Origin of the sequence: Desulfovibrio oxyclinae DSM 11498 (assembly GCF_000375485.1) — a bacterium.
GTDB lineage: Bacteria > Desulfobacterota > Desulfovibrionia > Desulfovibrionales > Desulfovibrionaceae > Pseudodesulfovibrio > Pseudodesulfovibrio oxyclinae.
Window position 1 is genome coordinate 1 of sequence record NZ_AQXE01000007.1, and the last position, 114632, is coordinate 114632.

A 114632-nucleotide genomic window follows, 5' to 3' on the forward strand; every position below is an offset into this window, starting at 1 on the left:
TCAGCCTCCCGCCAAGCCGCCTATACGCCTCAGCTTTCGGAAAGCCTCGTGCGGCTTGGCAACACAAATGTTTTTGGGAGATTCTTAAGAACCCTTTTGCAAAAGGGTTCTTAAGCCCCCGGAGGGCCCTCGGAGAGCCGCCGGAGGCATATGAAAATGCCGGGAGTGTTGTCTGGAAATGCTGAAGTTACAGCAGTTCCAGTTCTTTCATGGCGAGGTAGAGTTCGCGGCTGACCCACGCGTCGGTGGCTGCGTAGGCGACTTGTGCTCGTGCGAGGTTGTCTTTGGCCCAGTTGGAGCACTGTGCTGTCTTGGATATGCGGAAGCCGAGCAGGTTGGCGGCCATGTTGCGCAGGCCGTGGGTCTGCATGCCGGTGCTGGCTGAGATGTCGGAGAGGTCCACGAAGCCGCCTGGGGTGAAGTCGGTGAGTTTTCGCAGGCCGCAGATATCGTCTCGGACGGCCACACCGGTTTTGATGACGGCGGGGTCGGCGAGCAGTTCAAGGAGCCCGTTGTCCATGGGCAGGAGGTTGAGTTGGAAGAGGTAGACGCATTCCGCCGTGGCGAGTTGAAGGAGGGAGGGCAGGTTCGGTTTGCGGCCTTTTTTGAAGACCGGCCGCGTCTCGGTGTCGAAGCCGAGTAACGGGTCGTTCCTGAGTTCCTTCACTGCCTTGTCGCGCTGGCCCTCGGTCCGGACGATTTCGACGGGACCGTTCCAGCGTTTCAGGGGCAGTGCGTTGATTTCTTCCTTGGTGAACGCTCTGGTGTATTGTTCTGGCAGTTCCACTGTGGGCATGATCAATTGCTGTTGGTCTGTTCGCGCGTGGCGTGGAAAGATATCTCGGGCCAATTCTCGGCGGCATCGTCGAGTCGCCAGCGGCTCGGGGCAAGGTATGTCAGATTGCCGTCGCCGTCCAGTGCCAGATAGCGCTGCATGGAGCGGGTGAAGCGTTTGAGTTCGGAATCGGATCCGCTCACCCAGCGCGCGGTGTAGAGTTCGATCGGCTCGTAGATGGCGTCAACGCCGTATTCGTCGCGCAGGCGGGCCTGAATCACGTCGAACTGGAGCATGCCAACGGCGCCGAGGATGTAGTCGTTGTTGATCATCGGGCGGAAAAGCTGAACCGCGCCTTCTTCTGCCAGCTGAGTCAGGCCTTTGCCGAGCTGTTTGGCTTTCAGGGGCGACTTGAGGATCACGCGGCGGAACATTTCCGGGGCAAAGTTGGGGATGCCGGTGAAGGTCAGGGGTTCCTTGTCGGTGAAGGTGTCGCCGATGCGGATGGTGCCGTGGTTGTGCACGCCGATGATGTCGCCGGGCCATGCTTCTTCGACACCTTCGCGGTCCTGTGCCATGAAGATGGTGGCTTTGGAAACGGTGACGCTCTTGCCGAGGCGGTGGTGCTTGACCTTCATGCCCTTGGTGAAGCGGCCGGAGTTGATGCGCATGAAGGCGATGCGGTCGCGGTGCGCGGGGTCCATGTTTGCCTGAATCTTGAAGCAGACGGCGGAGAAACCGGTTTCTTCCGGGGAAACGTCGCGTTCGACGGCGGGACGTTCGCGCGGGCAGGGGGCGAGATCCACGAAGGTGTCGAGCATTTCCTGCACGCCGAAGTTGTTGATGGCCGAACCGAAGAAGACCGGGGTCTGTTTTCCGGCCAGATAGCGCTGCGGGTCGAAGGGGTAGCCTGCACCTTCGAGCAGTTCCACGTCCTCGCGCAGCTTGTCGGCCTGATCGCCGAGTTCCTCGTCGAGTCTGGGGTCGTTGATGTCCTCGATGACGATGCCTTCCTGAATACCGCCGCCGTGGGTCGGGGAGAACAGGTGCAGCTTCTTCTGATGCAGGGAGTAGACGCCTTTGAAATCCTTGCCCATGCCGATGGGCCATGACATGGGGGCGCATTCGATATTCAGTGTCTCCTCGATGTCGGAGAGCAGTTCGAACGGGTCCCGGCCTTCGCGGTCGAGTTTGTTGATGAAGGTCATGATGGGCGTGTCGCGCAGGCGGCAGACCTCCATGAGCTTGCGGGTCTGGCGTTCGACGCCTTTTGCGGAGTCGATGACCATGAGCGCGGAGTCCACCGCAGTGAGGGTGCGGTAGGTATCTTCGGAAAAGTCCTGGTGACCGGGGGTGTCGAGCAGGTTGATCTCATGATCGTTGTAATTGAACCGCATCACCGAGGTGGTCACGGAAATACCGCGCTGCTGTTCCATGGCCATCCAGTCACTGGTGGCGTGGCGCGCGGCCCGCTTGGCCTTGACGCTTCCGGCGGTCTGAATGGCTCCGCCGAAGAGCAGCAGTTTCTCGGTGAGGGTCGTCTTGCCTGCGTCGGGGTGGCTGATGATGCCGAACGTACGGCGGCGTTCCACCTCTTTCTTGAGTTGCGCTTCCATGGTCTCCTTTTCCTCAAAAAAATCCGGGCCACCTAAGCGGCCCGGATTGCGGTATACCGGGATGTACAAAAAGGTCAAGTTCATTAATCGTCGAGAAGCCTTGGCGGAGCAGGGCACGGGCTCTCGCTGTAGCGCCACCAGAAGCGTCCCGCGCAGTTCTCCGGCGGATTGAGCTGTTCCTGCGGTTTCAGGCTGATGCGGACGTTTCTTTTGTCCTGTTTCCAAAGGGCGTTGCGAACGTGGTCGGCCGCCTGCCTCAGGTTCATGGAACCTTCGTCGAGCCCGGCCAGCGCGGCCTTGATGCCTTCATGCAGAATGAACATGCCGTGTGTGGCGTCCATGGCGGACCACATCCTTACGGCGTCCTCGTGCCTGTCGAGTTCGGCAGCGGAGAGGCCGCCGTAGACGATGGTTTCCAGTGAGCGACCACCAGCCTCGAACAGACCGTCGAAGAGTTCATAGGCGTCCTTGAAACGGCCGGTCCAGTACATGCTCATGCCGGCCTTGAGCCGAGAGGATAAAAACGGCGTCCTGCCGTCCTCGGATCGGCGTGCGAATGCCTTGCTGTAGGCGGTTGCGGCTGCGGCGTATTCGGGCGCGGCCTCTTCGTTCAGACCGGCCAGCCTGAGGTGTCTTGCCTTCTGGAAGTTGCCGTCGGCGACCCTGAGGGTGGGGACGCAGGCGCCGAGCATCCCCACGACGAGCAGTGTCACCAGAAAAAAGGGCATACGTTTCATTACCGGCCTCCGGATATTTTCAGTTCTGTCGATGGGCTGCGGTGTTTGGTGCATATCAGGCTCTTGTCCTTTGTCTGCAAGAAGCGTAGTATTCAGTAACCAGACCTGTTACCCGTTCAATCTTACATCGGAGTTTCCGAGTGTCCACAGCAAAATTGCTCGCAATCCTTTTCGCTGTCGCTGCTGTCGCCTCGCTTTCCCAGCCAGTTGCCGCATGGCTGCTGTCCGGGACGGGCACCACGCTGCTTGCAACGCAGGCGGCTTTGACCCTCGTGGTTGTCATTTGTCTTCTCATCGGCCTGAAAACCGTCCGGGGCGGTTTGACCGGACCGTTGATGCGGCTGGCATCGCTGCTGGAATCGGGGAAGGACGTTCCCGATGAGCAGGGCGGAGCCGCTGAACTGGCTCATGTGCGTCAGGCCGTTTCCGCCGACAGGCAGCGCCTGCTCCGGGATGCGCAGGATGCTCGTCGCGAGGCCGAGGCTGCCCGCGAGAAAGCTGGTCGATTGGAAAACGAGGCGGAGGGTATCCGCAGATCAGAAAAGGAAAGCCGGGAACTCGTGCAGGCGATGCAGAAGGCCGCTTCCCGTGCCGAAGGGCTTTCCGAACAGATTTTCAATGCCATCGGCGAGTTGAGTTCGCAGGTGGACCGCGTCAATTCCGGCGTGGAGGTCCAGCGCGACCGTATGACTGAAACCGCCACGGCCATGGAGGAGATGACGAGCACCGTCATCGAAGTGGCCCGGAATGCGGGCAGTGCGGCCGAAAGCGCCGTCAATTCCAAGGAAAACGCCACCACCGGCGCCGAAGGCGTCCATACCGCAGTGGCTTCCATACAGAATATGCATGGCCGTATAATGCGCCTCAAGGAGTCCATGACGGGACTCGGGCAGGAGGCGGAGAACATCGGCCGCATCATGAACGTAATCACCGACATCGCGGACCAAACGAACCTGTTGGCGCTCAACGCCGCCATCGAGGCGGCCCGTGCGGGCGAGGCCGGGCGCGGTTTTTCCGTTGTAGCGGACGAAGTCCGTAAGCTTGCGGAAAAGACCATGCAGGCCACCAAGGAAGTTGGCAGCACGGTCAAGCAGATTCAGGAGCACGCACGGGAGAACGTGGTGGCCGTGGAAGAGGCCGCCGAAGATATCGACCACAGCACCGAGGCCGCCAACCGTTCCGGCGAATTCATGGAAAGGATCGTGCACATCGTGGACGAGACCGCGCTGCAGGTGCAGTCCATCGCGGCCGCCAGCGAGGAGCAGTCCGCGGCCAGCGAAGAGATCAATCGCGCCGTTTCGGAAGTGAATCAGGTGGCCGGGGAAACCGCGGAAGGCATGGGACATGCCACGGATGCCCTCAACGAGATTTCCGGGCTGGTGGAGAATCTGGACAACATCGTTCACGGTCTTGTCGAGGCTGACCGCGCCGGGCTGCGAGACGACGGTAAATTGTTCGTCTGGGACGACAGTCTTTCCGTGGGCATCAATCAGATCGATGACCAGCACAAGGTTCTCATCGATCTCATCAACGAACTCAACGACGCCATGCGTCAGCGCCGGTCCCAGAAGATCATGATGGAAGTGGTGGACCGTCTGGCGAACTATGCCGTGGAACATTTCGGCACGGAAGAGAAGCTCTTCGACAAGCACGGGTATCCGGAAACGGAAGCCCACAAGGAAGTGCACCGCAAATTCGTGGCAAAGGTCTCGGAATTCGGCGAGGAGCTGCGTTCCGGCAAGGCCTCCGTGACCATGGAGGTCATGCGTTTTCTCAAGGATTGGCTGCTCGGTCACATCAAGGGCACCGACCAGCGTTACAGCAAATATCTCAACGAACGCGGCGTGCACTAAGTTTTACGTCAGATCTGCAAAAAAAGCCCCCGCGCCTGAATCGGTGCGGGGGCTTTTATCTGAAATTCGAAGTGCTACAGATTGCCGACTTCAATGTCGTCCTTGCCGGGATGCCAGAAGATCATCGAACGCTCCAACGTGTTCTTCACCTTCATGGTCTTGCCCCCCATCTTGACGAGGACGCCCGGATGAATCTGCTTGCGGACCTTGATCTTGACGCCGCTGAGCTGGCTGATGCGCTGTTTTGTCATCTCGGCGGCGCGGGCTGCGGTGTCCTCGAAACGTTTCGCCACGTTCATCCGGTGCTTGATGATCTTGGCCACCTGCGGTCGCTTGGCTTCCGGGGTGCGTTGAAGGATGTCCTTGGGATCGGCTCCGCCCAGAGCGTGATCGATCTTCTGCAGCTCCTTCTTGAGTCTGGTGNGTTCTGCGATCAGCTCGGAATCCTTTTCGCTGCCTATGCCGACGGAGATAGTGGTCGGCACGCCCAGTTCTGAGCCGAGCTCGTTCACTTCCATGCCCTTGGTAATGACCAGCACGCCGCCCTGAACCACGCCCTTGCCCTTGGCTGCGAGCAGGTAAGGCGTTTGCACCCGGCAGTTGCTGCACTCGTTCTTGATGACGAGGCTTCTGCCCGCACGGATGGTGGCGTTGGCAGCAAAGCCCGTGACCACCTCGCCTCCGGCGAAGACCGTCCCGCCGTCGGGCTGGAGAATGCCACCCTTGACGGAGACGTCGCCCCCCGCCTTGATGTCCGCGCTTTCCACCGACCCTTCCACGATGACGTGCTTGGGAGCCTCGACCTTGAAGCCGGAAAGGACGTTTCCGGTGACCTTCACGGAGCCTTCGTCGGTGCGGACGTTGCCGGTGCCGAGGTTCACGTCGCCATGGATGACCAGGCACTGGGTTACCGAGACGGTGTTTTTTTCGACGACAAGTATACCCGTGTCCTTGGCCGTGAAGGTGATGCCGTCGGCCGAGACCTCGATGTTCTCGCCCGCGTGCAGGGTGAGCTCGCGGCCCGCATTGGCGGGGATGGTCTTGCCATATACGTCCACGCCCGCTTCGCCCTGCGTCGGGGGATGCAGTCTCGCGACCGTCTGGTCCGGGGTTACCGATGGGTAGAGTCCCCGGTTGCGGTAGTCGATGCGTCCCTGATCGTCCTCTGTGCCAGCTTCCTCGCGGGTGGCAACCAGATACTCCAGCCAGCCGTCGCGCCCGTCGATGGGCCGCTTGCCCTTGATGACCGTCTTGTTCAGACGGGGCTGACGGCTCTTGGCGGCGCGCTCCAGTTCCTTGTCCAGCCAGTCCAGATCGGGCTCAAGACCGATCTCCATGTCGTGAAGGACCTTGACGATGCGGTCTGGGGTAACGGCGAGGCCGCGAAAGTCCTTGTCGTACAGGTCTCCCAGAACCTTTATCTCGTCGGAAGTGACGCGCAGGCAGGGTGCCACGCTGACGCGGCCGCCCTCGATGCGGGCTATGCCGTGGGTGGTGGCGGTGAAGCCGCCGTCGCGCGCGTCGAAATCGCAGTTCTCTCCGGCCTCGGGCTTAATGTCCTCGGCCTTGCGGTTGTCCTTGGGCTTGGTGATGACGCCGTCGATGGTCTCGCCGTTACGTGCCAGTTTGGGGGGAGAGTATTCGGCGAAGCGATCGCCGGGAAAGACCGGTTTGGTCAGGTCGCCCTGTGGTTCGATGGAGGCGTCCTCGGGTTCTTGCACCTCGACGCCGCGAACGAGCGTGATGCCGCTGATCTCGTCGATGCCGCCACCGTTTTGAAGAATGCTTATGATGCGCTTGGCGGCGGCGCGGTCCGGATCGAGCTTGACGCCTGCTTCTGCAATCTGGCGGCAGATACTGTCCACCGTGGCTTCCGCCCCGAGTTTGGACGGGGGCGTATACTGGCTGATCCCCAGCTTCATTTTGTCTTCGGAAAGACAGAAGCGGAATCGCGCGTCGGAAGACCCTTTTGCCTTCTTCTTCATCTTGGCGGTTTCTTCCATAGGGGTGCAGGTCTTGTTATCGTCGGCCATGGCCCACGTACTCCAGTTCTGCTAAGTTCAGCCAGACTCACATGGCACTTCGACCATACATGGCTTTGGAACCAATGTAACCCCCCTTAGATGCAGGCATGAAAGGCCGCTACGGGGTGTCGGAAATACCTCTGGAAAGCAGGAAATACAGGTCTTCGAGCAGTCGCAGCAGTTCTTCGTACAGTCCACCGGGCGCAGGGGGCTTTCCGAAGAGAGCGTTGCGCTGATTGCGCAGGGTTTCCGGTGCAATGGCGTCCGGGCCGGAGTGCAGTACGGTCATGCCCAGACGTTCCGCCAGCAGGTAGCCTGTGACGCCCTTGCGGAACAGGTCAACGAGTTCGCCCGTTCTGCCGCCGTTTTCCAGAAGGTATTGCTCGGCCTCGGCGTTTGGTTCCGAAGCCATGATCTCGTGGATGAGCGCGTACAGAGCGTTGATGCCGGAACCGGGAATGCCGCGCCGCCAGCCGAGCAGCCACGGCGTGCGCCAGAAGAGCAGAAAATGGCGGTTGCCGGTCTCAATGATCTCGTCCATGGCCTGAGCGGCCTGCTCCAATACGGGGTGGTGCCAGCGCACCGGACGCGCAGCCAGATCCCAGGCGGGAAGCGGGGCGCGGTTTGGCTCGATGCCCAGAATGTCGGCCAGCATGCTGCCGAGCCAGTAGTTGGCCTGCGGGGAGGCCGGCGTTTCCAGATGCGCATAGCTCAGGATGACGCGCCCCTGTCCGTATTCATTGGCCGCGATGCCGGGGCGACCCTTGATGAAGTCCGGCCGCAGGCTGATGCCGTAAAGGTTCTCCCAGTCGCCCACGGTACCTTCGGGCAGGGATTTGAGGTGCATGTCGGCCATCCAGACGTCCGGGCCGGGGGTGTCGAACACCGCCAGCGGCTCGGGGCCGGGAGCGCTGTCGTCGAACTGGCCCGGCCACCAGACCGGAATGAGAGCCTCGCCGCCGAGTTCCTTGGGGATCAAAGGGTGGTCGGCAAGCCGGACATGCATGTGCCCGGAAAGAAAATGTTGCAGGCGTTTTTCGAATCGGCGCCGCTTCCACGGGGACAGGCCCAGCCCCTTGCTTTCGGAAAGGGCCAGCCCGGCACCGCCGCAGAATCCGATGTAGGTGCCTCCCTCGTCAACGTAGCGGCGAATGGCATCCATGCCTTCCGGGCCGAGGCGTGCGGCCTTGCCGCGAGCGTAGCCGCCGGGGACCATCAGCGCTGCGGGCTTGCGGTCCAGCGCTCCTTGGGATATTGCCTTTGCGCGCACCAGCCGATGGGGAACACCCCATGCACGCAGCGCGCGGATGAGCAGAAGGCCCCAGAAATGGGATTCATCCCAATATATGTATATGCTTGACATGTAGCGGTCCCTTGACGAGTCTTACCGCACGCTTATCAGGGGGCGTTGCTTTCTGGCAAGCACAACCGATTGAATTTCAAGGACGCCAAGGCGTCCCTTTTCATACGCAAGGAGAAAACCTACCATGAGCAGACCTACGCTTGCCAAGGGCTACGAGCCCTGGGACGTCGAGGACAAGTGGGAGAGCCACTGGGAGAAGGAAAATACCTTCACCCCCCGTGCGGACGCCGAAGGCGACCCGTATTCCATCGTCATCCCGCCCCCGAACGTAACCGGCGTACTGCACATGGGGCACGCCCTGAACCTGACCCTGCAGGACATTCTGTGCCGTTTCCACCGTCAGCAGGGCCGCGACGTACTCTGGGTTCCCGGCACCGACCACGCCGGCATCGCCACCCAGAACGTGGTGGAACGCCAGCTCAAGGAAGAAGGGAAGACCCGCGACGACCTCGGCCGCGAAGCCTTTGTCGAGCGCGTGTGGGAATGGAAGCGCGAGAAGGGCGACCACATCCTGAACCAGATTCGCCGCATGGGCGCATCCGTGGACTGGACCCGCGAGGCCTTCACCTTCGACGATGACCGCGCCAAGGCCGTGCGCGAGGTCTTTGTCGAGCTGTACCACAAGGGGCTGGTCTACAAAGGTGATTACATCATCAACTGGTGCAACCGCTGCCACACCGCCCTTGCCGACGATGAAGTGGAGCACGAGTCCAAGCCCGGCAAGCTGTGGCACATCCGCTATGCCATTGCCGACGGCTCAGGCGAGCTGACCATCGCCACCACCCGCCCCGAAACCATGCTCGGCGACACCGCCATCGCGGTGAACCCCGAGGACGAACGGTTCAGCCACCTCATCGGCAAGAAGGCCATCCTTCCGCTGGTGGGCCGCGAACTGCCCATCATCGGCGACACCTACGTTGACACCGAGTTCGGAACCGGCTGCCTGAAGGTCACTCCGGCTCACGACATGAACGACTGGGAACTCGGCCGCAAGCACGATCTTGAAGTGCTCTCCGTGTTCGACGACGCGGGCTACGTGAACGAGCACGCGCCCGAGAAGTATCAGGGAATTTACAAGGACGACGCCCGCGACGTGATCGTCAAGGACCTCGAAGCCGCAGGCCATCTGGAAAGCATCGAGGACCATGAGCACAAGGTCGGCGTCTGCTACCGCTGCAAATCCGTCATCGAGCCGCACGTATCCACCCAGTGGTTCGTTTCCATGAAGCCGCTGGCGGAAAAGGCCCGTGCAGCCGTTCCGGAACGGACCAGGATCCATCCCGAGAACTGGAGCAAAACCTACTACAACTGGCTGGACGAAATTCGCGACTGGTGCATCTCCCGTCAGATCTGGTGGGGGCACCGCATCCCGGCGTGGACCTGCGGCGACTGCGGCGAACTCATCGTCGCCAAGGAAGACCCCACCACCTGCGTCTGCGGCAGCGAAAATCTCGCGCAGGACGAGGACGTGCTCGACACCTGGTTCTCCTCCGCGCTCTGGCCGTTCTCCACACTCGGCTGGCCGGAACAGACCAGAGATCTGGAAAAGTATTACCCGACCTCCTGCCTCGTCACCGGGTTCGATATCCTCTTCTTCTGGGTTGCCAGAATGATGATGATGGGACTGGAGTTCATGGACAAGGTGCCGTTCCACGACGTCTACATTCATGCGCTGGTCCGTGACGAGAAGGGCAAGAAGATGTCCAAGTCCACCGGCAACGTCATCGACCCGCTGGACATGATCCAGACCTACGGCGCAGACGCCCTGCGCTTCACGCTGACTTCCTTCGCCGCCATGGGCCGCGACATCAAGCTCAGCGAAAAGCGCATCGAAGGCTACAAGCACTTCATGAACAAGATATGGAACGCGGCGCGCTTCAGCCTCATGAACCTGCCCGAGACCATCCCGGCCGTGGAGCTGTCCGAAAGCGACAGCCTCGCCGACAAGTGGATTCTCAGCCGCCTCGAAGAACTCAAGGTCACCGTCAAGGAAGCCACCGAGACCTATCGCTTCAACGAAATCGCCCAGACCCTTTACAAGTTCATCTGGAGCGAATTCTGCGACTGGTATCTCGAAATGGTCAAGCCCGCCCTCTACGGCGAAGACGAGGCCGTCAAGGCCAGAACCCAGCGCGTGCTCTGGACCGTTCTTTCCGAAGTGCTCATCCTGCTGCACCCGGTGACCCCGTTCATCACGCAGGAAATCTGGTCCGTGCTGCCGCGCCCCGAAGGCGATGACCGCAGCGACGACATCGCCACGCTCGCCTATCCGGACATGCGTCCGGAACTGCGCGACGAACAGGCCGAGGCCTGCATGGAACTCTTCATGGGCGTTGTCTCCGGCGTACGCAATATTCGCACCGAGCTTGTCATCGAGCCCGCCAAGAAGCTCGATCTGTTGGTCAAGACCGTGTCCGACGAGGATCGCGAACTGCTCGAAGCCAACATCGAGCTGATCCGCTCCCTCGCACGGCTGGAGAACATCACCATCGGCCCGGACGTCGAGGGCCCCAAGGCCTCCGGCTCCACCGTGGTTCAGGGCAACGAAATCTACGTCCCGCTTGAAGGCGTCGTGGACTTCGACGCCGAACTCGCACGGCTGGACAAGAATATCGCCAAGATCGAAAAGACCAAAGGCGGCGTGTCCAAGAAGCTCTCCAATCCGGGCTTCATCAACAACGCGCCCGCCGAAGTCGTTGAAAAAGAAAAGGAAAAGCTGGCCGAGATGGAAGAAGATCTGGCCAAGCTCGCAGAACTCAAGGAGCGCCTGAGCTCCATCGCAGGATAGCTTGAATCGATGGGGAGCCTCGGAAAGAGGTTCCCCATCGAATTTTCCCTACAGCCCTTGATGCGGGCCAATTGAATGCGCGAAAGTGCATGAAGACCCGTATTTGCGGCTTGTGAAAAGTGGGTTGGACCTGCTAGGAACGGTCGAGTCGTCGGACCGGAGACCGCCGGTGCCTTCGGCGAGCAGGGCGCTGCCCTGCACCCGGCAAAGGGGTGGGCCCCCTTTGCAATCCCTGTCTTGTTTCGGCAAGGCACCCGGTCAGGGCCGTCGCTTTCGCGATCGTCCCTGCCCGTGTACCTTCCCGAAACGGGGTGTGTCAGAGGGATGGTTTGATATTTGTGAGTCCCCGGGCGCCGCCAGGTCGGTATCCGCTTTCCCGGGCGGTGTGCAGCGGCGCAAGATAAGACGTTTTGGGGATTCTCAAGGACCTTTTGGAAAAGGTCCTTGAGCCGCCGGAGGCCGTTTATGCCTTCGGCGAGCAGGGCGCTGCCCTGCACCCGGCAAAGGGGCGGGCCCCCTTTGCAATCCCTGTCTTGTTTCGGCAAGGCACCCGGTCAGGGCCGTCGCTTTCGCGATCGTCTCAGCCCGTGCACCTTCCCGAAACGGGGTGTGTCAGAGGGATGGTTTGATATTTGTGAGTCCCCGTGCGCCGCCAGGTCGATATCCGCTTTCCCGAGCGGTGTGCAGCGGCGCAAGATAAGACGTTTTGGGGATTCTCAAGGACCTTTTGGAAAAGGTCCTTGAGCCGCCGGAGGCCGTTTATGCCCTCGGCGAGCAGGGCGCTGCCCTGCACCCGGCAAAGGGGCGGGTCCCCTTTGCACCCCTGTCTTGTTTCGGCAAGGCATCCGGTCGGGGCTGTCGCTTTCGCGATCGTCCCTGCTCATGCACCTTCCCGAAACGGGGTGTGTCAGAGGGATGGTTTGATATTTGTGAGTCCCCGGGCGCCGCTAGGTCGGTATCCGCTTTCCCGGGCGGTGTGTAGCGGCGCAAGATAAGACGTTTTGGGGATTCTCAAGGACCTTTTGGAAAAGGTCCTTGAGCCGCCGGAGGCATTACCGGCGACGAGAGGGACTGCCGTTGGGAGCTTGCGGCTTGTCCGACTGGTACAAGGCTACAGGCCGGGGTCTTCAGGGAGCCCGGTATTCATCATTTTGGGAGGTGCGTCGTCTCTACTCGCAAGGAGGATGGACGAGGTGTCTTTCGAATATATTCAAGAGCTTTTTTGAAGGGGCTTTCTAGCTCCCGGAGGCAATAAGCGATGTCCACAGTGTATCTTGTCGGTGCCGGACCGGGCGATCCCGGAATGCTGACTCTGAAGGCAAAGGAAGTGATCGAGACGTGCGACGTCATGATCTATGACTACCTTGCCAACGCCGATTTTCTGAAGTGGTGCAAGGAGGATTGCGAGATCCTCTATGTCGGCAAGAAGGGCGGGGATCATACCCTGCCGCAGGATAAGATCAACGAGCTGATCATCGAAAAGGCCCGGACCGGTAAGACCATTTGCCGTCTCAAGGGCGGTGATCCGTACGTTTTCGGCCGCGGCGGCGAGGAAGCCGAGGAGCTGGTCGAGGCCGGTATCGATTTCGAGGTGGTGCCGGGCATCACCGCCGGCGTTGCTGCTCCGGCGTACGCGGGCATCCCCGTGACGCACCGGGACCACACCACCAGCGTATGTTTCATCACCGGACACGAGGACCCCACCAAGGAGAAATCCGGCCATAACTGGTCGGTGTATGGTCAGTCCAACTCCACTCTGGTATTTTACATGGGCGTGAAGAACCTGCCCATGATCGCGGAAAATCTCATGAAGAACGGGCGCGCGGCCGATACGCCGGTGGCGCTGGTTCGTTGGGGCACCCGTTGCGAGCAGACCTCCATGGTTTCCACGCTGGAGAATGTGGCCGAGGATGCCGCCGAGCGCGGATTCAAGGCTCCTTCCATCATTGTGGTGGGCGGCGTCTGCTCCCTGCACGACAAGCTTGGATGGTTCGAGAAGAAGCCGCTTCTGGGACAGGGGGTGGTTGTCACCCGCGCTCGCGAGCAGGCCAGCGGCATGGTCAAGACCATGCGCGACCTGGGCGCCTGCGTGTACGAATTTCCGACCATTTCCATCAATCCGTTGGAGAATGCCGACGAGGTCGAAGAGCACGCGTTGCAGCTCGGTCGCTGGGACTGGGTGATCTTCACTTCGGTCAACGGCGTGAAGCACTTCTGGCAGCACCTGCGTAATGCAGGTCTCGATGCCCGTCAGTTCGGCGGCATCAATGTGGCGGCCATCGGTCCGGCCACGGCCAACGCCCTGCGCGATCGCGGTATCAATCCCGACTTCGTGCCCAAGAAGTACGTTGCCGAGCACGTGGTCAAGGGCCTGCTGGACCTGGACATCGCGGGCAAGAAGGTGCTCATTCCCCGTGCCCGCGTGGCGCGTGAGATTCTGCCCGCCGAGTTGACCCGCGCCAAGTGTGACGTGAAGGTCCTGCCGGTCTACGAGACGACTCTCGCGGAAGAGAGCGGCGCCGAGATCGAAAAGGCGCTTGAAGAGGGCAGGATTCAATATGTCACCTTCACTTCTTCGAGCACGGTGGAAAACTTCTTCCAGCTCGTGAAGGCCGAAAAAGTGCAGGATTGTCCGCACGTCAAGATGGCCTGCATCGGTCCCGTCACAGCGAAAACGCTGCGGGACTACGGGCTGACACCGGACATTCAGCCGGAAGACTACACCATTCCGGGACTGGTACAGTCCATACTTGACGACAAGTAGCCGACTCCGGGCCGGGACGCTCTCCAGCGCTCCGGCCCGTTTCTCTTGATCCTGCGGTTGCGGTCCGCTCCGCATCCAGACGCGTCCACGAGTGGCCCCGGAGCGCTTCAGGAATTATTCCCGAAGGTTCCGGAAATCGGCGCAAAATGGAGCCCGGATGGATTTGGCGTTTGTCAGAGCGCGGTTGCGCGTGTTACCTCTTAGACCATTATAAACCGTTCATGGAAGCTGATGGTAGTTCCTCCTAAACATATCCGCCACGCCCGCAAACGGCTTTTCATAGCGCTCATCAGCGGCGCGTGCTTCGTTGTGTGTCTGCTGCTTGCCGCGCTGTGGGTGGTGCCCTACATCGGGCTGGACAACATTCACCCTTCTGCGAAGTGGATACTCGGAGCGCTCGTGGTGGTGCTGGGCGGCATGGTCTGCGTGGCCTACTGGGGATTGTTCCTCAACATCGTGCTCAAGCGGCCCCTGCCGGGCTCCCGACGCTTCAGGGGGCTGACGGTCAAGCTTTTTCTGCCGCTGATGGTGCTCATAGGCCGTATGCTGGGCATCGAAAAGAAGTCGATCCTGCTGTCCTTCATCAGCGTGAACAACGAACTGGTGCTTGCGGAGGCGGAGCGGTACGATCCGGACCGCGTCCTGCTGCTGATGCCGCACTGCCTGCAGTCCAGCCGCTGCTCGAAACGGCTGACCTACGATGTCAACAACTGCAAACGCTGCGGCGAATGCCCCATTGCCGGGCTGCTGGATATTCACGATCGGTACGGCGTGCATCTCGCCATTGCCACCGGCGGCACCATCGCCCGGCGCATCGTGGTGCAGCTTCGACCCAAGCTGATCATCGCCGTGGCCTGCCAGCGCGATCTGGCCAGTGGGATTCAGGATACGTATCCGCTGCCGGTTTTCGGCGTGCTCAACGAGCGACCGCACGGCCCGTGTCTCGACACCACCGTTGCGCTTGGCCGGGTGGAGGAGGCCTTGCAGCGATTTCTCAATGAGGACGCTCTCGCCGGGGTCGAAGGGCCACGAGGCTCGGCTATCGGGACGGGGCAGGCCGTCAACCTCTGATTGTTTCAAGACGGTCGGCTGCGTGACGCTTTCTCTGAAGCAAGGCGCGCCTGACCATGATATTTGTTTCGCGAGAAATACTTTCAAGGAAAAGGAGATCCGGTGTCCAAAGCCGCTCACAAGTCCAAGGTGAAGAACAGGCCGCTGCCGCCCGCGCGTGCTGCGGCGCTGGAGGCGTTGCAGCGTTGTCTGGGGCAGGGATGCGACATTCAGGCCGCGCTCGACGAAGCCCTGAAGGGCAAGAACCTTGACCCGCGCGATGCGGCGCTGGCCACAGAACTGGCCTATGGCTATCTGCGGCTCAAAGGCCGCGTTGAGTACGTGCTTTCCGGGTTCGTCAAGGAGCTGGACCGGATTCCGGACCGTTTTCTCATGGCTCTGGGCGTTGCGGCGTACGAGATTCTGTACCTTGACCGGGTTCCCTCATACGCTTCCGTTGACTGGGCGGTGGAGTTTGCCAAGAGCAAGCCGGGCGCGAGGCTCTCGGGGTTGTTCAATGCCGTGTTGCGCCGCGTTTCGGAGTTGGGCGCGGACGTGCATGAAGTTTCCTATTATGACGACGGTTCCGAGCTCGTTGAAGTCTGGAGTCGCTATTATTCCTGCCCGACATGGATCGTGCGGATGTGGCTTGATGCCTATGGCGAGAAGAAGGCGCAGAAATATCTCGCGGCGCAGGTGCAGCCACCGGCGCTCGGGGTCACCCTCTGGGGACGCGAGGACGCGGATGAGTTGTTCGGGGTGCTCGCGGGACGTGAGGACCTTCTGGACATTGAAGGCTACTCTTTCGCCTTCCGTCCGGGCGTGTCCCTGCAGAAAATTTCGCCGCCGCTGGAACGTCGCAGCTTCGCCTCGCGTCAGGCGCTGGAAGCCTTGTATCCCGAACAGTGGCCCACGCCCGTGTGGGATGCCTGCTCCGGGCGCGGCGGCAAGACTCGTGTGTTGCTGGAGAAGGGAATCGGCCCGCTGTACGCCAGTGACGTGCACATGGGACGGCTCAAGGCCTTGCGCGAGGGAATGCCTGAAGTGGGCGCGTTTCGCGCCAGAGCCGATGCGGGGGCGCCGCTCAGGGACATGGGCACCGTGCTGCTCGACCTTCCGTGCTCAGGACTCGGCGTGCTCTCGCGGCGGCCGGACGCCAAGTGGCGGCGCAGCCAGAAGGACATCGCTTCGCTCATCAAGCTGCAGACGGACATCATGGATGCCGCGGCCGAGGCGCTTCGTCCCGGTGGAAAGCTGGCCGTCATCACCTGCACGCTCAATCCCGACGAGAACGAGAAGCTCATCGAAGGCTTTCTTGAAAGAAATCCCGGCGCAAGCGAGACAGTACGCTGGACCACCCCGCTTAATGCCGGACTGGGCGAATTCTTCTTTGCTTCACTGATCGAAAAATAGGGCAAACGGGGCGGCTAGCCGGCCGCCTCTGCTTTAGCTGATTCGCTCGATATCCAGAAATTCCGTGGTCGCCGTGTGAACCTTGAATCGGTGGCCGTTGATTTCGATCAGCGGTGCTCCAAGGGGCACGGTAACCTTCTCACGGCTCATGACCTTGGGCCGGCTTCCGCCCTTGAGTTTTCTCACCTCGAAAAGAATGCTCATGCCCTGTTTACCCTCGAAACGAATGACGTAATGCCGTTCCGAAGAGGGGATAACCCGGGTACGGATCACGTCCTGGAACCGGACATTGACCGGGTGAATCTCAGCGGGTTGGTTGCGGAAGACACCGGGCGTGCCGGTGGGTTGATGGAAGGTGCGTGAGAGAGTGCCATTGCCGTCCACAGCCACGATATAGGAGTCGAGCAGCAAGACGTCGGTGCCGTGCGATGTCTTGAGCTTTTCGTAGGAAACGTTGGAATAGCCCTGAAGGGTTCGCTCAGCTCCGTCAGGCGATCCACCCGGCAGCTTTACGGTGAAGTCTCGGGAGGCCTGCATCTTCGGCAGTGTCAGCACTTCTTCATCGTATTTGAGAATGCGCAGGATGTCGGTCCCGGCCGGGAAGGATTTGCGGGTGTCTGTGGCGAGGCTCTCGGAGCGCACCTTGCGCACCTTGCGACGGGAAATGTTTTCCAGAAAGCCCACCGTCATGCGTACTTCGCCCGGCGCGAGCGGGGATTCTTGTTCCACTTGCGCGGGGGGCTCGTCAGGCGGTTGCACGTCGGAAGCCTGCCGTACGCAGCCGGTAAGCGCCAACAGGGACGCCGTCAGGACCGTCAGCGTCATCAGCAGGCATCTAGGACGCAAATGCTTCCATTGCATAGTCAATCCGTTGTTCTTCCGTTTCGAGAGATTGGTGAACCGCGTCCACGCTGTCCAGCCGGTGTCGCAATCCAGCGCGGTTGGCAACCTGAATCGCCAGCCCCGGACGCGCGTTGAGTTCCAGTATGAGCGGTCCCTGCGTTTTGTCCAGCACGATGTCCACCCCGAGATAGCCTAGACCGGTGACGGTGTAGCCGAGCGCCGCCTGTTTCAGCAGCTCCCGCCAGTCCGGTATGGCGACGCCGCCGATCGGATTGAGCGTGTCAGGGTGCGTGTCACAGCCTGCGTTCTTCCACACGGCGGTAGTGGTCATCCCGGTGTGCATGTCGATGCCGCAGCCCATGGCGCCCTGATGCAGGTTGGCTTTTCCGTCCGACTCGCGGGTGGGCAGCCGAAGCATGGCCATGACCGGAACACCCTTGTAAACGATGATCCGAATGTCCGGCACGCCTTGATAAGCGATGTCCCGGAAAACCGGGGAGAACTGCACGCAGTATTCAACCATGGCGCGGTCCGGCATCCCGCCGAGACTGTACATCCCGCTGAGGATGTTGAGGATGTGAAATGAAATGGACTCGGCGGAGACCAGCGAATCGTCGGGTTTTCGGAAGCTGTGGCCCAGCTTGCCGGTGATGACCATGATGCCGTTTCCGCCAGCGCCCCGTGCGGGTTTGACCACGAACGAGTCGTGCCGCTCCAGCAGTTCGGGCAGCCTCTTGAGCTCGTGCTGAGAGCGGAATATCCCGTACAGTTCCGGCACGTTCAGCCCGGCGGATTCGGTCAGCCGTTTCGTGGTGATCTTGTCGTCCACGAGCGGATAGAGCGGCCGGGGATTGTGGGGCAACACATATCCGGCATTGCGGGAGTTGAGGCCGACCACGCCGAGCGAGCGGAGTTTTCTGAACCAGCCGAGCATGATCCTACCTCTTGAGCAGCGCCCGGAAGCGGATGAGTTCGAGCAGCCGGAAGCCGGTGTAGCGTCCGGTCATCATGGTCAGCGCCAGCAGCACGAGGAACAGCTCCGGGAAGACGAAGGTGAGATGCTCTATGTACTGATTGCTCATGGCCAGATAAGCCAGCACGGCCACGGCCATGGTGCCGATGATCTGCTGGATGGCCTTGCCTGCGCCCATCTCGTCCCACATGACGGAGACGCGCTCGATGGTCATGCTCAAAATAACCATGGGGAAGAGGCTGACGGAGATGCCGCGGGGAAAGCCCAGCTTGAAGCTGACGACGCTGATGCCTGCCATGAGCAGCACCACCACGATGAGCACGCAGGCGAGCCTTGGCACGAGCAGCAGCTTGAGGTGCTCCAGATAGAGGCGGACCGAAAGCCCGAGGATGATCACGATGGAAAAGAGGCAGACACCCCAAAGCAGCTCGGTTTCCCTGAACGAGAGCGCGATGAGCGCGGGCATGAAGGTGCCGAAGGTGGAAAAGCCGATGACGTTGCGCAGGAAGACCAACAGCAGTGCCCCGATGGGGATGAGCAGAATGACCCGGTAGGTGGCCTGCGCCTGCACCGGCAGGTTGAAGAGGGAAAAGCCCATGATCGCGGGTTCGGTGATGTTGAGTTGCTCGACGGTGTTTTTCAGGGAACTCACGGATACCGGCGCCACGGAGAGTGTCACTTCGAGATTATCGCCGCCTTTCAGGGAGGCAAGCGGGGCATTGCCGCGCCACCACGGGACGAAATCCCCCGGCGTTCCGAAGGCGCCCTGAGTGACGTCGAACATATGCCATGCGCCGTCGTGGTAGAGTTCCAGCCAGTGGCTCAGGGGGGCGTTGTTGGAGGTGCTGAGGGTGATGCCGTGGACCGACTGGGCCGGAATGCCTGAAAAATGCAGCAACCTGACGGCCATGTTGACCGCGCCGAGACGGCCGGGATGTCCCCGCAGCAGATAGGCCGCGTCCGTGTTGTCCGAAGGCGGCATGAGCAGCTGCATCAGATGGGGCACGAAGGTTTCGATATCCGCGGATTCGCTGCCGACCTTGGTTAGCAGGGAGTTGGCGGCGGCCTGCTCCGCCGGCGTGAACTGCGGGTCCACGAGTCTCGGGATGTCCGTTGGGTGCACCCAGGTGCGGTCGTCGGAATTGTTTTCGGGCCGCAGGCGGGCGGAGTAGAACAGGTCCTGTTTGCCTTTCGCGGAACGTTTGGACCAGACCGCGATGGCGTTTTCGGCGTCGGTGTCGTTGGTCAGGCCGGAGCCGTCTTCGGCCTGCATGCCGCGCAGGAGACCATAGTCGTCGCTGATGAAGTATTCGTCCGTGACCACGAAGCGGGGCAGCCGGTTCAGGGTCTGGAGCGTGGCCTTGACCGGGCTGTCCTGTGCCTCGAAGGAGACGCGGGCCTCCACGTTCCATGTTCTGGTCTGTTCTTCAGGTGTGAGCGGAAAGCCCAGAACAAAGGCCTTGTAGCCGAAAATGCCGAGACCGGTCAGCAGGAGCAGGCTCACCAACAGCTTCAATTGCAGAGAATTCATGTCCGGTTGATCCTTGAAGAGATCGGCGGCGCGTGCGTCGTCGGTTACTGTCCTTCGGGCAGGGAGAGAAGGTTGCGGCGGGAAGAGTCTACCAGAATACCCCGGCGGAGTTCCTTTCTGCCGATGAGCATTCTGGATGAGAAATTGCTTCTGTCGGCCAGATTGATGAACGCATCGAGCTTTTTGCTGCCGATGGTCACCACCACCGGGATGACGGCTCGGCGCTGGTAACCCGAGGGTCGCTTCTTGATTCTCACGATACGGTCGTATTCGCAGGTGACCCGCTGTTTGCGATCCTGCTGGTCCAACACGGTGAAGGTCACGGTGTCGTTATCCTCGTCGAGGACGATATCCTCGGCGTGCATGGAGGAACTGTCAGCGCCGCTGTCGAGCTTCGCTTCCATGGTGATGGGGGCTTCTATGCCGCGGATCGTGATGGAGACCTTCTCCATATATCCTGCGATGATGTAGTCCCGGCTCGTGAGTTCGGAAGCCGTTTCCTGAGCGCTGGGTTCCTGCTTCGCGGCGCCGTCGTCCGCATGAACGATACCCGTCGTCAGGATCATGCAGAGAGTCGTCAGGATTATGATTCTGTTCATATCAAGTCTCAATTAATAAAACTATTTCCTGTCAATGGGCGGGAGAAGCGACCCCGAGGCCGTTTTTTCTGCGCGCATTGTCGGTGGAGTTCGTGACTGTAGAAAGAGCATGCCGAATTTGCCGATAGCCCTCAGGAGTCGGCAGACAGGACGCAATGTGTAATTGTGCCTATAAGAAATTTCGGCACGCGTAAAGATTGAAATGGCCGGGGGTGATGTGGCGGTTCCGTAAAGAACCGAGTCGGTCTAGCGCTTGAATGTCATGGTCTGATTTGCCAGCGCTTCCTCGGAGCCGGCCCACGCGTAGGACAGCAGGCACGGTTCCGTTCTCCCCGTAGTGATGCGGTGGCTGTGCTCCGGAGGGTTGTAGATGAGAGAGCCCGGGGCATACACGCCCGCGTCGTTCTGCGAAAGCGTGCCACTGAGGCATAGGTAGGATTCGGTGATGCCTGCGTGGCTGTGAGCCGGGTACACCGTATCGGGGGCGAGCAGCACGACGCCGAGGATCAGTTTGTCGAAGCGCACCAGCCCGCATGGCCCCATGAGTTCGCTGTAGGCGTATCTGTCACTGAGTTTCTTGGGCATCCACTCGTAACCGTATCCCCATGACAGGCTTGCGGCGATGCGCGAGAACATCCGTACCGACCCGGCGGCGGGGCCGTGCATTCCGTTGTCCACCGCACGGTCAAGATGAAAGCAGACGGGTTTGGACTGCGCTTCTGGCAGGACGACTTCAGGGCATTGCTTCAGGGCCTGTTTCAACGCCACGCGAACATGTTTCATGTGGCTGTTGATGATCTTGCTGCCGCCGGCAGAGCCGTTGCGGTACCAGAACAGGATGTCCTGAAGGTAGTAGGTCAGATACGGGTGGTCTTTGAGCGTGCAGGTCATGTCCTCCCCGTAGCATGAAACGGCGGACGAAACAAACGCAACCCTTGCAGGCAGTGGCTTTCCTGGGTGATGAAAATAATGAAATCAGACTTTGCGAGGGGCGTGTCATTCACCGATGATCTTCACGAGCACGCGTTTCTTCCTGCGTCCGTCGAACTCGCCATAGAATATCTGTTCCCACGTGCCGAAGTCGAGTTTGCCGTCGGTGACGGCCACCACGCTCTCGCGGCCCATTATCTGGCGTTTCATGTGGGCATCGGCGTTGTCTTCATAAGTGTTGTGGCGGTACTGGCTGACAGGCTCGTGTGGGGCGAGTTCCTCCAGCCATTTTTCATAATCGTGATGCAGGCCTGATTCGTCGTCATTGATGAAGACCGAGGCCGTGATGTGCATGGCATTGATGAGGCAAAGTCCTTCGCGGATGCCGGATTCCTTCAGGCACTGTTCCACGTCTGGCGTGATATTGATGAAGGCGCGGCGCGTGGGAATGTCGAACCAGAGTTCCTTGCGATAGGATTTCATGAGTTCTCCGAATCTGTTTTGATTACATGAATTTTTCCATGATACGTTTGTAAGTACCATCCTGCTTCATCTCGTCAAGGGTGCTCTGCCATCGTTGTACCACTTCTCGCGGTACGTCCGGCGACATGGCAATATACAGTGAATCGGTGCCGAGCGTGACGCCGGTGGGGGAGAACATATCCGGTTTGAGCAGACGATGACGACGCAGGAATTCATTGAAAAACCTGTGGTCCATGACGGCAAGGGATACCCGGCCGACAGCGAGTTTGGCAAAGTCAGAAAAATGACCGTTGCTCAGGTCGAGGTTCCTGAAACCCAGTCCGGAGAGCCGGAGGTGCGCGCTATGGTCCCGGGTCACGGAGATCCGTTCGACCCTTTTGGCGTCGTCAAGATTGTTTATGGTGACCTTGCCCTGAGCGTTGCGGAAGAACATGGGTTCGATCTCCGCCAGCGGGCCGATCAGCCACAGCCGGGAGCGGATTGCTTCCGTTTCAGGTACGGGAAAGAGCACTCTGTTCTTTTTGTTGAGCAGATCGTCATATCCTCTCGCCCAGGGGAGTAGTCTTACGGAGTGTGGATCGCGGCCGTTCCTGCGCAGTATCTCGGCAACAATTTCCACCATGCATCCCGAAGGCTCTCCGTCCTCGAAATAGGCGTACGGGGGGATGTTTTCCGCAACAATATTAAGGTGGTGTGCCGTTGCGGAACGGTTTCCCGTCACGAGAAACGCTATCGCCAGAGCGGCTGTAAAAACTAAAATACGTCGCATCGAGACCCTCGTTTTGCGAACGTATCCTACTTGGAATCCGAAGGGAACCCCGTCTATATGTCTGAATGCGTTAGTCTGGGCAGATGGAGCCGAGCAGCCGGATTTCGTCGCACCAGCCATGCATCATATCTCCCTTCATGGACTGATGAAGCTGGAGCAGTTGAGCCAGCGGAAAATCCCGTCCCCAAAGGGAGCGGTACCCCACGATGCCGTGTCTGCGGAGAATCTGCGCGCCAAGGTTCCAGACGGCCTGCGCCAGCTCGGTGCGGTCGAGAACCGTCTGGTGGTGCCAGACCAGAGACGGTCTGTCGCCGAGCACCCTGCTGCCCGCAAAATTGGTGGAGACATGCAGAAGGTCGCCCTCGGGCCGTACCTCCCATGCATAGAGCCAGCCTTCGCCGAGCCATTCAAATTCGAAGTGCCAAGGCCCGTCGCCGTCACGTTCGGAGTATTCCGCGGCGTCCACGAGGCAGTCGCACAGATCCTTGAGCGGTTCGGAAAAGACGGAGGCCACGCTGTATTCGCAGGTTCGGTCGGGAGTGACGAGCGTGAGATCCATCCAGCCACGGCGAAGTTCCGTGAGGTTCAGCTTGGGAGTGTGATGGTGTGTGGGCATTCGGGTTCTCCGGCGCGGTTGAAGGGCGGCTGAGTGCGTATCAGGCGGCGTCTTCTTTGGAGAGGGTTTCGAGTTTTCTGGATTCGAACATGCTGCCCCATTCGCAGAGCTGGCGGAGCAGGGGGATGATCGACTGTCCCAGGTCGGTGAGCGAGTATTCCACCTTGGGCGGTACCTGCGGGTAGACCTCGCGATGGATGAGTTCGTCCGCCTCAAGTTCCCTGAGCTGCTGGGTCAGCATCTTCTGGGTGATGCTCGGCATGGAGCGCTTGAGTTCACTGAATCGCAGCGTCCCCTTGTTGCCGAGATAGTAGAGGATGATCGGTTTCCACTTGCCGCCCACTATCTGGAGCGTCAGCTCCATGGTGCAGTAATATTGTCTGCCGTCCAGCGTCTTGATGGGGCAGTCTGACATATATGATTCCCTCGGTATGTTTTTGGATACTATGGAACAACGCCGTGCGTACTTGCGTTTTGGTGTTCTTTAGCCCAAAACATGAGACAGGTAAAGAAAGCCCTCGCTGACTGCAACACAAGGAGGAAACATAAATGGACGTATTTGAAGCCATAATGAACAGGCGCAGCATCCGGAAATTCACGGATGCTCCCATCTCAGATGAAACCATGCACGACGTGCTCGAAGCGGGCATGATGGCCCCGAGCGCAGGCAACGCCCAGCCGTGGCAGTTCGTCATCGTGGACGACCCGGAAAAACTCGCGGCCTGCAAGGAGTTGAACCCTTATGCCGCCATGGCTGTCAAGGCTCCGGCAGGCATTCTCGTCTGCGGCGATACCAGCCTTGAAAAGTTCCCCGGCTTCTGGGCTCAGGACTGCTCCGCGGCAATCCAGAACATCCTGCTGGCGATTCACGCCAAAGGACTCGGCGCGGTCTGGACCGGTATTTATCCGGTGGAAGAGCGCGTGGCCGGTTTTCAGAAGGAGTTCGGTCTGCCGGAGAACGTGGTGCCGCTGGCACTGATTGTAATGGGTGAACCCGCACAGCAGCCCACAGCCGAGTCGCGTTACCGGCAGGACCGCGTGCACAGGAACGGATGGCAGGGATAATGAAAAACGAACAGCCGACGGTACTGGTGCTTTTCGAGGCAAAGGCCGGATATGAGGAAGAGGCCCGTGAAGTGCTTCGCGAACTGGTGCGGAAAAGTCTTCGCGATGAAGGGTGCCTGCAATACGACATGCACGAAAAGCCGGATGCACCCGGCCGTTTCATGCTTTTTGAACGCTGGGCTTCCCGTGAGTTGTTGAGCGAGCATTAGGAAAAGGAGTGGATGGCGGAGCACGGCAGGAAGATGGCCGAAGTCATGGCCGCCGAACCGGAAATCTCCTTCTGGACACCGTTTTCCGGTAGCTGACGCCGCAACGCTTCCGGTTTCCGCGGGGCTCGTTTGAGGCCGCGTCCGTTCTTCCGGTCATGTCTTGCCAAGAGAGAAAATAAACTGCATGAAATGGTAGCTTCACGTTTGCAGTTACACACTGCGCAAGGCAGATAAAGGAACAATGGGCGACAGCCCGAGGAGAAGAATATGCGTATCAAGAATCTTGTTCTGGCAATGATGCTGCTCCTTTCCGCCGTGGCGGTGACCGGTTGCGGCGCAATCATCGCAGGCACTGCGGCTGCCACGGGAACGTATGTCTACGTTGACGGTCAGGCCAAGGCAGACTACCGCGCCAGTCTGGGGCGGACTTATGACGCCTCTCTGGCGGCCTGTCGCAGTCTCGGCATGAACATCACCGGACAGGAGATCGACGGCGACTCCGCAAGCATCAGCGCGGACTATCGTGGCGATACCATCTGGATTCGCCTGTCTTTGGAGGGTGATAACTTCACGCAGGTCAGCGTCCGCGTCGGCCTTCTGGGCGACAAAGTGCAGTCCAGACGTATTCACGACTCCATCGCGGCGAACCTGTAAGGCTTCCCGCAAGAGACAAAGGAAGCGGCAGGCCGGTACACCGGCCTGCCGCTTTTTCGTGGGACCCGAAAGTGCGAGCGTGACGGTTAGCCTCCGAGATAGGCTTTTTTCACTTCGGGGTCCTCCATGAGTTCTTCGGAAGAGCCGCGGGCCACTATTTCGCCCGTGTCGATGACGTAGCCGCGGTGCGCGAACTTGAGCGCGAGGTTTGCGTTCTGTTCGATGAGCAGGATGGTCATGCCGTCCTTGTTCAGGTCCTTGAGGGCGCGGAACATGTCGTACATCAATAGCGGTGCCAGCCCCATGCTCGGCTCGTCCAGCATGATGGTGGTGCTACCGGACATGAGGGCACGACCCACGGCCAGCATCTGCTGTTCGCCGCCGGAAAGGGATTCGCTGCGCTGTCTGCGCCGCTCGTTCAGGCGCGGGAAGAGCGAATAGACACGCTTGTAGTCTCGTTCCACGTCCGCGTGGGAATCCTTGCGTGCATAGGTGGCGAGCTTGAGGTTCTCCTCCACGGTGAGGTTGCCGAATATGTGCCGACCTTCGGGCACCAGCACCAGGTGCAGGTCGGAAACCACCTTGTCCGGGGACATGGGAAGGATGGATTGCCCCTCGAACCGGATGTCGCCCGAGATGACTTTCGGGGCTTCCGGCGGCGGCAGCCGGGCGATGGACATGAGCGAGGTGGATTTGCCCGCTCCGTTGGCGCCGATGAGGGTGACGATTTCCCCGCGTTGCACGCTGAATGAGATGCCGTGCAGGGCCTCGATGTTGCCGTACTTGACGTAGAGGTTGTCGATTTCGAGAAGCGGTGCGCTCATATCGTGTCGTCTCCGAGGTAGGCCTTGATAACCGTGGGGTCGTTCTGGATGTCGTCGGCGGTGCCTTCCGAGATGGTGGCGCCGAAGTCGATGACCTTGATGAACTGGCAAAGCGAGGTGACCACCTTCATCTGGTGTTCGATCATCCAGATGGTGATCTCGAAGGTGTCGTGAATCCAGCGCACCAGCGAGATGAGCTTTTCCACGTCCGCCGAGTTCAGGCCCGCCGCGGGCTCGTCGAGCAGCAGCAGCTTGGGCTGAACGCTCATGGCCCGCGCTATCTCCACGCGCCGTTGCAGGCCGTAGGGCAGGTTCGGCGGGTATTCATACGCGTAATCCTTGAGACTCATGGCCTCCAGCATCTCCCATGAAACGCGGTCGATGTTGGCCTCGCCCTTGCGGTAGCGTTTGGTGCGCAGGAAGGAGTCCCAGACCGTATATCCCATGCGGTAGTGCTGGGCGATGCGGATGTTGTCCAGCACGGTCATGTCGTGCCAGAGGCGGATGTTCTGGAAGGTGCGGGCCACGCCGCGCGCGGTGACCTGATGCGGCCTCATGCCGCGCGTGTCCTTTCCCTGAATGAGGATGTCGCCTTCGGTGGGCTGGTAGAATCCTGAGACAAGGTTGAAGATGGTGGTCTTGCCCGCGCCGTTGGGGCCGATGAGGCCGACCAGTTCGCCGCCTTCCAGCGTGATGTTGAAGTCCGATACGGCCTGTAGCCCGCCGAATCGCTGCGTCAGTCCGTCTATTTGAAGCAGTGGCATGGCTGGTTCCTATTTGAAGCTGTAGAAGCGCTTGAGTTTGGGGAAGAAGTCGGACAGTTCCCGGTTGCCCATGATGCCCTCCGGCCTGAACTGCATGAGCAGCACGAGAATCAGCGGTATGAGTACCCATTTGATGACGCCGGCCGAAGGTTCCCAGTCCGGTATGACGGCGGTCACCGGCGTAAGGATGAAGTCGATGATGGACTGTGAACGCAGCACTTCAAGCAGCGCCGTGAACAGGATGGCCGACATCACCGCGCCGGAGAGCGACCCCATGCCGCCGAGGTAGACCATGACCATGGCCTCCGTGGACTTGAGGATGCCGAACGCCGAAGGGTTGATGAAGCCCACGATGTGGGCGAAGAGTCCGCCCGCGATGCCTGCCAGCCCGGAAGAGAGCATGAAGTTGACGATCTTCATCTTGTTGGTGTTCACGCTCATGATTTCCGCCGCCACCTCGTCCTGACAGATGGCGTTGACGCCCTTGCCGTAGGTTGAGGAGACGAAGCGTCGGATGAGCCAGACCGTCAGCGTCATGAAGGTCAGCACCCAGAACAGCATCCACGGTAGTTCAATGGTGTCCACCATGGCCCAGACCGTGTCCTTCATGCCCATGAAGCCGCTGGGGCCGCCGATGAATTTCATGTTCTCGATGCCTGAGATGATCATGTAGTTCACCGCGATGGTGATGATGGCGAGGTAGTCGCCGCGCGTCTTGAAGGACGGCACTGCCACGAGGATTCCCGCCAGCGAGGCCACCAGGCCGCCGATGATGATGATCACCGGGAACAGGAACATGGCGTATTCGGCCGGAAACAGCGGGTCGCCAAATTTTGATCCGAAGCATAGCACCGAAAGGATGGACGAAACGTAGGCGCCTACGCAGATGAAGGCCGCGTGACCGCACGAGAATTCGCCCATGTTGCCGTTCACGAGGTTCAGGCTCGTGGCGATGATGATGTTGATACCGGTGAACATGAACACCGACAGGGTGTAGTTGTTGATGAAGTCGTATTCATACTGGTTGTGGGCGATGTAGAGCAGCCCGAGGCAGAATAGGACGTATGCGATGTTGAACGTGTATTTTGTCATGATGCAGCCCTCGCCCTAGATCTTGGTTGTGCGGGCCACGCCGAATAGGCCCGTGGGCTTGAGCCACAGGATGAACAGCAAAATGGAGAAGGCGAAGAAGTCGCGGTAGGTGGACGGGAAGAATGACACCACGCCGATTTCGATGAAACCGAGCAGAAAGCCGCCCACGAATGCGCCCCGGATGTCGCCGATGCCGCCGACGACGGCCGCGATGAACGCTTTCCAGCCGATAATGGCGCCCATAAAGGGTTCGAGGATCGGGTAGGACATGGCGAAGAGCAGTCCGGCCAGCCCGGCAAAGCCCGAGCCCAGCACGAAGGTGAAGACGATGATGTTGTCGATGGGGATACCCATGAGCGGTATGGCGAACTTGTCGTAGGAGATGCCGCGCATGGCCATACCTATTTTGGTCTTGGTCACGATGAAATTCAGGATGAGGAATACGGCAACCGCCGCGAAGATGACCAGAATTTTGAGGTTGGTCACGGCGACGCCGCCGATGTTCCAGACGGTTTTCTCCAGCAGTGTCGGGAATTTGAGCCTGCTAGCGCCGAATGCGGCGAGGTTGGAGTATTCGAGGATCAGGCCACACATGAGGGCCGTGATGACCACATAGAGCCGGTGTGCTCCCTTTCTTCGCAATGGTCGGTAGGCGATGCGTTCAAGGGTGACCCCCACGCAGGCGGTAAGCATCATGGTCAGGGGGATGATGATCACGAACGCCAGAGCCGGAGAGAGCCCCACAGTCGGCCCCAGCAGCATGGTGGCGAGGCCGAAGGCGATGTAGGCTCCCACCATGAAGACGTCGCCATGGGCGAAGTTGATGAGCAGCAGAACGCCGTACACGAGGGTGTAGCCGAGCGCGATGAGCGCGTAGAAGCTCCCCCACTGCAGGGCGTTGAGTATGTTCTGGATGATGAAGTCCACAGCAGTCGTTCCTATGAAATTTTTTCCGTGTCGGTTCAGACGGGCCCTGTGGGGCCCGCAGGATCTTCCGTGTGTCTGTAGTAGGGCGGAGCCGTTTTCGGCTCCGCCCGGTTTTGGTTCGGATTACGGGCAGACTGACTCGGCGAAGACGAATTCACCCTGATCGTCGATCTCGACGACCACGGCGCATTTGATCGGGTCGCCCTGTTCGTCGAATTTCATGTCGCCGGTGATGCCGGGGAAGGACTTGATGGAGGCAAGTCCCTCACGCACGAGCTTGCGCATCTTGCGCGGGTTGCGCTCCACGGTACCGGCGTTCTGGATGGCCTGCAGCATGAGGCCGATGGCGTCCCAAGTCAGGGCCGCGTAGTCGGCGGGCACGGAGCCGTAGGCTTCCTTGTAGCGGTCGATGAATTCCTTGGTGGCACCGGTGGCGCCGGCTGCGGCGTAGTGGGTGGAGAAGTACTGGCCGTAGCAGTCCTGTCCGCAAAGCTTGATGAGGTCGGGGGTGCCCCATGCGTCAGCGCCCATGAACGGACCCTGATAGCCGAGGTCGCGTGCCTGCGGGATGATCAGCGCGGTCTGGTTGTAGTTGTCCGGCACGAAGATGAAGTCCGGGGCGGCGGCGATGATCTTGGTCAGCTGGGCCGAGAAGTCCTGATCCTTGGCGCCGTGAGAGACGAAAGCGACAACGGAACCTTCGCCGTGCTTCTTTTCCCATGCTCCCTTGAACACGTTGGCAAGACCATCGGAATAGGGATTGGAGATATCGAAGATGACGGCGGCCTTCTTGGCGTCGAATTTGGAGGAGGCGAAGTTGGCTGCAACGACGCCCTGGAAGTCGTCGAGGAAGGCGGCGCGGAAGACCCACGGACGATCAAGCGTGGTGTTCACGTTGGTGGACCACGGGGAGATCATGGGCACGCGGTTGTCGTTGCAGGTGCCGCCTGCGGGAACGGCCTGGTTGGAAGAGTTGGGGCCAATGACCGCGACAACGCTTTCCTGCTCGATGAGCTTGAGGGCTGCGTTGACGGCCGAGTCGGGCTTGGACTCGTTGTCCATGTAGATGAATTCAAGCGGGTACTGTTCGCCGCCAACTTCGAGTCCGCCCGCTTCGTTGACGTCCTTGAGGTACATCTCGGCGGCGTTTTTGGAGCCTTCGCCCACTTCGGGGATGTCGCCGGTCAGGGGCAGGTTGAAACCGATCTTGATGGGCTCGTTTGCCACGGCGGCGGTTGCCAGGCACAGGCAGGCGGCGAGGCTCAGTACGAGCGCGCCAAGTTTGCTGAAGCAATGACTCATTTCTTCCTCCTCAGATGGTGAAATACAATACGGAAAACCCTCGATTTCGATCAGGCTTACCCGATTGCTTGTCGAAAGAAAAGAGCTGTTGTTTTGACAAAAAAGACAATCTGTTTTTCAGAAGTGGTTAATTGTGGGTTATAATCTAGGTCATATTTTCAATGATGTGTAAAAGAAAAAAATTGCGGTTGTGAATGTTTTAAATTTGTAAAAAAGTATTTCGAGGGAGTATTTCCCGAATTTAGTACTTTTTTATGTGAAAAGGCGATGAAAGCGCAGAGTGTTGAGAGCGGGTGGGTTGCGGTAAGCGGGCAAGAAAAAAGGCCCACCGAGGTGGGCCATTGGAAGGAATTCTTATGCGAAAATGTCGATTTTTATTTCGAATTTTTTTCCTTTCTTTTTTCTGCTTTTTCTATCTCCTCTTCACGAAGAGCGCGCCTGAGTACCTTGCCAACCATGGTTTTTGGCAATTCCTTGCGGAATTCCACCTGCTTGGGAACCTTGTAGTTGGCCAGTTTCTCGCGGCAGAAGCTGATCACGTCCGATCTGGACATCTTCACGCCCGGCTCAAGGACAATGTAGGCTTTGACGATCTCCCCTCGCTGAGGGTGGGGGATGCCCACGGTGACGGCCTCGCGGATGTCCGGATGTGCGTAGAGCACTTCGTCCACTTCGCGCGGATAGATATTGTAACCGCCTGAGATGATGAGGTCTTTCTTGCGATCAACGATGAAGAAGTAGCCGTCCTCGTCCATGTAGCCGATGTCGCCGGTGAAGAGCCAGCCGTTGCGCAGCACGTCGGCGGTGGCGTCGGGCCGGTTGTAGTAGCCTTTCATCACCTGCGGCCCCCGGATGACCAATTCGCCCATCTTGCCAACGGGCAGCGGATCTCCAGCGACTTCCATGTCCACGATTTTGGCGTCGGTATCCGGGAAAGGCAGGCCGATCGAGCCGTTCTTGCGTTCGCCGCGAATAGGGTTGAGATGCGTGACCGGGGAAGCTTCAGTAAGTCCGAATCCTTCGAGAATCTTGGCTCCGGTCATTTCGTAAAAGCCTTCGATGTACTCGACAGGCATCGGCGCGGAGCCGGAAACGCAGTACTGGATCGACTTGAGGTCGAACTTAGCCACGTTCTTTTGCTGGAGCAGGGAAATGTACACGGAGGGGGCGCCGGGAAAGACGGTGGGCCGATGCTTGTGAATGCCCTTGAGAACGTCCTGCGGGACATAGCGCGGAAAGGGAATGAGCGTCGCGCCGATTGAAATGGGCCAGGTGCAGCAGGTGGTCAGCCCATATATATGGAAATAGGGCAGCACGCCGAGGAATATCTGCGGATCTTTGGAGAGTTCGCTGAGCATGGCGCTGCACTGCTGCACGTTGGCGCCGAGGTTGAAGTGCGTGAGGATGCAGCCCTTGGCGATGCCCGTGGTGCCGCCAGTGTACTGGAGCATGGCCATTTCATCCGGGTCGATGTCATCGCAGGTGAAAGTCTTGCGGCCCGAGACGAGGGGTTTGAAGGGCTGGATTTTTTTGCCGTCAAAGGGAATGGCTGGCTTTTTCCCCTCCCGGGCTGTCTTGAACTTGTAAAGCCAGTTCAGTGGAAAGCGCAGGGAGTCGGCAATGGAGGTGAAGAAATACTTCTCGGTGGGCAGGTCGGGCAGGAGTTTCTGCAGCTTGGGCCAGAGCATGTCCAGAGTTATCAGAAAGCGGGCGCCGGAATCGTTGAACTGGTGAACGATTTCCGTTTCCATGTAGAGCGGGTTGACCATGGTCACCACGCCGCCGGCTCGCAGGGTGCCCCAGTAAGCGATGAGGGTCTGGGGCAGGTTCGGCAGCATCAGGGCGACGCGGTCACCGCGTTTGAGCCCCTGCTTTTTGAGATTGGCGGCGAAGACGCCGCTGAGCTGTTTGAGCTTTGCGTAGGTGCACGACCAGTTCTGAAAGATGATGGCCTTGCGGTTGGGCCATTTTCTGGCAGCCCGATCCAGATATTCGTGCATCGGAAGACGCTCGTAATCAAGGTTGGGCGGCACCTCGGCATCGTACGACTCGACCCAGGGGCGGTGAAAGCTGTCCATGATATATCCTTCGAAACGATTATTGGCGGTAAAAACGGTTCGGCGGAAGGTATACCAGAGGGGCGAGGGGGGTCAACAATTGAGAAATGGCCCCTGAAACCAGTGAGACCCCGGTCGGACGGGACCGGGGCCTCTCGGGCGGGACGTATAGCATGGCGCCACAAAACGTGGCAAAACCCTTATGGTTCACGAGGGGTTAAAATACAATAGGGGTGTCCCATATTCTGGTCGGGAAAATCCCCTAGACGCCAAAGGTATAAGCAATGAACGCATTTCAGGTGCAGCTTTGGGGTGACGTAGTGGTCGATATGGGCACGGTTCTTGATGAGTGAATCAGAAACGGAAAAAAGCGCCAACATTCCGTCGCGGGGTAAAGCCGATCGTTTACCTAACCGATTATTCATTGTGTAGACGATTTGCCTTCCGAGGGGGCCTCGGGCCTCAAGCGGAAGAAATGTGCATCAGGCGGCGGTATAATTGACATGCGGGACAGGCGCGGCTAGAACCGCAAGAGTTGTTAAAATGCCCATCGAGCCGGAGAAATGTTGAGTATATGAACGGTATGGAAGCACCAGCCGGTGAAAACCGGATAGTCAAACAGCTTATCTCGGAAGGGAACTACCTGAAGCCGAGCAAGAACACCCGCATTCTCGCGATGCTGGATGCGCTTTCGATCGACTCAGGTCTTTCGCAGTTTGAGCTTGGCAAGAAGTTGAGTCTTTCCGGTGCGATGGTCAACCAGTACCTGCGGCAGATGCAGGCCGACGGACTGGTTGAGTACGAGCCCGTCAACGGCAAGAGCTATAGGTATCAGCTGACCGAAAAAGGCGTCGCCAGACGCCGCAGGATGCTGGCCGACTATTCCTCGGAGACGGTGCGCATCTATACCACCGTCAAGGAATTCATTCGTGAACGTCTTTCCCCTCTTCGCGAGGCCGGTCTGTTGAGGCTTGCGTTGTTCGGGGCGTCCGAGACCTGTGAGGTGGTGCTTTCCACCCTGCAGGAGAGCCCGTTCAAGGTCGTGGCTCTTGTCGATAATAATTCTAATAAATACGGTCAATTGTTTCACGGTTACGTTGTTTCCTCCCCGGTGCTCATGGAGCAGTTGGAGTTCGACGCCGTGGTGATCACCTCGTTCGGAAGGCAGGACGAGATTTACGCCCAAGTAGAGCCCATGGCTCGAAAGAAGGGCATAGACATTGTGAGATTCTGATTATGGAACAGGTCAAGAGCGTCACGCTGCGGTCCGGAGTCACGATCGGCGAAGGGCATCCCTGCTTTGTCGTCGCGGAAATCGGCAACAACCATCAGGGCGATCCAGAAATCGCCGCGCGCATGATCAGGGAAGCCGCCCGTACCGGGGCGCAGGCGGTCAAATTTCAGAAGCGGCACACCGAGTCGCTGCTCACCCGGGAAGGTCGCGCCGCGCCCTATACCGGTTGCAACAGCTTTGGGCCTACGTATGGCGAGCACCGCGATGCGCTGGAGCTTTCCATCGAGGAGATGGCCGAACTGAAAACGCTTGCCGAATCCCTCGGTGTGGTCTTCTTTGCCTCGGCATGGGACGATCCAAGTCTTGACGAAGTCCTCTCTCTGGACGTGGAACTGCTCAAGATCAGCTCCGCCGAGCTGGTGAACCTGCCGCTGGTTGCCAAGTACGCGGCCGCGAACGTCCCGGTCATCCTTTCCACCGGCATGAGTTCCCTTGAGGAGATCGAGGCGGCCGTGGACGTCATCCGCTCCTACCATGACAAGCTGATTCTGCTGCACTGCAACAGCACGTATCCGTGCCCTGAAGAGTGCATCGGCCTGCCTGTCATGGAAACCCTTTCCGAGCGCTTCGGTGTTCCGGTTGGATACTCCGGCCATGAACGCGGGCTCGGTCCGAGCGTGGCTGCCGCCGCCCTTGGCGCACATGTGGTGGAACGGCACTTCACCCTCGACAAGACACTCAAGGGCACCGACCATCAGGTCTCGCTTGAGCCTTCCGATCTGGAGGCGCTGGTGACCATGATTCGCGAGACCGAAAAGGCCATGCAGGTGCGCGGCAAGATCGTATTTCCTGAAGAACAGTCTGCCGCAAAGAAATTGCGCAAGTGCATCGTCTTTTCCCGGGATCTTCCCGCCGGACACGTGGTGACTTCGGCGGACCTGACCACCCGGTGCCCGCGTGCCGGGGTGTCACCCATGTACTGGGACGAGGTTGTCGGCGGTGTGCTGAGGCACAGCGTCAAGCATGAACAGCCCGTACAGTGGGAAATGCTCGAGAAGCACGACGGCGAGACCCTTGAGGCCGCCAGCGCCAGGTATTAGAAACTGAAATCGAAGGATGACGGGTGGCGGCAGCTATTATAGTTTGCCGTCAACCGTCTGATTCGTATTCACGTTTTCCGCCTGTTGCGCTATGCTTCCCCAAATGCATCCGACGTGGCCAGGAGGGCTTTCATGAGCGCTGAACAGGATATTCTGCTTGAAACCGGAACCAACGAGCTTGAAATAATTGAGTTTTTTGTCCATGAGAATGTGGATGGAGAACGGCAGACGCATTATTTCGGGGTCAACGTGGCCAAAGTTCTGGAAGTGGTGGAGGCCCCGGACGGTCTTGAAGGATCGGAAGCGGCCCCGCATCCGAGTTTTCTCGGAACCATCCCGCTCAGGGACCTCATCCTGCCCGTCATTGATCTGAGCGTCTGGCTCGACATGGAGCGCGACGCAGAAGAGAACGAACCGATTATTGTCACGGAGTTCAATAATGCCGTGACCGGCTTTCGCGTTTCAGGCGTGACGCAGATCCACCGTGTCAACTGGCGCGACGTGGAACCGCCCCCGCGCTATGTGGCCAGCTTCGACACCAACTGCATCACCGGCACGGTCAAGATTCATGATCGCTTCGCGCTCATGCTGGACCTCGAACAGGTCCTTTCCGAACTTGACGGTTCAGGCGGGCAGACCGGAACGGGTGACGTAGAGCGGTCCGATACTCGTTACCGCGCTCTCGTGGCGGACGACTCCACCTCGGTCCGTGCGCTTCTGAGCAATAATTTCGCAGCAGCCAACTTCGAGGCCGAAGTTGTTGGCGATGGTGCCGAAGCCTGGTCGCGGTTGGAAAAGGTCCGCGAACTCAGCCGACAGGAGAACCGCAGCCCTCTGGAGTATCTCGACGTGGTCGTTTCCGACATCGAGATGCCGCAGATGGACGGTTACACCCTGACCCGAAGGATCAAGGAAGACCCGATTCTCAAGGTCATCCCGGTCTGCCTGTTCTCATCGCTCATTTCCAAGGGGCTGCGCCACAAGGGAGAGTCGGTCAAGGCCGACGATCAGGTGACCAAGCCCGAGTTCGACGAGCTGACCTCTCGGGTCATCCAGCTTATACGCGAGTGGGACCCGGAAAAGGCGGCTCGCTCCTGAGCTAGATTTCCTTGTTTTCGTGCAGGCAACGCCTCAGAGAGCTTACGCCGCACGAGTGATGCATCACCATGGGGATTTCCCGGCTCTTGACCACTCCCATCACTTCGTTGCGGGCTTTGTGCGAAATCTTGTTGGTGAACATCACCACCAGGTCCACACCACCGACGCTGCCGCTGATGTTGCGCTCCTTGCCGGTGAAGAACTTCAGCTTCACGCCCTGCTTTTTGGCCTCGTTCATATATTCCCTTTTCAGCCTGTCCATACCGCCGATGAGTGCCGCGCACATGGTTTTCTCCTCTTCTTGAAATTGAGATTCGTTTTCAATTAAACAAAGGAGCACACGAGTGTCAACTACTTTGCCCGATTTTATATGCATGGAAGAATCAGCTGACTGCGAACAAGCGGAAGGCTATCAATAACCGTCCGTTATTTCGTAAGGATATGAAAAAGGGTCTTGAGGTGCAGGTCGGGGGCTGAGATGTGCCGAGCAGGAAGGGCCTGCTCCCGACATGGGAGGCTAGGCTGTGAAGGGGATCACGTTGTTGGTGAACGCTCGTACGGCTTCTTCTGCCGCGTCCGTTCGCTTTACCTTGTTGATGGTGTGTGCGTTCAGCATGTGGCTGACTTCCACGGCGGTGGGGATGGTTCGGAAAGTCCACGCTTCGGCCCAGGACTCGCCGCGGAGGTAGGAGAGAGCCCAGCGCAGAGTGTGCCCGTGGAAATAGCCCGGGTTGGCTATGACCACCAGCGCCTTGCCGCGACCATCGAGAGCGCGTTCGCGAAAGCCCACCTTGCGTTGCACCGCACTGAGCAGAGGGTAGGCAATGTGCAGAAAGGCGCAGCCGGACTGTGCGGCGCGGACGTGAAGGTCCCATTCCGAATAGATGAAGTCTTCGCGAAACATTTCCAAACGTTCGAATGTTTCCTTCAAGACAGTGACGGATGGGCCGAGGATGTCGGTCCTGCGGATCGCATCCTCGTCGAAAGGAGCCAGCCGCATCAGGCCGGAGGCGCCACGATTGTCGTTTTGCGACATGCGCACATAGTCGGTGTAGATGAAGTCCGCTTCCGGCACGTCATCATGAGCGTCAAGGAGTTCGTCCAGATAGTGGCGGTCGAGCCGATGCGATGCATGCAGAAAACTCAGAAGCGGCGACTGCGCGTGCTTTGCCGCGGCATTGCGCATGGCTGGGACAGTAGCTTCGTCAGCCGTCGGAACAGCCGTAATAGGCATATCGAGAGCGGTTTCCCAAATCTTCACGTCCTCAAGCAGTCGCTCGGGTGCCGCCACGATCAATTCCGCTCTGTCGGGATCACCGTTCTGCATCGCGGCCGTCTGAAAGGCGCGGGGCAGGGAGGGATGCTCCTCGGCGAGCGTTATGATCAATGAGGCTCTGGGATTTCCTCTCATGTCCAAACCCTTCCGTGGGTTTTGCCTGCGACACGTCCATGTGCGCAATTCGGCTTCTTCGTGACCGTCTTATCGGCGCAGGGAGGGTATTCTTTAGGGGGTGAATGAAAAAAAAAATGCGTTTCATGAATCAGCGGTGCGGGTTGCCACGTCCATCGGGTTTGCGTATAAGTCAAAAGAAGCTGTCTCTTCGGATGGTTGGCAACAGTGATAATTCGATGGAGGATGCCGTGGCGGTCTTCAAATGTCCCGAGTGCGATTTCGAGAAACGCGTTGCCGACGATCTCGACGGTCGGGCGGTACGATGTCCCGTCTGTGGCGAAGTTTCCGTGACAGGGGAATCTCTTGATCTGAACATTGATCAGGGGGGGGCACAATTCGATGAGATCAGCTCGCCCGAAGATATCTGCCCCGACTGCGGCGCGACAGTAGGGGACTGCGATACCCCCGGCACCTGCCCGAACTGCGGCGGCGCCATCTGCATGCCCCATGAAGAGGTCACGGAGCTTCCCGACCCTGAAGACACTTCGGTGGACCTGAGCGATCTTGTGGACGAGTCCGGAAGGCCATGGGAGCCGCAGGAACATCCGGAAGAGCCGGAAGGTCTTGAGGATTTTCAGGCCGCTCAGCGCGAAGAGCAGCGGGGCAGGGTCTTGGCCGGTGGCTGGTTTCCCAACATTTTCGCCGGGATCGTCTCCGGCCTGCTCGGATATGTTTCCGCCTTGTGCATGGGGCTTCTCGTCGGCTCGCAGGCCGACGGCGGAGTCTTTCTGGCCAATGCGGCTGCCATGGCACTCGTCTCCGCCTGCGTCGGCGGTTTTCTTTTTTCCTTGAGAAGCAGGATCCCCTTTGCGCTTGCCGGGCCCGAGTCGGTCCTGTGCGGCGTAACCTTTCTCTATGCCGGTGCGCTATATTCCGGGCTGCAAGGCGGCCCTGCCGATTCGGTGGTCCCGACCCTGACTGCGGGCATCGTGACTGCGGGGATCTGTACTGGACTGACACTTTACGCACTCGGACGTGTGGGAGCCGGAGTCTGGGTCCGCTACACCCCGGTACAGGTCATCGGCGGCGTTGTGGGCGGTATAGGCTTCTTCATCGTGCTTGCCGCTCTTTCCCTCATGACCGGTGATGGAAGCGTCCCGCACGCGGGGCTTTCTGTCCTTCAGTTCATGGACTGGGAACGCATTGCCACAGCAGATCCGATACGCGTGCTACCGCCGGTCGCGTTCGGCTTCTTCCTCTACATTCTTTCCGGACGCTTCCGGAACAGCCTGTGGCTGCTCTGCGTGCTCGTGGCGACCCTCATCGGCGTGCAGGCGCTGGAGCTGTGGGGGCATGACAGTCTCTGGACGAAAGTGTTGTTGATTCCGGCCGGGTTGCCGGTGAATGCCGAAGCGTTCCACTCCGAAGTGCTGAGTTCCGGTTTCTGGAGCCGGGTCCAGTGGCAGGTCATACTGGACAACGCCTATTTCATTGGCGCGTTGATGGCCATTGCGTTCATCAAGGTGACGTACAGGGGGACGCTCTTGGAGGCCGAGGTTTCGCCCACCGAGGGGGGCGTGGGTGACTTCGAATCCGTGGGTCTGGCAAATTTCGGTTCCGCAGTGCTTGGTGGAATGCCTGTCTCCTTTTCACGCGGGCGCAGCCTCGGAAGTCTGGCCATCGGCGGCAAGGGTGCCTTGGCCGGCGTGCTGGCTTCCTTTATTTGCGGAGGGCTTTACCTTGCCGGAGAGGTACCCGTGGCATTCCTGCCCCGTTTCGTCCTTGAAGGCATGTTGATTTTCTTCGGCCTCGCACTGATTCGCGACTGGATGTTCAAAGTCCGCTCCGCATTCTATCGCCGTGACGACACCCTCGTGATGATGCTTGTGTTTTTCATGACGATTCTCCTGGGCGTGGTGATCGGCATCGGCTTTGGAGTGGCTTTCGGGGCGCTCATGAGCATCCGCCGCTACAGCCGTGACGGCGGTGTGCGCGGTGAACTTTCCGGCGCGGTCTTTCACAGCAACGTGGACCGCTCCCCCGCTCAGGCGCGCGTTCTGCGAGAGGTGGGCGAGCACGTGCACGTGGTCAGCCTGCGCGGCTTCGTGTTTCTCGGCACCATGCAGGACATGGTGGAACGCATCCGTGAACGCACCCTCGATCAGGAAAAGCTGGACGTGGAGTACCTGATCGTGGACTTCGGCAAAGTCTCCGGCTTCGCCTCGTTTTCGAACCTCGGTTTCGGGATGCTGCGCAACCTCGCGCTTGATGAGGAACTCAACGTCATCTTTACACGGGTCCCGTTTGAGTTGGAGGAATACCTTGCCAAAAGCGGCTTCGCCATCAATGACATGGAAGGTTCTTTCCGCATCTTCATCAATCTGGACTACGCTCTGGAATGGTGCGAAGAGCGACTGCTCGAAGCCGAGGGCATGACCTCGAAGACGCAGGGGACTCTGGTGCAGATGCTGGGACCGGCTTTTGCCGACGAGCGGTATGCTCAGGCTCTGGTCAAGGTCATGAAGCGCATCGAGGCCAGTGACGGCGACGTGCTGTTCCGGCAGGGCGATCCGTCGGATACCATGTATTTCGTGGAAAGCGGTTCCCTCGAGGTGGAACTGCAAAAGGATGGCAGGCGGTTCAGGCTCAAGAAGGTCGGCCCCGGTGCGGTGGTGGGGGAAATGGGCATCTATACGGAAGCCCCGCGAACCGCAACGGTCAAGGCCGCCGAGCGGACCGTGCTGTATATGCTGACTCGGGACAAGCTCCACGCCGTGGAGCGTAAGGTGCCCAAGCTGGCAACGGCGCTGGACCGTTACCTGATAAACCTGCTCTCGGACCGCCTTTCGGATGCCAATCTGCGCGGGCGGGAACTCATCTAGTTCATCTAGCCCAGCTTCTCCAGATATTCTCTGAGGGCGTCGCGCCAGTGTCGCGGCGTGACGCCCGTTTTTTCTGTGAAACGGGACGTGTCAAGGACAGAATAAGCCGGACGCACCGCGCGCGTGGGCCATTCCGAAGAGGGGATGGGATCCACTTCACACTCGATTCCCGCCATGCCCACCGCGGCCGAGGCAAGATCATGCCATGTGGCGGTTCCGGTGTTGGTGAGATGGTAGACACCGGTTGCGTCATTCTCTACGAGGCGCAGCGTGTTCTCCGCAATATCCGGGGTGTAGGAGGGCGATCCTGTCTGGTCCGCCACTACCCTGAGCTGGTCGCGATCTGCGGCCAGTTCCAGCATCCGCTGGACAAAATTCATTTTTCCGGGACCGAAGAGCCAGGCAACGCGAACTATCAGCGTGTGCTCGTAGTCCAGATCCAACAGGCCCTGTTCCCCGGCGGCCTTGCTGATGCCGTAGACGGACACCGCGCCGGGCCGGTCCGTTTCAAGGTACGGCATGTTGGCGTTGCCCTTGAACACGAAGTCCGTGCTGAAGTGGATGAACAGGGCATTGAAGCGGGATACTTGCGCGGCCAGAAGCGGTGGCACCGTGGCGTTGAGGGCGAATGCTTTCTCTTCCTCGTCCTCGGCGCCGTCCACCTGCGTGTAGGCCACGGCGTTGAAGACCGCGTCAGGGCGGAAGTCGTCCAGAATCCCGGCCACGGCCGCCTGATCGAGAACGTCCACATCCTCACTGGAAAGCGCCAGTACGTCGGCGCCTTCCTCTTTCAGTCGTGCGGAAAGCGCCTGTCCCAGCAGTCCGGTCCTGCCGCCGAATACGACGGCTTTCATGCCCTGAATTCGCATTAGGTCCGATCCTCGTACCATTGGTTCATGAAGTTGCGGTAGGCTCCGCTCTGCACCTGATCCAGCCAGTCGGCGTGGTTCTCGTACCATTCTATTGTCTTCACGAGGCCGTCCCGGAATCCGATGGTCGGTGCGAAGCCGAGTTCCTCGGCGGCAAGCTTGAAGTCCATTGCGTAACGCAGGTCGTGCCCGGGCCGATCCTTGACGAAGGTGATCAGCGACTCGGGTTTGCCGAGGATGGAAAGAATGGTGCGTACCACATCAAGATTGGTTTCTTCGGCATCGCCGCCGAAGTTGTAGGCCTGCCCGTCGCGGCCCTTGAGCAGCGAGAGTTCCACACCGAGACAGTGGTCCTCCACCCAGATCCAGTCGCGCACGTTCATGCCGTCCCCGTAGACCGGGAGAGGCTGATCAGCCTTGGCCCTGAGATAGATGAGCGGGATGAGCTTTTCCGGGAACTGGTAGGGTCCGTAGTTGTTGGAGCAACGCGTCACGACCATGGGCATGCCGTAGGTCTCGAAATAGGCCCGCGCCATCATGTCCGCAGAGGCCTTGCTGGCGGAATAGGGGCTGTTGGGCGCCAGCGGCGTGCACTCCGTGAACTTCCCTTCCGGACCGAGCGTGCCGTAGACCTCGTCGGTGGAGACGTGCACGAAGCGTGAAATACCGTTCTGCCGGGCGCATTCCATAAGATTCTGCGCACCCTGGATGTTCGTGGTCACGAACGGAGATGGATCATTGATGGAACGGTCCACGTGCGATTCGGCGGCAAAGTTGACCACCGCGTCCAGATGCGGGTCTGCCATGATCTCCATGCACAGTTCGCGGTCGCAGATGTCGCCCTGCACGAAGGAGTAGCGCGGTTCGTCCTGCTCAAGGTCGAGAAGGTTCAACCGGTTGCCCGCGTAGGTGAGCTTGTCGAGATTGACGATCTGCCAGTCCGGGTGTTTCCGGAGCATCATGCGGATGAAGTTGGTGCCGATGAATCCGCAGCCGCCGGTGACGAGAATTTTCATGTATCGGTCCTGAAGGGCTCTTGTTTAACTGGATGCGGGGAATCGTCCCAATCAATACAGGCAGGCCGGAAAAATGACAAGCGACCTATCCCGGAAGCTGACCGGTCCGTCCCAAAGCCTGATAAAGCAGAATGCCGGTAGCCGTGGATTGGTTCAGGCTGCGAACTGCGCTACGAATGGGGATGCGCACGTGCCGCGTGAATCGGTCCAGTACCTCGGCGGGAATGCCTCGCGTCTCCGGGCCGATCAGGATGGCGTCATCCGGTTCAAAGGCGAAGTCGTGCAGCAGGGTGCCGCCGCGTGCGCTGGAACAGACCACGCCGCCGTCGTGCGATTCGAGAAAATGGTCGAGGTCCGGGTGCACCGTCACATCCACATGGGGCCAGTAATCCAGCCCGGCGCGCTTGAGGTATTTGTCTTCAAGCGAGAACCCCAGCGGCTCTATGAGATGCAGCGGGGTGCCGGTGGCGGCGCAAAGGCGCGCGATGTTGCCGGTGTTCGGCGGAATTTCCGGTTCGTAAAGGACGATCTTCATGCGCGGCAAAATAGCCGCGAAACCGCTAGACGTCCACCTTGATTTCGGCCTTGCCCGGCGCGAACCCCTTGAGGGTGCTGAGCATGCCGCGGACCGTTGCCGCGATCATCTTTTCCACGAACGGGTTGGTGCCAAGCGGCGTGCCGTTGATGCTGATCTCCGCCGCGCTTTCGAGGGATACGCAGTCGTTCACCGAAGCCTGACCGGAAGCTATTTCCGCGGCAAGTGCCTTGCAGCTTTCCCGGCCGCAGGCTTCACAGTCCAGAGCGGGCAGAACGAAGCCGCGTTCAAGCACGATGTCAGCCAGTTCGGCCGGATCGTCCGTGGTCGGGATGCCGGGGATTTCGTATTTCCCGTAAACCGCGACAGCCAGCTCCGGGGAGAGCCAGTCGAGCCCTTCGGCTGGCTCTTCGTCGAGAACCAGTACCCGCGGCATCCAGCCGAGATACTTGCCGCCTTCGACCACCATGAACTCCGCGTCCATCAAGGGCAACAGGTCGGCGAGGGGGCGTACCTTGGGCCACAGGGCGAAGGCTTCATTGGGGCCGAAGCCGAGGACGCCGGTGCAGTGTTCGGCGTAGCGGGCGGTGTCCGTGTCCTGACGGTCGAAGCCGTGGCTGGAATGCTTTGCGGCGGAAACGCGGATGCCGCGCTGCTTCAGTTCCGCGCAGAGTGCGAGGCCGAGAGTGGTCTTGCCGGCTTTCTTGGGGCCGACGATGGATACCGCTTTCATGCGTTTTCTCCCTGTGTGGTCTTCTGTTTCACGATGCTGCCGCGCTCCATGCAGATGACGGTGTCGCTCACCGCGTGCAGCCATTTCATGTCGTGGCTGACGATGACCAGCGTGGTGCCGAAGCGAGATCTTGCCGAAAGCGCGGCTTCGCGGATGGTCGCCGCACTGGCTTCGTCAAGGCTCGCCGTCGGTTCGTCCAGAAGCAGCAGGGCCGGACGGAATGCCAGTCGGGCCGCCAGCGCCACGCGCTGCGCCTCTCCGCCGGAGAGTTCATACCACTTCCGGTGACAGAATGCGACGGGGTCGAGCCCAACGAGTCGCAATGCCTCGTAAACCCGTTCTTTTTCGTTTTCCATGCCCCGCGCCCTGAGTCCGAAGGCGACGTTGGAATAGACGCTCTGCTTGAGCAGAAACGGCTCCTGAAGCAGAAGCGTCACGTCGCGGTGGCCGGGGGTGGAGGCGGCATCGGTGCGCTCACCGTTCAAGAGGACCGTGCCGATGGCCGGAGATTCAAGCTGGGCCATGATCCGTAGCAGGGTGGACTTGCCGCATCCGTTCGGGCCGCTTAGGCCTGTGATGCTTCCCTGCTCAAGGCTGAGGTAGGGGATGTCCAGCACGTCGCGTCCGCAGTACTGCTGACGTATTTCGAAAAGTTCGCAGATGGGCTGGCTCATTGTCCGGCCCTCCGCTTGAGCATGGAGACGCCGATGTTTACTGCGAACGCTACGGCCAGAAGCACCATGCCCAGTGCAATGCCGGTATCGAATTCACCCTTGCCGGTTTCCAGCGCGATGGCGGTGGTGATGGTGCGCGTGTGCCACTTGATGTTGCCGCCGACCATCATGGAAATCCCAACTTCCGAGACGATGCGCCCGTAGGCTGCAACAGCGGCGAGCATGAGGCTGTATCGCGTTTCCAGAATGGTGGCGGTGAGCATCTGGCGCTTACTGGCGCCGAGGGTGATGAGGGTCGGCTTGAGCCTTCTGTCCTGCGATTCGACCGCGTTGGCCGTCATGGCGACCACGATGGGCATACCCAGCATGAATTGGCCGATGGCGATGCCGGGGATGGTGAACAGCAGCTCCAGATCGCCCAGCGGGCCCCGGTTCGAAAGAAAGGCGTAGACCACCAGCCCGATGACCACGGTGGGAAACGAGAGCAGGGTGTCCACGACGGTGCGAAGTGCCTTCTTGCCGCGAAAGTCGTTGTGACCGAGCAGAAATCCCAGCGGAATGCCTGCGGCAAGACATGCGACGATGGAAAGCGTGGACACTGCAACAGTGGTCCAGATAGCGGAAAATGTCTCGGGATCGCCCCCGAAAAGCAGCCCGAAAGCTCTGATAAACCCGTTCAGCAGGTAGTCCATGGCCCGTCCGTGCGAAAAGCGCGGCGCAGAGTCGTGCCCTGCGCCGCGCGTCTTTGCGAGTTTATGCGGTTATTTGGCGTTGGGGATGAAGAGCTTCTTGCCGAGCAGGCGGAAGTCGCCGATGGCCTTCTGCACATCGGGGGAAGCCATCCATTCGATGAACTTGGTGGCGAGCTTGTACTCGGCCTTCTTGCACTTCTCGGGGTTCACGGCCAGCGCGCTGTACTGGTTGAAGAGCACTTTGTCGCCTTCCACCAGAACCTTCAGCGGCGGGTTGCCGTCGTGGTTGGCGCTGAACTTGATGAAGGTGCCGCGGTCGGTCATGGTGTAGGCGCCCTTCTCGGTGGCAACAGTGATGGTGGGCAGCATACCCTGACCGGTCTGGATGTACCAGTCCTGCTTGTCGGGAACGGCCATGTCGGCGGCCTTCCACAGGGAAATTTCCTTCTTGTTGGTGCCGGAGTCGTCACCGCGGGAGGCAAACTCTGCCTTGTCCTTGGCAATGGCCTGCATGGCGTCTACCACGCTCATGCCCTTGATGCCTGCGGGGTCGGCTTCGGGGCCGATGATAACGAAGTCGTTGTACATCAGTTCCTTGCGGTCCACGAGGGCGCCGGAATCGACGTACTTCTGCTCGGCTGCCGGGGCGTGCACCAGAACGATATCCACGTCGCAGTTGTCGGCCATCTTCAGCGCCTTGCCGGTGCCCACGGCCACGAACTTGAGCTCGATGCCGGTGTCCTTCTGGAATTTGGGAGCGATAAGCTCGTCCAGCAGGCCGGTGTTTGCAGTGCTGGTGGTGGTGGCCATCATCAGGCTTTCCGCAAAGGCTGAACCGGCCATGAAGGCGGTCAGCATCAGGCAGACAAGGGCGATTTTCAGGGATTTCACAGGGTACCTCCGCTCGTAGGTTGTCATTCAGTGTCGTCAAGGCCGAACTCGTGGCTCGGCAGAACCTCTTCTCCCATGACTTCCGACGCCCGCATCCGGGCGTACTGCTCCACGTCCGCGTAAAAGGCCGTGAAACGTTCCATGAGGGTCCGACCCTCATCCGAAAGTCCGAACCGCTGCCCCTGGCCGGGAGTCTTGGTCACCAGCTTCGTCCCAACGCGCTTCTCGGTCTTCTTGAGGCGTCCCCAGGCACGGCGATAACTCATGCCCAGTTCTTCGGCCGCCCGCTTGAGCGAGCCGAGTTCATCGATTTTCCTCAACAGCAACGTGCTGCCGATGCCGATGTAAAGTTCCTGGTCCTCTTCAATCCAGACACGAAGTCGAAGCGTTGGGTTCGATCGCTTGGCGCTCATTGTCACCATCCAGGTTTTCGCAGTTAGGGGCAGAATTGCCTGATAGCGAAGATTAAGTCAACATAGACATAATACGTGCGGTCTGACACCGCTAGAGGGATACGGTCTCGAAGGTGGGGCCGTTCATGTCGATGATGAGCATCGTGCCGGCGAGCGGAGATTCCTTTCCGGTCAGAATGCGCATGACCTCACGGGCCATGATCGAAGAAACGAGATTCACCGTGGGAGCCGGACAACCAAGGCTGTCCTCGGCGGAGTCGTCGCTTCCCATGATGTCCCCTGGACCAAGCTGGCCCGGCATGACCACGCCCACGTATCCGGTCCAGCCCGCCAAAGCGCCTGTAACAAGCGGAACTCCCCGCTCCGAAGCCGCCTCCTGCAACGCCGGACGGTCCCTGAGTCCGCCCAGAGCGTCCACGGCCACATCGCAGTCTTCGAGCAACTTCAAGAAACCGGCACGATCCAGAAACGCCGCCTCCGCGCTGAGTTCCACCGAAGGGTTGATGCTGCGGCATCGTTCGACAGCAGCTTCGGCCTTGGGCCTGCCCAGCACGTTCATCCCGGAGAGCGCCTGCCGGTTGAGGTTGGATTCCTCAAATACATCGCCGTCCACCGCACGAATGCGCCCGACACCTGAGCGCGCCAACGTTTCCACCATGAGTCCGCCAAGCCCGCCGAGACCCACCTGCGAAACCCTGCCGCGGAGCATACCGACTTGCTCCGAGCGGCCAATGCCGTTCATGCTGCGTAGATATCGTCGGGGATAAATGCCATTCTCAAGGGCAAGCGCCTCTATTTGCCAACCGGCAGCCTTGAAATGCAGCGCAATGCGAGAAATCACGTCATGCGAAACAACCGGCGCCCTGCCGTCAGGCGTGTCGTCTTCGACCGCACCTGACCGCAGCACCTCCAGAGCGGCACCCTCGTCCATATCAACCACCACCTACAGCCGGGAACAATCCGAGGCGGTCCCCGTCCTTGAGTTCCGTGTCCAGCCCGGCACGGGCACTGTTCACGAATATCAGATGAACCTCGTCTTCGCCGATGTCCAGACGCTTCATGACAGATGCAACCGTTTCGCCTGCCTCAATAGGAAAATCATCCGAATTATCCGGCAAACGACTTGCCAACGTCGCAAAACATTTTACCTGTATTTTCATGCAGCCAATGTATCCGCACAACCGCCCCAAGGCAACACCGCAAACCCATTTGCGTCAAACCAATCAATGTGGTTAACTAGAATCATGGCTATCGATACTGCAGCATCGGCCATCTCTGCGGCCTCCACCGCACAGCAGGTCAATGCAAACAACCTCGCCAACGTCAATACGGACGAATTCAAGGCCTCCTCAACCGTTTTCGAAGAAAACCGAAACGGCGGAGTGCAGGTGTCCGACATCCGCAAAGACAACTCCCAAGGCCCCATGGTCGCCGGCACCGAAGGCCCCAATACCAATGTAGCACGCGAAATGGTGGGACTCATGCGCAACGAACACATGGTCGGAGCCAACGCAACCGTCGTTCGAGCCCAAGAAGAAATGACCGGCCATATTCTCAATATGATCGCCTGATCATTGCCTCCGGCGGCTCTCCGAGGGCCCTCCGCGGGCTTAAGAACCTTTTGCAAAAGGTTCTTAAGAATCTCCAAAAACATTTGGCTTGCCAAGCCGCGTTGGAGCTTTCCGAAAGCTGAGGCTTTCAGGCGGCTTGGCGTATGGGCTGGCATTGGATGTCTGTTCCGAGAGACTAAAAACGCTGAAGTCGTTCAGAATCGTACAACAAAGAAGCTCAGACCCGCAGACAACCCAGGGATTCCAAAGGGGGCCCGCCCCTTTGGTCCGCCCGAAGGGCCCGCCGGAGACTATGCTTCGGTGCTTTGGTGGCGGGAGTAGATGGTTTGCCGGGAGTTCTGAATGTGGAGTGTGTGAACTGAGGGAAGTCCTGATAACTGATCTCTTCTGACGGAGTTTGTCAGCCAAGACGCACAGAACAAAAATTTCCCGTCAGCGGGGTTGCAGCTAGAACGCGAGTTGTGCGACCGCATAGACCCCAGCAGCTGCAAGCCCGCTCACAACTCAGGGATTCCAAAGGGGGCCCGCCCCTTTGGCGGGGTGCAGGGGCAGCGCCCCTGCCCGTCGGAGACCCCAAAAAGAGCTACCAGTTGCCGGAATCCTTCTTAAATTGAGATGACGAGCGGCACGACGACGGGGTCGCGGTCGAGGACTCTTCTGAAGAACCGGCGCAGTGCGGAGCGGATGCGTTCCTTGAGTTTTTTGGTGGCACCGGGAGGGATGTTTTCGTGCACGTCGAGGACGATGCACTTGGCGTCTTCGAGCAGGTGTGCGTAGCGTTGTTCGAAGACGAATCCCTTGGAGACGATTTCCGGGCCTACGCTGATTTCGCCTGTGTTCTCGTCCACGACGAGCAGGACGATGACCATGCCTTCTCCGGCGAGGAGTTGCCGTTCCTTGAGCACGCTTTGCCCGACATCGCCGACGCCTTTTCCGTCCACGAGAATCTTGTCTGCGGAGACTGGGGCTTCGTATTCGAAGCCTTGTTCGGTGAAGGTGAGCGGCTGGCCGTTTTCTATGACGAGGGCGTTCTGGTCTTCGACGCCGCAGTCTACTGCGAGGCGTTTGTGTTTGACGAGGTGGCGGTATTCGCCGTGTACGGGGATGAAGTACTTGGGCTTGACGGTCTCGAACATGATGCGCAGCTCTTCGCCGTGTGCGTGTCCGGAGGCGTGGATGCCTTGCACCCGTTCGTAGAGAACTTCGGCTCCGAGTTTGTAGAGCCGGTTGATGACTTTGGTGATGGCGCGCACGTTGCCGGGGATGAAGCGGGAGGAGAGCAGCACGAGGTCGCCTTCCTGAATGGAGAGTTGGCGGTGTTCTCCGGTGGACATGCGTGAGAGGGCCGCGAGGGGTTCGCCTTGGGAGCCGGTGACGAGCAGCACGACTTCGTGATCTTCGTAGTCGGGCAGTTCGTCGATGGTGATGAGCGTGTTCTCGGGAATTTTCATGTGGCCGAGGTCGCGGGCGAGATCGATGTTTCGTGACAGGCTTCGTCCGCTGACGGCCACTTTGCGGTTGCAGGCTTCGGCGAGATCGAAGACTTCCTGCATGCGCTGGATGTGGCTTGAGAAGAGGGTGACCAGAATGCGGCCCCGGGCGGCATTGAATATCTCGCGCAGGGAGGATTTGATTTCTCGTTCGGTGAGCGCGAATCCGGAGCGTTCCACGTTGGTGGAGTCCGAAAGCATGAGGGTCACGCCGTCTTCGGAGAATTTCTTGAAGGCATGCAGGTCGGTGGCGTGTCCGTCGAGCGGATTGCGGTCGATCTTGAAGTCGCCGGTGTGGACGATTCGGCCCACGGGGGTCTCGATGCCGAGGCCGAAGCCTTCGATGATGGAGTGGCAGACGGGGATGAAGTTGAAGGCCATGTCGCCGAAGTCCACGCGTTCGAGGTCTGCGACGGGGACGAGCTCGGTCCACTTGTCGAGTTCGTGTTCGCGCAACTTGTTTTCCACCAGTCCAAGGGTGAAGAGCGAGCCGTAGACGGGCGCATTGACCTGCTTGAGCAGCCAGGGCAGGGCGCCGATGTGGTCTTCGTGCCCGTGGGTCAGGATGATGGCTTTGAGCTTGTCCTTGTTCTGGACGATGTAGTCGAAGCAGGGGATGACCACGTCCACGCCGTAGAGGTAGTCCTCGGGGAACATGAGGCCGCAGTCCACGATGACCATGGATTCGGGCGTCGAGTAGAGCATGCAGTTCATGCCGATCTCGCCGAGTCCGCCCAGTGGCGTTATTGTCAGTTGCTGGTCGTTAGCCATTTTTTTTCTCGCTTCTGAGGTCCTGATAGGCTTCGGTCATCATTTGCCGCAGATCGTTTTTGAAAACGTCCCTCTCCTTGAGGGTGTAGCGCGACGGGTCGATGATGGGCAAGACTTTGATCCGGATCGTGCGTTTTCTGTTGAAGAGAAGTTTGCCTGGGGGCAGCAGGTCGTGCGTGCCTTCCATGACGAAAGGGACAACCGGCAGTCCGCACTTGAGGGCGATGATCATGCCCCCGGACTTGAATTCCATGAGTTCTTCCGGGTCGCGGTTACGCGTCCCTTCCGGAAAGATGAGCGGTGAGACGCCGCTGTTGGCGATCTCCACTGCGTGGCTGATGCTTTTCATGGCGGCGCGGCGATTGTCCCGGTCAATGGGAATGTTGTCGGCTTCTTTTAGGGCGGGGCCGAAGACCGGGATGTCGAACAGGCTCTTTTTTGCCACGAAGCGGATGCGGTTTTTCTGAAACACCGAGAAGACGATGGGGATGTCGAAGTTGCTCTGGTGGTTGCCCATGAAAACGTAATGGCCTTCCGGGTCGAGGTCGCCAAGGTCCGCCTCCACGCGGATTCCCGCCAGCTTTACCAGCGTGGTGGCCCACTTGATGGGCACGGGGTCGATCTTTTCAGCCGGTACGCCTTTGCGTTTGAAACGTATCATTTTCAGGCTGTACCAGACAGTGACGGGGGCGATGCAGAGGTAGAAAAGAAGGATGCGAAACATCGGTATTCCTTGTCGGGAGAACGGAAGGCCTCGGGCGCTTCCTCTTCGTATGGGCGCTGCCGTGAATGCTCCGTGAAAGAGATGGATTACGGTCGGTTGTACAGCGTCGTCATTGCCGGGCGGGCCCATGGTCCGCCGCGAGCGGATTTCCAGTGATTGTCGCGGTCGATGCGGTCGTCATTAACTATCGGAAAACGGGTTGCATCACAAGGGCGGCGACACGGTGGGTCAGCGTTGAAGTGCACTTCGATGCATAGAAAAGCGGGCGGTTCGCGAAGAACCGCCCGCTTTGGTCTTTCAGATGTGGATGACTGGGTTATTCCTCTTCATCCTTCTTGTTTTCGGCGATGACCTGATCGGTGATGTTGGGCGGGCATTCCTCGTAATGGTCAAATTCCATGAAGAAGGTGCCCTGGCCGCCGGTCATGGCGTTGAGGGAGGGCGCGTACTTGAGCATTTCGGCCATGGGCACGTGAGCCTTGACCTCGGTGACGCCGGACTGGGACTCGGAGCCGAGCACCTTGCCGCGGCGGGAGGAGAGGTCGCCGATAACGTCGCCCATGAAGGAGTCGGGAACGGCAACGGTCACGGTCATGACGGGTTCGAGCAGCGCGACTTTTCCCTTCTCGGCGGCCTTCTTGAATGCCAGCGAACCGGCGACCTTGAAGGCCATCTCGGAGGAGTCCACATTGTGATAGGAGCCGTCGTAGAGGGTTACCTTGAAGTCGATGACCGGATATCCGGCGAGCACGCCGCGCTGGGCGGTCTCCTGAATGCCCTTGTCCACGGCGGGGATGAACTGGCGCGGGATGGCGCCGCCGACGATCTTGTCCTCGAAGACGTACCCGGTGCCGGCGGGCTGGGGTTCCACGTTGATCCAGCAGTCGCCGAACTGTCCGCGTCCGCCGGACTGCTTCTTGTGACGGCCCTGCACTTCCTGTGCGCCAACCTTGAAGGTCTCGCGATAGGGGACCTTCGGGGTCTTGAGGACGATGTCCACCTTGGAGCGGCGCTTGGCGCGTTCCACGGAGACCTCGATGTGGTTCTGGCCCATGCCGGAGAGCAGCACGTCCGAGGACTCCTCGTCGCGAGAGAGCGTGAGGGTGATGTCCTCTTCGAGCAGCTTGGCCACGGCGGCGAAGACCTTGTCCTCGTCGCCCTTCTCGGCCGGTGCCAGCGCGTAGGTGATGAGCTGCGGGGCCAGCTCGGGTTTGACGATCTTGAAGTCGTCCTTTTCGCTCACGAGGGTGTCCCCGGTGTGGGTGCCTTTAAGCTTGGCAAGGGTCACGATGCTGCCGGGCCCCATGGGGGTTTTGGAGGCGGTCTGTTCCTTGCCGTTCATGAGATGCAGCTGGCCGATGCGTTCCTTTTCACCACTTGCGGAGTTGGTGATCATTGAGTCGGGCTGCAGCGTTCCGGAGCAGACGCGAACCACGGTGAGCTGTCCGGCGAAGGGGTCGGCGATGGTCTTGAATACGAAGCAGGACAGGGGCTCGTCAGGGGAGCTGGCGCGTTCGCCGTCCTCGCCCTGCCACGGCTTGTGTTCCAGCGGGGATGGCAGCAGGGTCTGGATAGTGTCCAGTAGCTCTTTGCCACCCTTGTTTTCCAGCGCGGAACCCACAGCCACGGGAACCAGTTCGCCGGAGAGCACGCCCGCCTTGAGGCCCTGAGTGATCTGATCCGGGGTCAGCTCACCTTCCTCGAAATACAGTTCCATGAGTTCTTCATCGGATTCGGCGATGTTTTCGATCATGGTCTCGCGCATGGTTTCCACTTCGTCGGCGATGTCGGCCGGGATGTCGCCTTCGGTGGTTTCACCGTTTTCGCCGAACATGATCGCCTTGCCGGAGAGCATGTCCACCACGCCCCGGAAATCCTCTTTGCTGCCGATGGGATAGTAGAGCAGCACCGGGCGCATGCCGAGCATCTCGGAGAGGCCGTTGAAGGCACTGTCGAAGTCTGCGCGGTCACGATCCATTTTGTTGATGAAGACTATGGAGGGGAGTTCGGCGTCGGTCACGCGCCCCCAGATCTTGCGGGTCAGCGGCTTGACGCCGTCCACCGCGTCAACCACGAGCACGGCGCCGTCCGCGGCTTTCACGCTGAAGGACAGGTCACCGTTGAAATTTGATGCTCCCGGCGTATCGATGAGGAAGTGCTGGTTCTTGTTCCACTTGAAGTTGGCGAATCCGGGCTGAATGGAGCCGCGGCGCTTGATCTCCTCGGGTTCGTAATCCAGTACGGTGTTGCCCTCTTCAACCTTGCCGAGCCGATTGACGACTCCGGCTTTGTACAAGAGCATTTCCGCGACCGAGGTCTTGCCGCTGCCGCCGTGGCCCACAATGGCGTAGGTTCTCTGCGTGTTCAGATCCGACATGTAGTACTCCCTCGATATAGTGTGATTTTTCAATACGGACGGCCCCCCGGGGCACGCCATTGAAAGCACCGTGTAAAATTTCCAGTAGTGTAGTGCTATAGGAAGCAGGGCACTACGTTGTCAAGTACAACCGGACGTGATTCAAGGCGGTTGGACTGCTTGACGAGCTTGAACAGGGGGGCTTTTTGTGGTCTATTCATGCACGGAGGACTTCGTCATGCCCCTGATCGACTACACGGAGCGAATCGAGCGTCTGCAGCGGGGACTGGGCCGTGCCTTCGAGGCGGAGCCATGGATCCTGAACCTGCCGGGCAAGTCCGTTGCCTGCAAACTGGACCAGTACTATTATCTCGCGGTGATGCCCGCATTTGCCGAAAAACTGGCGCGCTATTCCGGGCTGCTCCCCGAGAGCGTGGTGGAAACGCTGGTCAGGACGGGCAACCTCATCACCCGTCCCCCGGAGCGAGACCCGGTCGTGACGCTTGGCGTCACGTGGGGCGGCAAGGTCTACGAGATCACCGCCGCCTTTGTGGAAGCGGATTTCATCGACCGCGCCGTCAAGGTCTACGGCGATATGGAAAGCGGGCTCAACGTGTCGGACCTCAAGATAGCCGCGGCCTCGAAGCCATCGGTGGACGAGCTTTTCGAGGGGAAGACCGCGCCGCAGGGGCTGGCCTTTACCGGCTGAAGCCCGATTATCATGGGCCGCGTCCCTTTGCCGGGACATGATACCGGACATGAAAGAGCTCCGGTTGGCGGCCCGTTTCCGTTCCCATTCACGTGAAACCATCCGGAATGTCATGACTGCTACCAATGAAGAAACGCCGCTGAAAATCGGGCAGGCCGCCTCGAAGCTCGGGTTGAAGTCCTATGTGCTTCGGTACTGGGAAACCGAGTTCTCCATGCTGAAGCCCATCAGAACCGAATCCGGACAACGGCTTTACGGGGCTGAGCAGATGCGTATGCTGGAAGAGATAAGGTCTCTTCTTTACGAGGAAGGCCTGACCATCGAAGGTGCGCGCAAACGCCTTGAAAGCGGCGAAGAGCGTGACACGCTGGCAGAAGTCCGAAACGAATTGAGGGAGATAGCCAAGCTCCTTGAGTGAACAAGCCTCGGAGAGAGCATGTCGAAGGTTCTGAAGTGGTTCATGATTGCAGGAATTGCAGCCGTCATCATCGGTGCCGCCGCCGCGGCCTACGTCAAGAGTCGATTTGAACCCGAGCGGCTCAAGCGCGACCTTGCCGGGGTCGTGATGAAGCAGACCGGGCGCACGCTGAAAATCGCCGGAGACATGGAGCTCACCTTTTTCCCAAGCTTCGGTGTCAGGCTTTATGACGCCACGCTTTCCAACCCGGACGGATTCGATGACGACCCCATGCTGAGAGTGGGGATGGCCGATGTCTCCGTGGACATCATGCCGCTTTTTTCCAAGCAGATTGAGATGGGCGATGTTACGTTGCAGGACGTGACGTTTCGACTGCTCATCGACGAAAACGGCAGATCGAACCTTGAGGGACTTGCCGGCAAGGACGAGCCGGACGACAAGGGCGTCGAGGGGGAAAGCGGGGCGACCTATTCCTTCAGGGCGAAGTCTCTTGAGGCTTCCGGGCTTCGTTTTGTTCTGGACAACCGCCAGGACGGGCGCTCCCTTGACCTTTCTGACATAGACCTGAGCGCGACGCCGGTGGAGCTGGGCAAGCCCATGAAGGTGCGCACTTCGCTCGGCGTGGCTCTTTCCGACCCCGGGCTTGAAGCCGATGCCTCGTTGCGTTGCACGGCGGTGCTCAAGCCGTTTGAGGATACCTATTATCTCAAAGACATATCCGGTAACGGCAATCTCTCCGGAGCAATACTCAAGGACGGCGCGGTCGAACTGGGCCTGCAGGCCGATTCGCTTGATGTCCATCCACAGGCGCGGCGGTTGGTGTTTGGCAATCTCGGGCTGGAAGCCTCTGGGGAGTCTCCGTTGGTGCCGTCGAATGATCTCTCCGGCTCGCTTTTCGTGGAAAAGGGCAGCATCGGGTTTGCCGACGAGGTGTTGAAACTCACAAATTACAGGCTTGCCGCCTACGGCGCGCAATTGACCGGTAGTGTGGAGCTTGATGGTTTCGCCTCCGCCCCGGTGGGCAAGGGTGTCATCCGGCTGGCCCAGTGCACGCCGGTACAGGTCTTTCGAAACCTCGGCCTGGAGCTGCCGCCGATGAGTGGTCCGGACGCGCTTTCCGAGGCGGAGGGCGAACTGACGGTGGATCTGAAAAAGGACACCGTGGACATTAAAAAGGCCATGCTCGTGGTGGACGGACAAAGCATTGAAGGCAAAGCCACCATGGCTGGTTTTGAAAAACCGGAATATATCATCGATATCTCGGCCGACTCTCTGAATCTTGATCCATACCTGCCGCCACGCGGCAAGGCACCGAAACCTGCCGACGAAGCCTCCGTTACCCAAGCGGATGCAGAGGCCGCCAAGTCCGGACCCGGTGCGGGCAATGCAACCGACTCGTCCACAACCAATGCCACTGAAGCCGGTATCGACGCGGCAAATGCCACCGATGCAGCCTCGAATGCCACGGCGGGACAGGAAGCGAAAGCGGATGCAGGGAGCGCCAAACCTGCGGAGGCGGCTGTAGACGAAGGCATCCTTCCGGTCAAGATGCTCCGGGACCTGCGGCTTTCCGCCGACCTGGAGGCCGGGACGCTTCAGGCGCGCGGTGTGCGCTTTGACAACTTCAGCGCCCGGATTCGCGCACGGGATGGCGTGGTCTGGCTCAAGCCGCTCAAATTTGAAAGCTACGGCGGGAAGGTGGTTGCCGCTGCTGTCGCCGACGTGCAGCAGGCTTCGCCCCACAGCGGGATGGCCGTTCACGTGGACGACATTCAGGCCGCCCCCCTCGCCAAGGGTTTTGCCGGGCGCGACGACATCGCCGGAAATATTGACTTTGCGGGACACGTACACACGCACGGCAACACTGTTCCCGCCATGCTCAGGGGGATGAACGGCGCTTTCAAGTTCGACGTGCAGGACGGCGTATTTCCCGGCGTCGACCTCAAGGGCATCACGGAGAAGACTGAAAAACAAAAGGACAAAGGCGGCACCATCAGGGCCACCAAGGATTCCCGAACCAAGTTCGGGGCCGTCACCGGCAGCGGTGTCATTGAAGACGGGGTGCTATTTAATCCCGACCTGAGCATCAAGGCGCCCGGCCTGCGTGCGGTGGGCGACGGCAGCGTGAACCTGTACGACGGCGACCTCGGCTATCTGGTCAAGGCCAAGCTGGTGGCCTCTTCCAAGGGGCAGGGCGGCGAGTCGTACGAAGACCTCACGGGCATCGCCGTTCCCGTCCGACTGGGCGGCACCATCGCGAATCCCTCGTGGTTCGTGGATGTGACGCAGTATCTTCAGATTCTCAGCGGAGCAGTGGTGGGGACCGTCGGCGACGTCATCTCCGGAGTGGGTGATATCCTGACCCTCGGCGGCCTTTCCCGATATCAGGAGAAGGAGAAGATGAAGGAGATCAAGGCGCTGCGCGTTGATGTCGATCCCCAGAAAGTCATAGACAGGCTTGAGGCCGAGTTTTAGACTTTCCTACTATACAATTTGCCAAATCGTCACCGGGCCTCCCTTTTCATGGGGCGGGCCCGGTGTATTGCTGTCTGCATTCAAGGGGAACGCAATGAAGAAAATACTTTTTCTCTGTACCGGCAATTCCTGCCGCAGCCAGATGGCTGAGGGATGGGCCCGGCATCTCAGGCCGGACCTTGCGGCGTTTTCGGCCGGCATCGAAAAACACGGCATCAATCCTTATGCCGTGCGCGTCATGGCCGAGGAAGGCGTGGATATTTCGGCGAACGATTCCAAACTGGTTACCGAGCTGCCAGAAATGGAGTTTGATTACGTGGTGACGCTCTGCGGCCATGCGAACGAGACCTGTCCGTTCTTTCCCGGATCAGCCAAAAGAGTGCACAAGGGATTCGATGATCCGCCAGCGCTGGCAAAGGAGCTGGAGGACGAGGAAGCTCGCATCGACGTATATCGCCGGGTGCGCGACGAGATTCGCGAGATGGTGAAAGGGATTCCCGCCAGTCTTGAGGAATAGGGGCTACTTGCCGGCGAGGTCGTGCAGCCTGCCGTAGGCGTCGTCCAGTGTTGACTGCTCGGTGACGAGCTGGCGAAGATAGTTGTTTATGGGGCCGACCATGGCGATGGCTTTGTCCACCTCCGGGTTCGCGCCCTTTTTGTATGCGCCGATGTTGACCATGTCTTCCACGCGGTTGAAGGTCGCCATGTGGCGCGTTACCTCGCGTCCGTCCTGCTGTACCTGTTCCGGGGTGATGTCGGAGCGCAGTCGGCTGACGCTCTTGAGCACGTCGATCGAAGGGTAGTGGCCCTGATCCGCAAGCTCGCGCGTCAGGACGATGTGCCCGTCGAGGATGGATCGCACGGCGTCGCAGACCGGTTCGTTGAAGTCGTCGCCGTCCACGAGCACAGTGTAGATGCCGGTGATGGAGCCCTTGGGATTCTTGCCCGCGCGCTCCAGCAACTGGGGCAGATGCGCGAACACGCTCGGCGTGTAACCGCCGCGCGTCGGCGGTTCCCCCGCGGCGAGTCCCACTTCGCGTCCGGCCATGGCGAAGCGCGTCACCGAGTCCATCATGAGCAGGACGTCTTTGCCTTCGTCGCGGAAGTATTCGGCGATTGCCGTGGCTGTGTAGGCGGCGCGCTGGCGGATGAGCGGGCTCTTGTCGCTGGTGGCCACCACCATGACGCTGCGGGCCATGCCTTCCTCGCCGAGGCTGTTTTCCATGAATTCCACCACCTCACGACCGCGTTCGCCAACGAGGGCGATGACGTTCACGTCGGCCTCGGTGTAGCGGGCCATCATGCCCATCAGGGTGGACTTGCCCACGCCGGAGCCAGCCATGATGCCCACGCGCTGGCCCTTGCCGAGCGTCAGCAGGCCGTTGATGGCGCGAACGCCCACGTCGAGTGGTTCGTGGATTCGGGGGCGCTCCAGCGGGTTCGGGGCTTCACGGTGCAGGGGGCTGTATCCCGTGGGGGCGAAGGCTCCCTTGCCGTCCAGCGGTTCGCCGAAGGCGTCCACGGCCCGGCCCAGCATCTCGGAACTGACCGGGATATGCGGCGGGACGTTGGAGTTGCGGATGAGACTGCCCGGGCCGATGCCGCGCATGTCGCGGTAGGGCATGAGCAGGCACGAGCGGTCGCGGAACCCCACCACTTCGGCGGCGATGGGTTCGCTCTCGTCGTCCGGCATGAGATGGCACACCGCGCCGAGCGGTGCCTTGATGCCCTGACCTTCAGCGATGAGGCCCACCACCTTGGTGACCTTGCCGAAGCTCTGGCACGGGTCCAGCTCTTCGAGAAGATTGATCGAGTCCGTGCAGTCGATGCCCATTTACTTTTCCGGGGATTCGTCCTGCGACGTCTGTGTCAGCGTCATCTGTTCGAGGATGGGTTCCACGGCGGCCCAGCGGGAATCCACCGTGTTGTCCACCCGGCCCTGCGCGGTCTCCACGACAACGCCGCCGTTTTCCAGCGCCGGGTCGGGCCGCAGCTGCCAGTGGCCGATGCCGGGATTGCGCTCCTTGGCCTGACGCATGAGTTCGTCCAGAAGCTCCTGATCCTGCGGGGCGCAGCGGATGGTCAGTTCGCGCTGTTCCTCAAGCTTGCTCAGGGCCTCTTCGAGCAGGGCCGTCAATGATTCGACGCGCTGCTCGGAAAGCTCCACCTGAATGGTCTTGGCCACGGCGGCCTTCACCAGCTTGAGGATGTCGTCGCGTCTGTCGCTCCAGAGGTTGCGCCCCTGACTGTTCAGTGATTCAACCGTTGCCTGAAACGTCTGGCCGATGGATGACACGTGCTGGTCGAGCTGCTGCTGCGCCTGCGCGAGTCCTTCGTTGTAGCCTTCCTCATGGGCGGACGCCTTGAGCTGTTCGGCCTCCTGCATGGCCTTGGCAAGGATGTCCTTGGCCATGGCCTGAGCGCGGGCGCGAACGCGGGCGGTGTATTCCTCGTCGATGGACTCGTCCCACATCAGGCGCTTCTTTCCTTCAAGCTCCTGAAGGCTCATTTCGTTGGGCCCGGGGGTGTCCATGCCCATGATGACCCGGCCGGAATTGCGGGTTCTGACCGGTTCGTCAGCGCTAGACGAAGACATCGCCGCTACCTCTGCTGATGACTATCTTGCCCTCGTCCTCCAGCCTGCGCACGGTTTTGACCACGTTCTGCTGGGCGCTTTCCACCTCGGAGAGCTTCTTCGGCGGCATGATCTCAAGGTCTTCCCGGATCATGGTGCTGGCGCGTTCGGACAGGTTCTTGAAGAATTTTTCCTTGAGCTCGTCGCTGGCTCCCTTGAGGGCGACGGTGAGGTCCTCGTTGGAGACCTCCTTGAGCACTTCGCGGATGGCCACGTCTTCGAGCTGCTTGATGTCTTCGAAGACGAACATGAGGTTCCTGATGTCTTCCGCCATCTGGGTGGACTCCTCCTCGATCTCGGAGAGGACGTCCTCCTCGGTGTTGCGGTCCACCGCGTTGAGAATCTCGGCAACGGCCTGTACGCCGCCGACCTTCTTGCCTTCCTTGCCGCCCATGGCGATGAGCTGGCTTTGCAGGACCTTGTCGACTTCCATGAGCATGTCCTCCGCCACGGCTTCGAGTTTGGCCAGGCGCATGAGCACCTCGGCGCGGACGCCTGCCGGAAGGTTGCTGATAAGCTCTGCCGCCTGATCCGACTGCAGGTGTCCGAGGATGAGCGCCAGCGTCTGCGGGTGCTCGTTCCTGAGTATCTGGGCCAGGATGCGGGGGCTGACGTTTTCCAGTTCCTGGAACGGTGTGGGTCCGGTATCCAGATCCAGCATGTCCATGATGTACTTCGCCGTTTCCGCGTCCAGCGACTTGGTGAGTATGCGTTTGACCTGTTCCGCGCCGCCCACGAGCAGTTCCGCACCGTAGGCAAGGGCTTCGTTGTATTCCTTCAGGACTTCGAGCACCTGTTCCTTGGGAATGGAGTCGGTTTCGAGCATGGCCTTGGAGACGGCCGCAATCTCGTTTCGCTCCAGGCGCTTGAAGACGTCCGCCGTGAATTTCTCGCCCATTGCGAGCAGCACGATGGCGGTTTTTTGGGGGCCGGAAAAGTCGCTCACGGTCTAAGCCTCCTGGGTGAGCCAGCTCTTGAGCAGACGCACAGCCTGATCCATGTTCTCTTCCGAGAGCTGGGAGGCGTGGGCCTTGGCGTTCTCCAGACGACGCGTGGTGTCCAGAGCTTCCTCGTCCACTTCCTCCTCTTCCAGTGCCAGACGCTCTGCGCCGGGCAGGCCCGCCATTTCTTCCACGTCATGTTCGGTGACGCGGGGGCGGATCAGGGCCATGATCACCGGTCTGACGACCAGGATCAGGAAGAGGAAGATCAGTATGCCGTTGAGGAAAGGCTTTCCGAGGCGCTGCGCGTATTCCAGCATGGTGCGCATCAGCGTCTGGGAGTCCACCGCTTCGGGTTCGCCGAAGGAGACGTTGGTCACTTCCACGGAGTCGCCGCGGACCTGATCGAAACCGGCCGCATTGCTGACGAGATTGCGGATTTTTTCCATCTCTTCGGCGGTGCGTTCCTGGTAGGTGAACGTGCCGTCCTCGTTTTCAACGTACGTTCCGTCCACGATAACCGCAATGCTCAGGCGCTGCAACTCTCCCACCGGAGCGATGATGTTTTCTTCCTGCTTGTTGATTTCGAAGTTGGTGGTGCGCGTTTCGCGGCTGGAGTCCTGCGTGGTCTGCGTGCCGGTGAAGCCGTCGCCGCGGAAGTTCACGTCGGGTTCGCCGCCGGCCATGGAGGCCGCGCCTTCCGTGGTTTCCTCGCTGCGGGTCTCGGAGCGGACCACGGCGCCGTCGGGATCGTAGGTTTCCTTGCGGATGGTCTTCTGGCTGAAGTCCATGTCCGCGTTGACGCGGGCGACGACCTTCTCGGGACCCACCACGGGGCCGAGCAGTTCCATGATGCGGCGTTCGAGCTTGCGTTCGTAGGTGGTCTTGTAGTCGAGCTGGGTGTTGGACATGCCCACGCCGGTCTCGTCGTCCTGCGGCTCGTAAAGCGGCAGGCCCTTCATGTTGGTCACGGTGATGTGCTTGTCGTCGAGACCTTCCACGGACATGGTCACGAGATTGACGATGCCGCGGATTTCCTTGTCGTCGAGCTTGCCGTCGTTCTTGAGCTTGAGCACAACGGAGGCGGACGGCGGAACCTGTTCTTCGATGAACAGGGATTTGTCCGGGATGACCAAATGAACGCGTGCGCGCTCCACCTGGGGAAACTCGCTGATGGTGCGGGCCAGTTCGCCCTGCAGGGCGCGGGTGTAGTTGACGTGCTGGACGAAGTCGGTCTGGCCGATCTTCATCTCGTCGAAAATTTCAAAGCCGATGCCCTGCCCGTGCAGGTTGCCTTCGCCCGCGATCTTGAGGCGGAGTTCGTAGACGCGGTCCGCCGGCACGAGGATGGTGGAGCCGTTGTTCTGCAGCTTGTAAGGTTCCTTGGAGGCCTGAAGCATGTTCACGACCTTGGAGGCGTCCTCGGGGTAGAGCTTGGTGTAGAGCACCTTGTAGTCGGGCCGGTTCATCCAGTAGACCATCAGGATGAAGGCGAGGATGACAGACACGGCCAGTCCGCCGATGAGAACCCGCTGGGGCAGGGTGCGGTCGGACCAGAAGTTGGTAACCTTGTTCCAGATGTCTGTGATGAAGCTCGGCATGGTTTCTCTCCGCTGGGTGGCTCGTCGCTCTTGGTTTCTTTAACCCGTCAGGGCTACAGGGGCATCTGCATGACTTTCTGGTAGGCGGTCATGACCTTGTTCCTTACGGCCGTGGTCATGGACATGGCAAGACCGGCCTTCTGCATGTGGATCATGAGTTCGTGCACGTTCTGGTTCTTGCCGGACGCGAACTCTTCGATCATCTTCTTCTTTTCGCCCTGCAGTTCGTTGACCCGCTTCAATGAGTTTTCCACGGTGTCGCCGAAGGGCGTTCTGGGCTGTTCCGGCTTCTTGAGGTTCTCGCTGACCTTGGCCGTCATTTCGCGCTGCTGTTTCTGCTGCGCCATGGCCCTGCCGTATGCCTGCATTGCTGCTGCGGACTTGATATTCATCGTCTCTTACTCCTCGGCTTCCTAGCCTGCGCCGATCTGCGTGGCCTTCATGAACATGCGCTTGACGGACTGAACCGTCTGGACGTTTGCTTCGTAAGACCGGGTGGCGGTGATCATGTTGGCCATTTCTTCCACCACGTTGATGTCCGGGTAAAAGACGTAGCCCTGATCGTTGGCGTCCGGGTGGCTGGGGTCGAAGACCTGCTTGAACGGGCGGTTGTCGTTGACCACGCCCGTGGCCTTGACGCCGTGCAGGTCGCGGTTCTTCTGGTCCCACATGGCCTGATCGAAGGGCGAGTAGACCGGGGTGGACTCGAAGGACACGCTCTTGCGGCGGTACGGCCCGCCTTCCATGGTGCGGGTGGTCCGGGCATTGGCGAGGTTCATGGACACGACGTTCAGATACGAACGCTGCGCCTTGAGGCCGGATGAGCTGATATCTAAGGCGGTCATGAAATCCATGATTACATGCTCCCCTTGGTGATGACTTTATCCATGCCGGTGAAGTTCTTCTTAATGACCTGACTCAATGCGTTGTACATCATGGAGTTCTTGGCCATGGTGGACATTTCCTTGTCGATGTCCACGGAGTCTTCACCGTACACCTGCTTGGCGTGGAATTCCTTCCAGTTGTTGCCTTCAAAGGAGTTGGCGTCGAACGCTGCCGGGAGGTGGCTCTTCTGGGTGCGCGTCATTTTGCCGCGCTGATCCAGGGCCAGAGCGTCCTGCAGCTTGTCCTCGAACTCAAGCCTGCGGGGCCGGTAGTTCGGGGTGTTCTGGTTCGCAATGTTTCCGGTGACAACGTTTTGACGTTCCAGCCGGAGGTCAAGAACCTTTGCGGTAAGGTGGATGTGTGATCCGAAAAGTCCTTTCATGCCTGTGTCTCCTGCATTTTCAGCCGTTTTCTCCCCGTGGCCGGAAAAAAATTCCGGGCGGTTTCGGATGAGCTTAAGCAATCGGTGTTCCAACGTATTCAAGTGACTGTTTTGTAATGCTTTTTGTTGCGCATGATGCGGAGTCATGCGTTCCGGGCGGGGCGAAGTGTCAGCTTCATGGCTGGTGCGGTGGTGGCAAATAGTTCCATTTCCTGTGAAATGAGGCGAATCGTGAGGGGTGGTGTTTATTAAATCTTTGATTTTGGATATTTACAGGTGTGTATCGTTTCCTGCCCGGTGGGTATGAGCTTTTATTGCGAGTTTTGGCACACGCGTTGCTTAAGAGTGCTCAGGCACATTCGCCTGACAACAACTTCCGTCCACAACCACAAACCGGACGGGACATCCTTTGGAGGGGAAATGTCATGAGTGGTCATCTTGATTACGAAATCAACAAGGAACTGGGTGAGTGTTACCTGTTCATGGGTGAACTCGAAAAGGCCGAGGAATACTACCTCAAGGCCATCGGTTCCAACGGCATCCATTCCGATCCCTACATCGGTCTGGCTACCGTAGCCATCCAGCGCGGTGCACTTGAGGAAGCCCTTGAGATGTACGGCAAGGCCCACGCAATCGAGCCCACCGACAAGAGTTTTTCCGGCATCGGGCTCATCCGCATGGAACTCGGTGAACACGAAGCCGCCTTCGAACAGTTTGCCGACGCCCTGCGGAAGAACCCCGAAAACATGGTCGCCCTGTTCAGCCTCATTCGGCTGGGACATGAGCTCGACCGCCTGAAGGAGATCATGCCCTTCCTGGAGAGCCATCTGGAAGTGGCCCCCGACAACAAGGAAGTGCGCTACTCCCTGGCCGGCTGCCTCGTCTGCCTTGAGCGCAAGGACGAAGCCGTTGACCATCTGAACAGGATTCTGGAAGCCGACCCCGAGCACGAGGCGGCCACCGAACTCCTGAACCAGATTCAGGCGTAGCCGACGGTATCTCCCCTCCCGTTGGTCCCCCGCGCCCGTCGCAAAGGGCGGCGCGAGCGCGGGGGATCAGCCTCTCGCGAGGCCGGGAGCGTCGTGATCATATCAGCGGGGCAGTGCGCCCGCCGCTTGCCTTTGCGGTGCAAATCCGGCACAACCACCCAAAAACCATTAGGGGGTTGTGAATGGACTTGTTGCCTGTCAAACGCGCCTTGCTGAGCGTCACCGATAAAAGCGGCCTTGTGGACTTCGCCCGGTTCCTCGTGGACAACGGCGTTGAGCTTGTTTCCACCGGCGGTACCAAGAAGAAGATTGCGGAAGCCGGACTTCCCGTCACTTCCGTGAGCGACGTCACCGAATTTCCCGAAATCCTCGGCGGAAGGGTCAAGACCCTGCACCCGCGGATCCACGGCGGAATCCTTGCCGACAAGGATGACCCGTCCCACATGCAGACCCTTTCCGAACTGGACATCGCGCCGTTCGACCTCATCTGCGTCAATCTCTACGACTTCGCCAAGGCGGCCGAGCAGGAACTGCCGCTCAAGGACGCGGTGGAGCAGATCGACATCGGCGGTCCCTGCATGCTTCGCGCTTCCGCGAAAAACTACCACAGCATCGCGGTGGTGCCCGGCCCCGAATACTATGAGCGCATCATGGAAGAGCTGAAGGGCAACGGTCTGACCCTTGGTTTCCGCAAGGAAATGGCCGCCCGTACGTTTGAGCTCACCAGTCGTTACGATGGCATGATTTCGCAGTATCTGGCCTCTCACGAGGAATAAGACGGATTATCGTCCTCCCCGACCACGGGGAGGACGTTTTTCTTGAGCCCAAGGGGCGATCTCGGGTATTCTGGTTCAAGAACATTTTTTCGTGCCGCCGCACCTTTTGCCCATCGGCAAAACCACCATGCGACGGCGACGCCACAGGCGTGAAACCAAAGGAGCACTCCCATAGCACAGAAGGCGCGCGGCAATACGCAGGGATTAAAACCGAGTCAGCTCAAAAGACTAAACAGACTGTATTTTCGTTCCTATCCCGTTGATTCGGGATTCACCCCGGAGCAGGCCCGGGAGCTGGCCTCCATCAGTGAGGACATCGGCCGGCAGGTGGCGCTGCTCATCGACCGTGCGGGCAAGCCGTACATGGTGCTCGTGGGCGATACCGGCTCCATCTACATCCCTAAACTGCCCCGCGCCCGTTTGGGTTCCCGCCGTCTGCGCGGCCTGCGGCTGTTGCATACCCACATAAGTGGTGAAAAGCTGACACAGGAAGACCTCATGGACATGGTCTTTTTGCGGCTGGACAGCGTGTGTGCGCTCATGTGCGAGCAGGGACAGCCCGTTGCCGCACAGGTTGCCTATCTGTTGCCCACGGAGGTGGAGGGGCGCAGCTACGAAGTGCTGGACCCGGTGCGCTGGGACCAACTCGACGTAGACCTCGCCGCCACGGTGGAAGCGCTGGAGGACGAGCTGGCGCGCTCGGCCGGAACCGCCGAAGTCAGCGACGAAAACCGTGCGCTGCTTGTCAGCGTGGACACCGCGCCGCGACACGTGCAGGAGCTTTCCCTCGAAGAGCTGGCCGATCTGGCGGAAACCGCCGGGCTCGACGCGGCGGGCACCATGATTCAGCGCGTGCGCAAGCTCAACCCCAAGTTCATCATGGGTAAGGGCAAGCTGGCCGAGCTGGAGGTCAAGGCGCTTCAGGCCGACGCCGGAGTCATCGTCTTTGATCAGGACCTTTCCCCGGCCCAGATCCGCAACCTCGCCGAGGTGACGGAACGCAAGATCATCGACCGCACACAGCTCATCCTGGATATTTTTGCCCAGCACGCCACCAGCCGCTCGGGCAAGCTGCAGGTGGAGATGGCCCAGCTCAAATATGCGCTTCCCCGGCTCGTGGGCAAGAACAGGGCCATGTCGCGGCTAGTTGGCGGCATCGGCGGACGCGGTCCCGGTGAAACCAAGCTTGAGATCGACCGTCGCCGCGCAAGGGACCGTCTGACCCGGCTCAAAAAGGAGCTGGATCAGGTCCGCAAACGGCGCGGGCAGACCCGTGAACGCCGTGCCAAGGCCGGACTGCCCATCGTCTCCCTTGTGGGGTACACCAACGCGGGCAAGTCAACGCTGCTCAACACCCTTACCGGCTCGGAAGTACTGGCGGAAAACAAGCTCTTCGCGACGCTGGACCCCACCAGCCGCCGCATCCGCTTCCCGCGTGAGCGCGAAGTGGTGCTGACCGATACGGTCGGGTTCATCCGGCGGCTTCCGCCGGACCTTCAGGAAGCCTTTCGGGCGACGCTGGAGGAACTCGATTCCGCGGATGTCATGGTGCTGGTGGCGGATGCCTCGCATCCCGAAGTGGAGGAGCAGGTGGCGGCGGTGCGCAGCATCATCAATGAGATGGATCTTGATGACACCCCGACCATTCTCGCGCTGAACAAGTGGGATCGGCTGGGCGAAGATGAGCGGGTGACCATGGGCAACGTGTTCCCGGACGCCCTGCCCGTCTCCGCGCTGGATAGACCTTCGCTTGAGCCGCTGGTGGAAGAGATTCTCGACAACCTTCCGAATTAGGAAGGCTATTCCAGGACAGGTCCCTCGGACCCGCCGGAAAGCACATGCTGGCAGGCGCCGCCGGTCTCCTTCCCGTCGAACGAGGCTCGGTCTTCGAGCGGTTCCACGTGGATGGTGATCTGCGCGCTGTCGAGCTTATGCTTGATGTCGTCCTCGATGTCGCAGCACAGATCGTGCGATTCCTTGACGCTCATGGCTCCGGGCAGGAGCAGGTGGAAATCAATAAAGCGCAGGGCTCCGGCCTTGCGAGTCCTGAGTCCGTGAAACACCGCATCGACTCCCGCGCGGCCCCGGATGGCCTCGGCAATGATTTCGAGTTCCTCTTCTGGCAGGGCGTCATCCATGAGGCCTTTGATGGCGCGCTGAACCAGTTGTACGCCGGTCCAGACGATGTTGGCTGCCATGAGTACGGCGATGATCGGGTCGAGGACGGTGTATTCCGGAAACAGAATGAGCACCGAGAGTCCGGCCACGAGACCGAGCGAGGTCCAGACGTCCGTGAGCAGGTGTTTCGCGTCCGCTTCGAGGGTGATGGAATCGAATCGGTTTGCCGCACGCATCATGATCTTGGCGGTGACGAAGTTCACCACCGAGGATACCGCTGCGAGAATCAGACCGGGGCCGAGGCTTGTCAGCGGTCTCGGGTGCAGGAAACGGTCGAAGGATGCCCACGCGATGCCGACAGCCGCGATGATGATCAGCACGCCTTCCACGCCGCTGGAAAAATATTCGACCTTGCCGTGCCCGTACGCATGGCTTTCGTCTGCCGGGCGCATGGCGATGGTGATGGCGGTAAGCGCCATGAGTCCCGCGGCGAGGTTGATGAAAGACTCTGCGGCGTCGGAGAGCAGCCCCACGGAGTCGGTCATGGCCCATGCACCGAACTTCATTCCAAGCGTGAGCAGCGAGGCGGCAACGGAGTACCAGGCGTAGCGCACCGGTGTGTCGGTGTCGGTCAGGTCGGCTTGCATGTGCATGATGAGTGGTCCCCGGCGTTCGTCCGTGTTGGTCGAAGCGGAAAAAGGCCCGCCGGAGCGGGCCTTGGGATTACTTGTCTTCGTCGGACGTGTCGAACGTCCGCCAGGCCTTTTCCTCGCCTTCAGTGTACTTGGAACGACGCCACGGCTTTTCCTGACCGCTCGACAGCCGCTGGATGTTCTCCTTGTGCTTCCAGAAGATCAGCAACATGATGATGAGCGAGACGGGCAGGAGCTCGATGCAGCCGGAGAGCAGGGAAAGCACCGGCAGCATGACGGCGAACGTCAGCGAACCCATGCTCACGTAGCCGGAAAGCAGCACCGCGCCGATGCAGGCGGCGGAGGCGATCAGGCCGATCCAGAAGGATGCACCGAGAAAGACGCCCACCGAGGTGGCCACGGCCTTGCCGCCTTTCCAGCCGAGGAAGGGAGAATAGGCATGTCCGAAAACGGCGGCGACCATCACGAGGCTGGTGAAGAACCATCCGCCGTGCTGGGTGGCCATGACGACCGGCAGAAATCCCTTGAGCAGGTCTAAGGCCAGCACTGCTATGCCGTACTTGGTTCCGCAAAGGCGCGCCACGTTGGTGGCGCCGGTGTTGCGGCTTCCCCCCTCACGCGGGTCGATGCCCTTGAACGTGCGGGCTACGTAAAGCCCGAAGGGCAGGGAGCCGAGGAAAAAGGCGAAAAGTATCAGTATAAGTTTCATGCGGGTCTCCTTGTGAATTGCAACAGGCCGGATTGTAGCCGTTTTACGAGATTTTGAAAAGTCCCGTCGGTCACTTGGGTCGCTTCACAGCCGGGCGAATGTGCGCGATGACCCGTTTCAGGGCCTCTTCGGACTCCTGCGTGCACAGTTCGGGAACGGTGTCGCGCTCCACGTGCATGACCGCGCCGCAGGGGCACATCTCCACGCAGGCGGGGCCAAGGCCGATGTCGCGGCGTGAGGCGCACAGGTCGCATTTGCGCACCGCAACTCCCGTCGAGGTAAGGAATATTGCCCCGAACGGGCAGGCCAGCAGACACTGGCGCGTTTCGCAGCCGCGGCAGAGCATGGGCTGCAGCACAAGGGCGCCGTCGCGGTCGCGAACCAGTGCCCCTTTTTTGCACGCCCTGGCACAGGGCGCGTCCTCGCAGTGCCGACAGTAGAGCGGTACCATCAGGCCGTCGCGCGTGCGGGTCATGTGGATGCGCGGCGTGTCGTGGATGAATCCGCAGACCGCCTCGCAGGTCTCGCAGCCGATGCATTTGGAATAATCTATGTAAAGTGTCTTGCCTTCCATGCTTACCTCCGCCCGCTTTCGTCGTCTTCGGACGATGCTTCGAGGCTCTCGCCGCGAAGGTCCAGCCAGTTGCCGAGCGAGCGGGCCGCCTTGAGTCCCGATTCCACGGCCTTGCCGATTTTGCTCGGTCCGGTGAGCACGTCGCCGGCCACGAAGACGTTGTCGATGCTGGTCATGTTCAGCCAGCGCACATCGCCCTTGCGGATGTTCTCCAGTCCGAGCTTGCCCGCGAACGGCGGGGTCGGGATTTCGCCAATGGCGATGATGACCATATCGACCGGCACTTCCGTTTCGGTTCCGTCAGCGCACGACAGTTTGACGCCTCGCACCCTGTCTTCGCCGGTCAGCTCCAGCGGGGTGACCTTTTCCATCCACTCGATGCCCAGCTCCTCAAGACGATCGATCTCGAAGGTACCGCATGGCGCGTCGCGCTTGGTGCGTCGGTACAGCACCGAGACCTTTTCCGCGCCGAGGTGGTTGGCGCTATGCGCCGCGTCCATGGCGGAGTGGCCCGCGCCAATGACGGCCACGCGCTTTCCGGCCACGTCGGGAACGGAAACGTCGGGCCGCGCGTACCGGGCAGCGCGGATGGGGAAGAGAAATTCAAGTCCGGAATAAGCGCCGGGCAGGTCTTCGCCGGGAATGCCAAGCCTGCGGGATTTCCATGCTCCGGTGCAGATGAGGACCGCGTCGTGTTCTTCCACCATTTCACCGAGACCGATCATGTCGGCCGAAAAATGGTCGCCCTCTTCTTCGTGTAGCGGCGCGGAGCAGCAGACCTTGGTGGAGCAGTGGAAGTTGACGCCGAGTTTGCGTTCGAGCAGGCGCACCCCGTCCTCGATGCGGTCCGTGGGGATGCGGTGCGAGGGGATGCCGAAGGTCATGAGGCCGCCGGGCGAGGGCAGCTTGTCGTAGACCTCCACCTGATAGCCCAGCCCGCCGAGGTATCCGGCGGCGGCGAGTCCGGAGGGGCCTGCGCCCACCACCGCGACGCGGCGGCCGTTGCAGGGCAGGGGCTCGCTTCTGAGAAAGTTGAAGTTCATGGCGTTCATGCGTTTCTCCGATGCGGTGGGCCGATAACTGGCCCGGTGGGTTGATTATTCTTCCAGCGCCTCGACGACCCTGATTTCGTTGGTCAGCGGATCGATTCTGCCGAAGCGTATCGCAAAACGCTGGCCGGGGTACAGTTTGTCGCCCAGCAGTTTGAGCGGCGCGCGCACATTGATTTGCAGCTCCGGCATGGCAAGGTTCGGCAGAGGGCCGTTTTCATCGGCCACCAGCGCGGAATGCCACTCGTTCCTGCGTAGGGCGAGGTAGTGCAGCTTCCAGTATCGCGGGCGGAACCGCTGTACCTGCGTCACGGACTGGATGCGCGCGGAAAGATTGGGGAGCAGCGCTTCCATCTCGTCCTTGGAAAGACGCGCCTGACCGTCCTTCAGGTATGATTCGATCTGCGCCATGTTCAGAAAATCGGTGTAGCGGCGAAGCGGCGAAGTGCAGGGAGCGTAGACGTCCACGCCGAGCGCGGCGTGGGGACGAGGGGAAGTTTCCACCGAAGTCGGGGCCAGCATCCGCACCACGGCGGCGATGTCGGAAGGGTCGGTGAAGATCCCGGCCGCTTCCGGCGGCAGGGCGATGGCCTGCGTGCGGTGCATAAGGGTGATGCCGTGCTCCTGCGCCCATTCGGCCAGCCCGCGGTTGGCGAGGATCATGAATTCGCTCACGATCAGCTCGCTTTGCGGATACGCGTCCTTCATTTCGATACGGACTTCCGCGTTTCCGGGGAATCCTTCCACCCGCACTTCCGGCTCGGGCTTGCGGATGATGCAGGCTCCGTTGCCGATGCGGCGTTCGATAAGCTTTTCGGAAAGTTCATGGGCCACGGCGTACATGCCGTTATCTTCTTCGAGGCATTTCTCCACCGCTTCATAGGTGGTGTTTGCCTTGAGCCTCACCCAGTCGAGCCGGGGGGCGGTTTCCAGAAGGTTCCCTTCGGCGTCCAGACGGAACTCGGCAATCAGCGCGGGGCGGTCCTCGTTCTCCAGCAGGCTGTAGAGCCCGGTGCCGAGGGTCTCCGGCAGCATGTGGCTGGAGCCTTCGGGCAGGTACAGGCTGGTGACGCGGTTGAATACCGCGCGGTCAAGCTCGGAGCCGAATTCCCAGTGCGCGGTGGGCCGGGCGAGCGCCAACTGCAACCGGTAGCCGTCGCCGTCACGCTCGATGAAGAAAGCGTCGTCTATGTCGCGGGTGGTGGGACCGTCGATGGATTCGAAGGGTGTTTCCACCGGCTCGTGGCGTGCGGCCTCGAACCGTTTGCGCAGCGCCGCGATTTCCTGTTCGTGCTCGTCGGACCAGTCATCGCCCCACTCGAAGCCTGCGAGATCCAGATGAAAATTGTGGTGTTCGGGCAGGATGCCCCAGGTCTGGGCCAGCTGCAGGGGCAGGTGCGGATGGTCGGGGAGCCCTTTTTTGACGGCGGTCCATATCTGCTGCTGCCGGTCGTCCAGGCAGTCGGCCACGGCAGCCTTCAGCAATTGTGCGAGGCTTTCGGCCACATCCTCGTCGAGCTTCGGCGGCTTGGGTTCGCTGCCGTGCTTGCGGGCGTCCCACAGGGCCTTGAACATATCCTGTCCTGCACGGGTCACGGCCTCTCTGGCCTTTTCCTCTGCCTGCTGCTTGAGGCGCAGTTCAACCTGCTCGTGGGTGTATATCTCGAATTTCGGCGGCCGGAACTTGAAGTGCGTCTTGGTGGAGAGCATAGCCCTGCCGAGGGCCGCGAGCCGGTCCGGGCTGATCTCCTCCCAGAGCAGGTCCGCAAACCATTTGACATCCGCCTCGGGTAGTTCGCCCTGCGAGAGTTCCCAAAGCTCCATCACGTCCAGCCCGGCCTGTATCTCGCCGCGCTTCTCCTGATGCCGGTTCAGGATGTCCTGAATCTCCTGCTTGGAGGCGTCGGGCGCGTAGTTGGGGCCGGCCCATGGAAGGACTCGGGCCGCGGGCATCTTGGTCTCGCGTTTGTTGATGGTCCACAGCCGGAGCTTGCCGGACTGCTCGTCGAGCACAAAGGCCAGCTGCGGCTGGTCGCCTTGCATGAATTCCACGACGGAACCGGGACGTATGTTGGTCAGCAGGGTGTTTTTCGCCATGTATCGCTTGGTGGTGTCGGCAGTGATGAAAAGGGCTTCGGGGCACGCGTCGCGCCCGGAAGCCGTTTCCCGTCTATCGCATTTCACGTCCGCTGGCTAGGGGCGAAACATCGACGGACCGGGGCGGCACAGTGCCGACCCCGGTCCGCGGAGAGTAGGTCGGGCCGTGAATGGCCCGGAAACGCCGTTGATTAGATCCAGTCGTCGTCTTCGCTGATGGGCGCGAAGCCGCGGCGCATGGTGTTTTCGCACACGATGCGCGGGTCCATGAACTGGAGCAGGTAGTCGGGACCGCCGGATTTGGAGCCCACGCCGGACATCTTGAAGCCGCCGAATGCGTGGCGTTCCACCAGCGCGCCCACGGAGGGCTTGTTGAGGTACAGGTTGCCCACGCGGAATTCGCGTGCGCCGCGCTCAAGGTTGTTGGGGCTTCTGGAGTAGATGGCGCCGGTCAGGGCGAACTGTGTGGAGTTGGCCCATTCGAGCGCCTGATCGAAGTCCTTGACCCGCATGACGGAGAGCACCGGTCCGAAGACCTCTTCCTGCGCGATGCGGTGCTCGGGCGTGATGCCTTCCACGATGGTCAGGGGCACGTAGCAGCCGCCGTCGGCGCGGTATTTCTCGTCGGCCTCGCGCTGCACGAGCACGCTGCCTTCCTCGGCGGCGATCTTCGCGTAGTTGAGCACGTTCTCCTGGGCACCCTTGTCCACCACGGGACCCATGTAGTTGCCGGGCTCCTCGGCCGGGCCGAGTTTGACGGATTCGGCGGCCTCGCGCAGCCGGTGCACGAAGCGGTCGTATATGGAGTCGAGCACGATGACCCGCGAGCAGGCGGAGCACTTCTGGCCCTGAAACCCGAAGGCCGAGTACAGAACGCCGAGCACGGCTTCGTCGAGGTCCGCGTCATCGTCGATTATGATGCCGTTCTTGCCGCCCATTTCCGCGATGACGCGTTTGCACTGCTGCTGGCCGGGCTGCTTGACGGCGGCTTTTTCCTGAATGCGCAGGCCCACTTCCATGGAGCCGGTGAATGCGATGAGCGCGATGTCCGGGTGTTCGACGATGTAATCGCCGATGACCGATCCGCGGCCGGGAGTGTAGTTGAACACGCCGTCCGGCAGGCCGACCTCGCGCCACATTTCCGCGAGCTGCCAGCCGATGACCGAAGACAGGCCGGAGGGCTTGTAGAGCACCGGGCAGCCGGAAACGATGGCCGCGGAGACCATGCCCACGGAGATGGCGAACGGGAAGTTCCACGGTGCGATGACCGCGGCCACGCCCTTGCCCTGATAGAAGTAGCGGCTGTATTCGCCCGGAGCGTTGCCCATGCGACGCGGATCACCGAGACGGATCATCTCGCGGGCATAGTATTCCATGAAGTCGATGGCTTCGCCCACGTCGGCCTGAGCCTGATCCCACTGCTTGCCTACTTCGAGCACCTGCAGCGCGGAGAGCCGCCAGACGTTCTTGCGGCACCATTCGGCTGCGTCCAGAAGGTACTGGGCGCGCTTCTTGGGATCCACGTCGCGCCAAGACAGGTATGCTTCCTTGGCGCCGTCCATGGCCTGATCGATCTCACCGGTGCCTGCCTGACAGATGGTGCCGATGATCTCGGACGGCTTGGCCGGGTTGTAGGAGTCGAGCGTATCGTCAGTGGTGACTTCCCTGCCGTTGATGAAAAGCGGATACTGCTTGCCGGTCTCCTCGCGCCAGCGTTTCATTTCCTCGGGAAACGCCGCCCGCTGGGACGGGATGGTGAAGTCGGTGGGCGGATAGTTGTTGAAGGGCGGAATCTCGCCTTCCAGTCCCTGCACGCCCGGACGTGTGCGTGCGGTGCACGGCTTTTCGACCATCTGGCGGCGAAGGGTTTCTTCCGGATTCTCCAGCAGGCGGTCCATGTCGGCCTCGTCCGCGAAGGTCTGCTTGAGGAAGGACTCGTTGGCAGTGTTTTCCAGTAGANGGCGGACAAGGTAGGCCATGCCGGGAATCAGCTCGCCGTACGGGCAGTAGAGACGGACGCGCTTGGCCACGTTCTTGAGGCCCTTGCGCACCGGTTCCGCCATACCGTAGAGCACCTGAAACTCGTACTTTTCATCGGGAACACCGATGGCCTGAGCCATTTCCATGACAGCCGAGATGGAGCGGATGTTGTGGGAAGCGCATGCGTAATGGCAGATGTCGTGGTTTTCCAGAATCATTCTGGAAACCTTCTCAAAGCATATGTCGGACTCGGGCTTGTGCGTCCAAACGGGCACCGGCCAGTCGTTCTGCTTGGCGAGCACGGTCTCGTAGTCCCAGTACGCGCCCTTGACCAGACGGATGGAAACCGGGACGTCCTCTTCGCGTGCCCAGTCCAGAAATTCGCGAACGTCGTCCTCGGTGCAGGTCAGATAGGTCTGGAAGACGATGCCCAGATGCGGATAGTCGCGATATTTGGTGCGAAGGCGCTTGTACAGCTCAATGGTGGCTTCCTTGTACTTGAGCTGTTCCATGTCGATGCACAGGAATCCGTCCATCTCCATGACCTTCTTGTAGACGGGCTCGATGTTCTTCATCATGCCCTGCACGGTGCCTTCCACGTCCACGGGTTTGGACTGGGAATAGAAGGCGGAGGGCTTGACCGACACGTTGACCTTGGGCGCGTGGCCCCAGTCCATTTCGTTATCGGAATCGAGCGGCTTCCATTTGCCGTATTCCTTCTGGATGGCGTCGAGCACGTCGAGGTAGCCGTTCATGTAGTCCACGGCCTCCTCTTCGGAAACAGTCGCCTCGCCCAGCAGGTCGAGCACGAAGGTGAAGCCATCCTTGCGCAGCTTCTTGATGCCCTTGACCGCCTCCTTGCCTTCCTGTCCGATGATGAACTGGCGGGCCATGCCCTCAATGTTGGAGCGGATGGTCTTGTTGAGCACCTTGGCCACGAGGCCGCCGCCGATCTTGGTCTTGCTGGCGCCCCACTTGAGCACGTCGGGGATGTTGGAATCCTCGCCCGCAAAATATTCCTCGATGTGCCTTGAAAGGGATTCCGAGGTGTTGAGATAGGGCAGCACGTCCACGAAGCGGAACATCTGGACCTTGAAGTCCTCGTTCTTCATGGACCAGTCCATGACCTTGCCGGTCCACCAGCCCTTGTTGAAGATGGAGGGCGCCTCGCCCGAGATGGACTGGAAGAACTCCTTGCCCCGGGAAACGATTTTCGGATCGATGTCCTTGATGTCGATGCTCATGTTCCTCTCCTTGATGCGTTTCGACCTTCCCCCACGCCCCCTTTCGGGGCCGCGAAAAGCGCGGGGGAGGCCGCCATTCGGACCGCCTAGTGCGGTTCGTCCCCGTTCGTGACCGTTTCCGGCGCGACGGGAATCCCTCTCGATTCCTTGACGGTTGTCAGCACTATGGTGGAGTTGGTATCCCTGACAGTGGGAATGGCGCCGAACCTGGCGAGGATGCGTTGCAGGTCTTCCGTGCTTTCCACTCGGACCTTGACGAGGTAGGGTGCCTGTCCTGCGGTGTAGTGCACTTCGAGCACTTCCGGGATCTTTGCGAGTTCCCGCCCGGTCTCGAAGCTGCCCGCCGGCTCGTCGGTGAAGACCATGGTGAACGCGGTGAGCTTTCGTCCCACCTTGTTCTGGTCCACCACCGCCTCGTACCCGGTGATGAAGCCCTTGCGTTCGAGCTTGCGAACGCGCTCCAGCACCGCCGAGGGGGCCTTGCCGACCTGTCTGGCGATCTCGGCATTGGAAATTCTGCCGTTTTCCTGAAGTATGTTCAGGATAACTCTGTCAAGTTCGTCGATAGTTCTCTCACTCATAATAATAAAGAATATTCTTCTGTCACAGTCCTGTCAAGCATGGAGGGTGCACGTCAGACAGTTTTTGCCAATCTTCATTCGCTGGGGTAGGGTCTCGAAATGGTGGAATCTTTCAAACCTGAAAGGTGGTCATGGCCGAAAAAGGCGGTATGAATCATTCCGGTGCCGCGGGAATACGCAGCAGGGTCTCCGGCGGCGAAACCGTGGTTGAGCTTTCCGGGCGTCTGGACGGCGGTTCCGTTGGCGCGCTCTGGGAAAGCGCCTTGCAGGCCGTGTCGGGCGATCAGCAGCAGGTGGTCCTTGACTGCGGCGCCGTGGACTATCTGGACGGCTCCGGTGCTGCGCTGATGGTCATGATGCGCGATGCCGCGCAAGAGCGCGGCGCGTATGTGAGGGTGCGCGGCCTGCGCGATGAGTTGCTGCGGGTCCTTGAAATGACCTGGGCCTGCAAGCGCCCGAAGTGGGACGACCGGGAAGACGACCGCAGGGGGCTGCGGGAAATGATCGGCGCCAAGGCCTCCATCGGGGTGAACGACCTGCTTCAGTCCCTGAGTTTCGCCGGGGAGATGATTTACATCTTCTATCTCTGCCTGCGGCGTCCGAGCACGTTGCGTTGGAAGGACGTGCTGCTCTCCTGCGTGCGGGTGGGCGTGGACAGTATGCCCATCATCCTGCTCATCGGTTTTCTGATGGGGCTTATTCTCTCTTTCCAGTCCGCTGTGACGCTGCAACGCTTCGGCGGCGAGATTTTCGTGCCCAACATGCTCGGGCTGGTGATGTTTCGCGAGATGGGGCCGCTGGTCACCTGCATTCTGCTGGCTGCGCGATCCGGCTCTGCGTTTGCCGCCGAAATCGGGACCATGAAGGTCAACGAGGAAGTGGATGCGCTGAAAACCATGGGGTTATCTCCGGCGCGCTTTCTGGTCTCGCCAAAGCTCATCGCCTCGGTGACCATGGTGCCGCTCATGACGCTTTTCTTCAACTTCGCCAGCCTGCTGGGCGGTCTGATAGTCATGCTCTCGCTGGGATATCCGAGCGTGACCTTCACCTCGCGGGTTTTTCAGAACCTTCAGTACGGCGACTTTGTCGGCGGAATGCTCAAGGCGCTGGTGTTCAGTGTGCTCGTGGCGGGCGTTGGGTGTCTTCGCGGCCTGCAGACGCGCTCCGGAGCCAGCTCGGTGGGCGACTCCACTACGAGTGCGGTGGTCTCGGCCATCATCCTCATCGCCTTCGCGGACGGTATTTTCGCCGTGGTCTACTATTATCTGGGGTTATGATCATGAAGGATGCTCCGGTCATACAGGTTCAGAATCTCACGTGCGCCTACGACGACTTCGTTGTGGTGCGCAATGTGAGCTTCGACGTTCATGCCGGGGAGGTCTTCGTGATTCTGGGCGGCTCCGGCTGCGGGAAGAGCACGGTGCTCAAGCACATCATTGGCCTGTACGAGCCCGTCGAAGGGAGCATCCTGATTCACGGCAGGAATATGGCCACCGCCACAGAAGCGCAGCGGCAGGAGATCATGCGCGATTTCGGCGTCATGTACCAGATGGGCGCGCTGTTCGGGTCCATGTCGCTCCTGCAGAACGTGATGCTGCCGTTGGAGGAATTCACGGATCTGCCCCGTCAGGCGCGCGAAATGGTAGCCATGGCCAAGCTTGCCATGGTGGGGCTGGAGCAGTTCGCCTACAATCAACCGGCCACGCTTTCCGGCGGGATGCAGAAACGCGCGGCCATCGCCCGCGCCATGGCCCTTGATCCGGGCATACTTTTTCTGGACGAGCCGAGCGCAGGGCTCGACCCCGTCACCTCGGCCGAACTGGACGAGCTGATCCGGGGGCTCTCGCGTAATCTCGGCATTACCTTCGTCATCGTTTCCCACGAGCTTGCCAGCATCTACAGCATCGCAGACCGCGTGATAATGCTCGACCGGGCCAGCAAGGGACTCGTGGCGGAGGGCGATCCCCGCCTGCTCCGCGACCGGCCCGGCAACGAGGTGGTGGGACGATTTTTCAACAGGCAACCGCCCCAGTCGGCGGAACGCGAGACATGCCGCGTTCCGGTCGAGGAGGATGCATGATCCGCAAACAGGACTATCTCAAGCTCGGGACCTTCGTCATCCTCGGCACGCTGCTGCTGGTGGCCATGGTGGTGATTCTCGGTGCCGGACAGTATTTCAAGAAGACCCTGACCGTGGAGACCTACATCAAGGAATCCGTGAACGGGCTGGACATCGGCTCGCCGGTCAAGCTCAAGGGCGTCAAGGTCGGCTCCGTGTCGGAAATCGGTTTTGTCCATAATCGCTATACCGACGAATACCGTTACGTGCTCGTGGAGTGCGAGCTTGATCTGGATCGTCTCGGCGCGGAAGACGCCGACACCTATGCGGACAAGATCCGCCAAGACGTCAAACGCGGCCTGCGCATCAAGCCGAATACCATCGGACTCACCGGACAGCTGTATCTGAATATCGATTACGTGCCACCCGGAACCAATCCGCCGCTGCTTATCGACTGGCAACCGGAAAACGTCTACATCCCCTCGGTCTCAAGCACCATGAACCGGCTCGAAGCCGCGGTGGACAACGTCAGCAACTTCGTGAAGGGCTTGTCCAAGGACGATGTGGAAACCATCATCTCCAAGATTCGCGACATCGTGGAAGCCGTCGGCAAGTTCGTGAAGACCGATGACGGTAAGGCCATCGGCAAGCTGATTCGGGCCAATCTGGTGCAGACGGAAAAGACCCTGCGGCGCTTGAACGAGCTGTTGGCCGCGCCCGAGGCCGAGACCATAATACCCGATGGGGCGCACGCCATGGCAGGATTGCGGGAAATAGTGGAGAAGGGCGGCGACGACGCCGTAGCCGCGCTGGGCGACGCGCGACGGGCCATGAAGGCTTTCCGCAGCGCATCCACCGCGCTGGACCGTTTCCTGAGCAATCCTGAAATGGCCGACAATATGGAAGAATTCGGCAAGGCCCTGCGCAATATCAATGAAGCCTCGTCTGAAGTGAAGGTCTCCATAGCCAAGCTGCACGCCGTGCTCAACCGTCTCAACGCCATCAGCGCCGGGCAGCAAAGCAACATCCGCTCTATCTTGGATGATACCCGCGTACTCATGGAGAATCTCAAGGAAATCAGTGGAGAAGCCAAGGAGTACCCCTCCGGTGTCATCTTCGGCGCTCCCCCGGCAAAACGAATCCCCGGAGAATCCCGATGAAAAAGACCTCATATCTGCTGCTGGGGCTGCTGCTCGCGGCCTCACTGACCGCCGCCTGCGTGAACCTCAAGAACCGTCCGTTGGAACGCCGGAGCTTCGTGCTTGAAGTGCAGCGCGACGCACAGCCCCGGGAGGACAACGGAAAACTGCTGCGGCTGGGCAGGCTCGGGATAACTCCGGTCTACGGCGGCAAAGGGCTGGTCTACCGTCTTGAGAACGGCGAGGTGCAGTCGGATTATTACAACGAGTTTTTCTCCTCGCCGGAGTTGATGCTTTCACTGGAACTCTCCCGCTGGCTGCGCGAAGCCGCGTTTGCGGATGTGGTTCCGCAGGACAGCGCCGCCATAGCGGATGCTTCGCTCGAAGGGGTAGTGACCGCGCTGTACGGAGATTTCAGGAAGGCAACGCCGGAAGCGGTGGTGGAGATGCAGTTTTTTCTCGTGGATGAGCGGGGCGGGACAGGCGTGCTGTTCAACCGCACCTATCTGCAACGTCAGCCGCTTGAAGAAAGCAGTCCGGAGGCGGTAGTGAAGGGAATGAAGCTGGCGGTGGAGAAAATCTATTCCGAATTGGAGTCGGATATGTCCTCGGCGCTTTCCGCCTCTGGTTCCTGATCCAGCCTGTTCAACGCAACCCTGAGTTGGTCGAGCTCCATGGGCTTGGCCACGAAGCCGTCCATACCCGCCTGAGCGAACTTGTGCCGCTCTTCTTCCAGAACGTGAGCGGTCATGGCAATGACCGGAACATCCGGCGGCGTGGCGCTCTCACGCATCCGGCGGATCATGCGAGTGGCGTCCATGCCGTTGATTTCAGGCATTTCGATGTCCATGAGCACGCAGTCGAAGCGTTCCCTGTGCAGCGTGTCGAGTGTTTCGCGGGCATCCTGACAGGCCACGGCGCTGTGGCCGAGGTTTTCCAGAAAACGCAGGGCGGCGATGCGGTTGACGCGGTCGTCGTCCGTCACCATTACCCGCAGGGACTTCGTTCCCTCCTGTTCGTGCGTATGCTCGTCGGGAACGTCCTCTGAAAGCGGCAGCAACACGGCCACGGTGGTGCCCCTGTCCACTTCGCTGTCGATGCAGACGCTGCCGTTCATCATGTTCACCAGCCTACTGATGATGCTGAGGCCGAGTCCGGCTCCGGGCCGTTTCGGGTTGGGGCCGCTGAGCACCTGGTAAAAGGCGTCGAATACTCTGGGCAGCTTGCCCTCGGGGATGCCCGCGCCAGTGTCCTCCACCATGAAAAGATAGTGCCGTTTGCCGTGCAGGACATGGTGAAGACGCGTGACGCTGACCTTGATTTGCCCACGATGCGTGAACTTGATGGCATTGCCGAGCAGGTTGAACAGAATCTGCTCCAATTTGCCGAGGTCCGTGATGACCTTGGTGGGCAGCTCTTCCGGGATGCTGACGTTCATGCTGACGCTGTCGGGAAGCTGGACCTGCATGCTGCGTGTAATGGAGGTGATCACCCGTCGGATGTTGACGGGTTCCTCGTGCAGTTTCAGGTTGCCGGATTCCGCGCTGGTCAGGCTGAGCAGGTTGTTGATGATGCGCAGCAGCGACTGTCCCGAGTCGTAGGCGACTTCCACCTGCTCCTTGTATTTTTCATCCAGCTCGGAGCCGTGCAGCAGCTGGAGCATGGCCAGCACGCCGTTGAGCGGTGTCCGCAGCTCGTGGCTTATACTGGCGAGAAAATGGGTCTTGGAGCGGTTGGCCTGTTCGGCCTGTCGTCTGGCTTGATGCACATGTTCTTCGGCGAATTTGCGCTCCGCGATGTCCTGAATGATGCCCATTGCGCGAACCGGAGCACCTTCCTCGTTTCTGGAAACGACCCTCCCGGCTCCCAGCACCCATATCCAGCCGCCGTTGCCGTCGAGCATCCGGCACTCCACGCTGAAGGCATCCGAATTGCCGGTGATGTGCTCGAAAGCCTGATTGAACACGGCACTGCGGTCGTCCGGGTGTATCCGTTCCTTCCATTCCGAGGGCCGCGTGGGCATTTCTTCCGGGGACATGCGCAGGATGGCTCCGGCCTGATCGCTGTAGAACATCCGGCCTTCTTCGCCTTCCCATCTCCAGTAACCGGCTCCGGCGGCGGTGATGGTCAGTTCGAGGTCATGGTGGTTCTGCCGTGTTTTGCGCTGTTCTTTATCAACGGTGTTGAGATAGCCCTGAATGAGGGAGTAGACGAGCAGGGCGGTGACCAGAACGTAGAACCAGCCCTTGAAGGTCTGTAGGCGGAAAATCAGTTCGGGGTCATGCACCAGCCATTCGAGTACGCTGTCCGAAAGGAGAATCCAGAGACAGCCTACAAGCGCATAGACGCCTGCAATGAAGACCGCGGCCTTGTGCGGGGAATGTATGTTGCGCGCCATGGAATCCCCAGAGGTTCTGTTACCGGTGCAAAACAGCCAGTCGCAAGCATACCTCGCCTGCGCAACCATACAAGTATAAAATTATTCTAGCATGCCGTGTTCGGTCAATTCGGCTTCCATGCTTTCCCACTGGGCAAATGCCGTCTCAAGCTCGGCTTCAAGCGACTCCATCCGTTCGGTCAGGTCCGCGACTTCGGTGCCGGCCGATTTGTAGAGTTCCGGATCGCCAAGTTTCTCCTGACACTCTTCGATGCTCTTTTCCAGTTCTTCGATATGACCGGGCATCTCCTTGATGTCCTCGGCCATCTTTTCCAGGCGGAACTTGTCCTTGTAACTGAGTTTGGGCTTGCGGGCAGGGGCTTTTTCCTTGCGTGGTTTCTCATCTTTGGGCGGGCAGGAGGAAGCGGGCTCGGGCTGTCCGGAGGGACGCTGGCGGAGCCAGTCGTCGTAGCCGCCCACGTATTCGTTCACGCGGCCACCGCCTTCCAGCGCCAGTGTGGAGGTGGCGACGTTGTTGAGGAATTCGCGGTCATGACTGACCAAAAGCAGGGTGCCGGAGTAGTCGAGCAGTATTTCCTCAAGCAGCGCAAGGGTTTCCACGTCAAGGTCGTTGGTAGGTTCGTCCATGACCAGCACGTTGGACGGGCGGGTGAACAGCCGTGCCAGCAGCAGGCGGTTTCGCTCGCCGCCGGAGAGCACGTGCACCGGAAGCTGTGCGCGGTCCGGCGTGAAAAGAAAGCGCTTGAGCCAGCCCATGACGTGGACCCGCCGATCGCCGACGGAAATGAAGTCCGCCCCCTGCGCGATGTTTTCGCGGGCGGTCTTGGTCATGTCCAGGGTTTCGCGGTGCTGATCGTAATAGACCACTTCGAGGTTGGTGCCGTGGCGCACTGATCCGGACTGGGGTTCGAGTCTGCCCAGCAGCAGGCGCAGCAGGGTGGTCTTGCCCGCACCGTTGGGACCGATGACCCCGACCTTGTCTCCGCGCATGATGGCAGTGTTCAGTCCGGAAACCACGGGCGAGTCGCCGTAGCCGAAGCACAGGTCCCGGGCTTCGGTAACGAGCTTGCCGGTGCGCGACGCCTCCTGCACGAGCATGTCCGCCTTTCCGGGCCGTTCGCGTCGCTGGGAGCGCTGTTCGCGAAGTTTGCGCAATTCGCGCACGCGGCCCATGTTGCGGGTGCGTCGGGCCTTGATGCCGGTCCTGATCCACGCTTCTTCCTGCGCCAGCTTTTTGTCGAAGTTCTTGCGCTGCCGCTCTTCGGATTCGAGGTCGTGTTCCTTGCGTTCGAGATATGCCTCGTAACCGCAGTCGTAGCTGGTGAGCACGCCGCGGTCGAGTTCGAGAATGCGGGTGGAGAGGTTGCGCAGAAAGGCCCGGTCGTGGGTCACGAAAAGAATGGTCTTGACCCGGCGTTTGAGGAATTGCTCCAACCAGACGATGGCCTCGATGTCCAGATGGTTGGTGGGCTCGTCCAACACCAACAGGTCCGGCTCGCTCACGAGGGCGCGGGCGAGTAGGGCGCGGCGCTGGTTGCCGCCGGAAAGCGTGTGGAACTGCTGGTCCGCGTCAAGGTCGAGGTGCGATATCACGGTCTCCACGGTGCGGTGCGCCTCCCAGCCTGATTCGGCCTCGATGGCGGCCTGCGCTCGCTCCATGGCGGCGATGAGGCTGGTCTCGTCCCCCTCGCCGGTTTGCAGGCGGTGGCTTGCCTCGTGGTACGCGACCAGATGCCTGCCCAGATTTCCCAGCCCCTGACAGGCAACCTCGTACACTGTGCCTTCGATCCCTTCCGGCACTTCCTGCGGCAACATGGCCACATTGGCGCCTTGCGAAAGAGCGATGTCGCCCGAGTCGGCGGCAGTGTCTCCGCTGACTATCTTGAGCAGCGTCGATTTGCCTTCGCCGTTCCGGCCCACGAGACACACGCGTTCGCCCGGCTCCACAAGGAAGCTCACGTTGTCGAGCAGCGTGGTTCCGGTGAAGTTGAGGGTGACGTCCTTGACGTTCAGCAGCGCCATGATCGTTTATTCGGCCTTTGCCGCGGCGGCCATGAAGGTCTTGAGGCGCTCGTCGTAGGGCGGGTGCTTGAAGAACGCGGAGCCGGAAACGAGGACGTCCGCACCGGCTGCCACCAGTTCCGGGGTGTTGTCCGGAGTCACGCCGCCGTCGATCTGGATGAGCGTCTCGGCGCCGTGGGCGGTGATCATGCCCTTGAGTTCGCGCAGCTTGTCCATGGTGAACGGGATGAACTTCTGACCGCCGAAGCCGGGGTTCACGGACATGAGCAGCACCATGTGCAACTGCGGGATCAGATATTTGATGACTTCGAGCGGGGTGTGCGGATTGAGCGAGACCGCAGGCTTGCAGCCTGCATCCACAATCTGTGCGCAGACGCGCTCCAGGTGGGCGCATGCCTCGGCGTGCACGCAGATGAGGTCGGCCCCGGCACTCGCGAACTCTTCAATGTAGCGGCCCGGATCATCGATCATCAGGTGGCAGTCGAAAAAGAGGTTGGAGCGCTTGCGCATGGCCTTGATGATGGGCGGACCGAAGGTGATGTTGGGCACGAAACTGCCGTCCATCACGTCGAGATGGACCCATTCGAGTCCGGCGGTTTCGAGGGCTTCAAGTTCCGCCTGCATGTTGGCGAAGTCCGAGGAAAGCATGGACGGGGAGAGAATCATTGCACTTCTCCGTTTCTTGTAATGAATAAGACCGTTGCCGCATCAGGTGCGGCAACGGTCTTGTAGTTCGTTTATTGCCGAAGGGCAACCCGTGGCAGGACGGATCAGGCCTTGAGCTCCTCCACAAGAGTGCGGACTTCGGCGGCCAGTCGGGCCAGATCGGCCACGGCGGAAGCGGACTGCGACATGGCTTCGTCCATCTCTGTGGCTTGCTCGTCCACGTTGGCCACGGTACGGGTCACTTCCTCGCTGGTAGCGGACTGCTCCTCGGCGGCGGTGGCGATGTTGCGCACCCGGTCATCCGTGGTGGCGACAATGCCCACGATGGAGGACAGGGCCTCGCCCGCGTTGTCCGCCAGTTCCGTGGCCTGTCCCACTGCCGTGACGGCTTCGCGGATGGCGGTGGCGTTCTGCTCCGCGCCGGTGCGGATGGAAGAGACAGCGGTTTCCACCTCGCCGGTGGCTTGCATGGTCTTCTCCGCCAGTTTGCGAACCTCGTCCGCGACCACGGCGAATCCTCGTCCGGCCTCGCCCGCGCGGGCAGCCTCAATGGCCGCGTTGAGCGCCAGCAGGTTGGTCTGGTCAGCGATGTCGTTGATGACGTTCATGATGTCGCCGATGTTCTCCACCTTGACGCCAAGATCCTTGATGGAGCTGTCCATGGCGTCCGCCCGGTGCTGCACTTCCTGAATGGCGCTGACCACCTGCTTGACCACCTGCCCGCCGTCAGTGGCGTGCTGGTTGGCGTTGGCGGCATTCTCTGCAGCGTCGGAGGCGTTGCGGGCGATCTCGATGACCGTGGAGCTCATCTGCTCCATGGCGCTGGCGGCCTCGGCGCTCATGGACTTCTGGTTGGCGGCGCCGCGCTTGATCTGCTCCATCTGGACGGTGAGCTGCTCGGCGGCGGAGGAGAGGTTGGACACGATCTCCTCGGCGCGGTCGGCGGATTCCATCATGCGCTTCTGGGCATCCTTGATGGAGGTCTGGTCCATGATGATCTTGAACGCGCCCACGACCTTGCCGTGTTCGTCGTGGATGGGCGTGCCGATGTATTCGATGTCCATGCGTCCGGCATCCGGGCGGGCTTCGGCGTTGGAGCGCGAAACCTCGTCGCCGTTGATGGCCTTGAGGCAGGCGCAGTCTTCGGTGTTGCAGTCTGTGGTCCGGAAGTGCTCGAAGCACTTGGCTCCCACCAGCGCGTCGGGGTCTGCCTCGCCCTGCTGTGCGCCGAGCTTGTTCATGTAAATGATGTTCTTGTCGGTATCCACGGCCATGACCGGAAGCGGCAGGTCGTCCAGCAGGCCGATCAGGGTGTCGGCCATGCCGTTGGCGTTTTCGATCATCTCGGCATACGCGCCCTGGAACTTGGTCTCGTCGCCCCTCGTGTTCAGGCGACCTTCGCGGATGTTCTCGGCCACGTGCTCGAAGTCGCCCAGCACCTGCTTGAGGTTGTGCGGGATGCGGCTGATGGCGGTGGCGATGCGGCCGATCTCGTCGCCGCGGTGGACGTCCAGTTCGGCGTTGAGGTCGCCTTCGGCCACGGACTGGGCAAAGCGTTCCGCCTTGCGCAGCGAGCGGGATACGGACAGCGCGAAGAACAGTGAGGCCAGAAGCGAGATGCCCGCAGCGATGGCGGCCATGACACCCATGCCGACCAGTGCGGCGGACTCTGCCTGATTGGCGCTCTCGACGGCTTCGGCCTTGGCCGGGGCAATGAATTTGGAGATAAGGGATTCAACGGCATCGGTCGCGGCCTGCGAGTTGTCGTTGATCTGTTTGCGAATGACGACTTCCTGCTTGCTGATCTCGGTCAGCTTGTCGAGGTTCTTCTTGAGTCCCTTGAGGATGTCGCCGAGCTGCTTGGAGGTTTGTTCCAGTTCCTTGTTTCCGGCAACTGCGTCTTCCCATTCAAAAAGACCGCTGCCTGCCATGGCAAGGTCGTTTTCAATGGCGTTGAGCAGCTTGGCATCGGAGGAATAAACGTATTCATGAATCCCGGCCACGGCCTTGTTGACCGGTCCGGCGATTTTCTCTTCGAGAATGACCTGCATGTTGTACCAGCGAACCACGGCTTCCATGTCGCCGTCGGCCTGGCTGAACTGACGCTCGGGGGAAATGACCATGGTCACCGACTGGCGCAGTTTTTTGGACAGGTCCTGTGCGAGGTTGTCTGTATATACCAGCGTTCTCTTCCGGTCTCGGACGAGGTTGCGGTATTTGGCCATGGCGCTTTCGATGCCCTTGATGCGTTCGGCAACCGGTTTGCCCTGCTCCAGCAGCTCCGGGTGGTCCTTCACGGACTCGGCCCATCTGCTGAAACCGCCACGGGCCTTGCTCATGGCCCGCGCATACTGAATGTAGTTGGGCTGGTTCGGGCTATGCATGTAGATATGAATCTTGTTGTTTGCTTTTAAAAGATTCATGACCACACGCTGTTGCATGGTGCTGTCGATTTCGGTCCAGTTGCTGTAGATGGTCAGTTCCTGCCCCACGGAACTGATGCCCCTGTACCCGGCGAAAATGATGAGTGCGGCTGCTGCGAGGGTGATGCAGGCAAGCGCCAGCTGCTTGCCCAGCATGCTGATTTTGTTGAACACGAGAACCTCCTGCGTGAGCGTCTTGAAGTTTTGGCGCTACCACAAGAAGTTTCTTTCGTCACAGCCTTGTAGCAAAAATTAATATACGAATATCTGATATCGCGCAGGTGGTTGAATAAAAAAAGGGAGCCGACTGAACGGCTCCCTTGGCAATACTTTACTCAATCGGACTGAGAACTATTTCTCCATTCGAAAATCTACCTTGATTTTGAACATTTTTTCGGCGGGGAGGTTCAGAATCTTAATTCCGGTTTTTTCGGAAATTTCTGAGAGAATCGCCTCCACGGCGTCCATGTCCGGGGCGATGAGTGCGAACCAGACGTTGAACTCGTTCTCGCGCAGATAGTTGTGCGTGACGCCGTCATGTCGGTTCACTTCCGCCACGAACTCGTCCATTTTCTCTTCGGGAACGCTTGCGGCGCACAAAGTGGACTGCCAACCGAGCTTTTTCGATTGGAAATTGGCCCCCATGCGTCGGATCAGGCCGGACTCCTTGAGCGCGCGCACGCGGGCAAGGGTTTCGCCCTCGGTCAGCCCCACCTGATCCCCTATCTCCTGATAGGGCCGGGAGGTCAGGGGGAAGTAGGACTGGATGATGTTCAGGATTTCCTTGTCGTAACTGTCCATCATTCCCCCTTGGGCTTCTTCTTGGGCTGGTAGGAGCACAGCGGCTCGGCCTCAAGGTAGCTGCCTTTCATGGTCTGGGCGCGTGCCCGGCAGCCGCCGCAAACCCGCTCGTACTCGCAGTGCCCGCACTTGCCCTCGTAGACGTCGGGGTTGCGCAGGTTCTTGAAATGAGGCGTGTTGCGCCACAGCTCCGGGAAGGGAGTCTCCAGCACGTTGCCGCAGTCAAGGTCGAGATAACCGCAGGGCTGTACCCGTCCGCGGTGGGAGATGAAGCAGAAGCCAACGCCGCCGAGGCAGCCGCGACTCACCGCATCCAGCCCGAAGTTTTCGAAGTTCACCGGCACGCCTTCCTCCTTGGCCCGCTGACGCAGGATGCGGTGGTAGTGCGGCGCACAGGTGGCCTTGAGCTGCATGCTGGTGGTTTTGCGGAAGTCGTAGAACCAGTTGAGCACTTCCTCGTACTCGTCGGCGGTGATCACCTGTGTGCCGAGCTCTTCGGCGCGACCGGTGGGGACCAGCAGGAAGATGTGCCACGCTGCGGCTCCGAGGTCTTCGCAAAGGTGGAAGATGTCCTTGAAGAAGGGCAGGTTGTCGCGGGTGACGGTGGTGTTGAGTTGGAACTCGATGCCCGCGTCCTTGAGGTACTGGATGCCCTGCATGGCCTTGTCGAACGCGCCGATTTCTCCACGGAATTCGTCGTGTTGCGCGGCCGTGGGCGCGTCAATGGAGATGGAGCAGCGTTCGATGCCCGCTTCCTTCATCTTCGCGGCGGTTTCCGGGGTGATCAGCGTGCCGTTGGGTGCCATGACGCAACGCAGGCCCTTGCTCTTGGCGTAGGCGATGAGTTCATACACGTCGTGGCGCATCATGGGTTCGCCGCCAGTGAAGATGATGATGGGGTTGCCCACCTCAGGGAAGGTGTCGATCAGCGCCTTGGCCTGTTCGGTGGACAGCTCGCCCTCGTAGGGTTCCACGTGCGCCTCGGCCCGGCAGTGTTTGCAGGCGAGGTTGCAGGAGCGGGTGACTTCCCAGGCCACGAGGCGGCAGACCGGACTGCCGTCCTCAAGCGTCATCTTCGGTTTGGTCTCGGCTCCGGGATGGCCCTTGCCGTGCGGGTTACCGCCGGGATGGCCTCCGGGGTGCCCTTCGGGCGGGCAGCCCTTGTTTCCGTGCATATCGTTACCCGTTGAGGAGCCTCAGGGCGTCCTCGGTGAAGTAGGTCAGAATCAGTTCGGCCCCGGCGCGCTTGAAGGATATCAGCGATTCCATCATCACCGCGTCGCCGTCCATCCAGCCGTTCTGCGCGGCGGCCTTGATCATGCTGTATTCCCCGCTGACCTGATAGGCGGCCACGGGAGCGTCGAAGTTCTCGCGCAGGGAGCGGATGACGTCCAGATACGGCAAGCCGGGCTTGACCATAAGGATGTCCGCGCCTTCCGCGATGTCGGCTTCGGCTTCGCGAAGGGCTTCGCGGCGGTTGGCCGGGTCCATCTGGTAGCTCTTGCGGTCGCCGCTGGTGGGGCTGTTTTCCGCGGCTTCGCGGAACGGACCGTAAAAGGCCGATGCGTACTTGACTGCGTAGCTCATGATGGGCGTGTTCACGAATCCGGCCTCGTCGAGCGTGTCGCGGATGGCGGCCACGCGCCCGTCCATCATGTCGGACGGGGCCACGATGTCGGCCCCGGCGCGAACCTGCGAGAGCGCGGTCTGCGCCAGCAGGTCGAGGGTGGGATCGTTGAGCACTTCGCCGGAAGGGCTGAGCAGGCCACAGTGCCCGTGGGAGGTAAACTCGCACAGGCAGGTGTCGGCGGCCACGATCAGGTCCGGGTAGGCGTCCTTGAGCATGCGGATGGATTCCTGAACGATGCCTTCGTCCGCATAGGCCTGCGAGCCTTCGGGATCCTTTTCGGCAGGAATCCCGAAGAGGATGCAGCTCTTCATGCCCATGGCCACGGCTTCGCCCACGCGCTTTTTCAGCTGTTTCATGGAGAGCTGATGCTGGCCGGGCATGGAGCCGATGGGCTTGCGGAAGTCCTTGTCGTCGGTTTCGACGACGAAGTAAGGCATCATCAGATCCTGCGGCCGCACTTCGTTTTCACGCACCAGCTCGCGCATGGAGGCGGATGTGCGCAGCCTGCGGCCGCGATGGAAGTCGAGAAACGACATGGGTGCTCCCTTGCTACAGCGGTTCGCCGGAGATTTCCTCGTCGGTGAGGTAACATGCCGGATCCTGCGCCCAGAAGTCGTCATAGTAGGCTTCGGCGCGGGCGCGGAAGTTGCCGCCGCAGATGTTCAGGAAGCGGCACTGGGCACAGCGGCCCTTCACGTGGGGACGTTTGTCCTTCATCTTGTGCAGCAGGTCGATGTTGCTGTCGGTCCAGATCTCGGAGAACGGGCGCTCCAGCACGTTGCCGAAGGTGTGGTGACGCATGAACTGGTCCGCGTGAACCTTGCCGTCCCAGGAGATGCAGCCGATGCCGCGTCCCGAGGAGTTGCCCTCGTTCCACTTGAGCAGTTCCAGAACTTCCTTGGCGCGCTCGGGATTTTCCTTGAGCAGTCGGAAGTAGACGTAGGGTCCGTCGGCGTGGTTGTCCACGGTAAGGACTTCCTTTTCCTTGCCCTTTTCGAACAGGGCGCGGGTCTCGTCCATGATCAGGTCCACGATGTCGCGGGTTTCCTGATGGGAGAGGTCTTCCTTGATGAGCTCGGAACCGCGTCCGGAGTAGACGAGGTGGTAGAAACAGATGCGGGGGATCTCCATGTCTTCCAACAGGCGGAAGAGGTGGGGAACTTCGGGGGCGTTCCACTTGTTGATGGTGAAACGCAGACCGACCTTCAGGCCCTCGGCCTGACAGTTCTCGACGCCCTTGAGAGCCTGCTTGTAGGAGCCCTTCACGCCGCGGAACTTGTCGTGCACCTCTTCGGCGCCGTCAAGGGAGATGCCCACGTAGGACAGGCCGACTTCCTTGAGTTCCTTGGCTTTCTTCTTGGTGATGAGGGTGCCGTTGGTGGAAATGACGGCGCGCATGCCCTGTTCGGTGGCGTAGCTGGCCAGTTCCGGCAGGTCTTCGCGTACCAGCGGTTCGCCGCCGGAGAAGAGCATGACCGGAGCGCCGAACTGGGCGAGGTCGTCGATGATTTCCTTGGCCTTGTCGGTGTCGATGGGGTCCTTGTGTGCGCTGGGGTCCACGGCCTGCGCATAACAGTGCACGCATTTGAGGTTGCACCGCTGGGTCATGTTCCAGACCACGACAGGCTTTTTGTCCTCGGCGAACTGGAGGAGGTGGGAGGGAAGCTTGCCGGACTCGCGACCGTAGCGCAGGGCGTCCGAAGGCTCCACGGTACCACAGTATAGTTTCGAAATGCCGATCATATGTTCGTTCCTCGGTATTGAAAGGTGTGCGGTTGGCGTATCACAAATGCGAACGGGCGAAAACCCGAAAAAAGAAGGGATGGAACCGGTGTCCACCCCTTTTGGCCCACACCCGTACTATGTAGGGATGCAGGTTTTCAAGTCAAGAATCATTCCTACTCTGCTAGCCGGACTTCCACGCGCCGGTTCTTCATCCGGCCCTGCTCGGTGTCGTTGTCCGCGATGGGACGGGATTCGCCGTAGCCGACAGTTTCGATGAGCTCGGGCGGTATGGCGTGTTTCATGACCAGATACTTTTTTACCGAGTCCGCCCGTTTGGCGGAAAGGGTGAGGTTGTACCGCTGGCTGGCGCTTGAGTCGGTGTGTCCGGCAACGATGATGGGCTTGCCCTTGAGTTCCGGGGTTTTCAGCGCCCGTGCCAGTTCGTCGAGCAGCGGATAGGATTCGGGCCGGATGGTGGCCTTGTCCAGATTGAACCGGATATCGAGGTTGACGCCGGGCGCGTCCTTTCCGGACTGGGTCAGGTCGCGTTCCATGGCCGAGTTCTCGCCGTTTTGCGACTGGACGCCGGAGTTGTCCGGGGTGTCGCTCATGCCCGTGGATGAGTCGCCGGAACCGTTGGCAGTACCGCTATACGATCCGCCGGGAGCATCGTCCTGCTGGGAAGCGTTCGGCGGAGTGGTCAGGGCGGTGACGATCTGGCCCTTGTTTCCGGCAAAGGAATAGGGCCGCGCGTCCGGATCCGGCAACCATGATTTGACGGGCACGGCCATGTCGGCGGCGATGTCGGTGACCAGACGGAAGAACGGACTGTCGCTCATGCGCGTCCTGTGGCGGAAATATATCCAGTCCTCTTCAATGCGTTCCTCAATGCGTCCGGACTGCGCCATGCTGAACAGCAGGATGCCGGTCTCCACGTTGTAGATGTTCACCTGAAGCGTCATGGCGGTGTCGTCCAGCGTGGACCCTGCGTAAAAATAGGGGACGAAGCCGAGAATCAGCAGGTCCGCGCCGCGTCTGCGCGCTTCGGCCAGCGAGCGGCGTTTGTTGTAGTAGGTGAGCTGCGGGTCCATCTCCAAGGTGGTGAAGAGACGGCGTCGCAGCCATTCGTTCTGGAAAATCTGTCCGAACGTGCGGCCGAGGTGCTTGTGGTCCGGTGTGGGCTGCTGGATATGGAAGGGGTAGAACAGCGCGGTAAGCGGCTTGCGGCTTTTGGCCTTTGGGGCCACGGCCACAACCAGATCGGAGCGCCGGGTCTCGGCGTCGGTGATGATCTCGGTCTGATCGGTCAGGCTTGGATCCACATAGGCGCAGGCCCCCAGAAGGAGCAGCATTGAAAGCAGAAGTATTCGTTTCATGGCGGTACCGGAGTTCGGGTTCGCGATTCAGGGCGCCGGTTTCTTGACGGCGCGGCCTTGGTCGTCCCGATAGAAGCAAGTATCGTACCGTGAAAGAACTACTGGAGTCGCTCGGTCGGGGTGGGCGCCTTGTCGATGGATTCAAGGAGCTGTTCCTTGGACTGGAGCAACCCTTGTCTGAGCAGGATGCGCTTGCCCGTGGAGAGTTTGCGGAATTCGGGCTTTCCTGCGAGGTTTTCCAGACGGGCCATTTCGGTGCGGACGTTCTCTATGAGTTCATGCAATTCTGGGGAGGCGTGGGATACCTGCGAGGCGAGGCGTGCGAGTTCGCCCACCTCGACGGCCATGGCCCTGATGTTCTTCGGGGCCACCTCCCTTGCGAGTGCGCGGCGGGCCTTGATATCCCCCCACCAGTTCTTGAGCCTGTCGAACGCGGCCATGCTCCTCCTACACCGTGGGCATGTAGCTCATGGAGAAAAACACGAGCACCATCATCACCAGCACCGGCAGCACGATGGTCAGCCCCGCCTTGAGGTAGGTTGTCCTGTGCAGGTGTTTCCATGCAATGATAACGAGCACCATGAACCATGAGGAAGATGCGATGAGGCTTCCCTGCTGCACGAAGGTGTTGACCTCGGGGATCAGCCCCAGCAGCAGAGGAGGCGTGGAATAGGCCACCGCACGGAATGTGGCTTCAAATCCGCCGTTGGCCGCTCGCAATATCGAAAGGACCGCATGGTAGAGCCATGCCGCGGCGAACAGGGCCACGGCTCCGGCCACGGGCGAAAGCAGCAGCACGAGGCCCATCTGCATCCCGAGGCTGTCGGTCATGAACTCGGCGGTCTGCCCGTTGATTTGCGGGGGCGGAACAAGACCGGCGTATATATAGATGGAATTGAACAGGTCATGAATGAGGATGATGAGCAGGGCGAAGACCATTGGCCTGCCGATGCCGTTGCCGAGGGGCATGACGTCGAAGAACATGCGCGGGGCAAGGACGATGCGCTTGATGGTCTCGAAAAGGCCGGGGAAGAAGCCAAAGCGTTCAAGGTCCTCGAAAGGCGGCTTCACCACAGGGACTTCCTCTTCCTGAACGGCCTGCGCCGCCTGTTCGGCCTGCGCCGCCGCCTCTTCGCGCTTGCGGGCCCAGTCGGGCAGCGGCGCGTCATCGTATCCGGCGGGAGATTTTTTCTCGCCTTCTTCACGACGACGTTCTTCCGGCGGCGTCATGACACCGAGTTTGTCCCAGAGCTCCTCACCCCTGTCCCTGGAAGGATCATCCAGTCCGGGCAGCAGGTCCTCAGACGTCGGGGGCTCGGTGGGTGCTTCCTGATCCGTCTTTTCCGCTTCTGCGGCAGCGGGCTCGGCCTGCGATGCTTCCGGTTCACCGGGAGCTTCTTCGGCAGGCTCCTTTGCCGGTGCCTGCGCGACGGATTCGGGCTTGAAATCGAACTCGTCGTCGATCTCCCGAAACTTGAACTTGGTCTTGCATTTCGGGCAGGTCGCCGTCTGGGCGCGCGCCGGAATCTTGTCCAGATTCACTTCGCGCTCGAATTTGCATTCCGGGCAGGTGATGATCATTATGAAAATCCTGTATTGGCTGTAATTTTCAGATTTGCCGATTTCTACCGGGAAACAACCCGGGAATCAAGGACGCAATGCGTGCCGGAATCATCCGGGATTGTGCCGCAGGCGCAGCAGCGAAGGGCCGCCGGAAAGCCGCTCGTGCGGCAGGGTCGGGTAGTCTTCGTTGAGCGTGTGGCTCAGGTTGCCGCCGGAGGCCGAGTCGAACCGGGCCAGCTTTTCGCGAATGCGCGAGTCATCCTTGCGAAGACGGCTTTCGTGCATAATGGGCAAGTTCAGCAAAATGGCGGCGGGGCCGTCAAGTCCTTCCACGCGTTCATGCACCGGACGGACAAAGTGCGTTCCCTCGCGGCGAAACAACCGCAGCTGAAGATCGGGCCAGAGACCGTATCCCACCTTGCAGCGGGTCTCGTCAGGAAACAGGGTGCGGCGGGGAAACCATACGGCCTGAAAGTCCGATGCCGCCAGCTTCGCAACCTCATCCCACGCACCGCCGGGCAGGGTCTCGTCCGCGTCCAGATACAGCACCGATTCGCCTCGGCATGTCTCCAGCATTCGATTTCGCTGGGAGGCGAAGTCGTCGAGCGGGTTGGCGAGGTGTCTCACCGGACAGGCGCAAGGATAATCTGTTTCGGGGGGCTGCTCGGCATCCCAGACAACCACAAGCTCTTCCAGCCATGACGGAAACTGGGCGAAGAAACGCGCAAGCCCTTCGTCCTTCGGATGCAGGATGGCCGCGGCCGAGAGCGACGGGGGTTCCTTCGCTTCCGGATATGCCTCCGGTTTTGCGGCAGCGGTGATGCGCCGGAGCGCTTCGAGCTCGTCGCGCTTTTCGCCTTTGCCGATCTCCGGGTTCAGCATGAGGCACGCTTCGTCCGGTTGCAGGTCGGCCATGTGGAGCAGCAGAAGACTCGCCCATACCGAAGTGTCGGCGAGGAGAACCGTACGGCCATCTTCTATGAATATGTCAGGGTGATCGTTGCGAGCTTTCCGGGCAGTCTCGGGCGATGTCTCACAGACTGCCAGCACGGCTTCCGGCGGAAGGGTCGCATCCAGTTCGCCAACAAGCCGGCCGGAGCCGAAGCCGAAGAGAATCAAGACGGGCGAGGGGACGCGCGTGAAAGCCTTGAGGCACCGCTGGGCATGGCGACCCGTATCGGACGGAGGGATTGCCGGTCCGGGGTCTTCGTCCAGATGGAATGCCAGCACGGATTCGGTATAGTTGCGTATCAGCGAAAGATTCACGCTTCCTCCACGGATGCAAGGACTTCTTCATAAACGGCTTCAAGCCTGCGGGTAACGATCTGTCTGCGGTACAGTCGCGCGGCCTTTTCGCGTCCGGCCTGCCCCATGGCGCGGGCGCTTTCGGGATTGGCGAAGAGCCATTCCAGCGCTGCGCCGTACTCTGACGCGTTTTTGGCGATGATCCCCGTGACGCCGTCGTCCACAAGTTCCAACTGCGCGTTGTCACGCTCGCCCTCTGCCGGGTGGGTGACGACGGGCAATCCGCAGGCCATGGCCTCGGCAATGACAAGACCGAATGATTCGCCGGTGTCGTTGGCGTGCGCCAGCACCGAGGACTGATCGAGAAATGACGCGATTTCCCTGTCGGTTTCCACTGGGGCGTGGAATATGACATTGGTGTCCAGCCCGTGCTTGTGAACGAAATCGCGTGCCTCGTCGATGGCTCCGATCACATGATAACGGAAGTCGGGAATCCGTTCCACCAGCGCGGGCAGAAAGGTCAGGGCCATCGCGCTCCACTTGCCGGGATCGGGGCGGGAAATACGTGCCGCCGCAGGGCGGGAGAAATCTCGGTCCACTCGTGCCGCGGATTCGAAAAGATCGGTATCAACAGGGTTGTACAGGTAGTCGTAGCGAGCCGGATTGCGCCGTATTCCGTTGAGTCGGTGAAAGCGTTCGAGGCAGAAGCGGGAGACGAACAGTGTGCGGGAGATGACGCGGGCTTCTGGACTTGGGTCAAGCCTGCCGAAGACGTTTGTCTCGACTACGGCTGGCGTTCCCGCAGTGCGAAACGGTTTGAGGGTGCCGGGCTCGGTCCAGCCTGCACGGTGAATGTGCGCGATGTGCGGTCGGAAACGCTCAAGCGTCCTGAACAGGTCCATGCCGATGTAGGTGGGGATGCCTTTTTCGCGCAGCATGGCCGCGCGCACTCCGTCCGCCGGACTGTGAACCGCGACCTCGAAGCGTTCGGGGTCGAGGGTCTCGGCAAAGGTCTGCATGACCTTCTCCGTGCCGCCGATTCCGAGAGAAGCGGCGCAGTGCAGGACTTTGATTCTTTCTGCGGACATGGGTGGAAAATGACACATGGCGGGGAGGAAGTAAATTGCCCCAAGTGAAACGGGGACCGGCTCGTGTCCGGTCCCCGTGGGTGTGCTCTATCGGTTGGCGTTGCTGTACGCGTTGTTGGCCCTGCTCTTGGCCGCGTTAACCTGCGGCTTGGGCGAAACCGGTCGCAACTGCGGTCCGCCGGGCTGACCGGGGCGCATGGTTCCGGGGTAGCCGTTGGGCGGCGTGGATGGCGTCGGCTTCTGCTCCTGAGCTGGTTTTTGCTCCTGTTGCGCTGCCTGCTGTTCCGCCGGTTTTTGCGCTTCAGGCCGGGGAACGGCCTGCGGAGCAGCGGGGGCGGCAGGCTGGGTTCCGGCCGCACCGTTCTTCTTTTGGGCTTCCGGGATGATCTGCTCGTAGGCGGAGCGGATGCTGTCCATCATCTTGATGACGTTTTCGATCTTCTCGACGTCCAGCTTGATGTTGGCCTGCGTCAGCTCGTTGGTGCAGAACATGTAAATCCCGGCCAGATTCTTGCTGATCTCGCCGCCTTTTTCCTTGTTGAGGCTCTCGGTGAGCTCATGGATGATGGCCAGAGCCCGTGAAATGAGAATCCCCTTCTTGGCGTAGTCCTTCTTCTCTATTTCGACCTTGGCCTGCCTGAGAAACTTGATGCATGCCTCATAGAGCATGAGCAGCAGTTGTCCCTGTGAGGTGGTTTCCACCTGTACCGCGAGGTATGCCTTTGCCGGATTGGCCATGTGCTACGCTCCTTACCGTGAAGGTCGTTCTTTTTCTTATCCCGCAAGCTGCGCGAGCTGACTGCCCAGCGCCTGCTGTTGGTTGTTGAGTTCACCGAGAAGTGCGTCGAGACGGGCGTACTTGTTCTTGAGCATGCGCTCCCTGCGGGCGATGCGCTCGTTTTCCCGTTCGATCTTCTTATCGATGCCGTCCATGATGTCCCCGTAATTCTCCTTGAGAATCGCAAGGGTGCCGCCTTCATGAGTGGCGTGGTTGTAAGGCTTGGTCAGTTCGGTGAGTTCGTCCACCATTTCGCCGACCTTGCCCTGCCTGATGGCGACTTCGCCGGTGATGGTACCCACCGTGGAGCGGTCGTTCAGGGTGACGGCCAGACCCTTGGGGTCTCCGGAGGTGCAGGTGATCGTCCAGCCGGAGATGTTGCACGGCTCGCCGCCGATGGTGGCGCTGGATATCCCGCCGCCGCTGGTGATGACTTCCAGATCGTAGGTTCCGGCCTTCGTGGTGTCGAGCTGCGAATCAAATGTGAAATCCGAGGAGAGGGACGAGCCCTCGTTGTCAGCTGCGAAGAGTTTGGCGACCGCTTCCGGATTGTTGTTCAGCGCATAGTCCAGCGTGAACTTCTGCTTGTCCGGGTCATCCGTGGTTTCCTCAATGGTCAGCATGCCGAACGTGGGCGAGCTTTCGTCCGTGTCCGTGGTGATGCCGATCTGGCCGAGGGCGGAATAAAAGTCTCCGGTGCCGGTATCAGGGTCGTAATACTGGAACCCGAGTCCCTTCGAGGCCGTGATGTTCTTGAGGTTCTGGTTGATCATCTCCACGCCGTAGTTGCCCGTGAGGATGGATCCCTTGACTTCATCACCGCCGCCCGATGAATCGACCTTGGTCAACGCCATGATCATCGTTCGCACTTCGTTGATCTTGTCCACGACGGTGCGCACGTTTTCCTTGATCTTCTCCGTGTCGGTGTTGACGCCGATGGTGACCGTGGATGCAGGGTCGGCCTGCTTGAGGTTCAGCGAAATGCCTTCGATGACGTCGCTGACGGTGTTGCTGGATCGTTCGATCCATGTTCCGTCGTTGGGATATCCGTCCACCCGTATTTTGGCGTTGGACGCTCCCTGCGTTTCGTCGAAGTCTCCCGCTCCGAAAATGATGCTGCCGGTGTTCGAAATGACGACCTGATTATCCGCGCCGAGGTCGCGGCCGGTGATCTGCAGGTGGTACGTCGTGCCGTCGTAGACCGTGGAAGCCCGGATGTACTGCTGGGATTCCGGGTGGGTGTTGATGATGTTGACCAGGGTCTCAAGGTCGGTGCCGGCGGAAATATTGCTGATGGTGTGGCTGGTGCCGGCGTATGAGAACGTGAAGTCGCTGTCCGCGGTGACCACGGAATCCGAAAGCGAGCTTGCGCCCGAGGTAGTGATGAGGACGTCGTTGGTCGCCAGGTTGCCCACCACGACGGAGTGGCTTGCTTCCTGCGCGTCCGAGGTGGCTGTGGCGGAAAGGATGGTGCTGTTGGAGCTGCTGACGTTCTTGGAGAGGAACTCGTTCATGGTGTCCAGCGAGGTGAGCGTGGACCTGAGCGAGACCATCTTGGAGTTGAGCTCGTCGAATTGTTCGACCTTGGCTTCCCAGCTGGATCGCCATTGCTCAAGACTGGTGACACGACGTTTCTCGATCTTCATGAGCCCGTCGATGAGCTCATTGAAGTCGGTGCCGTTGCCGAGTCCGGCGAAGTTTATCTCTCCAGAAAGGTAGTCAGACATTGAGGCGTCCTCGTGGGGAAAAAATTTCCTTTTTCGATGGTTCGCCCGTCATTTTGCAAGGTCGGTGCCATCTAAAGACGAGGGCCGGACAACCTCTCGGTGCCCGGCCCCTTGAGTCGTCTTTAGGCTGCGACTGCCGTCATCGTTAGCCGATGAGGGACAGGGCCATCTGCGGCAGGCTGTTCGCCTGGGACAGCATGGACACGCCTGCCTGGGTCAGGATCTGGTTCCTGGTGAAGCGGGTCATTTCGTTTGCCACGTCCACGTCGGAAATCTGCGATTCTGCGGCCTGGGTGTTTTCGGCCTGGATACCCAGAACGGAAACGGTGTTTTCGAGCCTGTTCTGAAGCGCACCGAGGTTTGCACGGATCTTATCCTTGGAGATGATCGCGTCGTTCAGCTGGCTCAGGGACTCCTGTGCAAGCTGCTGGGTGGAGATCGACTTACCGGCGGAAGTGGTCGCGCCGAGGCCGACACCCAGAGCGGATGCGGTGGAGGTGCCGATGGACACGTAGTAGTAGTCCTCGGCGCAGTCGTTACCGGTACCGAAGTGGACCTTCATGGGACCATCGGCCTTGAGCCCGGAACCGTCATGGTCGCTGTTTTCACCGGACATGGCACCGTTGAGCAGGTAGATGCCGTTGAAGTCGGTGGAGCTGGCGATACGGGTGATTTCCGAAGCCATGGCCTGATATTCGGAGTCGATGATCAGACGCTGGTCGGAGTTGTAGGTACCCGTGGATGCCTGCTGAGCGAGTTCCTTCATACGGATGAGCTTTTCGTCGATGACGCCGAGGGCGCCGTCAGCGGTCTGGATCAGGGAGATCGCGTCGTTTGCGTTGCGGATACCCTGGTTCAGGGAAGAGACTTCCGCGCGCATGAGTTCGCGAACCGCGAGGCCTGCTGCGTCATCCGCAGCGGTTCCGATACGAAGACCGGAGGACAGGCGCCTGGTGGATTCAGACAGAGCTCCGAAGGAGTCCGACAGGTTACGGGCGGCGTTCATCGCAGACAGGTTGTTATTAATAACGAGAGACATGGTTTCCTCCTTGAAACTGTTAGGCTTCCTTGCCTATGGATAACCGCGTTGGCCGATCCGTTGCGGTTTTCCACGTCCTGTTGCTTGCCTCATCGTCCTTCGCCGGGAAAACTTTAGGCTGTTTTATGCTTTTTTATTCAAGAATGTTTGCGCCGATAGCCAAGGGCTGGCGGGGGATGCGCAGTGACGGGAGGAAGAGCGGCGCCGCTCTTTTCAGGAAAAAGTTCGCCGCATGACCGAGACCAGCTCCGTAATGCGGTGACGATAGGTGTGGCGGGCGAGGATTCTTTTGCGGGCTGCTGTTGCCACTGACCGTCGTTTGTCCGGCGCGGACAGGAACTCCTCAAGCATTGCGGGGAGTTCTTCGGGGCAGGCGTAGGTGGCGCATTCCGTGCCGGGGTCGAAGAGCGATTCAAGCTGTCTGCGGCTGTCCGTGAGGAGGAACCCGCCGCAGGCCGGGACATCGAAGACCCGCTGGTTCACCGCCCCCTTCATTTGAAGGCTGGTACAATTCAGGTTGACCTTGGCACAACGATAGAAACCGGGCAGGTCGTCGTAATAATCCAGCTGCGACACCCGTTGCCAGCCGGATTCCGGGAGCACCTGAGTCCAGCCTTCGTCGCCGGCGATATGCGGGTGAAACGGGAGCGTCTGCCGGATGCACTCCTGCCGGTACCGGCGGGTTGCCTCGAAGGTGAGCAGAGACTCGTAGGCCTGTGCACTCGCCATGTCCACGACGCCGTCGAGCAGAGCGGCCAACTCGGGCCGCGTCTCGCGCAGGAAAGATGACGGGGACGGATGGCCGGACTCTCCGAATGCCAGGGCCAGTCTTTGCCAGTCTTCGAGCAGCGGGCCGGGGACGCGGGCGGCTTCAAGGAATCCTGAAATTTTCCCCTGCATGGAGTTGCCCACGAAGGAAACGTCAGCGACCCACTCCTTGCGACACTCTCCGCCGTCCGGGGCGAAAAGCGTCTCGTCCGTTCCGAGCGGCAGCCAGTGGACGTTCTTGTATCCCAGCCCCCGCATCTGCTCCAGCGAGTCCTCGTCGTAGCTGAACAGCGTGACGCGGTCGGCACTCAGCCGCGGGTATCGGTAGAGGATGAGATAAGGGTTATCCACGAACCACGATGCCAGCGGCAGATTCAGCCGCTCAAGCAGTTCCATGAGCCGTCCTTCGCGGTCCAGTCCGAAGTGGTTCACGGTCAGGGCGAAATCCGGCTTGAATTCCACGGTGGCGGACAACAGTTCCCTTATGAATGCATCACTGCCCCGGCCGCCCTTGGGAGTGTTCACGGTGCGGTAGGGTATTCCGAGACGATCCAGCGTTCGAATTATCTCCCTGTTGAGGAAATAGTCGGTCTCGAAAAACAGGATTCTGGGCTTCTCGTTTTGGAATTTGGGATACCGCACGGCCTCCCAGAAGTCCGCAGGTGGTGACTGATCGAGTTCCGCTCCAAGCGCCGTGTAGAAACCGCCGCGAAGCCTTTTGTGAAAGGGGAGGATGACGGGCTTGAGGCTGCCGCCGTGCTCACCTGCCCAATTGCGCAGGGCTGCGATGATCTCGGCTGCCGTGTTTCCTTCGGGAATGAAAAGGGGAGAGTCCTGAGAAGGGTGGACCCCTGCGGCTTCCAGCAGCGGGGCTTCCATATCCACCAGCGCGACAGGGCGGTTCTGCGAAAGCAGTGTGTTCAGGTTCAGGCCGAGGCCCGCACCGAGCAGAACCGGCAGGTCGCCGTCCTCAAGCTCGTCGAGCAGAGCGGCCTCGCGTTCCGGGCCTTTACGGCCCCAGACGTGTCGCTTCTTGCCGTCCACCACGGCCACGATATCCGAGAGCGTGCTGCCGTCGCGGATCGGGGTGGCGGACTGGACTGCGGGTTCGGCTGGTATCATGGAAGCTCAGTACCCCGGAGCAATGCCGGGCGCAAGTCCCTGCAACGGAATGCTATCCGTCCCAGTCTCCTTTTTCCTCGATGCGCACGTATTTCTGGAAGGCGTAAAAGGCTCCGGCGCAGGCATTGATGAATCCTGCGCGACCGTCAAGAAAGCCTTTCTTGAGCGCATAGAGTTTGAAGAAACGGCCCAGCCCGTGAGTGATGGCCGGGGTCACGCCGCCGCGCCTGCCCTTGGCGCGCAGGTCTTCCGCTCCCTTCTGAGCGTAATAGTTGATCTTGTCCAGATGATCGAAGAAGTTGCGGTAGCTGTAATGAAGAATGTCGCCGTCGAGGTTGCGGGTGGGGCCTTCGGGTCTGAAATGATAATGGGCGCCGCTGGCGGACAGGGCCATGCGGTCCTTGTTGAAGACGCGTAGCAACCGGTCCGGATACCAGCCGGAGTGCTTCATGAAGCGGTCGAAGTACCACGTGCTGCGGGAGGTGTAGAACCCTGCGTGCTCACCCGGATCGGCAAGGGCGGCCTCGATGGAGCCGCGCAGTTCGTCGGTGATGACTTCGTCCTGATCGAGGCTGACGACCCAGTCCGTTTCGATGTTGGCGAAGGCGAACCGGAACTGTTCCACCGGGCCGGGCCACGGATTCACCAGAACCCGCGCACCGCAGGATTCGGCAATTTCCACGGTGCGGTCGGTGCTTTCGGAGTCCACCACCAGCACTTGGTCGCAGAACGCCAGCGAACGCAGGCAGCGCTCCAGCAGCCGTTCGCCGTTGAGGGTCAAAACCAGTCCGGTCACTCGCATCGTCGTTTCGTCCTCCTGATAGATTGCGCGGCATCCTATACTTTTCCCGCCGCGCGGTCCATGCCGGGGTTGTCCGTGCCGACATGAAGAAAAATCGCGAAAAATTCCCTTGACGGCAGGAATTCGGCGATAGAGGGTCCCCGTTGCCGCAGAAAGACTGCCACAGGATGTGCAAAGGGGCCGGGGGATTGGACCCCGACGGTTACATGCCATACACCCTAGCCAGCTTCGTCGTAACGAAACAAGGATATACCAAATGAACGACAAACAGCCGAACGGACTCGCTCTGGCCCCGCTGGGCCTATTCCTCGCCATATTCATAGGAACCGGAGCCGTGCTCTCTGCCGGAGGCACGGAGATGGCCTTCTATCAGCTCTCCGCAACCGTCGCCATCCTGCCCGCCATTGTCTGGGCGCTGGGCATGGGCCGGGGAAAGCTCGACGACCGCATCAATATTTTCATCCGCGGCATGGGTGATTCCAACATCATCACCATGTGCGTCATATACCTGCTGGCCGGCGCCTTTGCCGCCACGGCAAAGGCCATCGGCGGCGTGGAATCCACAGTGGCCCTCGGTCTGTCTTTCGTTCCGGCGTCCATGGTGCTGCCGGGGCTGTTCGCGGTGGCCGCGTTCATCGCAACCGCCATGGGGACGTCCATGGGCACCATCGCCGCCATTGCACCCATCGCAGTGGGCGTGGCGGAAAATTCCGACCTCGGCCCGGCGCTGCTTGTGGGAACCGTGGTGGGCGGCGCCATGTTCGGTGACAACCTCTCCATGATCTCCGATACCACCATCGCCGCCACGCGTACGCAGGGATGCGCCATGGCGGACAAGTTCCGCATGAACTTCAAGCTGGCCCTGCCCGCCGCCGTTGGCACCATGCTCCTGCTGTATTTCCTCGGCTCCAGCGGAACCGTGGTTGCGCAGGAGTCCTACAGTCTGCTGAAAGTGCTGCCGTACATCGCTATTCTGGTCATGGCGGTTTCGGGCATCAACGTCTTCGTGGTGCTGGCCTCGGGCATCGCCCTGTGCGGCGTCGTGGGGCTCGCCACCATGCCGGAATTCTCCGTCCTGAGCTTTTCACAGGATATCTACAACGGCTTCAAGGGGATGCAGGAAATTCTGGTGCTGTCGCTGCTCATCGGCGGACTGGGCGAGTTGATACGTTTCCACGGCGGCATCGATTGGGTTATCCGGGCGATCCAGCGGATGGCTTCCAAGGAAGGGCGGTCCGCCAAGCGTTCCGGAGAAATCTCCATCGGTGCGCTCTCTGCCGTCGCCGACCTGTGCACGGCGAACAACACCGTTGCCATCATCCTGACCGGGAAGATGGCCAAGGGCATTGCCGAGCAGAACGGCGTGGATCCTCGCCGCAGCGCCTCGCTGCTGGATATTTTTTCCTGCGTGGTGCAGGGGCTGATCCCCTACGGCGCTCAGATCCTGCTGGCAGGCTCCATTGCCAAGCTCTCCCCCGTGGCCGTGGTGGGCAATATGTACTATTGTTTTGCGCTCGCAGGCATGGCGCTCATCGGCATCCTGACCGGATTCCCGGCGCCGCCGAAAACCCCGGTGAAGAGCGACTAGATCTTGAATTCGCCGTTTTCGTAGATGAGCACCGGTTCGCCGGTGCTCGTCGAGGCGATGACGCGCTTGGGTTCGGTGTTCACCAGATCCCAGTGGATGTTGGATGAATTGAACCCGAGCGCGGTCTCAAGTTCGGGCGTGAGCGCCTCGGGCGGGCCGTCGAAGCATTCGATGAGCGAGCCGCCCAGCGCGATGTGGCAATTGCCGTAGTCCCCCGCGAAATTCTCGTCCAGCAGGGTGTGGGCCATGAAGGTGTCAACCCTCGAAAGGCGTTTGTCGGTGAGCGAGAACTCGCCGACTTTTCTCGCGCCTGCGTCGGCGTACAACTCCCGTTGCAGGAACGTTTCGCCCATCAGCGCGGTGACGCGGGTGGTGATGCCGTCGTTGAATTCCAGCGTTGCGCCGTGCACCAGATGTCCGGAGCGGACGCTTGGCTGGTTGGCGAAGAACGTCCCCTCGACGCCCCGGCAGTCCGGGGCCACGTATATCTCGCTTCCGGGCACATTGTGTCCGGTGAATCCCACGAAACGCCTGTTGTCCCCGAGTTTCACCTTCAGGTCGATGTTGGCCGATTCCACGCGGAGGGAACGTATCTCCAGCGACTGGAGCCATTCGATGATCACCCGCTGCCGTTTGGCGATGCGTTTCCATTCCTTGAGCGGGGAGGGCATGTTCAGCCAGCAGGCCCGCTTGAGCTGCGTGGCGTACTCTTCCAGTTCGATCCCGGCGGCGTTGGCGAGTGCCTTGGTGGGATAGACGCAGGTGGTCCAGCCCAGTGTTCCCGCGTTCTTGCGCCGTTCCAGAATCGCCTTGAGCGGTGCTTCGGCCTTGCGGGCCTCGGCCATCACCAGCGGATCGGCGGCCTGAAGGTGATTGAGCGACTCCGGGGCCAGAATGTTGATCCCCGCGGCAGCCCGCGCGTACAGCTCATCGAATCCCGGTGGCTGGAATGTGAGTTGGGCGAAGCTTGAATTGAGGTACTTCTCCACCTCCATGATAGGCGTGGGCCTCATCAGCGGAACCGGGCGCAGGTGCTTGTCCGTCAGCAGGGAATACAGCGCCTCGCAGAGCGCGAGTCCGTCGTGGTCGAAACGGATCAGCACCATGTCGCCGTTTCTCAGCGGCTTGTGGCGGGACTCGTTGACAGCCCAGAGCAGGACCTCGGCGTAATCCTCGATCTCCTGCCGGGTGAAGAGGGTGGTTTTGTCGCTCATTGTCCGAGCATACGCCCTCGGCCCCGTGCGGGCAAGACGTCCGGGCGTATATGAAAAGAATAGATTCCCATCACCCCTGTTCCGGATTTGGACTGGAAATTCCGGAAAGTTCATGCTTTCATGCCGGTCGCGCCCATACCCCTTGCGGTCAATGAAAAATGGGCGTAATTCCCCTATGGATCAAAGGAGAATAGCCGTGGAAGAATGCTTTGCCGCACGGATGGACTCGGTTCACCGCTCGTTCATCCGGGAAATACTGAAAGTCACCGCAGATCCCTCCATCATTTCGTTTGCCGGGGGGCTTCCCAATCCCGAGATGTTCCCGGTGCAGGCCATGTCGGAAGCCGCTTCGCGGATTCTGGGCGGCAGCACGGGCGCGGCATCGCTACAGTATTCCACCACCGAAGGGGACCCGGTCCTGCGTCGGTTCATTGCGGACCGTTATGCAAAGCGCGGCGTGGAGGTTGACCCGGACGACATCGTCATCACCACAGGCTCCCAGCAGTGTCTCGACATGGCCGGCAAAGTCTTTCTGGACAAGGGCGATACCATGGTCATCGAACGACCGGGCTATCTTGGCGCGATCCAGTCCTTCTCCATCTATGAACCCAATTTTGTCACCGTGGCCCTTCAGGACGACGGGCCGGATCTGGAAGAGCTTGAGCGGGCTTTTGCGGCCGGGGCCAAGATGTTCTATGCGGTGCCCAACTTCCAGAACCCTTCCGGCGTGAGCTACAGCGCGGAGAAACGCGCTGCGGTGGCCGAACTGCTGGATCGGTACGGCGTGGTTTTCGTGGAGGACGACCCGTACGGCGAGCTGCGGTTCATGGGCGAGCACCTGCCGCCGGTATATTCCTTCAGGAAGAAGCCCGGGCTGCTCAACGGGTCCTTTTCCAAAATCGCCGCGCCCGGATTCCGTCTCGGCTGGGTGGTGGCGCCCGGGGTGGTGCGCGACAAGCTCGTTGTCGCCAAGCAGGCCACTGATCTGCACACCAGTACGCTTGCGCAGTCCATAATGCGTGCCTATCTGGAAGAGAACGACATCGACGACCACGTGGAGACCATCCGGGAGACCTACGGCAGGCATCGCGAGGTCATGGTCGAGAAAATTCGCGAATATTTCCCGGCCCAAGTGCGCTGCACCGAGCCGGAGGGAGGGATGTTCCTGTGGGCGACGCTGCCCGAGGGATGTTCTTCCATGGAGCTGTTCGACAGCGCCATCAGACGCAAAGTGGCCTTTGTCCCCGGTGCCCCGTTCTACGCGGACGGTGGCGGCGACAATACGCTGCGCCTGAATTTCTCCAACGCCGACCCCGAACGCATCGGAGAAGGCATCGCCCGACTGGGCGAAAGCATCCGGGAGTTCCTGGATTGATTACCAAACCGTTAAAACGGATGGAGCAGATATGTCCCAACATGTAGTTGTCATCGGTGCGGTGGCTCTCGGTCCCAAGGCCGCCTGCCGCTTCAAGAGGCTTGAACCCGGCTCCCGAGTGACCATGCTCGACGAGAGCGACGTCATTTCGTATGGCGGATGCGGCATTCCCTACTATGTCTCCGGCGAAGTGGCGGACGAGCAGGAGCTGCGCACCACCAGTTTTCATATGGTTCGCGACGTGCAATTCTTCAAGGATGTGAAAGGGGTGGACGTCATGCCCCGCACCCGCGCCGTGGAGATCGATCGCGATGCCAGGAAGGTCAAATACAAGAATCTGGCAACCGGGGAGTCCGGGGAACTGGAATACGACCAGCTCGTCATCGCCACCGGAGCCACCCCGCGCAAGCTGAACCTGCCGGGCGAGGACCTCAAGGGCGTACATTACGTTTCCAATCCGCACGACGCCGTGGCCATCAAGGAGGCCATCGCCAAAGGTGAGGTCAACAATGCGGTCGTGGTCGGCGCCGGATTCATCGGCCTCGAAATGGCAGAGGCGTTCACGGACCTCTGGGGCGTGGATACCACTGTCTTCGAAATCTTCGATCAGATCATGCCGCGTCTGGTGAGCCCCGAAATGGCTCGCATGACGCAGGAGCACATGGAAGAGCAGGGCGTGCAGTTTCACCTTGGCGAGACCGTCAAGGCCCTGGAGGGAGACGGTCGCGTGCAGCGCGTGGTGACCGACAAGCGCACCGTGGAGGCCGAATGCGTCATCATTTCCGTGGGCGTGGTCCCCAATGACGGCCTTGCGCGCGATGCCGGGCTGGAGTGCAACGAGCGCGGCGGCATCGTGGTGGACGAGACCATGCGCACCACCGATCCGGCCATTTTCTCCGGCGGCGACTGCGTGGTGGTGAAGAACCTCGTCACCGGGCAGCCCGCTTTTCTGCCGCTTGGCTCCATGGCCAACAGGCAGGGGCGCGTCGTGGGCGACAACCTCGCTGGCGGCTCCTCGAAATTCGACGGCGTGCTCGGCTCTTTCGTGGTCAAGACCTTCGAGACCTCGCTGGCCGGAACCGGCCTGAGCCTCGAAAGCGCCAAGGCTGCCGGACTCGACGCCGCCAGCGTGCTGCTGGTCTCTCTCGACCGGGCGCATTTCTACCCCAGCAAGGACCTCATGACCCTTGAACTGGTCTACGAGAAAGGCACCCGCAAGGTGCTAGGCATTCAGGGCTTCGGCAACGCCGGGGACGCCATGGTCGGTCGTATCAACGCCGTGGCCGCGGCCATGAAATTCGGCCTGACCATCGACGAACTCTCCACCATGGAGCTGGCCTACGCCCCGCCGTTCTCCTCGGCCATGGACGTGCTCAACTCCGTGGCGAACATGGCTGACAATGCCGAGCGCGGCCTGAACCGCGGCGTGGGACCGGAAGGGTTCGAAAAGCTCTGGGAACAGCGCGACTCCGGCGACTATTGCTTCCTTGATTGTCGCGAAGCCCCGGACGCGGAGCCGCTCATGGAAAAACACCCTGAACACTGGTGCAACATCCCGCAGGGCGAGATTTACAAGCGCTTCTCGGAAATCCCCGAGGACAAGACCGTCGTGCTCGTCTGCAACACCGGTGCCCGAGCCTACGAGGCGCAGGTCATGCTGGATCACAAGGGTGTCAAGGACGCGGTGACCATCAGAGGCGGCATGGCTGCCCTCAAAAAGTGGGGAATGGACGTTTAGTATCGCGAATAATAAACAGATTGACCGAATAATATTCAGCCCGGCGTTGTCACAGACGTCGGGCTGTGTTAGTTGATAGATATGTGAGTTTCTATTTTCGGTTAACTGTCGGGGAGGAAGTGAATGCGTTTTCTCATTGTGGACGATGACGAGTCGATTCACCTGTATCTCAAAAACATTCTCAAGCCTTACGCTTCCTGCGAGTCGGCCCTTTCCGGGGCTGAGGCTCTGTCCATGTTTCGCAAGGCTGTTGCGGAAGGCAGACCTTATGAGGCTGTTTTCATGGACATACTCATGCCGGGAATGGATGGGCATGAGGTGGCTGAGAGACTCAGGGAGGAAGATGCGAATGGCGGGGCGAACGGCTTCAATCTGGTGATGATCACCTCGCTTGCGGACAGCAGGAATGTCAGCAAGGCTTTCTTCGACACCTATGCAACCTGCTACATCGTCAAACCGTTCGATAAGGACGTGATTCTGGACGAACTTTACGCCAACATGGTCATTTAGAAAACACAGGCATCTACAGAAAAGAGCCGCCCCGTATGTGGGAGCGGCTCTTTATTTTTGCGTGAAGACTATTGCTTGTTCTGGGCCTTGTCGGCCATGGCGGCCATGCGGGAACGGATGTAATCGGCGGCGATGTCACCCATCTCGTCGGTACCGGACATTTCACGACCGTATTCGCGCAGGTCCTTGTCTGTCTGCTCTTCCATGCGTTCGGACTCAAGGAACATGATGTAGGCCAACAGCAGGGCCGCGTCGTTGTCCTGCGTGCCGTCGCAGAGCAGTTGCAGCGCGTCGCGCGGGGCCGTTTCCAGAAGCCGGTCGATGAACATGCCGATCCATTTGTCGTACAGGTTTTCCATGAGCGGCGGCACCATCTCGGCCACCTTCTCGGCGGTCACGTCGCCCGTTGCGGTGGCGGTGACAGTCATGAACTCCTGAAGCGCCTCCTTGCGGCGCGACTCATCCTGTTCCTGCACCTTGTTCATGACCACTGTATAAATATGTTTGCGAATCTGATCTTCCGTCATGCGTAACCCCCTGCGTAATGTGGTGTGGCAACGTAGCGAAATGTTGCGGCGCGGGCAAGAGCGGGTTGTTGCGTCCCGCGGAGGTATGTATATTAAAAGGTAAAAACCCCAACAGGGAGCATTTGCCATGAAAATTGGATTTCTCGGACTCGGCATCATGGGTAGCCGCATGGCGGCCAATCTTGTTGAACACGGACACACAGTAACCGTCTGGAATCGCTCGAAAGGTCCTGAGGCTGCCTTGGCGGGACGCGGTGCAGAAGCTGCCACGTCACCGGCCGAGGCCGTAAAGGATGCGGATTGCGCCGTTGCCATGCTGACCGGTCCCGAAGCGGTGGATGATGTCCTTTTGGGTCAGGACGGCGCCGCACAGGAGCTTGAAGGCAAGCTGTTCGTGAATATGAGCACTGTTTCTCCGGCGTATTCGCGCGGGCTGGCGAAGCGGCTGAAGGAACAGGGGGTGCGTTTCATGGATGCGCCGGTCTCCGGCTCCAAGAAGCCTGCCGAGGACGGCACGCTGGTCATTCTCGCCGGCGGCGATGCAGGGGATGTCTCGTTCATGCAGCCCGCCTTCGACGCCATGGGCAGCAAAACCGTTCACTGTGGCGAAGCAGGGGCCGGCTCCATGATGAAGATGAGCGTGAACCTGCTGCTCGGAGTCATGATGCATGGTCTTTCCGAGATGCTGCACTTCGGCGAAAAGGGCGGACTCAGCCGCCAGCAGCTGCTCGACGTGGTGCTCGGCGGACCGCTGTCGAACATGCTCTATCAGCTCAAGCGCGACATGTATCTTTCAGACACCTATCCAGCGCAGTTCCCGCTCATGCATATGGACAAGGATCTGGGATTCGTGCTCGAAACCGCGTTCGACACGGGCGCGGACATCCCGGCCTCGACCACGGTGCGCTTCCAATATGAGCGCGCCCTCAAGGAAGGCTTCGGAGAAGAGGACTTCGCCGCCGTGATCAAGGCGCTCGGCAAATAGGTGTTCGGTGCGTCAGTCTATGACGCCGCCGAGAAACTGTAGGCTGAAGCAGCGGATGCCCTTGAAGAAGACGCTTTCCTCTCCCTGAAAGGCGTTCAGATCGCCTTCGGTGTCCTGCTCGTAGGACCAGTTGCCGTCTGCGATGTAGTCCGGACCGCGAAGAGGTTGCGAATCGGTAAAAGCGGCCAGCGCTTTTTGCAAAAAGGCATGGATTTCATCCGGCTCCGGAATGCTGGTCAGCACCCGGCCGTGGTAGGACATGGCCCACACCGGGATGTCGTCGCGGTAAATGATCATGCGTCCATCAAGCGAGCGGTGTCCGAAGCGGTGCTCCACGAGCGTCATTTCGCCGTCTTCGAAACGGAATTCGTTCCCACCCGAGGGTATTTCCGTTCGCTCGGAGAGCGTCGCTTCGCCTGCGGCCTTGCGGGCTTTCACGAGAAATTCGTTCAGTTGCATTCGGCTTCCTCCCGGAGTTTGTCGATGCGAAGCGGCGTGCCTTTTTCGGGCGCCTCGCGCAGAGTGAGTGCGGTTTTGGAGCATTTGTTGGTGCACACGCCGCAGCCAAGGCAACGGTCCTCGCGGATAAACGCCTTGCGTTCGCGAAAGCCTATGGCCTTGAACTGGCAGTATCGTGCGCATTCGCCGCATCCGACACATTTGTCGGGATCCACTTCGGCCAGATAGCCCGACGAACAGAGCATCTCCACGCCGTTGCGCTGGGCCTTCATGGCTCCGCAGCAGCAGGAGCAGCAGTTGCAGATGGCATAGAAGCGTCCGAGCATCACGTCCTTGAAAAAAGCGTGGGAGACGTTGCCACGTGCATTGCACTGTCTCAGGATGCGCACGGCCTCGTCCGCGTCTATCCTTCTGGCGTGTTCCGGATGGTGCTCCAGAATGAAGTCCGCCATGGGCGAGCCGATGATCAGACACACGTCCAGCGGCTGGCATGGATCAGGCGCGGTAGCGCGGCACGGACAATCCAATACCGTGATTTTGTCACCCGCTTCAAGTATGATATCGCGGGCCCGGGTGTAGGGGATGACCTGCTCGGGCATGGTGGTATCCACCGCAACGTCGAGCCTGACCAGCTTTTCGGCCTCTTCAAGGGGCAGCGGCTTGCCGTGATAGGTGTCCGCAAAGCTTGGGCGTTTCTGCTTTGGATCGCCGGGCTGGCTGTCGCTGCCGGGTCTGAACGGGCTGTGACGGTCGATGAGAAAAACGAACGGCGCGGCCACGTATTTCCAGACAGGATACTTGTTGTGAACAAGACCGATGTAACGGTAGGGCCAGCGACCGTAGATGTAGCCGTGGATGAATCCAAACAGCCCAAGCCCGGTTTTGCGCGCTTCATGCCAGTAGTCGATGGTGGATTGTTTTATAAACGGAATTTTCATAGCGTATTCAAATAATTGTTTGAGTGTATTTGAANGGGACCGGCGGCGTATGTCAACAACCGATTGAACATCCTGCGCGGGGCGCAGGTTTCGGGGGAGGGGTGATGGAACGAGCACAGGAGCAACTGGAGCTGGCAAGGGAACGCAATGAATTTGCCCGTATCCGCACTGACCTTGCCAACAAGCGGACCTTTCTGGCCTGGTGCCGCACCGGGCTTGCGGTCATGGGCGTCGGGGTGTTGCTGGAAAAACTCCGGCTCGGATTCGGTGTGGCGGGCGAGGCTGCGGCGGGGCTCGGTGTCATGGGGGTCGTATCCCTGCTGGCAGGGCCGGCGTGCATCGGTTTTGCCGCGTGGCGTTACCGTGTTTTGAACAGGCGTGTGGGCGGCTCAGAAGACGGCCTGTTCTTCGTGCCCGAGATGGTGGTCCTCGCCTCGGTTCTCGCCTTCGTTTTTCTTGGCCTATCCTAGGAGATTATAATGAGTTCCCCTTTACCTGAATGGGGAGGACCTGTATCGAATCATGGTATGAGTGCGAAAGTTGTTTTTCTCATGCAGGAGAAGTGGCACCGGGCCTATGACTCCATCTACGATCACCTTGAAAAGGATTTCGATCTGCGTTGCGTGCCGGGCACCGACATGGACGCGGTGGTAGGCGCGCTTGAATGGGCCGACGTCGCTTTTCTCGATTGCGTGCAGGACGTGGCCGCTGCCGTCTCCTGCCTGCCCCGGCGGGGAAAGCTCGTGGCGCTGCTGCGCGGATTCGAGGTCCACACCACGCTGGCCACGGTGGTCAACTGGGATAACGTGGACGCACTGTGCGTGACTTCTTCCTATCTGGTGGATCTGCTGCGCTTCACCGTGTCCGACATCGCCTCGCGTGTGGACATACACATACTGCCCACCGGCATCGACATGGACCATGTGCCGCCGCGCGAACGGTTCGACCCCACGGGAAAGATGGGGTTCGTCAATGACCTCTGCTATTTCGCCAATTACCCGTTGGCTCTTCAATGCTTTGCCGCGGCATCGTTCGATCCGGGCCTGAGCCTGCACGTTGCGGGTGAGTATGCAGGCAATGAGCGGGAGCGAATGGAGTTGGCCCTTTATTCCGACAATCTCATCGCGTCCATGGGGCTTTCCAACAGAATTCACGTGGAGGGCAAGGTCCGCAGCCTCTTCCACTGGCTGGAAGACAAGGAATTCTTCCTGCACACCGCATGCGGCGCCACCTCGGACGATCTTTTGTATCTGGCCATGGCCCGCGGCGTCAGGCCGATCGTCCATCATTTCCCCGGTGCAACGGACCTTTTGCCGCAGGAGCTCGTCTTCGACACGGTTGATCAGTTCCGGAACGTGCTGGACGCTGTGCGGCCTTTCCCTTCCGAACTTCGCGACTACGTGGCCGAATCCCGACCGCTTTCCGTTCGTCTGGCCGCCGTGGACAGGCTGATGGAGGGACTTCTTGCCCCGTCCCCCTAATCTTCGCTTGCCCATCGTCCGATGAGTCCTGTACGGTGCGCCGCTGGAGCGCGACTGCAATGAAATTTGTCGAATACATCAAAAAGGAAGGCTACCGCCGTTACCGCGGAGCCGTGGCCGACTCGGTCTACGAGTATTTCAACTGTGAGTGCTCGGATCGGGCGGTCTGGTACATCAAGGACGGCAGCTACCAGTGTGTGGGCTGCCGGGAGCAGTGCGAGACCGACAGTTCCGACGGTTTCCAGCTCTTTCTTACCGATATGGACGACTCATGATCAGAACTGCCGCGTTGACCTTCATTTTCTGCCTGCTGTTCGCCGTTCCGGCCCGCGCCGGGGGCGTGGACGAGATGGATTTCTGCATCTGCCGCAACGTTCTTTCCCGGATGCTTTGCAAGGATCCCAACGAGTTCAATCTCGTCGGCAAGATCAAGGACGGGCTCTACATCTACAGCGTCTTCTACGCCAACAAGGAGACCAAGTTCTATTGCGGAGTGGGCAGCAAGTTCGTGAAGGTGCAGGGCGTCAGCAAACGCCGCATCACGCGTTCCATTCCGTATTCGTTTGACCCGGAAGAGAACTGCGGTCTGGTGGAATTCAGTTCGCCGGAATGTCCCGTATACGCTCCCGTCACCTGCTGCGCGGAAAAGGAAGCCGATCAGCGCAAGGCCGACGAGTTCTGGGACAAGCCCATACCGCAGCTTCTGGACGAGGATCTTCGCGAGGCACTGGAACAGGACAACGCCACGCGGCAGGGGCAGTGATCAGCGAAGCCTGACGAGGGCGGCAAGCCCAACCACGGCAAGCACGACCCACATGGGCCACCACTGACCTTTCAGCTGGCAGGCAACCGCGGAAAACAGCAGGATGAGCGCGTAGACCCAAGCCTCCACCATCCGGGCAAACTCCCGGCGTTGAGCGCCGGAAAGCCTGGACGGACGAAAGGAGTCCAGAGGCCTGAAGGCTGCGGTCTCCGGGGGCGGAGACCATGAAGACTGGATTTTCTTGCGGCACTTCGCACAGAATCTGGCGGAGTCTTCGTTGGGTGAGCCGCATTTGTTGCAGATGATCACGCTTCTTGTTTGCCTCGACGCGCAACATTGGTCAAGCAGGGCTTTGCATTGGCGGAAAATATGACGTATTGGTAGCCATATACCACCCTACGACCGGACACTGCAGCGCATGACACAAGACAACGCCAAAGACTCGGGACAGAGCCTGAACAAAACGCAGCGACTTGCCGCTTACAGAAAGAAGCTTCGCAATCTCAAGGAGCGGTCTTCTCTCCGTGAGGTCACCGAACGCGAATTCCTTATGGAATTCATTCGCGTCAACCACGGCAACATCAACGAATTTCCTCTTCTTGCGGCGCAGCAGAACAGTGTCATCGCCCTGATGTGCAATCGGGGCCGCCATCCCGGATACGACTACATCCAGAAAGTGAGCAACGCCTTCATGGTCGCCGTCTCCCGTCATGAAAAGGCGGAACTCAGCGGTGATACGGACTCCCTTCCCAAACTGGCGGCAGAGCTTCAGCGCACCGAAGGGCTGCTGGTCAAGACGGTGCAGGGCATCGTCTACGCCATGGCGCTCATCACCGACAACTTCGAGGAAATGGTCCTTCGGTATTTCGGGCAAGGCTCGCTCCGGGAATACAGCTCGCTCATTGAGGAATACGAGCTGGATCACCGCTTCTGGAACGCGTTCATGGAGCAGTTCGTCTCCAGCCGCGTGCATGAGGCCTTCAAGGAGATGGTCGACAACAAACGTTACGACCTTTCCAAGGAGAGTAAGTTTCTCGTGCTGCGGTTCATGCTCGACGAAGTGCTCGCCAAGCTGAATCCCACTACCAAGAAGATCGAGAAAACGCGCATCCAGAAGATGTACGAGCTGACCGACGCCGGGTTCAAGGAGCGTCGCAAGGCCAAGCTGGTGCAGAACTCGCTCACCAAGGGGCTTCAGGATTACATGCCCGAGAGCGAGACGCGCGAGAAGGATTACGTCAATACCGCCCGGATCGTCTGCATGGATCCGGTGGCGCAGGAGTTTGCCGACGCCTACGTCAAGCGAGTGATGGAGTCCAAGTCCGGTAATGAGAAAGGGACGCGGGAAGAGCGGAAACAGCGCGATGAGGACTTCCGGTTCCTTTATGATCAGATCATGTCCGT

At 60.1% G+C, this 114632-nt stretch carries 106 protein-coding genes (1 of these 106 running past the window's edge); 34 read left to right on the plus strand and 72 right to left on the minus strand.

Annotated elements, in window-relative coordinates; all coding sequences use genetic code 11:
- Nucleotides 1–187 precede the first annotated feature (187 nt).
- The 3 genes from B149_RS0108560 to B149_RS0108570 form a co-directional block, all read right to left on the minus strand.
- Nucleotides 188–796 carry a 3'-5' exonuclease gene (locus B149_RS0108560; protein WP_018124770.1) on the minus strand — a complete coding sequence of 203 codons (609 nt, stop codon included), beginning with the start codon at nucleotides 794–796 and terminating at the stop codon, nucleotides 188–190.
- A gap of 2 nt (nucleotides 797–798) precedes the next feature.
- The gene (locus tag B149_RS0108565) at nucleotides 799–2391 is read right to left on the minus strand and encodes a peptide chain release factor 3 (protein WP_026167534.1); all 1593 of its coding nucleotides are present in this window, start codon (nucleotides 2389–2391) and stop codon (nucleotides 799–801) included.
- 83 nt (nucleotides 2392–2474) lie between these two features.
- Nucleotides 2475–3128, minus strand: coding sequence for a hypothetical protein (locus B149_RS0108570; protein WP_018124772.1), 654 nt, complete (start codon nucleotides 3126–3128; stop codon nucleotides 2475–2477).
- Between the two features lie 140 nt (nucleotides 3129–3268).
- Between B149_RS0108570 and B149_RS0108575 the strand changes: the two genes are divergently transcribed.
- A complete protein-coding gene (locus B149_RS0108575) occupies nucleotides 3269–4981 on the plus strand; it encodes a bacteriohemerythrin (protein ID WP_018124773.1) in 1713 nt (570 codons plus the stop codon).
- A 74-nt stretch (nucleotides 4982–5055) separates the two neighbouring features.
- Here the strand turns inward: B149_RS0108575 and B149_RS0108580 are convergent, their stop codons facing one another.
- Nucleotides 5056–7014, minus strand: coding sequence for a flagellar assembly protein A (locus tag B149_RS0108580; protein WP_018124774.1), 1959 nt, complete (start codon nucleotides 7012–7014; stop codon nucleotides 5056–5058).
- 109 nt (nucleotides 7015–7123) lie between these two features.
- Entirely contained in the window at nucleotides 7124–8368 is a 1245-nt protein-coding gene (locus B149_RS0108585) for a BPL-N domain-containing protein (protein ID WP_018124775.1), read from the minus strand.
- A gap of 124 nt (nucleotides 8369–8492) precedes the next feature.
- Here B149_RS0108585 and B149_RS0108590 point away from each other — a divergent pair, with 124 nt between their 5' ends.
- The 4 genes from B149_RS0108590 (at nucleotide 8493) to B149_RS0108605 (ending at nucleotide 16383) form a co-directional block, all read left to right on the plus strand.
- A complete protein-coding gene (locus B149_RS0108590; RefSeq protein WP_018124776.1) occupies nucleotides 8493–11156 on the plus strand; it encodes a valine--tRNA ligase in 2664 nt (887 codons plus the stop codon).
- 1258 nt (nucleotides 11157–12414) lie between these two features.
- The gene (gene cobA / locus B149_RS0108595) at nucleotides 12415–13920 is read left to right on the plus strand and encodes a uroporphyrinogen-III C-methyltransferase (RefSeq protein WP_018124777.1); all 1506 of its coding nucleotides are present in this window, start codon (nucleotides 12415–12417) and stop codon (nucleotides 13918–13920) included.
- 231 nt (nucleotides 13921–14151) lie between these two features.
- Nucleotides 14152–14991 (plus strand): DUF116 domain-containing protein, encoded by an 840-nt coding sequence (locus tag B149_RS0108600; protein WP_018124778.1) that lies wholly within the window; start codon nucleotides 14152–14154, stop codon nucleotides 14989–14991.
- A 102-nt stretch (nucleotides 14992–15093) separates the two neighbouring features.
- Nucleotides 15094–16383 carry a transcription antitermination factor NusB gene (locus B149_RS0108605; protein ID WP_018124779.1) on the plus strand — a complete coding sequence of 430 codons (1290 nt, stop codon included), beginning with the start codon at nucleotides 15094–15096 and terminating at the stop codon, nucleotides 16381–16383.
- Between the two features lie 33 nt (nucleotides 16384–16416).
- On the opposite strand, the gene B149_RS0108610 is transcribed toward B149_RS0108605, so the two are convergent.
- The 9 genes from B149_RS0108610 to B149_RS0108650 all read right to left on the minus strand — a co-directional run bounded on the left by B149_RS0108610 (nucleotide 16417) and on the right by B149_RS0108650 (nucleotide 23542).
- Nucleotides 16417–17208 carry a hypothetical protein gene (locus B149_RS0108610; RefSeq protein WP_018124780.1) on the minus strand — a complete coding sequence of 264 codons (792 nt, stop codon included), beginning with the start codon at nucleotides 17206–17208 and terminating at the stop codon, nucleotides 16417–16419.
- 10 nt (nucleotides 17209–17218) lie between these two features.
- On the minus strand, nucleotides 17219–18160 hold the full coding sequence (locus tag B149_RS0108615) for an alpha-L-glutamate ligase-like protein (protein WP_018124781.1): 942 nt from the start codon (nucleotides 18158–18160) through the stop codon (nucleotides 17219–17221).
- A gap of 4 nt (nucleotides 18161–18164) precedes the next feature.
- Entirely contained in the window at nucleotides 18165–19730 is a 1566-nt protein-coding gene (locus B149_RS0108620) for an inactive transglutaminase family protein (RefSeq protein ID WP_018124782.1), read from the minus strand.
- Nucleotides 19731–19774: 44 nt separating this feature from the next.
- Nucleotides 19775–20329, minus strand: coding sequence for an ATP-dependent zinc protease family protein (locus B149_RS0108625; protein ID WP_018124783.1), 555 nt, complete (start codon nucleotides 20327–20329; stop codon nucleotides 19775–19777).
- A 246-nt stretch (nucleotides 20330–20575) separates the two neighbouring features.
- Nucleotides 20576–21220 (minus strand): dimethylsulfonioproprionate lyase family protein, encoded by a 645-nt coding sequence (locus B149_RS16795; protein ID WP_018124784.1) that lies wholly within the window; start codon nucleotides 21218–21220, stop codon nucleotides 20576–20578.
- Between the two features lie 105 nt (nucleotides 21221–21325).
- Nucleotides 21326–21742, minus strand: coding sequence for a secondary thiamine-phosphate synthase enzyme YjbQ (locus tag B149_RS0108635; protein ID WP_018124785.1), 417 nt, complete (start codon nucleotides 21740–21742; stop codon nucleotides 21326–21328).
- Nucleotides 21743–21764: 22 nt separating this feature from the next.
- The gene (locus B149_RS0108640) at nucleotides 21765–22511 is read right to left on the minus strand and encodes a substrate-binding periplasmic protein (RefSeq protein WP_169332912.1); all 747 of its coding nucleotides are present in this window, start codon (nucleotides 22509–22511) and stop codon (nucleotides 21765–21767) included.
- Between the two features lie 70 nt (nucleotides 22512–22581).
- Nucleotides 22582–23127, minus strand: coding sequence for a hypothetical protein (locus B149_RS0108645; RefSeq protein ID WP_018124787.1), 546 nt, complete (start codon nucleotides 23125–23127; stop codon nucleotides 22582–22584).
- 40 nt (nucleotides 23128–23167) lie between these two features.
- Entirely contained in the window at nucleotides 23168–23542 is a 375-nt protein-coding gene (locus tag B149_RS0108650) for a winged helix-turn-helix transcriptional regulator (RefSeq protein ID WP_018124788.1), read from the minus strand.
- A 134-nt stretch (nucleotides 23543–23676) separates the two neighbouring features.
- On the opposite strand from B149_RS0108650, the gene B149_RS0108655 reads away from it, so the two are divergent.
- From B149_RS0108655 to B149_RS0108670, 3 genes are all read left to right on the plus strand, one after another.
- A complete protein-coding gene (locus B149_RS0108655; protein WP_018124789.1) occupies nucleotides 23677–24192 on the plus strand; it encodes a nitroreductase family protein in 516 nt (171 codons plus the stop codon).
- Nucleotides 24192–24401, plus strand: coding sequence for a putative quinol monooxygenase (locus B149_RS16800; protein WP_018124790.1), 210 nt, complete (start codon nucleotides 24192–24194; stop codon nucleotides 24399–24401). Before B149_RS0108655 ends, B149_RS16800 begins: the two co-directional genes overlap by 1 nt.
- Nucleotides 24402–24668: 267 nt before the next feature.
- On the plus strand, nucleotides 24669–25055 hold the full coding sequence (locus B149_RS0108670; RefSeq protein WP_018124791.1) for a DUF3568 family protein: 387 nt from the start codon (nucleotides 24669–24671) through the stop codon (nucleotides 25053–25055).
- An 86-nt stretch (nucleotides 25056–25141) separates the two neighbouring features.
- Here the strand turns inward: B149_RS0108670 and B149_RS0108675 are convergent, their stop codons facing one another.
- From B149_RS0108675 to B149_RS0108700, 6 genes are all read right to left on the minus strand, one after another.
- Nucleotides 25142–25879, minus strand: a complete 738-nt coding sequence (locus B149_RS0108675; protein WP_018124792.1) for an ABC transporter ATP-binding protein — start codon at nucleotides 25877–25879, stop codon at nucleotides 25142–25144.
- Nucleotides 25876–26643 carry an ABC transporter ATP-binding protein gene (locus B149_RS0108680; protein WP_018124793.1) on the minus strand — a complete coding sequence of 256 codons (768 nt, stop codon included), beginning with the start codon at nucleotides 26641–26643 and terminating at the stop codon, nucleotides 25876–25878. Before B149_RS0108680 ends, B149_RS0108675 begins: the two co-directional genes overlap by 4 nt.
- Before the next feature lie 9 nt (nucleotides 26644–26652).
- Entirely contained in the window at nucleotides 26653–27735 is a 1083-nt protein-coding gene (locus tag B149_RS0108685; RefSeq protein WP_018124794.1) for a branched-chain amino acid ABC transporter permease, read from the minus strand.
- Between the two features lie 15 nt (nucleotides 27736–27750).
- Nucleotides 27751–28662: a branched-chain amino acid ABC transporter permease gene (locus B149_RS0108690; protein WP_018124795.1), complete on the minus strand. Its 912-nt coding sequence runs from the start codon at nucleotides 28660–28662 to the stop codon at nucleotides 27751–27753.
- 123 nt (nucleotides 28663–28785) lie between these two features.
- Nucleotides 28786–29964 carry an ABC transporter substrate-binding protein gene (locus B149_RS0108695; protein ID WP_018124796.1) on the minus strand — a complete coding sequence of 393 codons (1179 nt, stop codon included), beginning with the start codon at nucleotides 29962–29964 and terminating at the stop codon, nucleotides 28786–28788.
- Between the two features lie 374 nt (nucleotides 29965–30338).
- Nucleotides 30339–32042, minus strand: coding sequence for a long-chain-fatty-acid--CoA ligase (locus B149_RS0108700; protein WP_018124797.1), 1704 nt, complete (start codon nucleotides 32040–32042; stop codon nucleotides 30339–30341).
- Nucleotides 32043–32595: 553 nt separating this feature from the next.
- Here B149_RS0108700 and B149_RS0108705 point away from each other — a divergent pair.
- From B149_RS0108705 to B149_RS0108715, 3 genes are all read left to right on the plus strand, one after another.
- Nucleotides 32596–33255, plus strand: coding sequence for a winged helix-turn-helix transcriptional regulator (locus B149_RS0108705; protein ID WP_018124798.1), 660 nt, complete (start codon nucleotides 32596–32598; stop codon nucleotides 33253–33255).
- Between the two features lie 2 nt (nucleotides 33256–33257).
- Complete coding sequence (locus B149_RS16805; protein WP_018124799.1) at nucleotides 33258–34355, plus strand: N-acetylneuraminate synthase family protein; 1098 nt, start codon at nucleotides 33258–33260, stop codon at nucleotides 34353–34355.
- A gap of 132 nt (nucleotides 34356–34487) precedes the next feature.
- Nucleotides 34488–35453, plus strand: coding sequence for a chemotaxis protein (locus B149_RS0108715; protein ID WP_018124800.1), 966 nt, complete (start codon nucleotides 34488–34490; stop codon nucleotides 35451–35453).
- A 1-nt stretch (nucleotide 35454) separates the two neighbouring features.
- On the opposite strand, the gene B149_RS0108720 is transcribed toward B149_RS0108715, so the two are convergent.
- Complete coding sequence (locus tag B149_RS0108720) at nucleotides 35455–35739, minus strand: DUF2325 domain-containing protein (protein ID WP_018124801.1); 285 nt, start codon at nucleotides 35737–35739, stop codon at nucleotides 35455–35457.
- 231 nt (nucleotides 35740–35970) lie between these two features.
- A complete protein-coding gene (locus tag B149_RS0108725; protein WP_156816783.1) occupies nucleotides 35971–36864 on the minus strand; it encodes a glycosyltransferase family protein in 894 nt (297 codons plus the stop codon).
- Nucleotides 36865–37094: 230 nt separating this feature from the next.
- Between B149_RS0108725 and B149_RS0108730 the strand changes: the two genes are divergently transcribed.
- On the plus strand, nucleotides 37095–39728 hold the full coding sequence (locus B149_RS0108730) for a cyclic nucleotide-binding domain-containing protein (RefSeq protein ID WP_026167536.1): 2634 nt from the start codon (nucleotides 37095–37097) through the stop codon (nucleotides 39726–39728).
- 5 nt (nucleotides 39729–39733) lie between these two features.
- On the opposite strand, the gene rfbD is transcribed toward B149_RS0108730, so the two are convergent.
- From rfbD to B149_RS0108780, 10 genes are all read right to left on the minus strand, one after another.
- Nucleotides 39734–40597: a dTDP-4-dehydrorhamnose reductase gene (rfbD, locus tag B149_RS0108735; protein WP_018124804.1), complete on the minus strand. Its 864-nt coding sequence runs from the start codon at nucleotides 40595–40597 to the stop codon at nucleotides 39734–39736.
- Entirely contained in the window at nucleotides 40597–41613 is a 1017-nt protein-coding gene (rfbB, locus tag B149_RS0108740; protein WP_018124805.1) for a dTDP-glucose 4,6-dehydratase, read from the minus strand. Before rfbB ends, rfbD begins: the two co-directional genes overlap by 1 nt.
- Nucleotides 41614–41698: 85 nt before the next feature.
- Nucleotides 41699–42148, minus strand: a complete 450-nt coding sequence (locus B149_RS0108745) for a tRNA (cytidine(34)-2'-O)-methyltransferase (protein WP_018124806.1) — start codon at nucleotides 42146–42148, stop codon at nucleotides 41699–41701.
- A gap of 25 nt (nucleotides 42149–42173) precedes the next feature.
- Nucleotides 42174–42881 (minus strand): molybdopterin-guanine dinucleotide biosynthesis protein MobB, encoded by a 708-nt coding sequence (locus B149_RS0108750; protein WP_018124807.1) that lies wholly within the window; start codon nucleotides 42879–42881, stop codon nucleotides 42174–42176.
- A complete protein-coding gene (locus tag B149_RS0108755; protein WP_018124808.1) occupies nucleotides 42878–43555 on the minus strand; it encodes an energy-coupling factor ABC transporter ATP-binding protein in 678 nt (225 codons plus the stop codon). Before B149_RS0108755 ends, B149_RS0108750 begins: the two co-directional genes overlap by 4 nt.
- Nucleotides 43552–44247, minus strand: a complete 696-nt coding sequence (locus tag B149_RS0108760) for an ABC transporter permease (protein ID WP_018124809.1) — start codon at nucleotides 44245–44247, stop codon at nucleotides 43552–43554. Before B149_RS0108760 ends, B149_RS0108755 begins: the two co-directional genes overlap by 4 nt.
- A gap of 69 nt (nucleotides 44248–44316) precedes the next feature.
- The gene (locus B149_RS0108765) at nucleotides 44317–45138 is read right to left on the minus strand and encodes an ABC transporter substrate-binding protein (RefSeq protein ID WP_018124810.1); all 822 of its coding nucleotides are present in this window, start codon (nucleotides 45136–45138) and stop codon (nucleotides 44317–44319) included.
- A 23-nt stretch (nucleotides 45139–45161) separates the two neighbouring features.
- Nucleotides 45162–45551, minus strand: a complete 390-nt coding sequence (locus B149_RS0108770; protein ID WP_018124811.1) for a winged helix-turn-helix domain-containing protein — start codon at nucleotides 45549–45551, stop codon at nucleotides 45162–45164.
- A 91-nt stretch (nucleotides 45552–45642) separates the two neighbouring features.
- A complete protein-coding gene (locus B149_RS0108775) occupies nucleotides 45643–46482 on the minus strand; it encodes a HesA/MoeB/ThiF family protein (RefSeq protein ID WP_018124812.1) in 840 nt (279 codons plus the stop codon).
- A 1-nt stretch (nucleotide 46483) separates the two neighbouring features.
- Nucleotides 46484–46711, minus strand: a complete 228-nt coding sequence (locus B149_RS0108780; RefSeq protein ID WP_018124813.1) for a MoaD/ThiS family protein — start codon at nucleotides 46709–46711, stop codon at nucleotides 46484–46486.
- A gap of 84 nt (nucleotides 46712–46795) precedes the next feature.
- Between B149_RS0108780 and B149_RS0108785 the strand changes: the two genes are divergently transcribed.
- Nucleotides 46796–47122, plus strand: coding sequence for a flagellar basal body protein (locus B149_RS0108785; protein ID WP_018124814.1), 327 nt, complete (start codon nucleotides 46796–46798; stop codon nucleotides 47120–47122).
- A 605-nt stretch (nucleotides 47123–47727) separates the two neighbouring features.
- Here B149_RS0108785 and B149_RS0108790 read toward each other — a convergent pair.
- From B149_RS0108790 to fusA, 3 genes are all read right to left on the minus strand, one after another.
- Complete coding sequence (locus tag B149_RS0108790) at nucleotides 47728–49383, minus strand: ribonuclease J (protein WP_026167537.1); 1656 nt, start codon at nucleotides 49381–49383, stop codon at nucleotides 47728–47730.
- Nucleotides 49376–50107: a lysophospholipid acyltransferase family protein gene (locus B149_RS0108795; RefSeq protein WP_018124816.1), complete on the minus strand. Its 732-nt coding sequence runs from the start codon at nucleotides 50105–50107 to the stop codon at nucleotides 49376–49378. Before B149_RS0108795 ends, B149_RS0108790 begins: the two co-directional genes overlap by 8 nt.
- 316 nt (nucleotides 50108–50423) lie before the next feature.
- Nucleotides 50424–52484 carry an elongation factor G gene (gene fusA, locus B149_RS0108800; protein ID WP_018124817.1) on the minus strand — a complete coding sequence of 687 codons (2061 nt, stop codon included), beginning with the start codon at nucleotides 52482–52484 and terminating at the stop codon, nucleotides 50424–50426.
- A 217-nt stretch (nucleotides 52485–52701) separates the two neighbouring features.
- On the opposite strand from fusA, the gene B149_RS0108805 reads away from it, so the two are divergent.
- The 4 genes from B149_RS0108805 to B149_RS0108820 all read left to right on the plus strand — a co-directional run bounded on the left by B149_RS0108805 (nucleotide 52702) and on the right by B149_RS0108820 (nucleotide 56582).
- Nucleotides 52702–53172 (plus strand): hypothetical protein, encoded by a 471-nt coding sequence (locus B149_RS0108805; protein ID WP_018124818.1) that lies wholly within the window; start codon nucleotides 52702–52704, stop codon nucleotides 53170–53172.
- A 112-nt stretch (nucleotides 53173–53284) separates the two neighbouring features.
- On the plus strand, nucleotides 53285–53590 hold the full coding sequence (locus tag B149_RS0108810) for a MerR family transcriptional regulator (RefSeq protein WP_026167538.1): 306 nt from the start codon (nucleotides 53285–53287) through the stop codon (nucleotides 53588–53590).
- An 18-nt stretch (nucleotides 53591–53608) separates the two neighbouring features.
- Nucleotides 53609–56065 carry an AsmA family protein gene (locus B149_RS0108815; RefSeq protein WP_018124820.1) on the plus strand — a complete coding sequence of 819 codons (2457 nt, stop codon included), beginning with the start codon at nucleotides 53609–53611 and terminating at the stop codon, nucleotides 56063–56065.
- A 94-nt stretch (nucleotides 56066–56159) separates the two neighbouring features.
- Nucleotides 56160–56582 carry an arsenate reductase ArsC gene (locus B149_RS0108820; protein WP_018124821.1) on the plus strand — a complete coding sequence of 141 codons (423 nt, stop codon included), beginning with the start codon at nucleotides 56160–56162 and terminating at the stop codon, nucleotides 56580–56582.
- Between the two features lie 3 nt (nucleotides 56583–56585).
- Here B149_RS0108820 and B149_RS0108825 read toward each other — a convergent pair whose 3' ends face one another.
- The 7 genes from B149_RS0108825 to flgB are packed head-to-tail and all read right to left on the minus strand — an operon-like array spanning nucleotide 56586 to nucleotide 62509.
- Nucleotides 56586–57899 carry a FliI/YscN family ATPase gene (locus B149_RS0108825; RefSeq protein ID WP_018124822.1) on the minus strand — a complete coding sequence of 438 codons (1314 nt, stop codon included), beginning with the start codon at nucleotides 57897–57899 and terminating at the stop codon, nucleotides 56586–56588.
- Entirely contained in the window at nucleotides 57900–58661 is a 762-nt protein-coding gene (locus B149_RS0108830; protein WP_018124823.1) for a FliH/SctL family protein, read from the minus strand.
- Entirely contained in the window at nucleotides 58648–59646 is a 999-nt protein-coding gene (gene fliG, locus B149_RS0108835; protein ID WP_018124824.1) for a flagellar motor switch protein FliG, read from the minus strand. Before fliG ends, B149_RS0108830 begins: the two co-directional genes overlap by 14 nt.
- 3 nt (nucleotides 59647–59649) lie before the next feature.
- The gene (gene fliF, locus B149_RS0108840; RefSeq protein ID WP_018124825.1) at nucleotides 59650–61242 is read right to left on the minus strand and encodes a flagellar basal-body MS-ring/collar protein FliF; all 1593 of its coding nucleotides are present in this window, start codon (nucleotides 61240–61242) and stop codon (nucleotides 59650–59652) included.
- A gap of 53 nt (nucleotides 61243–61295) precedes the next feature.
- Nucleotides 61296–61634 carry a flagellar hook-basal body complex protein FliE gene (gene fliE / locus B149_RS0108845; protein ID WP_018124826.1) on the minus strand — a complete coding sequence of 113 codons (339 nt, stop codon included), beginning with the start codon at nucleotides 61632–61634 and terminating at the stop codon, nucleotides 61296–61298.
- Between the two features lie 21 nt (nucleotides 61635–61655).
- Nucleotides 61656–62096, minus strand: coding sequence for a flagellar basal body rod protein FlgC (gene flgC, locus B149_RS0108850; protein WP_018124827.1), 441 nt, complete (start codon nucleotides 62094–62096; stop codon nucleotides 61656–61658).
- 2 nt (nucleotides 62097–62098) lie between these two features.
- The gene (flgB, locus tag B149_RS0108855; protein WP_018124828.1) at nucleotides 62099–62509 is read right to left on the minus strand and encodes a flagellar basal body rod protein FlgB; all 411 of its coding nucleotides are present in this window, start codon (nucleotides 62507–62509) and stop codon (nucleotides 62099–62101) included.
- A 425-nt stretch (nucleotides 62510–62934) separates the two neighbouring features.
- Here flgB and B149_RS0108860 point away from each other — a divergent pair, with 425 nt between their 5' ends.
- The 3 genes from B149_RS0108860 to hflX all read left to right on the plus strand — a co-directional run bounded on the left by B149_RS0108860 (nucleotide 62935) and on the right by hflX (nucleotide 66068).
- Nucleotides 62935–63498, plus strand: coding sequence for a tetratricopeptide repeat protein (locus B149_RS0108860; RefSeq protein WP_018124829.1), 564 nt, complete (start codon nucleotides 62935–62937; stop codon nucleotides 63496–63498).
- A gap of 182 nt (nucleotides 63499–63680) precedes the next feature.
- A complete protein-coding gene (locus B149_RS0108865; protein WP_018124830.1) occupies nucleotides 63681–64274 on the plus strand; it encodes an IMP cyclohydrolase in 594 nt (197 codons plus the stop codon).
- A gap of 327 nt (nucleotides 64275–64601) precedes the next feature.
- A complete protein-coding gene (gene hflX / locus B149_RS0108870; protein ID WP_018124831.1) occupies nucleotides 64602–66068 on the plus strand; it encodes a GTPase HflX in 1467 nt (488 codons plus the stop codon).
- Between the two features lie 5 nt (nucleotides 66069–66073).
- On the opposite strand, the gene B149_RS0108875 is transcribed toward hflX, so the two are convergent.
- The 7 genes from B149_RS0108875 to B149_RS0108905 form a co-directional block, all read right to left on the minus strand.
- The gene (locus B149_RS0108875; RefSeq protein ID WP_018124832.1) at nucleotides 66074–67045 is read right to left on the minus strand and encodes a cation diffusion facilitator family transporter; all 972 of its coding nucleotides are present in this window, start codon (nucleotides 67043–67045) and stop codon (nucleotides 66074–66076) included.
- Nucleotides 67046–67115: 70 nt separating this feature from the next.
- A complete protein-coding gene (gene plsY / locus B149_RS0108880; protein WP_018124833.1) occupies nucleotides 67116–67754 on the minus strand; it encodes a glycerol-3-phosphate 1-O-acyltransferase PlsY in 639 nt (212 codons plus the stop codon).
- A 70-nt stretch (nucleotides 67755–67824) separates the two neighbouring features.
- Nucleotides 67825–68328, minus strand: coding sequence for a 4Fe-4S dicluster domain-containing protein (locus tag B149_RS0108885; protein WP_018124834.1), 504 nt, complete (start codon nucleotides 68326–68328; stop codon nucleotides 67825–67827).
- A 2-nt stretch (nucleotides 68329–68330) separates the two neighbouring features.
- Nucleotides 68331–69380 (minus strand): FAD-dependent oxidoreductase, encoded by a 1050-nt coding sequence (locus tag B149_RS0108890; protein ID WP_018124835.1) that lies wholly within the window; start codon nucleotides 69378–69380, stop codon nucleotides 68331–68333.
- A gap of 45 nt (nucleotides 69381–69425) precedes the next feature.
- Entirely contained in the window at nucleotides 69426–71561 is a 2136-nt protein-coding gene (locus B149_RS0108895) for a ribonuclease catalytic domain-containing protein (protein ID WP_018124836.1), read from the minus strand.
- 104 nt (nucleotides 71562–71665) lie between these two features.
- Entirely contained in the window at nucleotides 71666–74698 is a 3033-nt protein-coding gene (locus tag B149_RS0108900; RefSeq protein ID WP_018124837.1) for a proline dehydrogenase family protein, read from the minus strand.
- A gap of 86 nt (nucleotides 74699–74784) precedes the next feature.
- A complete protein-coding gene (locus B149_RS0108905) occupies nucleotides 74785–75279 on the minus strand; it encodes an Lrp/AsnC family transcriptional regulator (RefSeq protein ID WP_018124838.1) in 495 nt (164 codons plus the stop codon).
- Nucleotides 75280–75410: 131 nt separating this feature from the next.
- Between B149_RS0108905 and B149_RS0108910 the strand changes: the two genes are divergently transcribed.
- Genes B149_RS0108910 through B149_RS0108925 form a run of 4 tightly spaced genes read left to right on the plus strand, consistent with a single transcriptional unit; the run spans nucleotide 75411 to nucleotide 79112 of the window.
- The gene (locus B149_RS0108910; RefSeq protein WP_018124839.1) at nucleotides 75411–76556 is read left to right on the plus strand and encodes an MlaE family lipid ABC transporter permease subunit; all 1146 of its coding nucleotides are present in this window, start codon (nucleotides 75411–75413) and stop codon (nucleotides 76554–76556) included.
- Nucleotides 76553–77359, plus strand: coding sequence for an ABC transporter ATP-binding protein (locus tag B149_RS0108915; RefSeq protein WP_018124840.1), 807 nt, complete (start codon nucleotides 76553–76555; stop codon nucleotides 77357–77359). The genes B149_RS0108910 and B149_RS0108915 overlap by 4 nt, the downstream gene beginning before the upstream one ends.
- Nucleotides 77356–78498 (plus strand): MlaD family protein, encoded by a 1143-nt coding sequence (locus tag B149_RS0108920; RefSeq protein ID WP_018124841.1) that lies wholly within the window; start codon nucleotides 77356–77358, stop codon nucleotides 78496–78498. Before B149_RS0108915 ends, B149_RS0108920 begins: the two co-directional genes overlap by 4 nt.
- Nucleotides 78495–79112: an ABC-type transport auxiliary lipoprotein family protein gene (locus B149_RS0108925; RefSeq protein WP_018124842.1), complete on the plus strand. Its 618-nt coding sequence runs from the start codon at nucleotides 78495–78497 to the stop codon at nucleotides 79110–79112. The genes B149_RS0108920 and B149_RS0108925 overlap by 4 nt, the downstream gene beginning before the upstream one ends.
- Here the strand turns inward: B149_RS0108925 and B149_RS16810 are convergent.
- From B149_RS16810 to B149_RS0109015, 18 genes are all read right to left on the minus strand, one after another.
- Entirely contained in the window at nucleotides 79058–80875 is a 1818-nt protein-coding gene (locus B149_RS16810; protein WP_018124843.1) for a PAS domain-containing hybrid sensor histidine kinase/response regulator, read from the minus strand. The two genes, B149_RS0108925 and B149_RS16810, sit on opposite strands and share 55 nt — an antisense overlap.
- Nucleotides 80876–80956: 81 nt before the next feature.
- Nucleotides 80957–82897 carry an ATP-binding cassette domain-containing protein gene (locus B149_RS0108935; protein ID WP_018124844.1) on the minus strand — a complete coding sequence of 647 codons (1941 nt, stop codon included), beginning with the start codon at nucleotides 82895–82897 and terminating at the stop codon, nucleotides 80957–80959.
- Nucleotides 82898–82903: 6 nt separating this feature from the next.
- A complete protein-coding gene (gene rpe, locus B149_RS0108940; RefSeq protein WP_018124845.1) occupies nucleotides 82904–83563 on the minus strand; it encodes a ribulose-phosphate 3-epimerase in 660 nt (219 codons plus the stop codon).
- A gap of 104 nt (nucleotides 83564–83667) precedes the next feature.
- A complete protein-coding gene (locus tag B149_RS17910) occupies nucleotides 83668–86160 on the minus strand; it encodes a methyl-accepting chemotaxis protein (RefSeq protein WP_018124846.1) in 2493 nt (830 codons plus the stop codon).
- Between the two features lie 177 nt (nucleotides 86161–86337).
- On the minus strand, nucleotides 86338–86787 hold the full coding sequence (ahbA, locus tag B149_RS0108950) for a siroheme decarboxylase subunit alpha (RefSeq protein ID WP_018124847.1): 450 nt from the start codon (nucleotides 86785–86787) through the stop codon (nucleotides 86338–86340).
- Nucleotides 86787–87962, minus strand: a complete 1176-nt coding sequence (gene ahbD / locus B149_RS0108955) for a heme b synthase (protein ID WP_018124848.1) — start codon at nucleotides 87960–87962, stop codon at nucleotides 86787–86789. The genes ahbA and ahbD overlap by 1 nt, the downstream gene beginning before the upstream one ends.
- 4 nt (nucleotides 87963–87966) lie before the next feature.
- Nucleotides 87967–88953, minus strand: coding sequence for a porphobilinogen synthase (gene hemB / locus B149_RS0108960; RefSeq protein WP_018124849.1), 987 nt, complete (start codon nucleotides 88951–88953; stop codon nucleotides 87967–87969).
- 13 nt (nucleotides 88954–88966) lie between these two features.
- Complete coding sequence (gene ahbC, locus B149_RS0108965) at nucleotides 88967–90160, minus strand: 12,18-didecarboxysiroheme deacetylase (RefSeq protein WP_018124850.1); 1194 nt, start codon at nucleotides 90158–90160, stop codon at nucleotides 88967–88969.
- 155 nt (nucleotides 90161–90315) lie between these two features.
- A complete protein-coding gene (locus B149_RS0108970) occupies nucleotides 90316–91518 on the minus strand; it encodes an OmpA family protein (protein WP_018124851.1) in 1203 nt (400 codons plus the stop codon).
- A gap of 98 nt (nucleotides 91519–91616) precedes the next feature.
- Entirely contained in the window at nucleotides 91617–91958 is a 342-nt protein-coding gene (locus B149_RS0108975) for a hypothetical protein (protein WP_018124852.1), read from the minus strand.
- Between the two features lie 7 nt (nucleotides 91959–91965).
- On the minus strand, nucleotides 91966–93099 hold the full coding sequence (locus B149_RS0108980; protein WP_018124853.1) for a YIP1 family protein: 1134 nt from the start codon (nucleotides 93097–93099) through the stop codon (nucleotides 91966–91968).
- Nucleotides 93100–93189: 90 nt separating this feature from the next.
- On the minus strand, nucleotides 93190–94347 hold the full coding sequence (locus B149_RS16820) for a glycosyltransferase family protein (protein WP_018124854.1): 1158 nt from the start codon (nucleotides 94345–94347) through the stop codon (nucleotides 93190–93192).
- Nucleotides 94344–95414 carry a glycosyltransferase family 4 protein gene (locus B149_RS0108990; RefSeq protein ID WP_040372502.1) on the minus strand — a complete coding sequence of 357 codons (1071 nt, stop codon included), beginning with the start codon at nucleotides 95412–95414 and terminating at the stop codon, nucleotides 94344–94346. The genes B149_RS16820 and B149_RS0108990 overlap by 4 nt, the downstream gene beginning before the upstream one ends.
- Before the next feature lie 87 nt (nucleotides 95415–95501).
- Entirely contained in the window at nucleotides 95502–96152 is a 651-nt protein-coding gene (fliS, locus tag B149_RS0108995) for a flagellar export chaperone FliS (protein WP_018124856.1), read from the minus strand.
- 36 nt (nucleotides 96153–96188) lie between these two features.
- Complete coding sequence (gene fliD / locus B149_RS0109000; RefSeq protein WP_018124857.1) at nucleotides 96189–97919, minus strand: flagellar filament capping protein FliD; 1731 nt, start codon at nucleotides 97917–97919, stop codon at nucleotides 96189–96191.
- Between the two features lie 145 nt (nucleotides 97920–98064).
- Nucleotides 98065–98958 carry a flagellin N-terminal helical domain-containing protein gene (locus tag B149_RS0109005; protein WP_018124858.1) on the minus strand — a complete coding sequence of 298 codons (894 nt, stop codon included), beginning with the start codon at nucleotides 98956–98958 and terminating at the stop codon, nucleotides 98065–98067.
- Between the two features lie 213 nt (nucleotides 98959–99171).
- Nucleotides 99172–100848 carry a CgeB family protein gene (locus B149_RS0109010; protein ID WP_018124859.1) on the minus strand — a complete coding sequence of 559 codons (1677 nt, stop codon included), beginning with the start codon at nucleotides 100846–100848 and terminating at the stop codon, nucleotides 99172–99174.
- Between the two features lie 52 nt (nucleotides 100849–100900).
- A complete protein-coding gene (locus B149_RS0109015) occupies nucleotides 100901–101650 on the minus strand; it encodes a glycosyltransferase family 2 protein (protein ID WP_018124860.1) in 750 nt (249 codons plus the stop codon).
- 211 nt (nucleotides 101651–101861) lie between these two features.
- Between B149_RS0109015 and B149_RS0109020 the strand changes: the two genes are divergently transcribed.
- The gene (locus B149_RS0109020) at nucleotides 101862–103238 is read left to right on the plus strand and encodes a Na+/H+ antiporter NhaC family protein (RefSeq protein WP_281109913.1); all 1377 of its coding nucleotides are present in this window, start codon (nucleotides 101862–101864) and stop codon (nucleotides 103236–103238) included.
- Here B149_RS0109020 and B149_RS0109025 read toward each other — a convergent pair.
- The gene (locus B149_RS0109025; protein ID WP_018124862.1) at nucleotides 103235–104452 is read right to left on the minus strand and encodes an aminopeptidase; all 1218 of its coding nucleotides are present in this window, start codon (nucleotides 104450–104452) and stop codon (nucleotides 103235–103237) included. The two genes, B149_RS0109020 and B149_RS0109025, sit on opposite strands and share 4 nt — an antisense overlap.
- Nucleotides 104453–104627: 175 nt before the next feature.
- Here B149_RS0109025 and B149_RS0109030 point away from each other — a divergent pair, with 175 nt between their 5' ends.
- From B149_RS0109030 to B149_RS0109040, 3 genes are all read left to right on the plus strand, one after another.
- Complete coding sequence (locus B149_RS0109030) at nucleotides 104628–105827, plus strand: aminotransferase-like domain-containing protein (RefSeq protein WP_040372504.1); 1200 nt, start codon at nucleotides 104628–104630, stop codon at nucleotides 105825–105827.
- Nucleotides 105828–105858: 31 nt separating this feature from the next.
- Nucleotides 105859–107565: an FAD-dependent oxidoreductase gene (locus tag B149_RS0109035; protein ID WP_018124864.1), complete on the plus strand. Its 1707-nt coding sequence runs from the start codon at nucleotides 105859–105861 to the stop codon at nucleotides 107563–107565.
- Nucleotides 107566–107688: 123 nt separating this feature from the next.
- Nucleotides 107689–108075 carry a response regulator gene (locus B149_RS0109040; protein WP_018124865.1) on the plus strand — a complete coding sequence of 129 codons (387 nt, stop codon included), beginning with the start codon at nucleotides 107689–107691 and terminating at the stop codon, nucleotides 108073–108075.
- 68 nt (nucleotides 108076–108143) lie between these two features.
- On the opposite strand, the gene B149_RS0109045 is transcribed toward B149_RS0109040, so the two are convergent.
- Nucleotides 108144–108602 carry a hypothetical protein gene (locus B149_RS0109045; protein ID WP_018124866.1) on the minus strand — a complete coding sequence of 153 codons (459 nt, stop codon included), beginning with the start codon at nucleotides 108600–108602 and terminating at the stop codon, nucleotides 108144–108146.
- 127 nt (nucleotides 108603–108729) lie between these two features.
- On the opposite strand from B149_RS0109045, the gene B149_RS0109050 reads away from it, so the two are divergent.
- Complete coding sequence (locus tag B149_RS0109050) at nucleotides 108730–109587, plus strand: NAD(P)-dependent oxidoreductase (protein ID WP_018124867.1); 858 nt, start codon at nucleotides 108730–108732, stop codon at nucleotides 109585–109587.
- 12 nt (nucleotides 109588–109599) lie between these two features.
- Here B149_RS0109050 and B149_RS0109055 read toward each other — a convergent pair whose 3' ends face one another.
- Entirely contained in the window at nucleotides 109600–110046 is a 447-nt protein-coding gene (locus B149_RS0109055) for a DUF5680 domain-containing protein (RefSeq protein WP_018124868.1), read from the minus strand.
- Nucleotides 110037–110984 (minus strand): 4Fe-4S binding protein, encoded by a 948-nt coding sequence (locus B149_RS0109060; RefSeq protein WP_018124869.1) that lies wholly within the window; start codon nucleotides 110982–110984, stop codon nucleotides 110037–110039. The genes B149_RS0109055 and B149_RS0109060 overlap by 10 nt, the downstream gene beginning before the upstream one ends.
- A gap of 104 nt (nucleotides 110985–111088) precedes the next feature.
- Between B149_RS0109060 and B149_RS18305 the strand changes: the two genes are divergently transcribed.
- From B149_RS18305 to B149_RS0109080, 4 genes are read left to right on the plus strand one after another with little or no spacing between them, the layout of a single operon-like run.
- Nucleotides 111089–111454 carry a YidH family protein gene (locus tag B149_RS18305; protein ID WP_018124870.1) on the plus strand — a complete coding sequence of 122 codons (366 nt, stop codon included), beginning with the start codon at nucleotides 111089–111091 and terminating at the stop codon, nucleotides 111452–111454.
- A gap of 57 nt (nucleotides 111455–111511) precedes the next feature.
- Entirely contained in the window at nucleotides 111512–112465 is a 954-nt protein-coding gene (locus tag B149_RS0109070; protein WP_018124871.1) for a glycosyltransferase family protein, read from the plus strand.
- Between the two features lie 59 nt (nucleotides 112466–112524).
- Complete coding sequence (locus tag B149_RS0109075; protein WP_018124872.1) at nucleotides 112525–112740, plus strand: hypothetical protein; 216 nt, start codon at nucleotides 112525–112527, stop codon at nucleotides 112738–112740.
- Nucleotides 112737–113228 (plus strand): hypothetical protein, encoded by a 492-nt coding sequence (locus B149_RS0109080; RefSeq protein ID WP_018124873.1) that lies wholly within the window; start codon nucleotides 112737–112739, stop codon nucleotides 113226–113228. The genes B149_RS0109075 and B149_RS0109080 overlap by 4 nt, the downstream gene beginning before the upstream one ends.
- Here the strand turns inward: B149_RS0109080 and B149_RS0109085 are convergent, their stop codons facing one another.
- Complete coding sequence (locus tag B149_RS0109085; RefSeq protein ID WP_018124874.1) at nucleotides 113229–113537, minus strand: zinc ribbon domain-containing protein; 309 nt, start codon at nucleotides 113535–113537, stop codon at nucleotides 113229–113231.
- Between the two features lie 109 nt (nucleotides 113538–113646).
- On the opposite strand from B149_RS0109085, the gene B149_RS0109090 reads away from it, so the two are divergent.
- Nucleotides 113647–114632, plus strand: the 5' portion of a protein-coding gene (locus B149_RS0109090; protein WP_018124875.1) for a hypothetical protein. 592 nt of this gene lie beyond the right edge of the window; only the first 986 of its 1578 coding nucleotides appear in the window; the start codon lies at nucleotides 113647–113649; its stop codon lies off the right edge, out of view.

Coding starts and splice junctions, on each gene's coding strand:
- plsY (WP_018124833.1), bottom strand. CDS start 67,754: ATGAAACTTATACTGATACTTTTCGCCTTTTTCCTCGGCTCCCTGCCC.
- B149_RS0108650 (WP_018124788.1), bottom strand. CDS start 23,542: ATGTCAGACTGCCCCATCAAGACGCTGGACGGCAGACAATATTACTGC.
- B149_RS0108990 (WP_040372502.1), bottom strand. CDS start 95,414: ATGTCCGCAGAAAGAATCAAAGTCCTGCACTGCGCCGCTTCTCTCGGA.
- B149_RS0108820 (WP_018124821.1), top strand. CDS start 56,160: ATGAAGAAAATACTTTTTCTCTGTACCGGCAATTCCTGCCGCAGCCAG.
- rfbB (WP_018124805.1), bottom strand. CDS start 41,613: ATGAAAATTCTCGTCACCGGCGGCTGCGGATTCATCGGCACCAACTTC.
- B149_RS0108780 (WP_018124813.1), bottom strand. CDS start 46,711: ATGAAAATACAGGTAAAATGTTTTGCGACGTTGGCAAGTCGTTTGCCG.
- B149_RS0108615 (WP_018124781.1), bottom strand. CDS start 18,160: ATGCTCGGCTGGTTCAGAAAACTCCGCTCGCTCGGCGTGGTCGGCCTC.
- B149_RS0108670 (WP_018124791.1), top strand. CDS start 24,669: ATGCGTATCAAGAATCTTGTTCTGGCAATGATGCTGCTCCTTTCCGCC.
- B149_RS0108790 (WP_026167537.1), bottom strand. CDS start 49,383: ATGGCTAACGACCAGCAACTGACAATAACGCCACTGGGCGGACTCGGC.
- B149_RS0108700 (WP_018124797.1), bottom strand. CDS start 32,042: ATGGACAGCTTTCACCGCCCCTGGGTCGAGTCGTACGATGCCGAGGTG.
- B149_RS0108825 (WP_018124822.1), bottom strand. CDS start 57,899: ATGGGCATCGACTGCACGGACTCGATCAATCTTCTCGAAGAGCTGGAC.
- B149_RS0108695 (WP_018124796.1), bottom strand. CDS start 29,964: ATGAGTCATTGCTTCAGCAAACTTGGCGCGCTCGTACTGAGCCTCGCC.
- hemB (WP_018124849.1), bottom strand. CDS start 88,953: ATGTCGTTTCTCGACTTCCATCGCGGCCGCAGGCTGCGCACATCCGCC.
- B149_RS0108815 (WP_018124820.1), top strand. CDS start 53,609: ATGTCGAAGGTTCTGAAGTGGTTCATGATTGCAGGAATTGCAGCCGTC.
- flgC (WP_018124827.1), bottom strand. CDS start 62,096: ATGGATTTCATGACCGCCTTAGATATCAGCTCATCCGGCCTCAAGGCG.
- B149_RS0109070 (WP_018124871.1), top strand. CDS start 111,512: ATGAGTGCGAAAGTTGTTTTTCTCATGCAGGAGAAGTGGCACCGGGCC.
- B149_RS0108600 (WP_018124778.1), top strand. CDS start 14,152: ATGGTAGTTCCTCCTAAACATATCCGCCACGCCCGCAAACGGCTTTTC.
- B149_RS16805 (WP_018124799.1), top strand. CDS start 33,258: ATGGAACAGGTCAAGAGCGTCACGCTGCGGTCCGGAGTCACGATCGGC.
- B149_RS0108805 (WP_018124818.1), top strand. CDS start 52,702: ATGCCCCTGATCGACTACACGGAGCGAATCGAGCGTCTGCAGCGGGGA.
- B149_RS0109055 (WP_018124868.1), bottom strand. CDS start 110,046: ATGCAACTGAACGAATTTCTCGTGAAAGCCCGCAAGGCCGCAGGCGAA.
- B149_RS0109010 (WP_018124859.1), bottom strand. CDS start 100,848: ATGATACCAGCCGAACCCGCAGTCCAGTCCGCCACCCCGATCCGCGAC.
- B149_RS0108620 (WP_018124782.1), bottom strand. CDS start 19,730: ATGAATTCTCTGCAATTGAAGCTGTTGGTGAGCCTGCTCCTGCTGACC.
- B149_RS0108885 (WP_018124834.1), bottom strand. CDS start 68,328: ATGGAAGGCAAGACACTTTACATAGATTATTCCAAATGCATCGGCTGC.
- B149_RS0108675 (WP_018124792.1), bottom strand. CDS start 25,879: ATGAGCGCACCGCTTCTCGAAATCGACAACCTCTACGTCAAGTACGGC.
- B149_RS0108760 (WP_018124809.1), bottom strand. CDS start 44,247: ATGGACTACCTGCTGAACGGGTTTATCAGAGCTTTCGGGCTGCTTTTC.
- rfbD (WP_018124804.1), bottom strand. CDS start 40,597: ATGCGAATTCAGGGCATGAAAGCCGTCGTATTCGGCGGCAGGACCGGA.
- B149_RS16810 (WP_018124843.1), bottom strand. CDS start 80,875: ATGGCGCGCAACATACATTCCCCGCACAAGGCCGCGGTCTTCATTGCA.
- B149_RS0108860 (WP_018124829.1), top strand. CDS start 62,935: ATGAGTGGTCATCTTGATTACGAAATCAACAAGGAACTGGGTGAGTGT.
- B149_RS0108975 (WP_018124852.1), bottom strand. CDS start 91,958: ATGGCCGCGTTCGACAGGCTCAAGAACTGGTGGGGGGATATCAAGGCC.
- B149_RS0108775 (WP_018124812.1), bottom strand. CDS start 46,482: ATGGACGAGGGTGCCGCTCTGGAGGTGCTGCGGTCAGGTGCGGTCGAA.
- B149_RS0108610 (WP_018124780.1), bottom strand. CDS start 17,208: ATGACGCTGACGGTCCTGACGGCGTCCCTGTTGGCGCTTACCGGCTGC.
- fusA (WP_018124817.1), bottom strand. CDS start 52,484: ATGTCGGATCTGAACACGCAGAGAACCTACGCCATTGTGGGCCACGGC.
- fliD (WP_018124857.1), bottom strand. CDS start 97,919: ATGTCTGACTACCTTTCTGGAGAGATAAACTTCGCCGGACTCGGCAAC.
- B149_RS0108910 (WP_018124839.1), top strand. CDS start 75,411: ATGGCCGAAAAAGGCGGTATGAATCATTCCGGTGCCGCGGGAATACGC.
- B149_RS0108925 (WP_018124842.1), top strand. CDS start 78,495: ATGAAAAAGACCTCATATCTGCTGCTGGGGCTGCTGCTCGCGGCCTCA.
- ahbA (WP_018124847.1), bottom strand. CDS start 86,787: ATGGACAGTTACGACAAGGAAATCCTGAACATCATCCAGTCCTACTTC.
- B149_RS0109075 (WP_018124872.1), top strand. CDS start 112,525: ATGAAATTTGTCGAATACATCAAAAAGGAAGGCTACCGCCGTTACCGC.
- B149_RS0108715 (WP_018124800.1), top strand. CDS start 34,488: ATGAGCGCTGAACAGGATATTCTGCTTGAAACCGGAACCAACGAGCTT.
- fliS (WP_018124856.1), bottom strand. CDS start 96,152: ATGGCCAATCCGGCAAAGGCATACCTCGCGGTACAGGTGGAAACCACC.
- flgB (WP_018124828.1), bottom strand. CDS start 62,509: ATGAAAGGACTTTTCGGATCACACATCCACCTTACCGCAAAGGTTCTT.
- ahbD (WP_018124848.1), bottom strand. CDS start 87,962: ATGCACGGAAACAAGGGCTGCCCGCCCGAAGGGCACCCCGGAGGCCAT.
- B149_RS0108915 (WP_018124840.1), top strand. CDS start 76,553: ATGATCATGAAGGATGCTCCGGTCATACAGGTTCAGAATCTCACGTGC.
- B149_RS0108875 (WP_018124832.1), bottom strand. CDS start 67,045: ATGCACATGCAAGCCGACCTGACCGACACCGACACACCGGTGCGCTAC.
- B149_RS0108935 (WP_018124844.1), bottom strand. CDS start 82,897: ATGGCGCTGCTGAACGTCAAGGACGTCACCCTCAACTTCACCGGAACC.
- B149_RS0109060 (WP_018124869.1), bottom strand. CDS start 110,984: ATGAAAATTCCGTTTATAAAACAATCCACCATCGACTACTGGCATGAA.
- B149_RS0108625 (WP_018124783.1), bottom strand. CDS start 20,329: ATGAACAGAATCATAATCCTGACGACTCTCTGCATGATCCTGACGACG.
- B149_RS0108890 (WP_018124835.1), bottom strand. CDS start 69,380: ATGAACGCCATGAACTTCAACTTTCTCAGAAGCGAGCCCCTGCCCTGC.
- cobA (WP_018124777.1), top strand. CDS start 12,415: ATGTCCACAGTGTATCTTGTCGGTGCCGGACCGGGCGATCCCGGAATG.
- B149_RS0109035 (WP_018124864.1), top strand. CDS start 105,859: ATGTCCCAACATGTAGTTGTCATCGGTGCGGTGGCTCTCGGTCCCAAG.
- B149_RS0108560 (WP_018124770.1), bottom strand. CDS start 796: ATGCCCACAGTGGAACTGCCAGAACAATACACCAGAGCGTTCACCAAG.
- B149_RS0108705 (WP_018124798.1), top strand. CDS start 32,596: ATGAACGGTATGGAAGCACCAGCCGGTGAAAACCGGATAGTCAAACAG.
- B149_RS0108640 (WP_169332912.1), bottom strand. CDS start 22,511: ATGCGACGTATTTTAGTTTTTACAGCCGCTCTGGCGATAGCGTTTCTC.
- rpe (WP_018124845.1), bottom strand. CDS start 83,563: ATGATTCTCTCCCCGTCCATGCTTTCCTCGGACTTCGCCAACATGCAG.
- ahbC (WP_018124850.1), bottom strand. CDS start 90,160: ATGATCGGCATTTCGAAACTATACTGTGGTACCGTGGAGCCTTCGGAC.
- B149_RS0108770 (WP_018124811.1), bottom strand. CDS start 45,551: ATGAGCGCCAAGCGATCGAACCCAACGCTTCGACTTCGTGTCTGGATT.
- B149_RS0108590 (WP_018124776.1), top strand. CDS start 8,493: ATGAGCAGACCTACGCTTGCCAAGGGCTACGAGCCCTGGGACGTCGAG.
- B149_RS0109015 (WP_018124860.1), bottom strand. CDS start 101,650: ATGCGAGTGACCGGACTGGTTTTGACCCTCAACGGCGAACGGCTGCTG.
- B149_RS0108810 (WP_026167538.1), top strand. CDS start 53,285: ATGACTGCTACCAATGAAGAAACGCCGCTGAAAATCGGGCAGGCCGCC.
- B149_RS18305 (WP_018124870.1), top strand. CDS start 111,089: ATGGAACGAGCACAGGAGCAACTGGAGCTGGCAAGGGAACGCAATGAA.
- B149_RS0108970 (WP_018124851.1), bottom strand. CDS start 91,518: ATGAAACGAATACTTCTGCTTTCAATGCTGCTCCTTCTGGGGGCCTGC.
- fliE (WP_018124826.1), bottom strand. CDS start 61,634: ATGAATATCAAGTCCGCAGCAGCAATGCAGGCATACGGCAGGGCCATG.
- B149_RS0108980 (WP_018124853.1), bottom strand. CDS start 93,099: ATGATCATCACCTGCCCGGAATGCAAATTCGAGCGCGAAGTGAATCTG.
- B149_RS0108645 (WP_018124787.1), bottom strand. CDS start 23,127: ATGCCCACACACCATCACACTCCCAAGCTGAACCTCACGGAACTTCGC.
- B149_RS0108635 (WP_018124785.1), bottom strand. CDS start 21,742: ATGAAATCCTATCGCAAGGAACTCTGGTTCGACATTCCCACGCGCCGC.
- B149_RS0109040 (WP_018124865.1), top strand. CDS start 107,689: ATGCGTTTTCTCATTGTGGACGATGACGAGTCGATTCACCTGTATCTC.
- B149_RS0109025 (WP_018124862.1), bottom strand. CDS start 104,452: ATGAGCGACAAAACCACCCTCTTCACCCGGCAGGAGATCGAGGATTAC.
- B149_RS0108795 (WP_018124816.1), bottom strand. CDS start 50,107: ATGTTTCGCATCCTTCTTTTCTACCTCTGCATCGCCCCCGTCACTGTC.
- B149_RS0108720 (WP_018124801.1), bottom strand. CDS start 35,739: ATGTGCGCGGCACTCATCGGCGGTATGGACAGGCTGAAAAGGGAATAT.
- B149_RS0108830 (WP_018124823.1), bottom strand. CDS start 58,661: ATGTCTTCGTCTAGCGCTGACGAACCGGTCAGAACCCGCAATTCCGGC.
- B149_RS0108920 (WP_018124841.1), top strand. CDS start 77,356: ATGATCCGCAAACAGGACTATCTCAAGCTCGGGACCTTCGTCATCCTC.
- B149_RS0109005 (WP_018124858.1), bottom strand. CDS start 98,958: ATGTCTCTCGTTATTAATAACAACCTGTCTGCGATGAACGCCGCCCGT.
- B149_RS0108905 (WP_018124838.1), bottom strand. CDS start 75,279: ATGAGTGAGAGAACTATCGACGAACTTGACAGAGTTATCCTGAACATA.
- B149_RS0108570 (WP_018124772.1), bottom strand. CDS start 3,128: ATGAAACGTATGCCCTTTTTTCTGGTGACACTGCTCGTCGTGGGGATG.
- B149_RS0108680 (WP_018124793.1), bottom strand. CDS start 26,643: ATGCCACTGCTTCAAATAGACGGACTGACGCAGCGATTCGGCGGGCTA.
- B149_RS0108745 (WP_018124806.1), bottom strand. CDS start 42,148: ATGAAGATCGTCCTTTACGAACCGGAAATTCCGCCGAACACCGGCAAC.
- B149_RS0108655 (WP_018124789.1), top strand. CDS start 23,677: ATGGACGTATTTGAAGCCATAATGAACAGGCGCAGCATCCGGAAATTC.
- B149_RS0109050 (WP_018124867.1), top strand. CDS start 108,730: ATGAAAATTGGATTTCTCGGACTCGGCATCATGGGTAGCCGCATGGCG.
- B149_RS0108785 (WP_018124814.1), top strand. CDS start 46,796: ATGGCTATCGATACTGCAGCATCGGCCATCTCTGCGGCCTCCACCGCA.
- B149_RS0109030 (WP_040372504.1), top strand. CDS start 104,628: ATGGATCAAAGGAGAATAGCCGTGGAAGAATGCTTTGCCGCACGGATG.
- B149_RS0109045 (WP_018124866.1), bottom strand. CDS start 108,602: ATGACGGAAGATCAGATTCGCAAACATATTTATACAGTGGTCATGAAC.
- B149_RS0108865 (WP_018124830.1), top strand. CDS start 63,681: ATGGACTTGTTGCCTGTCAAACGCGCCTTGCTGAGCGTCACCGATAAA.
- B149_RS0108755 (WP_018124808.1), bottom strand. CDS start 43,555: ATGAGCCAGCCCATCTGCGAACTTTTCGAAATACGTCAGCAGTACTGC.
- B149_RS0109080 (WP_018124873.1), top strand. CDS start 112,737: ATGATCAGAACTGCCGCGTTGACCTTCATTTTCTGCCTGCTGTTCGCC.
- B149_RS0108725 (WP_156816783.1), bottom strand. CDS start 36,864: ATGAGAGGAAATCCCAGAGCCTCATTGATCATAACGCTCGCCGAGGAG.
- fliF (WP_018124825.1), bottom strand. CDS start 61,242: ATGCCGAGCTTCATCACAGACATCTGGAACAAGGTTACCAACTTCTGG.
- B149_RS16800 (WP_018124790.1), top strand. CDS start 24,192: ATGAAAAACGAACAGCCGACGGTACTGGTGCTTTTCGAGGCAAAGGCC.
- B149_RS0108585 (WP_018124775.1), bottom strand. CDS start 8,368: ATGTCAAGCATATACATATATTGGGATGAATCCCATTTCTGGGGCCTT.
- B149_RS16795 (WP_018124784.1), bottom strand. CDS start 21,220: ATGACCTGCACGCTCAAAGACCACCCGTATCTGACCTACTACCTTCAG.
- B149_RS0108685 (WP_018124794.1), bottom strand. CDS start 27,735: ATGACAAAATACACGTTCAACATCGCATACGTCCTATTCTGCCTCGGG.
- B149_RS0108750 (WP_018124807.1), bottom strand. CDS start 42,881: ATGAAAGCGGTATCCATCGTCGGCCCCAAGAAAGCCGGCAAGACCACT.
- B149_RS0108565 (WP_026167534.1), bottom strand. CDS start 2,391: ATGGAAGCGCAACTCAAGAAAGAGGTGGAACGCCGCCGTACGTTCGGC.